We start from the raw sequence: 111,726 nt of genomic DNA on the forward strand, positions 1-111,726 counted from the left end.
TGCAGTCCGTCGGTGTCGAATGGGAGCCGCGTCACGACAGCGTCCACACGGCGGCCGAACAGGGCCGTCCGCACCTCCGCCAACGCGATGTGCAGTGTGCGCACCTCGGCCTCGGGGTGGTAGTGGCGCAGATGTCGTACCGCCGGAGTAATGATCAGCCCGCGCGTATGGCCGACGGTGAGCTGACTCGGCACTGCGGCCGCACGGGCGTCCGCCGCAGCCATCGCGGCGATCGCCAGCAATTGTCTTGCATGGGGCAGGAACGCGGCCCCGGCGGGGGTCAGGCGGGTGCCCTGCCGGTCGCGGTCGAACAGCCGAACTCCGACACGCTGCTCAAGGGTCCGGATCTGACGGCTCAGGGTCGGCTGGGTTATGTGCAGCAGTGCCGCGGCACGGGCGAAATGCTGCTGCTCGGCGACCACCGTGAAGTAACGGACCAGTCGGAGTTCGAAGTCGGCCGACGGCACTGCGTTGGCTGCGTCCACAAGATCGCAAGATAGCCCACTTGCATACGTGATGCCTGGAACGCATCACGGGATGCGAAACAAGCCTTGGACGCGCCCCCTGGGCAGCGGGGAGTGTGGGTACAGGCGAGGAGGACACCATGCGACTTATCTGCGGCGAAGAACACGCTGTCCGCGGGCAACCGCGATAATCGCCGAAATGTTTCGAACCGGGCGACGGGACCGGGATGAACTGATTCCCGCATGCGCGATAAACGCTTTGTCAGAAGTAATGTGGAGCAAAATCATCATTGAGTACCACGAGACCGTCGTTGTCGGTGGAGGTTTCGGCGGAATCTGCGCTTCGCACGGCCTCCTGGAGGAGGGCAGGGGCGACTTCGTCATCCTCGAGCGTGCCGGAGAACTGGGCGGGGTATGGCGGGACGATCGCTACCCTAATGCGGCCTGCGACGTCCCGGCACATTTCTACAGCCTCTCGTTCGCGCCGAATCCGACGTGGACGCGCAGCTACGCGCCGTGGGACGAAATCCTCGCCTACATCAACAAGGTGGCCGACGATCTGGGAGTCCGGGACCGCATCCGGTTCAACACCACTCTGGTGTCGGCGAGTTGGGATGAGCCCGCCGGTGTGTGGCACCTGCGCACCGCCGAGGGAGCGTCGCTGTCGTGCCGGTTCCTGGTCATGGCAAGCGGTTCGCTCAGCACCCCTCGCGTTCCTGATCTTCCGGGGCGCGAGACGTTCCGCGGCGAGGTGATCCACACGGCGGAATGGGACGAACGAGTTTCCCTGGAAGGCCGGCGCGTGGTGGTCGTCGGTGCGAGCGCCAGTGCCGCGCAGGTCCTCCCTTATGCCGTCGACGTGGCCGAGAGCGTGCTGGCGGTAATCCGCACCCCGCCCTATGTGATGCCGAAGGACGAGCAGGTCTACGACGACGAGGCGCAGGCACGGTTCCGGGACGAACCGGAGCGGATGGAAGCTATCCGCCTCGACGCCGAACACAGCTTCAACGTCGAGGCGGAAACACAGGCAGTCATGGACGAGGCCAAGCTCGCCAAGATCGAAGGACAGTGGCGCGACTATATGGAGTCGGAGATCGCCGATGCCGGCCTGCGTGACCTCCTGACACCGTCCTACCGGTTCGGCTGTCGCCGGCCGGTCCTCTCCAGCACGTTCTACCCCGCCCTTGCCGACCCCAGGACCACCGTCTGGTCGGCCGGGATCTCGTCGATGACCGCGACCGGCGTCGTGACCGAGGACGGGCGCGAATGGGACGCCGACGTTGTGGTTCTCGCGACCGGCTTCACCGCGACCGACATGTACGCCGGGATAGAGTTCCACGGTGAATCCGCGCGGTCGCTGAAGGCGGATGCGTGGCGCGAAGCGCCGCATGCGTACAAGGGCACCGTCGTCGCGGGGTTCCCCAACCTCTTCCTCGTGACCGGTCCGCACACCCAGGCGAGCGGGTCCATCATCGCGGTCATCGAGGCGCAGATGAAGATGATCATGGAATACATCCGGCTCGTCGACGAGAGCGGCGCCGTCTCCGTCCAGCCGTCGCAGAGGGCTCAGCAGAGCTTCAACAACTGGGTCGACAGCGCGATGGCGGACTCCGTCTGGGAGGCCGGTGCGTGCCACAGCTGGTATCGCCTTGGCATGGCGGGCAAGGTCGTGACCAAATGGCCCGGAAGCCTCGCGAGCTTCCAGAAAACGACCAGCACGGTCGATCTGGGAGATCTCGTGCTGAAGTTCGGCAGGCCTGGGGCCCCGACCCCGGTGGCCACGTCTGCCGCGGACGCGCCGGTCGCTGAGGGCAGCGGGCCACTCGTCGACCTGCCGTGACCTTGTCGGAAGGTTTGAACCCTGTCCTGTCGAGAAAGAGCCGCCGGGTGGCCTCGCCCGCGTTGGGCAACATCCGTGGCAGCACAACGGATCCAAGGTTTGCCGACGCCCAATACCGGCGAAAACCATTGGCGCTCGGCTTGCTCCGCTGATGGACTGACGTCCTGCTGCGTGACGGAGGTAGCGGTTGTGACGGATTATGACGTGCTCGCCGAGGTGTACGAATGGCTCATCTCGGATGCGAAGTTGCCGCCGGCCGAGTTCGCTGCGTCGTTCGATGACGTCCTCGGTTTCCTGCCGTCGAACGCTGACGTCCTCGACTGTTCGTGCGGAACCGGACAGTTGGCGGTTGGCCTCGCCGGTCGTGGCATGCAGGTTGTCGCAACTGACGCCAGCGAAGCGATGGTTCGACGGACTGCGGAGTTGGCTGAGAAGTTCGGGGCATCCGTCCGGGCCGTGCGGGCGAGCTGGGAAGAGTTGCCCGACCATTTCGAGGACGGCACGTTCGACATGCTGTTCTGCGTGGGCAACTCGCTGCACCATGCCGAGGGCGCGCGAGGCAGGGGTGCTGCTCTGGAATCGATGTCACGGCTATTGCGCCCTGGCGGGCGCTTGGTGCTCACCTCCCGCACGTGGGAACGCGTGCGGGCCAGAGGTTCCCGGCTGGACATCAGTGACCGACTCGTCCGCCGGAACGGTCGCGATGCCGTTGTGGTCTACCGCTGGGAGATCGCGCCGCGGTGGGAGGAGGAGCACCGCATCGAGATTGCGATCGCCCAGGTTGATGCGACTGGGTTGGTTGTTGTCCGCTCGGAACTGCTGTCCTGCTGGCCTTACCGGTACGAGGAACTCGAAGCCGAGCTCCACCGGGTCGGACTTCTGACGGAAATGAGCACGTTCGATCTTGAGGCCGAGAACTACATGGTGGTGGCGAGCAAGGTATAGATACCAGGCTCTTAGTCCCTGGCCGGACACGGCGGCACGTTCGACGACATCATCGCGTCCCTGGTACTGCACTACCTAACCATGATAGGACCAGAGCAATGACCGACTCTCGGACGCGCGGATCGTCGGCGGGTATCGGAGGGGTGCTGCTGGCGTCGGCTTCGGGTCATCCGGGCAACGCGGCCTTCTGGTGGCACGACCGCGCTACGTAGAGAGCGCCCGCATATCCTGCTGTACCGGCGATTGGCAGAATTTCGGCTCGGCCAGGCCACGCAAACTGGCGGCGCGACAGCCGGATGCGGCGGCAGGCCGATCGGTCGAGGGCGATCAGTTTCGCGGTCGCGGCGGGCCGGGCCTTCGACTTCGCCGAGCCAGCCGATGAGCCGTGCCTCGGCGATCGGTCCTAGGGCACGGCAAGCGGACCTCAGCGCTGCCGCCGTGCCAGGGCGGTGCGGGCGTTTTCGGCACCGGACACAACCGCATACGAACCGGCCACCATCCCGATGGCAACCATCAGCGCCCCCACGCCCCACATGCCAGAGCGGTCCGCGGAGATCGCTGCCCCAGACCACGCCACCGTGAACACCACGGACATGACCACCACCACAACCCACCGATGCAATCTGATCATCGTCCCGGCCACGGCGAGCACAACCAGACACAGCACGCAGCCAGCGACTTGCCACGGTTCGTACGGTCCGGTGCGGTTCCCCGTGACCGGATCGACCTGATAGGTGGTGTCCGATCCCAACCACGACCACCACGTGGCGAAGGTCAGGCCTGCCAGCACGACCGCCCCCAGCACCGAGCGCACCCGGTGCGCCGTTGACCCTGTCGCGTCCTGTCGGTGATCCATCCCCACAGTCTTCCTGCTGAGACACCCAACCAACCACCCCCGTCATCGACGTCACACAACGCTGAAGATCCGCGCCATCAAGCTCGGGCGAGTTGGTGCTTGAGCTTGATGGCGACCCGGTCGGACGGTCGTGGTCGAGCGGGTTGTGTAAGTGCCTGGCCTCGGGATCGGCGGGCGGCGGGTTCTCGCGGACTGTCGTGCAAAATCGCCGTCGGCCTTGGGCGTGTCGTCGCGGGGGGAGCCCACGGACTTGACGGATGGCTCCTGCGAAGGCCCGCTGCCAGCGTGGAACCGGGGAAGAGGAAATTGTTCAGTGGGATCGGGCCCTGCGATCCGGCTGATGAGAGACACGGCGCCGAGCGGCAATGGGGCTAGCTGTCAGGCGAGCTCCAGGAAGACGCCATCCTCGGATTCGTCACCACCGGGGCCGTGCGCCCGGATGATCCCGACGATTTCGTCGAACAGTGTGGGGCCCTCGCGACGCTCTGCCGCGGCGATCCGGGCTGCGATGGTCGAACGGTTCGATGGATGGCAGGTGAGTAGGAGCTGGTTCAGCCGCTCGATCGCCGCGTCGTAACCGAGTGCGACACGAGACGCATTCGAGTTGAGCCATCGCAGGATCCAGCCGCCCTCGGGCGTGCCGAAGCCGCCTCGGAGTACGTCGTTGAAGGCGTCGAGATTCCCGTGCCAGGTGTAGTTGTCGAGGAGGCGAGAGAACTCGCGGGTGAATCCGGCGAAGTCGGAGAAGTTGGCTCCGTCGATGACCAACACGGGAAGGTCGTCGCCACGGCTGGTCATGGTGCCAGCATGTCACGATCCGACCGGACTTACTGGCCGTCGTCGACCCTGGCGGCGGCGAACGCCGCAGCCTCGCCCGCCTTGAGGGAGTAGCTGAGGTGGGCGAGGATGTTCGTCCCGTCCGGGCGGCAGATCGGGTCCCCGGCCGCGCAGAATTCCTTGGTCCGGTCCTGGTATTCGCCGGTGATGTGCTTGCCGAGCTTGGCGATCGGCGGTCCGAAGGTCAGCAGCGCGGCCACCCGGGGCGCGACCTCCGGCGGGAGGGTCGCGACGATGGGGCCGCCGACGAGGGCCCCGTCGCTGCTGATGCCCACGGAGTTCGCCACGACGTTCGCGCCCTGCGAATAGCCGACGAGCACGAACCGCTGGTTCCCGCATGCGGCGGCCTGGCTGGTGACGTGGTCGACGAGGTCCTGGTTTCCCCGCGAAGCGGAATCGGGCTGCAGACTGGCCGGATACGCGACGGCGTAGGAGCTCACGGACTTCCCGGGAAGGCTGGCTCGCAGCGCGGCGAAAACCGGGCCGCCGACGATCACCCCGAGGGTGCCGGGTTCGCCGGTGCCCCGCGCGACGACGACGTCGACGTCGGTGCAGGCGGCGGCTCCGGCCGGGGGACTGGCGAGGACCGGGATGCCGGTGCTCGCGAGGAGGGCTGCGAACAGGCCGGCGGGACGGGCAAAGCGCATCCGGATCACCTTTTCTCAAGATCGCGACGGTGCGAACGCACGGAGTCTGGCGGCGGCGCCGCCCGGCCCGCATCGGCGATTCTGCGCAGGCGCGCAAAAATACGTAGTTTCGACGACGCACCCGGACGATCCCGGCGGCGACGATCCGGACATGCTCACCGAGGAGCCGGCCGCGCAGGCAGTGCTGGACGAGGTCCGCTGGCGGCTGCCGGAGTCCGCGCGGCTGCTCGACCGCGGTGCGACGCGGTTCCTCGCGTTCGTCCTGAGCTGCACGCCGACCGGCGTTGCCCCGTTGGGTGCCGGGGCATTCCGTGCGCTCGGTGCCGCGGAGATGCGGGCAACGGGCGATCTCGACCGGCTGCATCGCGCGCTCACCGCGGGTGCCCGCCGTGCGCTGCCGGTGCTTGTCCGTTCGGCGGACTTCGCCGGAGCCGTCGAACGCTTGCTGGCCGGCGTCGACGCCGTCGCGCGCCTGGCATCCGAAGGCGCGCGTGCCGCCGCCGCGGGTGATCGCGGGCGTGCCCGGGCCCGGCTGCTCGCCGAACTCGGCAAAGCTCGGCCGGCGGCGCTCGACGAGCTTGCCCGGCAGGCGGGCTGGCGGCTCCCGGACACCGTCGTCGCGGTGGCCCTCGACGTCGGCGAGCTGCGAACCGTGGACGGCGTGCTGTGCGACTCGCGTGGGCCGGAACCGTGGGCGGTCTTGCCCGCCGCGGTTCCGGTGCCGGACTTCGGGGTCCGCGCCGCGATCGGACCCGAGGTCGCCCCGGAGGACACCGCCAGGTCATTGCGCTGGGCTCGCCGCACCCTGCGCCTGCTTCGCCGCGGCGTGCTCCCGGACACGCGCGCCGTGCGCTGGGACGACCACCTCACCACACACTGGCTGCTCGCCGACGATGTCCTGCGCTCCGCGCTGGAAACGAGCAGCCTCGCGCCGCTCGAAGTCCTCACGCGCACGGCACGGGAGCGGGCGGCGGAGACCTTGCTCGCCTTTCTCACCACGAGCGGCAGCGCCCCGGAGATCGCCGGGATCCTGGGCGTGCACCCGCAGACGGTCAGAAACCGCCTGCGGACCCTGACCGCGCTCTTCGGCGACCGGCTCCACGATCCGGAGGAGCGGTTCGGACTCGAGATTTCGCTGCGGGCGCGCAAGCTCCGGCCGGCCGGGTGACCAGCCGCGCGGAAAGAAGACAAGGCCCGGGAGACCGCGGGCGCCGCTCCGTCGCCGAGTCAGTGCACATCCGAAGGTCCGCGGCGGTGCGACCACGGCTGACGTGCTAATCGCACCCCGGGCGAATGGGCTGCCGGACCCGGTCCTCCCGCGTGGACAACGGCCGCGGGTTTCGATCAAATGGGCGGGACCTGGACAGCTGCGGGAGTGGGAGCGATGGCGGACAGCGCGGCCGGGACGGCGGAGCTGACGAGTTACGTCGGGCGCGCCGACGCCGGCGAAGAGGTGCGGCGGCTGCTCGGCGAGTACCGGCTGGTCACCCTGACCGGGCCGGGCGGGGTGGGGAAGACCCGGCTGGCCGGGAGAGCCGCCAGTGCGTTCACCCGGGCGATGACGCGCCGCCACGGCGGTTTTCGGGGCGGCTCCGGGTGTTCCGGGACCGGTCCCGGAACACCCGGCCTAGCGTTCCCGCATGCGATACCTGATGGCCAGGACGGTCCTCACGACACTCACGGTCGCCGGGGCCGTCTCCGCGTGCGGCGGTTCGCCGACCGCATCGACGACTACGCCGCCGTCGTCTCCTGCCCCGGCAAGTACCACCGCGACCGCGGCATCAAGCAGCGCCGCGCCCACGACCAGCAAAGCGCCGTTCCCCACGGCGGCGGACGGGACCAACCTGCGCGCCTGCGCCGACGGAGACTGCGAGATCCTGGTGACCGGGCCGGTGACCATCCGCTTCAACAGAAGTCTCGGGATGAGTTCGCTGGACATCACCGCGGTCTCGTCCGCAGGGGTCGACTTTCAGTCCGTTTCGCCGTCCGGGATGGTGATGTCGGCGATGGGGCAGACCCCGAACCAGGGTGGGGCGTCCAGCATCAACAAGCTGTCGTTCGAGGTGGTCGCGCTCGAGGGATCGAAGGCCGTCGTGCGGTTCACGCCTACCTGAACAGGTGCGGAGAGAACGCGGGCGTTGTGGCCGGTCCAGCGTGTGCACGCTGCTCTGCGGTGCCAACCGATCCGTCGGTACCTGGATCGGGACCTGAGCTTCAGGCGCGGCGGCGCGGATCCAGCCGATCAGCGTTGCGAGCGGCGAACTCGACCAGCGCCGCGGCCCGGTCGTTCAAGCGGACCTCGCGGGGCCACATCATCACCACGTTCGCGGCCGGTTCCGCGGGTTCGAGGTCGCACAGCGCGAGCGGCAGGTCCTCGTACGACCGGTTCACCGTGGGGCGCTGGATCAGCACCGAATAACCGAACCCGCGGGCGACCAGCGAGCGGGTCAGTTCGAAATCGGCGGTCCGGTGCGCGACGCGGGGTTCGATCCCGGCCCGCTCGTACAGTTCGCGGGTGTGCTGGGCCGCGGGCGGGAAGTCCAGCATGATCATGGGGTCGTCGGCCAGTTCGGCCAGCCGTACCGTGTCGCGGCCGGCCAGTCGGTGCGCAGCGGGCAGCAGCGCGTACGGCGGGGCGCTGTACAGCGGGACGGAGTCCAGTCCGTCTGGCAGCGCCATGTCGTAGCCGACTGCGACATCGAGACCGCCGGCCAGCAGCCGCTGCGGCAGTTCGGCTTGGCTGCCGGTGACCACGGACAGATCCACGCGCGGGTGCTGGTCGCGCACCCACTCCATCAGGATGGGGACCACCGTCGGCGCCACCGTGGAGTAGCACCCCAGCGCCAGCGGCCCGGCGAGTTCGCGGCCTCCGCCCGCGGCCGCCCGTTCGAGTTCGTCGGCGTCGCGCAGCAGGCCGGCGATGCGCTCTCGCAGGTACTGGCCGGTCGGCGTCAGCGTGATGCCGTGCGCTTTGCGGCGGACCACCAGCTGGGTGCGCAGCACGCGTTCCAGTTCGGTGAGCGCGGAAGCGACCGCGGTCGGAGTCACGTGCAGTTCCGCGGCGGCCGCCGAGATCGACTTCGCCTCCGCTACCGCCGCGAAGTACTCGAGCTGGCGGAGGGTGTAGCCAGGCATAACCAAACCTCAGCTGTGGTTGTTCTCAGGTTATTTGAACTTTACCTGTCGTGATGGCGTGGCTCACGCTGGGAGCGAGGAGGTCGACGATGACACTCGACACGACAGCGGCGCGCGAAATCCCGACCGCGGACTGGGTGGAAATCCCCGCCCTGTACGCCGACCCGTACCCGATCTACGAACGGCTCCTGGCGCGAGCGCCGATCCATTGGGTTCCGGCGCTGGATCGCTACCTGGTGGTGGGCCACGAAGCCTGCCACACCGTCGAACTCGACCAGGAACGGTTTTCCGCCGACGAAGCGCAGTCGTTGATGAAGCGCTCGATGGGCCACAGCATGCTGCGCAAGGACGACCCCGAGCACGATGCCGAGCGCAAAGCGTACGGCGGGGTGTTGCGACCGAAGGCGGTCAAACAGCAGTGGGAAGCGGTCTTCGAGCGCAATTACCGCACGTACGCGGAAAAGTTGCGTGCCGCGGGCCCGGGCGCCGATCTCGTCGCCGAGTTCGCCGCGCCGTATGCCGCCGACAATTTGCGTGCCGTCCTCGGGTTCCGCAATGCCGGTCACGGGGATCTGCAGCGGTGGTCGCAGACCCTCATCGACGGCACCGGCAACTATGCCGACGACCCGCAGGTGTGGGCCGCCGCGGAGCGCTCGTCCCGCGAAGTCGACGAGGCGATCGACGAAATGTTGCCGCTCCTGCGCGCCGAACCCGACGGCAGCCTGCTGTCCGTGCTCGCCTCCTCCGGAATGCCGGTGGATGCGTTGCGCGCCAACGTGAAAATGACCATCGGCGGCGGGGTCAACGAACCGCGCGACGCGCTTACGACCACGGCGTGGGCGTTGCTGACCTATCCGGCGCAGCGGGCGGCGGTGCTGGCCGGGCAACGGTGGCGGGATGCCTTCGAGGAGTCCCTCCGCTGGGTCGCGCCGATCGGCATGTATCCCCGGCAGGCGACGCGAGACACCGAACTGGCCGGGGTCGCGGTGCCCCGGGGCGCGCGGCTCGGCATCGTGCTCGGCGCGGCCAACCGGGATCCCGCGGTGTTTGTCGATCCGGCGGTCTTCGACATCGACCGGCCGCGCAAACCGCACCTCGCTTTCGGCGGGGGCAACCATTTCTGCGCCGGTGCGTGGGTCGCCCGCGCGTCCGTGGTGAGCGTCGCGCTGCCGCGGCTGTTCGCCGAATTCCCCGGGCTGCGCCCCGATCCGGCCCGGCCCGCGACGGTGGGCGGCTGGGTCTTCCGCGGCGTGCTTTCCCTGCCCGTGCACTGGGACTGAATCCTCGAGGAGAACCGAATGCCCAAGGTCACCTTCCACCGCGACGGAGCGGTCAGCACTGTCGCGGTCGCGGCGGACAGCACCGTCATGCGTGCCGCCGTGGAGAACGGCGTCGACGGGATCGTCGGCGAATGCGGCGGACAGGCGATGTGCGCGACCTGCCATGTCTACGTCCGCGAGCCCTACCTGGCTGCGGTGCCGCCGCTGTCCGAGGACGAGGACGAAATGCTCGAGTGCACCGCGGCGCCCCGCGACGAGCGACGCAGCCGCCTCGGCTGCCAGCTGAAACTGGGCGGTGCGCTGGAAGAAATCGAAGTGGACGTGCCTGACACCCAGCTCTGAATCCGGGGCGCTGGTCAGTTCACAGTGGACATCCCGTGCCCGGCGGCCCGCAGGGCTTCCTCGGCCACCGCGGCGAATCCGGCGATGACGTCGTTGGCGCGCGTCGGCACCCAGACGACCGAACTCGCCCACCGCAGCCGGTTCTCGTCGAGCGGACGCCAGGTCGGGCCGTCGGGCAGCGGGTGTTCCTCGTTGTGGACGTGCCTGACACCCAGCTCTGAATCCGGGGCGCTGGTCAGTCCACAGTGGACATCCCGTGCCCGGCGGCCCGCAGGGCTTCCTCGGCCACCGCGGCGAATCCGGCGATGACGTCGTTGGCGCGCGTCGGCACCCAGACGACCGAACTCGCCCACCGCAGCCGGTTCTCGTCGAGCGGACGCCAGGTCGGGCCGTCGGGCAGCGGGTGTTCCTCGTTGTGGACGTGCCTGACACCCAGCTCTGAATCCGGGGCGCTGGTCAGTTCACAGTGGACATCCCGTGCCCGGCGGCCCGCAGGGCTTCCTCGGCCACCGCGGCGAATCCGGCGATGACGTCGTTGGCGCGCGTCGGCACCCAGACGACCGAACTCGCCCACCGCAGCCGGTTCTCGTCGAGCGGACGCCAGGTCGGGCCGTCGGGCAGCGGGTGTTCCTCGTTGTGGACGTGCCTGACACCCAGCTCTGAATCCGGGGCGCTGGTCAGTCCACAGTGGACATCCCGTGCCCGGCGGCCCGCAGGGCTTCCTCGGCCACCGCGGCGAATCCGGCGATGACGTCGTTGGCGCGCGTCGGCACCCAGACGACCGAACTCGCCCACCGCAGCCGGTTCTCGTCGAGCGGACGCCAGGTCAGGCCGTCGGGCAGCGGGTGTTCCTCGTTGAAGTGCACGCCCATTCCGGCGAGCACGAGCCCGTGCGTGAAGTTCGGGTTGCGCGCGTGCCGGATCGCGCCGGGCAGGAAGCCGTTGTCGCGGCAGATCGCGAGGATGTGGTCGTAGAGCCGCGGTGCCATCTCGCGCTGGAAGATGACCAGCGGGGCGCCGTTGAGGTCGCGCAGCCGCACGACGTCCGCGTCCGCGAGCCGGTGCGCCGCCGGCAGCACGACCCCGAGCGGCCGGGACAGGACCGGCCCTGACTCCAGTCCGACGGTGTCGGAGGGGTGGCGCACGAGTCCGACGTCGAGCTTGCCCTCCCGCAGACGGGCGATCTGTTCGTCCGTGCTCACCTCGTGCAACTCCAGCAGCACCTCCGGCGCCTTCGCGGCGAACGCGTCGGCGATCGTGCGCAGCACCGTGGGCATCGTGTCCGGGGGAATCCCCGCGCGCAGCGTGCCCGACGTGCCGGGCAGGATCCGGCGCATCGCCTCCCGCGCGCTGTCCACGCCCTCGAGTACCGGACGCGTGTGTTCGAGCAGCAGCGCGCCCGCCTCGGTGAGCCGCACGCCGCCCCGGCCCCGATGGAACAGCTCGACGCCCAGCTCGCGCTCGAGGTCCCGGATCCGCTGCGACAGCGGCGGCTGCGCCATGTGCAGCCGTTTCGCGGCCCGCCCGAAGTGCAGCTCCTCGCTCAGGACGACGAAGTACCGCAGATGCCGCAGCTCCATCCGCCGAACCATACCAACCTGATATCGCCGCAGGTCGCAGTTGGTGTTGGCCAGCGGCGGCCTCGCGCTGTTTTTCTTGTCCGCGACGCAGACGACGAGCGAAGGAAACGACCTCCATGAGTGAAACAGTGCTGCTCGACCGCCGGGACGAGATCGCGGTCCTGACGTTGAACCGGCCGGAGAAGCTCAACGCGTGGACCCACGCGATGCGGGAGCGGCTGATCGGGCACCTGCGCGAACTGGACGAGGACCCGACCTGCCGCGGCGTGGTCCTGACCGGGGCCGGGCGGGCGTTCTGCGCCGGGCAGGACCTGGCGGAGACGGCCGCGATCCGCCCGGACGACCACGCCGCCGCGGAGGCCTGGATCGACGATTTCGACCGCCTGTACCGCGCGGTCCGCGAGCTGCGGAAACCGACCGTCGCCGCGGTCAACGGCGTCGTCGCCGGCTCCGGCTTCCAGTACGCGCTGGTGGCCGACCTGCGGATCGGGCACGCCGGGGTGACCATGGGGCAGCCCGAGGTGGCCTCCGGGATCCCCAGCATCACCGGGATCTGGGCGATGTGGGACATCCTCGGCCGCGCCAAGACCGCCGAGTTCGCCCTGACCGCCCAGCTCGTCGACGGCGTCGAAGCGCACCGCCTCGGCCTGCTCACCCGGCTCGTCGCCGAGGACGAGGTGCTCGATGCCGCCGTCGCGCAGGCCCGCGCGATCGCCGCGCTGCCGCCGGGCGCCGTCGCGCTCACCAAGGCCCGGCTCCGCGAGCTGGACGACGACGCGCTGGCGCAGGCGGTGACCGCGGCCAAGAAGATCCACGCCGAGGCTTACGCGACGGGGGAGCCGCAGCGGGAGATGGCGCGGTTCCTGGCCGCCAAGAAGCGCTGAAAGGGCATCGGGTGAACTACGACGAGCTGCGCGCCGGGCACGACTGGGAAGTCCCGCCGCGCTACAACATGGCCGCCGACGTGGCCGACCGCCACGACCGCGCCGCCACCGCGCTGATCTTCGAGGACCACCTCGGCACGCACCGCGAGATCTCGTGGGGCGAGGTACAGGACCGCTCCCGCCAGGTGGCCGCGCACCTGTGGAACCGGGGAGTGCGGCCCGGGGACCGGGTGGCGGTGCTCCTTCCGCAGCGGCCCGACACCCCGGCCGCCTACCTCGGCGTGCTGCGCACCGGCGCGATCCTGGTGACCATGTCCCTGCTGTGGGCCGACGAGCCGATCCGCTACCGGCTGGCCGACTCCGGAGCCACCGTGCTGGTGACCGAACCCGAGGCGCGCGACCGCGTCCGCGGCTTCGCCGGGCACATCGTCGAGATCGACGACCCGGCGATCGAAAAACTGCCGCCGCGATTCGAGACGGCAGACACCGCCGCGGACGATCCGGCGCTGATCTTCTACACCTCGGGCACCACCGGCAAGGCCAAGGGCATCGTGCACGCGCACCGGACGCTGCTGGGGCACAATGAGTTCCGCTACTGCCACGACCTGCGCCCCGGGGACGTGTTCTACGGAGCCGGGGACTGGGCGTGGTCGATGGCGAAGCTGCTGGGGCCGCTGCGCGCCGGCGCGACGCAGCTGGTCTACCGCCCGGCCGGCGGGTTCGACCCCGAGGGCCTGCTCGATTCCCTGTCCCGCAACGGGGTCACCACCGCCTTGGTGAACCCGACGTTCCTGCGCAAGATGGCCGCCGACGTCCCGGACGCGGGCCTGCGCTACCCGCACAAGCTGCGGGTGGTGTGCTCCTCGAACGAACCGCTGACCGCCGACCTGATCGACTGGTTCACCGGGCAGTTCGGCGTGCCGCTGCTGGACTACTACGGCTCCACCGAGTCGTACCCGCTGGTCGGCAATTTTCCCGGGGTGCCGGTGAAACCCGGTTCGATGGGCCGTCCGCTGCCGGGCTGGGACGTCGCGCTGCTGGACGCGCGCGAGCAGCCGGTGCCCCAGGGCGAGCCCGGCGAGATCTGCCTGCGCGCCCGGTCGAACCCGCAGTACCCGCTGGGGTACTGGAACCGGCCGGAGGACTCCGCGGCGGTCTTCGGCGGCAGCTGGTACCACACCAACGACCAGGCTGTCGCCGACGAGGACGGCTATTTCTGGTTCCTCGGCCGCACCGACGACGTGATCAAGACGTCCGGGTACCGGGTCAGTCCGTTCGAGGTGGAACACGCCCTGCGGGCCCATCCGGCGGTGGCCGACGCCGGGGTGGTCGGCGTTCCGGACCCGGTGCGCGGCCAGGCGGTCAAGGCCTGGGTGCAACCCGCGCCCGGCTACGACGGCGGCGACGCGCTCGCCGAAGAACTGCGCGCTTTCGCCAAGGAGACGTATTCGCGTTTCGCCTACCCGCGGCACATCGAGTTCGTGAACGTGCTGCCCCGGTCCGCCACCGGCAAGATCCGCCGGGCCGACCTCCGGGACCGCGATCGCGGCCCCGGCACCGACTGACGAGGAGCCGGCCAATGACCGTCCGGACCGAACAGCCCGCGACCCTTTCCCGCGGCAGGCGGAAGATCGCACTCGCCTCGGGCATCGGCAACTTCACCGAATGGTTCGACTCCGCCGCTTACGCGACGATGTCGTCCACCATCGCCGCCGAGTTCTTCCCCAAGAACGACCCGTCGGCGGCACTGCTGGCCACGTGGGCGATCTTCGCGGGCGGGTTCGTCGCGCGACCGCTGGGCGCGGCGTTCTTCGGGCACTACGGGGACCGGATCGGCCGCAACCGGACGCTCGCGCTGAGCGTGCTGTTGATGAGCGGGGCCACGTTCCTGATGGGCGTGCTGCCCACGTACTCCGCGCTCGGGGTCGCCGCGCCGATCCTGCTCTTCGTCCTGCGCACGTTGCAGGGGTTTTCCACCGGCGGCGAGTACACCGGTGCGTCGGCCTTCATCATGGAGCACGCGCCGGACGGACGGCGCGCCCGTTTCGCCAGCACCGTGCCCGCCACCGTCGGTCTGGCCAGCGTCGCCGGATCGGCGGTCGGGGTGCTGCTGACCTCCACTTTGTCCTCGGGCGCGCTGCACACCTGGGGCTGGCGGGTGCCGTTCCTGCTGGCCGGCCCGCTCGGGCTGATCGGGCTGTACCTGCGCCGCCGGGTCGAGGACAGCCCGGTGTTCCGGCAGCTGCAAAGCGAGAACTCCGTGCAGCGCAAGCCATTGCGCGACGCGCTCCGCTCGCACAAGCGGCAGATCTTCACGCTCTTCGGCTACAGCATCACCAACGCGATCGCGTACTACCTGATGAGCAGCTACATGATCACGTACATGGCCGACGAGCTGCACTACTCGCGCACCCAGTCGTTGATCGCGAGCGTGGTGTCGATGCTGTGCTACAGCGCGGCCTGCCCGTTCATGGCGTCGGCGAGCGACCGGTACGGACGCAAACGGATGCTGCTGGTGTCGTGCCTGGGGTTCGCCGTGTGCACGCTGCCCGCGTTCGCGCTGATGCACGCCGGATTCGCCGGGGCGCTCGTTGGCACCGCGGTGCTCGCCGTGCTGGTCGCGGTCATCGGCACGTCGAACGTGCCGGCGATGGTGGAGATGTTCCCGGGCCCGGTCCGCGCCAGCGGCTCGGCGATCGGCTACACCGCGGCGTATGTCCTCTTCGGAGGGACCGCACCGTTCGTGGCGACCGGGCTCGTCACGCTCACCGGCAACTCGCTGGCGCCGGGGCTTTACCTGATGGCGATCGCGGTGGTGTCGTCCCTGGTGGTCGGGTTCGCGTTCCGGGAGACCAAGAACCTGGACCTGGCGAGGCGGTGACGCTGCGACTGAGCGAGGTCAGCTGACACTCGCGATGCCAGCCAACCGTGCGACTGCTTCCTCCAGGCGGCCAGTCCTGCCAAAGGGAAGCCGGAGCATCTCGGCCTGCCCGCCGACTGACGAAAACGCCGGTCCCGGCGTGAACCGCACACCCGAGAGCCTCGCCGCGTCGGCCAGGCTCTCGGTGTCGACTCCGGGGGCTCTGACCCACAGCCCGCTTCCTCCGTCCGGCCGGGTCCACGACCAATGCGGCAGGTGCAGCGTCAGAGCCTGTTCGAGTTCCGCCAGGCCGTCGAGCAGCGTGGTGGCCCGTGTTTTCATGGCTTCGGCGGTGTGCGGCAGCAGTTCGTGCGCGAGGATCTGGCTCGGCAGCGACGTTCCGAGGTCCATGGCGACCTTCGCTCGCTGGAACCGCTCGATCATCGGACGCGGCCCGCGGATCCAGCCCACCCGCAGGCCTCCCCAGAACAGCTTCGACAACGACCCGATCAGGACCGACTGCGCGGCGTTGACCAATCCGAACAGGTTCGCGGCCGGCGGCGGGCGGAAGGCGAGGTGCGCGCTGGACGCGTCTTCGATCACGACGAAGCCGCGTTCGTTCGCGAGATCGGCGACCGCCTGCCGTTTTTCCGCGGACATGTGCACGCCGGTGGGGTTGTGCGAGGTGGGGAGGAGATAGACGAAACGAGGATGGGTGCGCCGGGTGATGCGCTCCAGTGCCTGCACGTCGGCGCCGTCGCGTTCGACCGCGATGGTGTACATCTGCGCACCGCGGGCCCGGAACGCTTCGAGCGCCCCGCGGTAGGAAGGGTCCTCCACGACGATGGGCTCGTTGTCGTCGATCCACGTGCGGGAAATGATCTCCAAAGCCTGCTGGGACCCCGAAGTCACGAGAATCTGGTCGGGATCGGTGGGAACCCCCGAGCTAGTGCAGAGCGCGGCGATCGACTCGCGGAGCGGGAGGTGGCCGCGCGGCTCGTAGCCGTCAGCGGCCAGCAGGGCGTCGATGCCCCGGTCGGCGGCCCGCCGCCAGGCTTCGCCGACCAGGGGCAGGCCGGGGAGGCTGCCGCTGGAGAGATCGACGAACTGCCCCGGACGGGACTCGTCGCCTGCCCGGTCGGAGAAGCTGCTCAGGCGGCTGTCCGGCTCAAAGCTGGGCAGCGCCGGGCTTTTCCGGCTGCCGTCGGGCCGACGCAGGCGGGAGCCGCTTCCCTGCCGGCTTTCCAGCAAGCCTCCCTCTCGCAGCAGGGAATACGCCTCGGTGACCGTCGTGCGGCTGACTCCCAGGGCGGCAGCCGCGGCGCGTTCGGCGGGGAGGACCGAGCCAAAGGGGATCTCTTGCGCTTGCAACGCGTCGAGAAGCGCCGCGGCCACCTGCTCCGCTTTGCGGCCGGCGTGCTGTTGCCACCCCGCGATGGCCTGCGCGAATTCCGTCGCGGATACCTGCCGCACCGAGTCCTCCAGCCAATTTTCGGCGATTGGCCTAGATGATCCAATTATTCCGTGGGCACACTCTAGCCCGGCCGCACAACGAAGTCGGCGCACGATGATCCGTAGGGGAGTCAATGGCTACCGTGGCGATGCTCGGGACCCTCGATACCAAGGGCGCCGAGTTCCAGTGGATGCGCAGCCAGCTCGAAGGCTTGGGCCACCGGGTGCACCTGATCGACGCCGGTGTCGCCGGTGAGCCCGTCGGCGCGTGCGAGACCACGCGCGACGAGGTCGCCCGGCTCGCGGGAACCAGCATTCGCGAGCTGATCCAGGACGACGACCGGGGAAAGGCGCTGGCCGCGATGAGCGCCGGAGCCGCCCAGGCTGTCGCCGAGCTGGCCCGGAACGGCTCGATCGACGGGTTTCTTTCAGCAGGCGGTTCGGGAGGCTCCTCCATCGCCGCCGCGGCCATGGAGGTGCTGCCGGTCGGCTTCCCGAAGCTGCTGGTGAGCACGATGGCTTCCGGGGACGTCTCGCCGTACGTGGGCGCGTCCGACGTGACGATCATGTACAGCGTCGTCGACATCGCCGGAATCAACCGGCTCTCGAAGGCAGTGCTCGGGAACGCCGTGGCCGCGATAGCCGGAATGGCCGAGCGTTACGCCGGCCGCGAACCCGAGCCGGACGAGCGGCCGCTCGTGGCCGCGTCGATGTTCGGGGTGACCACACCGGCGGTCGAAGCGTGCCGCACCATTATCGAGGACGCGGGCTACGAGGTTCTCGTCTTCCACGCGACCGGTGCCGGCGGGCGCGCGCTGGAAGGGCTGGCAGCAGGCGGTTTCCTGGCCGGCGTCCTCGACCTGACCACTACCGAACTGGCGGACGAACTGGTCGGCGGGGTGCTCACCGCCGGTCCGGACCGGCTCACCGCGGCCGGATCGCACGGCATCCCGCAAGTCGTCAGCCTCGGCGCGCTGGACATGGTCAACTTCGGAGCCCGGGACACGGTTCCCCCGCGCTTCGCCTCGCGCCTGCTGTACGAGCACAACGCGACCGTCACGCTGATGCGCACGACCGCCGAGGAGTCGGCGCAGCTGGGCGAGATCGTCGGGCGCAAGCTCGCTGCGGCTTCCGGCCCCACCGCGCTGGTCGTCCCTGGCCGCGGAGTGTCTGCTTTGGACACTTCCGGCGGCCTGTTCGAAGACCCCGCCGCCGACGAGGCGTTGACCAGCGCCGCGATCGCCGCCGTCGCCGGCAGCGCGGTCGAGGTCGTCCAGGTCGATGCCCACATCAACGACCCCGAATTCGCCCGTGCGGCAGCAGAGACCCTGCTCCGCTACCTGACGGTGTCCGAGGAGAACAAGAATGCAGAGAACTGACCGCCTTTCCGCCTGGCGCGCCAAAATCGGCTCCGGCGCGCCCATCATCGGAGCCGGCGCCGGAACCGGGCTCTCCGCGAAGCTGGCCGAAGCCGGCGGGGCGGATCTGCTGGTCATCTACAACTCCGGGCGCTACCGGATGGCCGGCCGCGGGTCGCTCGCCGGGCTGCTGCCCTACGGGGACGCCAACGCGATCGTGGTCGAAATGGCGAGCGAAGTGCTGCCGGTGGTGTCGGAGATCCCGGTCTTCGCGGGCGTGTGCGGAACCGATCCGTTCCGGGTCATCCCGAAATTCCTCGACGACCTCAAGGACATGGGGTTCGCCGGGGTGCAGAACTTCCCGACCGTCGGGCTCTACGACGGCGTCTTCCGGCAAAACCTCGAAGAAACCGGGATGGGGTACCAGCTCGAAGTGGACCTGGTCGCCGCGGCCCGGGAACGGGACCTGATCACGTCGCCCTACGTCTTCGACCCCGAGCAGGCCAGAGCCATGACCGCGGCGGGAGCGGACATCATCGTGCCCCACCTCGGCTTGACGACCTCCGGTTCCGTCGGGGCGCGCACGGCAGTCACGCTCGAGGTCGCCGTCGAGCGCATCCAGCAGATGCGCGACGCGGCCGTGGCGGAGAACCCCGACGTGATCGTCCTCTGCCACGGCGGTCCCATCGCCGAACCCGAGGACGTCGGCTACGTCCTCGAGCACACCACCGGAGTCGCCGGATTCTTCGGCGCCTCGTCCATGGAACGCCTGCCGACCGAGCGGGCCATCGTCGACCAGGTCAAGGCATTCACCGCGCTGCGCGCGTGAGGAGAACCGAGGAGAACCGCATGCATGTCGAACCGGAAAAGACGCCGACGATGGTCCTCGACTGGGGAACCCTCAAGTGGCTGGTGAACCCGTCCACGATCGAGGGCGCCGAAACCACCGTCGGCGAAGTGATCGTCTATCCCGGACGCGGGCACGCGATCCACAACCACCCCAACGCCCAGGAAGTCATCTACGTCATCGAGGGCGAGGGAGTGCAGACGGTCGGCGACAGCGACCCGTTCCCGATCAAAACCGGCGACGCGGTGTTCGTGCCGCGCGGCGCGGACCATTCGACCTTCAACACCGGATGGCGGGCCCTGCGGCTGATCGTGACCTACAGCCCGGGCGGGGAAGAGCGCAACTTCCGGTCCCTGCCCGACTACGAGGAGGTCCCGGCCGGGATCACCCCGACCTGGGTCCGGGAAGCGCGCCCCGCCGAATGATCCGTTCAGCCGGGCAAGCCTGACCTCCCGGCCGCCGCTCGTGCGTGGGGGACGCACGGCGTGATCCACGCCCAGCCCGCCCCGTTCCGAGGGAGACGATCATGGTCGATCGGCCCAGAACCGCCCCGAACACCGCCCCCGCCGACGCCGACGCGGCCGTCGACGAGGTGCCGAGGTTCGGTCGGTTCGCGCTCTACAGCGTCCAGCACCTGCTGACCTTCTACGCGACGGTTCTCGTGCTGCCGGTCATCATCGCGGCCGGCATTCACCTTCCCCAAGCGGAGACGGTGGTGTTCCTCGCCGCCACGGTCCTCGCCGGCGGCATCGCCACGATCGTGCAGACGGTCGGTGTCTGGCGGATCGGGATCAGGAAACCGCTGGTGCTCGGCGGTTCGGCCGTGGTGATCGGCCCGGCAACGCCAACGGCGGCGGCATCGGCGGACTGCTGGCCGTCTTCGGCGCCTCCATCGTCGCCGGGCTCGTGCTCGCCGCCGCCTCGCCGCTGTACGGGGCGCTGCTCCGGGTGTTTCCGCCGGTGGTCACCGGGTCGGTGATCGCGATGGTCGGGCTCTCGTTGCTGCCGATCACGGTGAAGCTGATCGGCGGCGGCGAGCCGGGCACGAAGTCGTTCGGGAGCGCGGCCAATCTTGCGGTCGCCGCGACGACCGTCGTGACCGTTCTCCTCATCTACCGGTTCGGCAAAGGCCTGCTGAAGAGCATCGCCATTCTCGTCGGCCTGGTCGCCGGGGGAGCCGTGGGCGCCGCCGTCGGGGTCGCCGACTTCAGCGGGGTCGCCGACGCGAGCTGGTTCTCGTTCGTGGTGCCGTTCCACTTCGGACTGCCGACGTTCAATCTGAGCGCCGTCCTGGCGATGACCGTCGCCGTCCTGATCGTGGGCGTGGAATGCACGTCCAGCTACTTCGCGGTCGGCGAGATCCTCGGACGGGGCCCCACCGACAAGGAAGTCCGCCGCGGGATCCTCGCCGAAGGCGTCGCCGCCGTGCTGGGCGGGATCGTGGGTTCGGTCCCGCCGACCACGTTCAACGGCAACATCGGCCTGGTGCGGGCCAGCAACGTGAAAAGCCGCTGGGTCGTGGCCGCCGCCGGTGTTCTGATGGTCGTGCTCAGCTGCCTGCCGAAGGTGGCCGCCGTGGCCGCGGCGTTGCCGGCTCCCGCGGTCGGCGCCGCCCTCATGACGCTGTTCGGCATCATCGCCACGGTCGGCATCCAGACCCTGGGAAAGGCCGATCTGCACAACGACCGCAACCTCATCGTCGTCGCGATAAGCCTCGGAGCCGGTTTCGTCCCGACTTCCTACCCGGAGATCTTCAACGCCTTCCCGCAGGGCCTGCAAATGGTGCTGCAAAGCGGAATCGTCGTGACCGCAGTCGTGGCAGTGGCCCTCAACCTGATCTTCAACGGGCTGCAGCGGCACGCTCCCGCCGAATAGGCGAATCCGCCTGCCCAGCAAGGAGAAATGCATCATGCACATCAAGACCACGGCGACCCGGACCCTGCCGGTCCGGCACCCGGAGGTGTTCCCCGTCCACGCGGGCAAACGCTTCATCGTCACCGGCGCGGCCGGCGGCCTGGGCCGAGCGACCGCGGAACTGCTGCTCGCGGAAGGCGCGCGCGTCGCCCTGCTGGACGTCCGAGGCGACGCCGTCTCCGCCGCGGCCCGCGAACTCGGCGGGCATGCGGCGCCGTTCGTCGTCGACCTGGGCTCGCCGGAGAGCATCGCAGACGCGGCAGCCGAAGCCATCTCGCACTTCTCGGGCATCGACGGCCTCGCCAACGTCGCCGGCATCGTCCGCCATTCCGACCCGCTGCAGATTCCGCAAGCAGACTGGGAAAGCCAGCTCGCAGTCAACGTCGTTGGCCCCTACGAACTCTCCAGGCTCGTGGCACAGCACCTGATCGAGGAAAACCGTCCCGGCGCGATCGTGAACGTCGCCTCCGAGGCGGGCAAGGTCGGCCACGCCCAATCGCTCGCCTACAGCGCGAGCAAAGCCGCGCTGATCAACGAAACCAGGATGATGTCGGCAGCGCTGGCCCACGCGGACATCAACGTCAACTGCGTGTGCCCCGGAGGCCTGCCGACCGCGATGCTCCGCCAGGTGGCCGACGCCTATTCCGACCGCATCCACGAACCGGCGGGCGACATCTTCGACGCCATGATCACCGAACAGGCCGGACGGCACCTCGACCTGACCGAGGTCGCCCGCGTCATCTCGTTCCTCCTGTCGGAGAACGCGTTCGCGATCCGCGGCCAGGCGGTGAACGCGGACGGCGGCGGGACTCCGTACTGATCACGACTGGCCCCGGCTGGTCCGTTAACCGGCAGCGTCCGCCGCGCTGGGACGGACGGTTTTGACATAGCGGTGGACCGGGACGCCGACGGCGCCATGCCGGGTCGGGGCTTGGTGAACCATCGGCCCGGCGTCGCGCCAGCCCGCTCGCTCGTAAAGCCGCCGGGCGGTGTCGTTGGCAGGAACGACAGCCAGCCACGCCTCCCAGTGGGTTTCCGCGATCAGGCGCTCGGCGGCCTCGAGCAGAGCGGACCCGACACCCGTACCCCGCGCGGCCCGGTCCACTCCGAGTTGGATCACCTCGCCGTCGCCGACCCCGACGATGACCAGCCCCAGCAGACCCGGCCCGCCGTCGGTGGCGACCAGTGTCGTGCTCAGGTGGTCGGCCGCGAAGGTGGCGAAGTGCTGGGAATCGCGCACCGCCATGAGCTCGTCCGGGACACGGCCGCGGTGCCCGTCGAGCCACGCGGCCTCCCACATTGCGGCGATCCGCGGCAGGTCGGACGGTTCCGCCGCACGCAGGACCGGTGCGGGCGAGGTACGCGTCATGGGACTTCCTTCCGCCGATGGACGTCACTGCCGTAAGATGTTTACGCCAGTGACGCTACTGAACAGGGAGGCAGGCAAGCAAGTGCGCCTGGACGCTTACGCCGACACCGGGCTGCTGGTCGCGATCGACCTCGTCAACCGCCTAGTCCTGCACCCGGAGGACAGCGCCTTGGCCGAGATCCTCGCCGTCGACCCGCCGTCAGCGGCCCAGGTGACGGCCGACGACGCCCCCGGATTCACCGCACTCGCCAACGCGCTGCGGCCGGTACTCGACAACCTGCGCGCCGGTGACGAGGACGCCGCAGCGACCAGGCTCAACAAGCTGCTCTCCGCGTACCCCGCCCACCCGCACCTGGCACTGGAGGAAGGACGCTGGCGCTTACACCATCACCCAGCTGAAACGTCCCTGGTGCCGATGTGGTCGGCGATCTGCGCGGAAGCCCTCGCCCGGTTCCTCGCCGACGGTCACGCTCGCCGAATCGGTGAGTGTGAGGCACCTGGCTGCGGACGGCTGTTCGTCGACACCACCCGCAACCGCATCCGCCGCTTCTGTTCGACTGCCTGCCAGGACCGCGTCAAAACCGCTGCGGCGCGTCGCCGCCGGACTGCTGAGGGCTGAAATTTCTTGGGCCATGTCCGCTGCAGTCTGCTGTCTTCAGGGGTTGCCTCGTAGACTCTCGTCCGAGCAGGGAGCCGACGTAGCTGAAGTCGCGCTCGCTACTTCGCACCGAAGCGAGGCAATATGGCCCAGGAGTACGCACTGACGTGCGAAGCGATCGACATCGTCCTCTCTGACTCGCCGCTGAAGGCAAAACGCCTCCATCTCGGCGACGTTCTGCGCCGCATGCTGCGCGCGGACATCTTCGCCTCCTATGTCTGCGATTCGTCCGGCCCCTACGCCGATCCGGTCCAGCTCGACCTCGGCGACGACGCGCTTCGCGCCTACGACAAGCATTTTCGGCACGTCGACGACCTGACCCCGAAGCTTTTCGCGCGGGGGAGCGCTTCGCGGATCACTCCGGCTTCCGGGGTCTCCACCGAGTTCGTCCAGGACTTCCTGCATCGCGGCGGGATGTACCACGGCATGAACTACTTCACGGCCGGAGCCGGTCCCGGTTCGGTGGACCTGCGGCTGTGGCGGGGACGCGGCGGCCGCGCGTTCACCGAGGACGAGGCGCGGGTTTTCCGGTCATTCGGGGACCTGGTCGCGCGGACCTGGCCGACGGAGGCCCCGTCCGGGCAGAAGCCGTTGTCCCGGCGCGAAGCTCAGGTCGCGGAGCTGGTCGCCGACGGGTACAGCGACAAGCAGATCGCCGCGGCCCTCGGGATCGCGCCGCCGACTTTGCGGACCCACCTGAGCAACGCGTTCGCCAAGACCGGAGCCGCCAACCGCGCGGCTCTGGCGGCGCATCACCTCCGCCATCGTCAGAAATGACGATGGCGGAGACCGCGCGGCATGCCGAGACTCCCGGATAAGCCTCATTCGCTGCAAAGGAGCCCCGGATGCCGCTTTCTCCGGCGGGCGTCACCGCCCATCCCGCTGTCCTCGAGTCGGTCGGACGACCGGAACCGGGGGAGTGGACACAAACCTGTACTGCCGAGGACATCGCGACGCAGTTGCCGCTGGCGGGCGGGCAGCCGTATCCGCTCGCGGTGAAAGCGAACATCGCGGTGCGCGGACTGCGCCGGTCCGCGGGATGCGAGCTGCTGGACCTCGGACCAGAGGAGGCCGACGCCCCGGTCGTCGCGCTGTTGCGCCGCTCCGGCGCGGTGGTCGTGGGCATGGCGAACATGCACGAACTCGCCTTCGGGATCACGTCGCAGAACGCCTCCTACGGCGCGGTGCGCTTGCCGGATCGTCCGGGCTATCTGGCAGGGGGATCCTCGGGCGGCAGCGCCGCGGTCGTCGCGCGCGGCCACGCCGAGGTCGCATTGGGCACGGACACCGGGGGCTCGATCTCGATTCCCGCCAGCCTGTGCGGGGTCGCCGGATTCCGGCCAAGCACCGGACGCTGGCCGACGGCGGGCATCGTCGGCCTGTCGTGGACACGGGACGCCCCCGGGATCTTCGCGCGCTCGGTGCGCCGCCTCGCCGAGATCGACCGGGCGATGCTCGGCGAAACAACGGACCAAGACCTTCCGCGGCCCCGGATCGGGGTGCCCGCCGAGCTGTTCCGCGAACTGCACCCCAGCACGCGAGCGGCGACCGAAGCGGCTTTGGCCGCGCTCGGGGACGTGGTCGAGCTGGTGCCGGTGCACCTCGAGGAGGTCTGGGAGCTGAGCCACGCGGCGGCGATGCCGATCGTCTGCTGGGAAGCCCGCCGGCTGCTCGGAGACGCCGTCGCGCGCGCCCTGGGCATGAACCCGGAGGAGGCGTTCGCCCGGCTGGTCGCGGGAGTGCGCAGTCCGGACGTCCGGCAGATCCTCGAAGCGGAGGCATCGTCCCCGGTGTCGCCCGACGAGTACGCGATCGCCCAGCGACAAACCGAGCAAGCACGAGCGCGCTACGCGGAACTGCTGCACAAGCACGCACTCAACGCGCTCGCATTTCCCACCACGCCCGCACCGGCTCCGCCCGTCGACTGCGACGGGACCGTGGAACATCTGGGCAGCCGCGTCGACGCTTTCGAGCTCTACACCCGGAACACGACGCCAGGTGCGATGCTCGGGGCGCCCATGGTCACCTTCCCCCTGACCACCCCCGCGGACGGTCTTCCGGTCGGGCTGACCGTCCAAGGAGGACGGTTCGACGACCGCCGGACCCTGCACCTCGCCGAACGAATGGCGGAAACGCTGTCGGACACCGTCAACCAGGCCGGTTGACCACCCGGCTACCGCGACTTCTTGGTTGTTCTGCGGAGTTTGCCGCGCAGCGCGCGGAGGGCGATCGGCCCGAGGTCGTCGACCACCTCGATCAGCACGGCCAGCCGGTCGAGCGCGTCCAGAGCCGCCTCGGTCCCGTCCGGGTCGACGCCCTCGTAGAGCTCCAGTCCGACGAACCCGGCGCTCACCGCTCGTGCGAGGCCCGGCGTGTCGATCACCTCGGCCACCGGGGAGTCGGCCAGCAACCTGGTCAGGGCGCTCTCGATCGGGGCGATCCACAGCTGCAGGGCCGTCGCGGTCGCTTCGGCGAGCTTGGGGTCGGCCTGCGCACCGGCGAGCATCTGGGCGAGCACCGTGACGTTGCCCTGGGCACGTTCGTCGGCGTGCAGCGAGCGGCCGAGTGCAAGAAGCTGCCGCAGATCGGTGACCTCGTCTAGGCGTTCGACAAACGGTGCGACCCTGGCCTGCGTCGCGGCGAGGCAGGCGGCCTGCAGCAGGTCGTGGACGGTGCCGAAGTGGTAGAAGACCAGCGCCTGGTTGACCCCGGCGGTCGCCGCGATGCTCCGCGCCGTGGTGCCGTTGAGGCCGTGCGTGCGGATCGTCTCGATCGTGCCGTCGATCAGGCGTTGTCGGGTGTCGGCCACGGCTTCACCGTAGAGGCCCCGACAGTCGGTGACCGACGGCACCCGGGTGCGGCAGCCGCTCCGGACGCCCGGCGGGCCAGTACTCGAAATGCCACCATTCGTTGTCGTACCTCCGATACAGGTGATGGCGCGCGCCATACCGCTCCAGCCAGCGCGAACCCTCGACCGGCCGCACGTCCAGGGCAGTCCCCGCGACGTGTCGGGACTCGTCCGGGGGCAGCGCCCGCAACCGGGCCGCCGTCGGCGACCCGCTCCGACGGACCTCCTCGGCGAACAAGCGCTCCTGCTCCCCGGCGTCCCGATGTCCCGAGGTGAGCCCGATGAGCTCACCGTCTTGCCATAACGCCTGCGTGCGCGCCGCAATGAACGCGGCACGGGTCGCGGGCGTGAGGCCGGTGAGGTCCTCTGCGGGGAAACGCACCGCCAGCGCCCACTGGCAGGCGGTGCGCCGAGCCCGACCCGGCGTGATCACGAATGCCACCGGCAGCAGCGCTATCGCCAGCATCCGGGTGACCGCCTGGTACCAGCGATCGCGGCGAAGTGCCCGGCCGGGATCGAGACGGACGCTCGTCATTGCTACCCCCACTCCGGTCGTGTGCACGACCGCCAACCCGCTTTTGAGCAGTTGCTCAAATCAGAGGATAGACGAGATTTGAGCAACTGCTCAAGCAGGTCTCCGCCCGAGATCGCTGGCCGCGGAGCAGGGGGGCGAGCCGGTCAGAAGTCGGGCGTGGAATCCACGGCCCCGTCGCGGCGGATGCGGCGGAGGTGCACCGCGCGGGTCAGCCGGATCACCGGGCGGATCAGCAGTTCGATGCTGCCGACGAGGAAGAACCAGGCGGCCAGGGTGGCGAGGGACTCGTAGAAGAACAGGATGCTTCCGGCGACGAACCAGAGGGCGATGAGGATGTCGTTGCCGATGCTCAAGGTTTCGTAGCGGCGGCGGATGATCAGTTCGTCGTGCCCGAAAGTGAGCACGAGGTCCGCTGTGTCCGGTCCGTTCGGGTGCGCCATGCCGCTGCATACCCGGGTGCCAGTACGGCTAATCCGTGAGGAACGCGATCTCCGCGAAATCCGTAAGGGTTGAACTGCACTGAACCATTACCGCACGATGGCGGTCATGGAAGAAAACCGTTGCCCCCGCTGTGGCTGGCCCTTGGCCGAGCTGCCCTCGTCCGCTGTCGTTCCCGCGTCGGCGGGCAGCCGGGCCGACTACGTGCGTTGTGTGTGCGGCAGCTGGATCGCGCGGCTCGGCGGGGTCGTCGTGGGGTCTACCCGCCCGCGCTGACTCACCAGTGGTCGGGCCGGGCCAGCCGCGCCGGCAGCTTGGTCTTGGTGTCGCCGCGGGCTGCGTTGACCTGGGACTGGGTAAGGAAAATGCTGTCGGTGAAGTCAGCGCCGCGGACATCGGCGTCGCGCAGGTCCGCACCGATCAGGTCAGCGCGGCGCAGATCAGCGCCTCGGAGGTCGGCCGCGATCAGGTAGGCACCGCGCAGGTTCGTGCTGCGCAGGTCCGCGCCGGACAGCTTCGCGCCGATCAGATCGGCACCTCGCCGGTCCTTCTTGCGCCCGGCTCCGGCACGGACCAGTTCGCTGGTGCGCACCAGCAGCGGGTTCACCTGCGCCCGCCGGGCGTCGACGTCGATGGCCAGCACCGCGTCCGCGTCCCCGGCAGTGATCTGCTCCAGTTCGGTGATCTCCGCGTCCAGGTCCGCGTGGATTTCGCGGGTCGTCGCCAGCGAGCGCGCCTCGGTGAGGTACCAGAGCAGTTCGTGCAGATGCCGCATCACCGGGAGCGCGGCGAACATCCGCTCGCGCGTTTCCGGGGCCTCCCGCCAGCTCCGGCCGCCGAAGGTCACCTGCGACACCTGCTGTCCGGCCCCGAAGCAGTCGTACCCGGTGCAGCCCGCGAAACCCTTGGGGCGCAACCGGTCGTGGATGCCGCAGCGGAAGTCGGACCGCAGGTTCGGGCACGGGTCGCCGGCCCGCTTGTCGATCGCGAAATCGGCGGATTTGATGAAGGTGAGCGCGACGCAGCAGAGGGCGAAACAGCTCGTGCAGTCGGCGGTCAGGGTGCGGCGGTCGGGCAAGGTCTCTCCAGCGAAGGCGGGCGAACCTGTCCAGCGTAGTCGCCGCTCAACTGCCCGCGACGACCACGACGCGTCGGCGGCGCGATCGCATCGCCAGCGCCGCGAGCACGAACACCTGCAGCTCAGGCTTCATACCGGACAGATCAGCGGTGCCCGCGGTGAGGGTGCCGACGGTGTTCCCGGCCTCGTCGAGCTGCACGTGGTCACGACGCCCGGTCCGCCGGAAACGCAGCTCCGCACCGCCGCTCTCGACGCTCCAGGTGCGCGTGCCCGGCCGGTGAGTGCTCGCGAGCACCGACCCGTCGGCCGCCAGCAACTGGTAGCTGCGCAGCCGGCGGCGGATCCGATAGCTGACGCCGTCCAGCCGGAACTGCCCTCCGGACCGGCCCTCGATCACGGTGAGCAGGCGGCCGTCGCTGGTGATTTCGTACTTGGTCAAGCCGGACTTCGCGATCTGCAACATAGCCAAACTCCAGCATCGCCTCGTCCGGACCGCCCGTGCCGTTTGTCATGGGTGATCATCGGCGAGGCGGCCTTACCATGATCGACATGCGCGAACCCGATCCGGACCGGTTCTCGGCCCGCCAGTGGCCGGACTGGAGTTTCTGGACGGACGCGCACAGCGGAGGGCCCGGTCTGCATCGCGGCCGCGTCCGGTCCGTGGTGGTCAACGGCCTGATGATGGGCTTCCTGGCCACCTGGGTGATCGCGATCGCGGACGGGCAGTACGGACAGGTGCGCACCGGGCTCGTCTTCGGCTTCCTCGGCTGCTACGCCATCGCGTACCTGCTGGTGCTGTGGTTCGGCCCGCTCGCGCTGCGGCGGCAGCGGATCGCGATGGTCGCGGCGATGTTCGCGCTCGGCACCGCGCCCGCGCTGATCCTCGGTTCCCCGGCGTATCTGACCGGCCTCACCTACGCCATCGCCACCGGGCTCATGCTGTTGCCGCTGCGGTTTTCCCTGCTCCTCGGCACCGGAGCGGCCGTCGCCCAGATCGCGTGGATGCTGGTCAGCGACGGGCGGGTCGCCTGGGGCCAGGTCCTCACGCTCGTGGCCGTCACCGCGATCCTCGGCATCGTCTACGCGCTGACGTTCACCATCGGCCACCTCCGGCTCGCCCGCGAGCAGATCCGGCGGATGGCGGTGGACCAGGAACGGCAGCGCGTCGCCCGCGACCTGCACGACGTCCTCGGCCACAGCCTCTCCACGATGACCCTGAAACTCGGCCTGACGCGGCGGATCCTGGAGACTTCGGACAACACCGACGCGGCGCTCGCCGAGATCCGGGACCTGGACGACCTCTGCCGGGAAGCCCTCTCCGACGTCCGCGCGACCGTGTCCGACTACCGCACGGTGTCGTTCGCGACCGAAGTCGCCGGCGCCCGGATGGCGTTGCGCGCCGCCGGCGTCCAGGCTGAACTGCCTGCCGCGGCCGACGCTGTGGCTCCTGAACTGCAGGGCGTTTTCGGTTACGTAGTAAGGGAAGCCGTGACCAACGTACTCCGCCATTCCGACGCACAGCGCTGCGTCGTCCGCGTCGGACGGGACTGGCTGGAGGTCGCCGACGACGGCACTGTCCCGGCGGAGGTCGTCCCCGGACACGGACTGACCGGTCTCGCCGAGCGGATGGCCGCGGTGTCCGGCTCCCTCGAACATGGCCGCGGCCCGCACGGCGGCTTCCGGGTGCTGGCCCGCGGCCCGGCGGCCGGAGGCGCGGCGTGATCCGGGTCCTGCTGGCCGACGACCAGGCGCTCGTGCGCGGCGCACTGGCTTCCCTGCTGCGGATGGAATCCGACATCGAGGTGGTCGCCGAGGTCGGCTCCGGCCCCGAGGTCCTGCCCGCCGCGCAGCGGACCGCCCCGGACATCGCGCTCGTCGACGTCCAGATGCCCGGCCGCGACGGCCTCGCCGTGACCGCCGAACTGCGGCACGCGCTGCCGGAGTGCCGCGTGCTGATCTGCACCACCTTCAGCCGCCCCGGTTACCTGTCGCGCGCGATGTCCGCGGGCGCGGCCGGGTTCGTGGTGAAGGATTCGCGCCCGGAACAACTGATCAACGCGATCCGCCGGGTCCACGCCGGACTGCGGTTCGTGGACCCGGCGCTCGCCGCCGAATCGCTGGCCAGCGGCGCGAGCCCGCTCACCGACCGCGAGGCGGACGTCCTGCGCGCCGCGGCGGAAGGCGGAACAGTCGCGGACATGGCGCAGGCGCTGGGCCTGTCGGCGGGGACGGTGCGCAATCACCTGTCGTCGGCCATCGGCAAGACGCAGGCCCGCACGCGCGCGGAGGCGGTCCGGGTCGCTGAGACGAGCGGGTGGCTGTAGCGCTCCGGACGTAGCCAATCCAGGGCCCCCTTTCTTGATCGCACGTTCCAGAAAGGCGTAGAGTGCGGATCATGGTCCGCACCCGAGAGTTCGACACCGAGGCCGCGGTGAGCCGCGCGATGGAACTGTTCTGGTCGCGTGGCTACGAGGCGACCTCGGTCCGCGATCTGACCCAGCACCTGGGCATCGGGCAGGGCTCGCTGTACGCCGCGTTCGGCGACAAGGACGGCCTGTACCGGGCCGCGCTGGAGCACTACCGGGCCACGCTCGCGGCAACCGCCTTGGACAGCCTCAAAAACGGCGCCGACGCCCGCTCGGCGATCCGGGCGCTCCTGGTCGAGCGGATCCGGATCGCCGCGTCCGACGACGGCCGCGGTTGCCTGGCTGTCAATGCTGTCTGCGAGCGCCTGCCGGGGGACACCGCGACCCGGCGCACGGTGCGGGACATGCAGGACGCGAGTCAGGACGCGATCGCCGAAGTGCTGCGCGTCGCGGCGGAGCGCGGCGAGATCACGACCCCGCACGATCCGGCCACGCTGGCCGCCTTTCTGGTCACCTTCCTCAACGGACTGCTGGTCACCGCGAAGATCACCCCGGACGCCCGCGCCCTCGAACCCCTCGTGGAGGTAGCCCTCGTCGCCCTCGGCTGATGTTTTACGTCCTCAATCTGGAACGATCGATCAAGAAAGAGAACGATGCTCGACCACGACAGCACTCCCGTCCGCACCGGCCGCGCCGCGGTCAACGGAACGAGCCTCCACTACCGAACCGCCGGGTCCGGACCCGCGGTCGTGCTGCTGCACGGCGTGCCGAAGACCGGTTACCACTGGCGGCACCTCGTCCCGAAGCTCACGCCGCAGTACACCGTCGTCGTCCCGGATCTGCGCGGCCTCGGCGATTCCGCCCGTCCCGCAGGCGGATACGACTCCGCGACGATGAGCGACGACGTCGCCGAGCTGATGGCCGCCCTCGGCCACGAGACCTACGCCGTGGTCGGCGAGGATTGGGGAGCGGTCATCGGCTACCAGCTCGCCGCCCGGCACCGCGACCGCGTGCCGTCGCTGGTATTCGCCGAGGCGTTGTTCCCCGGGTTCGGCTTCGAGGACCACACCGCGCTCACCGCCGAGAACGTCGCCCGCGGCATGCACCTGTGGCATCTGGGCTTCTACTTCCAGCCGGACGTCCCCGAGATGCTCATCGCCGGCCACGAACGCGAACTGATCACCTACATGATCAAGTTCGAGCGCAGCCGCCCCGACAGCGCCACCCCGGACGCGATCGAGGAGTACGTGCGCTGCTACTCCATGCCCGGCGGCATCCGCGCGATGCTCGCGATCTACCGGGCGATGCTCGTCGACGCCGAGCAGAATCGGCAAGCGGCGCAACGGAAACTGGACATCCCCGTCCTCGCGCTCGGCGGGTCGGCGTTCATCGGCGAACGCGCCGAGTCCCAGATGCGGATCATGGCGGACGACGTCACCGGCCTCGTTTTCGACGCCGGGCACGACCTCGCCGAGGAAGTGCCCGACGAGATGGCCGACGCGCTCCTTCCGTTCCTCGCCGAACACCGGTAGCCGGCGAGGTCAGGGGAGCGGCTGGTCGATCTGCTCGCGCAGGATGTCGCCGTGTCCCGCGTGCCGGGCGAACTCCTGGATCATCGCGAGCAGCGTCCAGCGCATGCTGACGGTGCCCTCGCCGGGAAACTCCTTGGTGTCGTCGAGTTCGAAGCGCGCAGCGATCTCCCTTGACCGCTGGCTGGCGCGTTCGTATTCGGCGATCACGTCGGCCACGGTCTCGTCGTCGGTCACGGTGAAGGTGCCGACGTCGCGCTTCGAGTACCCGTCGCATTCGGACTCGGCGAGCCCGGCCCAGAACCGCTGAAACCAGATCCGTTCCGCCGCGGCGGCGTGCTTGACCACGGAAATCGGCGTCGACAGCGACGCGACGAGCCGTCGCCGCGCGTCGGTTTCGGACAGGCCGCGGAGGGTCTCGACCAGCGCTTCGCGGTTGCGGTCGAGCGTGTTCTCGAGCAGTGCTCGTTCGGTGCCGTTGGTGATGCGTTCGGTGGGCATGGTTCTGCTCCGTTTCTCGGGCATGACTGGGGACGACCTGACGAGGCCGGGGATTGCTGAAGTGCTCGCGGGAGCGCGCCTGCACGGGCCAGGAAAGGCACCGCGGGCGATGATTGTCAGCCGGTCAACCCCGGCGACGGGAGGTATTCAACCACAACCCGGTCAGGCGCCGCCGTCCTCCGACTGCTCGGTCTCTTCCGCCTGTTCCGCCTTCTCGGCCTCGCGGAGCCGCTGCAATTCGTCGATTTCCGCCTGTTGCGCACTCACGCGAGCACGCAGTTCCCCCAGTTCAGCGTGCAGCGGTGCCAGCGTTTCGGCGTAGATCTTGGTCGCCTGGCTCAACTGCGCAGCCGACTCCGCGACCCGCTGATCAGCCGCCAACTGCACGCCGCGCACCCGCTCGTCCGCCTCCGCCGCCTGCTCGCGCAACCGCTGCTCTTGCTCCCGCGTCCGGCTCTCGTGCTCGGCGGTCAGCGATGCCCGCAGTTCCTGCTGCGCCTCCGCGGCCGTGCGGCGCGCCTGTTCGAGATCCTCGACCGCCGTCGCACGCAACGCGGAGATCTCGCGCTGCAACACCGTGACCCGGTCATGCGCGGCCGCCGCCTGCTCGAGCGCTCGCTGCCGGTTGTTCTCGGCTTCGTCGCGGACCGCCAGCGCCGCTTCCTGCGCTTTCCTTGCCGTGGCGGCGTTGGCGAGCGCAGCGTCGCGCTCCTCCCGGTCCACTTCGGACTGTTTCCTGGCCGCCGCCTCGGCCGCTCGCGCTTCCTCCGCCGCCGCTACCGCGTGTGCGCGCTCGGCGCTAGCCACCCGGGCCTGCTCCAACGCCTCGTCGCGGGCGGCTTCGGCCTCTTCCCGCGCTTTGAGAGCGGCCGCGGTCTGGTCGGTGACGTGCGTGCGCAGCGCCGACAGTTCCGCGTGCAGCGGGTCCAATGCCGACAGCGCCGACCCGAGCTGCTCATCGAGCGCCCGGGTGTCGAGCTGGGTCATCGGCTGGTCGGGGCCGTAGACGGTCACCCAGATCTCGCGCTGCTCGTCGAGCATCGCGCACGTGACGACCTTCGCGCCCCACCGGCCGTACCGCTCCGGATCGGCCGGGCAGTAGGGCGTCGGCCGCCCGCCTTGCCGGGGGATGGGCGGCAGCGGCTGACCGCAGTACGCACAGCCCGCCTCGTCCCCGGCGGCCAGCGCCCGCACGGTCGCCTCCCGGCGTTCCTCCCGGCTTCCGCGCCGGATCGGCGGCCCCACCGTCTCCATCAGTGCCCCTTTCCGCAGGTGGGAACCACTCTACAGTTAGAGTTTTAATACTTAAACACTAGGTATCAGTTAGTGAAGCAGAACCTATCGACGAAGGCGGGCGCGTTGAACTATATGGATAACTGAGATTATTGATATAGTTGAAGCGCAGAGCGGGTGCCCCGCTTGTTCGAGCTTGGCGGGGCACCCGAAAAAGTGGTCAGTGGCACTGGGTGGCGACGCCGCCGGTCACTCCGCCCTTGAGGTAGTAGGCGGCCACGTAGCCCTGTTTGTAGGTGTTGCCGAGCTGGCGGACCCAGATGTCGTTGCCTTCGATGTTCTCGCCGTGGATCCAGCAGTAGGCGTCGTAGCCGTTGTTAGCGGTGACGTAGTCGACCTGCTGGCTGTGGGTCGTCGGCAGCTGGCGGACTCGCGCGTCGTGCCACGGCGTGACGCGGTAGGGGGCCAGCGCGGGTGCGGCGAGCGCTGGGCTGATCGTCGCGCCGGCGGCCGCGAGGGTCAGTGCGGCCACGGTCAGCGTCTTCGAGATCCTCATCTTGTTCCTCCCTGGTGATGGCGTTCCCCGGTCGCCACGGTGGTGGCCGATCGAGAACAGCACCGGTGCCGGGAGCGCGGCCAGAAGACCGGGTGTCCTGCCGTGTCCTGTTCTGCACCGGACACGCGGACCTGCGGTTTTCCGGTCAGCTGTGCCGGTAGGACCGGACGGAGGTCGAGCGTTCGGTGCCGCCCAGGTGGTTGAGCACGGTGTGCGAGCCGGTGCAGTCCGGGGCGGGAAAGCCGAGCTGGCGTTCTTTGCTGCTGTTCATCTCCGAGCGGGCCTCGAACGGCAGGGCGGCGCAGTGGTTTTCGCTGGCCCAGACCGGATCGAGCGTGATCTTCTGCCCGCCGAACTCCGGTTCGCTCCAAAAGCAGACGAACCCGGGCGCGCACTCGCCGACGGTCGCGGACGGACGGTTGAGCACCCAGAATGTCACTGTCACGGCCGGCAACAGCACCGCGGCGGCCAGCGGCGCCCCGGCCCGGCCGGTTCCTTCGCCGCCGGACCGGACGCGCACAGCCGCTTGCGAACCGCGTCGAGTTCGTCGAACAGGTCCTCGCGGCCGCATCCGTGCAGGTAACAGCGCAGCTGACCGGCGGTCGGCACTTGGCCGTTCTCGAGGTAGGACACGCGCTGCCTGGTCAGCGCCTCCGAGCCGATCGCGGAACGCCGGGAGAGCGCGTGCTGGGTCATCGGGCCGCGCAGTTCGCGCAGGCGTTCGCCGAAGGTTTTCGCGTCCGGACTGCGCTCCGCCATGCTTCGCCCCTCGCCAAGCCGTCCGGACCGCGGATCAGCGTAGCGAGCGAAACGCCCAGGTCCCGGCGGCGAACGCGGTGATCCACCGTTCCGGGGACTCCGGACCGGTGGACGCGCAGCCACCGTGCCAGGATCAGCCGCCACCACGTCGGAGGTATGGGGGACGCTGATGACCGAGAGCGAGCTGCCGGGGTTTTCCTTCTCTCTGCGACCCGCTACGCGTGCGCCCGGCAGCGTCGCGCCAATGCTGAACGGCGATCTCGACTACGATGCACTGGTCATCGAGGCGTGCCAGGTGCTCGCGACGACGGATTGCGCGTTCACCGTCCGCGGCTTCGGCGGAAGCTGGCCGGTGGACGTCGCCTACGACCTGTCGACGCTGGTCGAACAGCTTCCCGGCCTGCTGCGAGACCTGCGCGCCCGCCATGACGGCGAGATCGACTTCTACGGCCAGGGCATCGAGCGGACCCTGCACTTCCGGCCGCTCGCCGGGCAAGTGCAGGTCACCTGCATGTCCAGGACTTCCTGGACTCCGGATCCCGCTGTCGAAGTCATCGACGGCACCCGTCTGGAAGAGATGATCCTCCGGCTGATGTCCGCGTTCAGCACTTCGCTGGAGACCGCGCGCTCCCCGCTGGCCGACGCGCCGCCGTTCCCTTCCTGGCGGTGAACCCTCACAACTCCCGGCTCACCACGCTGCCCGTCCGCACGGTCGCGAATCCCAGCCGGTGGTTCACCGCGATCATGTGCGTATTCGCCGCACCCGTACCCGTCCAGATTTGCGCCACGCCGGGGCGATCCGTCGTGAACCACCGCAGCATCTCCGACTTCATCGCCAACCCCAGTCCGTGCCCGCGGTGCGCGGCGAGCACCGCAGTGTCGCCCTGATGCAACCGCTCCGGCAGCAGCGGCCGCGCCTCCAACTCCGTCAAGCCGACCACCTCGCCCCCGGAAGAAACCGCCACCACCGTCCGATGCTCGATGCCCCGTTCGCGATACGAGCCTTCGATCCGCCGCACCCGGTCCACCGACCAATCCGGCGCGCCGAACTCGGACTCGCCCAACGGTGCATCGCCGATCGCCGCGCGAGCCTTCGCATACGCGGAGACCAGTGACTCCGGCGGAGCGCCGACCCACCGCATCAGCCGGTATCCGGCAGGCACCGCGATGTCCCACCGCCTGCGGTCGACTTCGCTCAGTTCCATGATCTGCAGGACAGCCGTGTGCACGATCCGGAATCCGAGCCCCTGGGCCCAGCTTTCGCCAGGACCGCTGGGGGTCAGGTTCCAGCCCTCCGCCCGCGTCCGGCCGCGCGCCCGCAGCATCGGCTCCAAGGCGTGGAAGAACTCTGTCCCGATGCCCTGGCGCCGCACGTCCGGGTGGACGTGGAGCCGCACGAGAGCGAGCTGTTCGTTCCCGTCGGCGGGCAGCGTCACGATCGCCCTGGCGACGAGCCGGTCGTCCCGGTGGGCGGTCCACACCAGCTGCTCGCCCGCCTGGATCTGCGGCGCGCGCACTCCGGAGATCGTCTCCCGCCGCGTCATCGGCGGACGTTCCGGGGAATCCAGCCGGCAGGCGGAAAACTGCAGCTCGTGCAGTGCGTCCCAGTCCGCGTCGCTTGCCCGGTCCGCGTCGAAAAGCCGTACGTCCAGCACTGTCGCCCCCCCCTGATCGAAATCAGCCCCTCCTGGCAACCTACCTATGTCCCTGCGCCGGCACGGAAGCGCGCAGCAGCAGGTCCCGCAGCGCGAGCGCGACCTCCGACGGCTTCTCGGGCAGGAGGACGACCTGGTCGGCCGTGGTCGACGGGCCGGTCAGCGGGATGATCCGCAGGCCCGGCGGCTGGTGGTCCAGCGCCGATTCGACGGTGATCCCGATGCCCGTCCCGGCCGCGACGTGGGCGGCGATCGCCTGCACGCTGTCGGCGGTCCGGATGATCCGCAGATCCGCCCCGCTGATGCGGAACGCGGACAGCAGCCGGTCGCAGAGCCCGCTGTTGATCTGGTGCGGCCAGGTCAGCAACGCGGTCGAGGACAGTTCGGCCGCGCTCAGTTCCTTGTGCCCGGAAAGGGAATGCGCGGCGGGCACCAGTGCGACGAACCGTTCGGCGGACAGCACCCGCGCCCGCACGCCGTTGATCCCGCCGGTCGCCCAGCCGATGCCGAGTCCGACGGTTTCCGCGCGCAACGCGGCGAGTTGCGCGGTGGTCGGCATCGGCTCGGGCACGATCGTGACGTCCGGGAACTGCTCGCGCAGCCGCGGCAGGCAGCGCAGCAGCACCTGGTGGGCGGTGTATTCGGCGTGGGCGACGACGAGCGTGGTGCGTTTCCGGTCGCCGCCGGCGAGGGAGCGGCCGCGTTGCTGGAAGCGGCGCAGCTGGGCGAGGGTGGCGTGCGCGTCGGGCAGGAGGGCTTCGCCGAGGTCGGTCAGCGAGACGCGGCGGCTGGTGCGGTGGAACAGCTTGCCGCCCAAGGTTTTCTCGAGGCGGCGGACGGCGTCGCTGACCGTCGGCTGCCCGCGGTGCAGGCGCTCGGCGGCGCGGCCGAAATGCAGTTCCTCCGCGACCGTGACGAACGCTTCCAGCTCGATCCTGTCCACCGGACCAGGCTAGCCCGATCGATCGGTGTCACCGATCGCTGGGTGCTGGAGAACGGCGTTGATGACGTCCGCGGATCGGGATGAGATGGGGAGCAAGCAGGGGATTTCCCCACGACCGGAAGAAGTTTTCGCATGACAGCCACTGCCGTTGACGGCATCCCCGAGGCCACGGTGACCGTGGTCTGCCATTCGGTGCACGGGCACACCCGCCTGCTGGCCGAGCATCTCGCCGAAGGGGCGCGGCAGGTGCCGGGCGTGCGGGTGCACGTCGTCGATCTGCGCGCCGAGGACGTCTCCGCGGGCCGCTGGCACGACAGCGAGGTGATGGCGCTGCTGGACCGTTCCGACGCGATCGTGATGGGCTGCCCGACGCTGATGGGCAGCGTGTCCGCGGTGTTCAAGGCGTTCATGGAGGCCGCGTTCACGCCGTTCACGACGCAGGCGTGGAAGGACAAACTCGCCGGCGGGTTCACCATGTCCGCGTCGCAGAGCGGGGACAAGCTGACCGTGCTGCAGCAGCTGTCGGTGTTCGCCGCGCAGCTGGGCATGCAGTGGATCGGCGTGGGCGACATGCCGGGCAACAACTGGAGCGGCGGGTCCCGCGACGACGTCAACCGGCTCGGCTCGTGGCTGGGGCTGATGAGCCAGAGCCACGCCGACCTCGGCCCGGAGGACGCCGGATCGCACGGCGACCGCGTTACCGCGCAGCGCTACGGCGAGCGGATCGCCCGGCTGACGCAACGGTGGGTCAACGGCGTGCCGTACGAAACCGGCCGGATGACCGAGCACGAGGCCCGCGCGCTGTCCGCTTCGCTGCGGGAGGCGGTCGTCTGACCGCGGCGGGGGTGCGGTCCGTGACCTGACCGCACCCCCGGAGTCCTACGTCCCGGCGACGAATTCGGCGAGCAGGCCGTGCGGTGCGTCGGGGCCGAACATCTGCCGTTGCAGGTGCGCGCCCTCGGCTGCGGTTTCCGCGCCGCGCGGGAACATCGCCTGCTCGTACTCGGCGAGCGCGGTCTCCACGTCGTCCGGATGCGCGGCGAGGGCGAGCCCGAGTTCGGCGCCGTCGAGCATGGCCAGGTTCGCGCCTTCCCCGTTGGGCGGGGCGAGGTGTGCGGCGTCGCCGATCAGGGTCACGCCCGGCACCCGCTTCCATTCGTGCCCGATCGGCAGCCCGTAGTGCGGCCGGAGGACCGGCGGGGTGTCGCTTTCGGTGATGAGCGTGGTCAGCGCCGTCGACCAGCCCTCGTACTCCGCCGCGATCCGGGCGGCTGCGGCGGCCGGGTCGGCGAAATCGATGCTGTCGAACCATTCCAGCGGCCGGGTCAGCCCGATGTAGGCGTGCAGGATTCCGTCGCGCTCGCGGTGTGCCGTGATGCCCTGGTCCGGCGAGAGCGCCAGCAGCATCCCGCCGCCGACCGCCTCGGCCGTGGCGGGGAACCGCCGATCGGAGTCGTAGACGAAGGTCTCGACCGCCGACGCGCCGGTGTACTCCGGCTTCGCCGAAGACAGCAGCGGCCGGACCTTCGACCAGGCACCGTCCGCGCCGACCAACAGGTCCGTGGTAATCGTGCTTCCGTCGGCGAAGGCGACCTCGTAGCCCTGAGCCAAGGCGCGGACGCCGCTGACCTTGTGTCCCCAGTGGACAGTGCCCTCCGGCAGCGAGTCGATCAGCAGCTGCCGCAACTCGCCGCGGTGGACCTCGGGGCGGCCGCCGGTGCCGTCGTCTGGTTGTTTGAACAGCACTGTCCCGTCCCGGGACAACAGCCGCAGCTCTTGTCTCCCTTCCAAAATCAGGTGGCGGAATTCCGAAGTCAGCCCGGCGGCTTCGACGGCGAGCTGACCGTTGTAGTCGTGGATGTCGAGCAAGCCGCCCTGGGCACGCGACGTCGGGGAGGGCTCGGCCTCGTAGACGGCGGCCGGGATTCCGTGGACGTGCAGGACGCGGGCGAGCGTGAGGCCGCCGAGCCCGGCGCCGACGATCGTGACGGATGTGTTCATGACAGGGCCCTACCTTTCTGTTTGGGTCTGAATCGGCATTCGTAGGCTCGGTGGACCCAGGGGCTGCGGGCATGGCTGCATGACGGGAGCCGTCGGATGGCTCAAGGAGCTTGGCCACCCGCAGCCCCCGCGACGACTCGACCGCTCATTGAGAACCGCGAACGATCGCTGTGTAGGGCAACGTCGGCGAGGTCGTCTGTGGGACCAGTGACGATCGAGCGTGCGGAGGTGGCGATGCCCGAACTGTGGGCCGGAGTGGACGTGGGCAAGGAACATCACCACTGCGTGGTGATCAACGCCCGTGGTGAGCGGTTGCTGTCGCGTCGGGTGCTCAACGACGAGACCGCGCTGCTGGAGCTGATCGCCGACGTGCTCGCGATCTCGACGGACGCGCTGTGGGCGGTCGACCTCAACCACGGCGGTGCCGCGCTGCTGATCGGGCTGTTGATCAACCACGACCAGCCGATGACCTATCTGACCGGACTGGCCGTGCACCGCGCCTCCGGTTCCTACCGCGGAGAGGGCAAGACCGACGCGAAGGACGCGTTCGTCATCGCCGACCAGGCCCGCATGCGCACCGACCTCGGACAGCTGCGCCCCGGCGACGAGATCGCCGTCGATGTGCGCACGCTGACCACACGACGAGCCGACGTGGTGGCCGACCGGACCCGGCAGATCAACCGGCTGCACGCCCAGCTGCTGGAGATCTTCCCCGCTCTGGAACGCGCGCTCGAGCTGACCAACCAGGGCCCGGTCGTGCTGCTCACCGGATTCCAGACTCCGGACGCGATCCGCCGGGCGGGCGCGAAACGGATCGAAGCGTGGCTGGTCAAACGCAAGGTCCGCAACGCGGCCGCCCTGGCCCAGGCAGCGGTCGACGCGGCCGGTGCCCAGCACACCAGCCTGCCCGGCGAGAAACTGGCAGCCACGATGGTCGCGCGCCTGGCGAAGGGGGTGATGGCCCTCGACGAGGAGATCCGCGAGCTCGACACCCTTATCGAGGCCCGGTTTCGCCAGCACCGCCACGCCGAGGTGATCCTCAGCCTGCCCGGCCTGGGGATCCAGCTCGGCGCGGACATCATCGCCGCCACCGGCGGTGACCTGACCGCGTTCGGCAGCGCCGACCGCCTCGCCGGGTTCGCCGGCCTCGCACCGGCACCACGCGACTCCGGCCGAGTCAGCGGCAACCTCCGCCGACCACGACGGTTCAACCGCACCCTGCTGCGCGCGTTCTACTTGTCCGCGCTGGCCAGCCTGCGAGGTTGCCCTGCCTCTCACGCCTACTACTGGCGAAAACGGCACGAGGGGAAAAACCACAAACAGGCGCTGCTCTCCCTCGCCCGTCGCCGGGTCAACGTCCTGTGGGCCATGATCCGGGACGGAGCCCGCTACCAAGCCACACCCGTCACCGCGGCGGCTTGACAACATCATTGAGAAGCTCCTTCTGCCGAGGGTTCTGGTACGCCATTCCATATTGGAACGACGTACCAGATGTGTCAAGATGGGCGCATGGCTACGGGGACGCGCCGGGCACAGCGGCGCACGGAGGCACTCTCTCGGGAGCGCATCGTCGAGGCGGCGGTGGAACTGCTGGACGCGGCGGGCGAGAGCGGCCTGACGTTCCGGGTGCTCACCGAGCGGCTCGCGACCGGGCCCGGGGCGATCTACTGGCACGTGGCGAACAAGGGCGAGCTGCTCGTCGCCGCGACCGACGCGGTGGTGGCCGACGCGCTGGCGGCGGAGCCGGCCGGATCGCCGCGGGAGGAAGTGCACGCCGTCGCGCTCGGCCTGTTCTCCGCGATCGACGCGCATCCGTGGCTGGCCGCGCAGCTGCTGCTGCAGCTGTCCCGCAGCCCGGGCGGGCCGGTGACGCCGCGGATCCTCGAAAGCCTCGGCCGCCGGGTCCGCGCGCTGGGCGTGCCCGAGGAGCACTGGTTCACCGCGACGTCGGTGCTGATGCACTACGTCCTGGGCGCGGCCGGGCAGAACGCGGCGAACAGCCAGGTCGCCGAGCCGGACGCGGACCGGGCCGAATTCCTTGCCGCCACGGCGGAAGCGTGGGAGCAGCTCGACCCGCGGGAGTACGAGACGACCCGGCTGATGGCGAGCCAGATGCGCGAGCACGACGACCGCGAGCAGTTCCTCGCCGGGATCGATCTCGTGCTCGCCGGGGTCGCCGCGCGGTATCCGGGCGGGCGCGCATGACCCTCGCGCTCACTGATGCCGGGGGAGCGGGCAAGGACGCGCGGGAGCGGTTCGGGGAGTTCCTGCGCGTGTACGCGTCGCTCAACACCCGCGTCGCGTACGCGACCGATCTCGGCATCCCGCTCGACTGGGTGCCCGGCTATCAGCCGCCCGATCCGGGACGCCGCCGCGGCCGAGCGCGGCGGGCCGATCCGGACGCGCTCGCGTGGCTGCCTTGGTGCCTGCGCAACGGGTTCACGTCGTTTGCCGACGTCCGGGTGGAGCACGTCGAGCAGTGGCTGGACGAGCTGGCGCGGGCCGGGTACCGCGACGCGACGCGCGGCCGGATGCTGTCGGCGGTGTCCGCGTTCTACCGCAAGTACCTGCTGCGCGAAGGCTTGGCCGGGCACAATCCCGCCGCGCTCGTGGACCGGCGGGCGCAGCATCTCAACCGGCCCTCCGGCGTCCCGTCGCAGACCGCGCGCTGGTCGTTCGACGCGTGCCGGGCGTTGCTGCTCGCGGCGTGGCTGCTGGCCGGCCACAGCCGGAACGGCCTGCGCGACCGGGCGATGGTGGAGATCCTGGTCGGCACCGGCGTGCGCGCGGAGGAACTCGTCGGCGTCGATCTGGGCGACTACCGGCGGCCGACCGCGGGCGGCTTCGGCGTGCTTCGCGTGCACGGCAAGGGATCCAAGGACCGCGAGGTCGCGCTGGCCGCGCCGGTGGCCGACGCGCTCGACGCCTATCTGGCCGACCGGGCCGCGCCGCAGGTCCCGGCGCTGCGCGGGCAGGTCGGCGCGAAGCGGGCGGAGCCGTTGTTCGTCACCAGCACCGGCGCGCGCGTGCACGTGTCGCACGTGACGGCGTTGCTGCGCCGGTTGTGTGCGACGTTCTGCCAGCCACCCAAGACCGCGCGGCTGCAGGAGGTGCTCAACACCGCCGAGGCCCGGTTCGTCGCGACGCACCTGCAGCCGTTGTGCGACACCATCCATCCGCATTCGGCGCGCCATTCCTACGCGACGCACGCGATCGAGCGAGGGGTCCCGCCGCGGCAGGTGCAGCGCGACCTCGGACACGCCGCGTTGTCGACCACCGAGGGCTATCTTCACGACGAGAACGCCATCCGGGATTCGGCCGCGCACGAACTGGCTCCGGCGCTGCATCGCGGCTGGTTCGGCTGATCAGCCGAACCTGGCGGCCTGTCCCCGGTGGAGGTCGCTGACCCATTCCCAGCCGGGTTTGGCCGACGGGCCGATCCTGGGATCGTCGGGCTCGCGGCCGTCGCGCAGGGCCTGCACGTACGCGCGATCCAGCTCGATGCGCGCGCGGACCTGACCGGCTGCGACGGATCCGTGACCGGGGACGACGATTTCGACTTCGTCCGCCACGGCTTCCAGCAGTTGCAGCCCGGTCAGGTAGTCCTCGATCGGGTCGGCGGTGCGATCGAACATCGGGACGAGCACGTCGGAAAGCATGTCTCCCGCGACGAGAACCCCGCGTTCCTCGATCAGCAGCGCCGCGTGGCCGGGGGCGTGCGCGGGATGTTCGATGATCCGGGCGCGCGGACCGTCCCAGGGGAGGTACGCGGTTCCGGCGGGCAGGCCGGTGACGCGGCCGAACAGGTCCATCGGCACGTCGTCGGCGATCTCCGGCGGCAATCCTTCGGCGACAAGGGTTTTCCAGTCCGGCTTTGCCAGCAGGTCCCGCAGGGAGGCGGCGCACCGGGCGGTGCCGTAGCGGGGGACGTCGCCGAACTCGGCGTGCCAGAGCACGTGGTCCCAGTCCGGATGCGTCGCGAAGCCCGCTGCGACCGGCTGGCCGAGTTCGCGGAGATCCTGGGCGAGGCAGGCCAGTTCCTCGTGGGTGAGCCCGGGGTCGACGAGCAGCACGCCATCGCGGCCCTGCACGACGACCGCGTTGTTCTCGAGCACCTCGCTCTGATGTACCAGCACGCCTTCCGCTGCCTGGCTCAGCATGGCGCCCCCTTCGCTCGTGGAGCGCGACAGTAGCCCGAAGTGATAGCAAAGTGCAAGCACTAGCCTGGTGCCGCGGCAGCGGTCAGGCCTCGATGAACGGCTCGGTGCACAAGGTGCAGGTGATCGGCCCCAGTTCCAGGATCGACCGGGCCGCGCGGATCCGGCGCGGGGGTTCGCACCGGCAGATCGCCGCGACGTAGTTCGGTCCGCCGCGGTGCGCGCCGCGGCCGTCGACCGGGGCGATCACCACCGGCGGCGCGAGCGGTTCGGCGATCTCGTCCGGCGTTTCCGGGTCGTCCGGCGGGGCCGCGACGGCGCGGCGGGCGACCTCCTGTTCGGTGTGCCGCCACACGGTCAGCGCGGCTTCGAGCCGGGACAGTTCTCCTTGGTACGCCTCGAGAGTCGCGGGCAGCGCGGTGGTGGAGGACCAGCCGATCCGGTCCGCCTGTTCGGCGCGCAGGCCGAGTTCGGCGGCGAGCGCGGCGAAGCGTTTGTTGTGGTAACGGCCGTCGCTGACGTCGACGATGTCGCGGGTGGCGGCGAGTCCGTGCGCGGCTTCGTGGAGCGTGGTGGAGAGGATTTCCGCCGCGCTGCGCCGGAGGCCTTCGGCGCCGAGGAAGAACTCGGCGCGCGGTTCGACGCCGTCGCCGACGTGCCAGCGGGACCGCGCGAAGTGGCCGTGGATTTCGGTGGTGGTGCCCATCGTTCCCGACGCCAGCACCAGGATCGCTTCGGGAACGTCCGCGTGCCGCCGCCGGATCTCGGCCCAGAGCTGTTCCATCGCATGCATGACACGGGTCGTGGGCCCCAGTGCGGCGGTGTCCATGCGCCTATCTTGCCGCTTAAGCGGTAACTAGCTGAGGGCGAGTCCGGCAAGCACGCGCTCGAGGCCGGCCGCGAAGACGGCGTCGCCGTCCGGGTGCACGGCGTCGCGGGCGGTGCGGAACAGGGTGGGGTAGCGGCCGGTGTCGAACATCCGCTTCAGATACGGCGCGGCGGCGCGGTGCCAGCCTTCCTCGTCGAGGCCGGTGTCGCTGATGAGCCGCCGTTCGCGGATCTCGCTGCGGACCGCACCGGTGACGTAGGAGTGCACGGTGAAGACCGTGATCACGGCGTCCTCGATCGGGCCCGGACCGGCCGCGGCGGCGAGCGATGCCTCCAGGTACGCGAGCGCGTTCGGGCCAAGGCCGGGGCGTCCGCCGATCAGGTCCGCGAACCATTCGTGCCGCTGGACGGCGGCGCGGCAGCCGTGGGCGAGCGCGCGCAGCGCGGCCACGCCTTCGGTGTCCGGGTCGGGCAGCGGGATCTCGCCGTAGACGGCGTCGGTCATCAGGTCGAGCAGTTCTTCTTTGGTGTCGAGGTAGCCGTAGAGCCGCATCGGCCCGGCGCCGAGCGCGGCGGCGACTTTGCGCAGCGACACCGCTTCCAGCCCGCCTTCGTCGGCGAGCGCGCAGGCGGTCTCGACGATGCGGGCGCGGCTCAACGGCGCCGGCGCCGCGCGCGCCGGCGGTTCGGGCCGTTCCCACACCAGTTCGTCCATGCTCGCTCCTTTTCGGGTGACAGTACCGGGGCGGTTCCGATACGGTGTATTTGGTCAATACAGTGTATCGAGGGGATGTCATCATGCGAATCGTGATCGCCGGGGGCGGGCTCGGCGGGCTGACGTGTGCGCGGGTGCTGCACGCGCACGGGATCGACGCCGTGGTCTGCGAACGCGATGCCAGCAGGGAAGCGCGAGTCCAAGGCGGCACGCTCGACCTGACCGTCGCCGAGGGTCAGTGGGCGCTGCGCGAGGCCGGACTGGAGGCCGGTTACCGCGCGATCGCCCGTCCGGAGGGCCAGGACATGGTCCTGTACGACTCCGCGGGAACCTTGCTGCGGCGGGAAGTCACCCCGGACGAGGGGGAAGAACGCTGGGGCCGTCCCGAGGCGGACCGCCCCGCGCTGCGGAAACTGCTGCTCGACGCGCTTCCGGAAGAGACTGTCCACTGGGGACACGCGGTGACGCACGCGGAGCCGCTCGGCGACGGACGCCACCGCGTCCACCTGTCCGGCGGCGAAACCCTGGACTGCGATTTCCTGATCGGCGCGGACGGCGCCCGGTCGAGGATCCGGCCGCTGCTGACCGACGCGGAACCGGCGTACTGCGGCGCGCACGGGATGGAGCTGGTCATCCACGACGCGGACCGGGCGCACCCGGCTGCTTCGGCGCTCGTCGGGCGCGGCGGGTTTTCCGCGATCGGGGATCAGCAGACGCTTTCCGCGCAGCGCAACGGAGACGGCACCATCCGGGTCCATCTGACGCTGCGGTGCAGCGAGGACTGGATGGAGTCGTCGGGGATCCCGTTCGACGACCCGGATCGCGCTCGCACCGCGCTGAAGGAGCTCTACGCCGGGTGGCCGGCGGAATTCCTGGCGCTGGTGGATGCCACGTCGGGGCCGCTGCTGGCGTATCCGTTGACCGCGCTGCCAGTCGGGGTGCGCTGGGAGAGCACGCCTGGCGTGACGCTGATCGGGGACGCGGCGCACCTGATGTCGCCGTTCGCCGGGCAGGGCGCGAACCTCGCGATGCGCGACGGCGCCGAGCTTGCGCTGGTTCTCGCTGAAGGCGGCGATGTGCGGAAGTTCGAGCAGGTCATGCTCGAACGCGCCGAGCCGGCGGCGCGGATGTCGGCGGACAACCTGGAGCTGTTCCTGTCCGACGGCGCGGCGGAGAAGGTGCGGCACCTGTTCGCGAAGATGTTCGGGGAGGAGGACTGACGCTTCAGGCAGGTTCGCGCAGACGGTAGTGCTGCGGGCTGCGCCCGTACTCCCGTTTGAACGCGGCGCTCAGCGTGAAGGGGCTGCGGTAGCCGACCTGCCGGGCGATGGCGGTGAGCGTCGCGTCCGGGTGCTGGCGCAGGAGGTCGGCGGCGAGGGCGAGTCGCCAGGTGGCGAGGTAGGTCATCGGCGGTTCGCCGACCGCGTCGGTGAACCGCCTGGCGAGCGCGGCGCGGGAAACGCCGGTCGCGCTCGCGAGACCGGCGACGGTCCACGGGTGTTCGGGCTGGTCCTGCAGCAATCGCAGGGCCTGCCCGGCCACCGGGTCGCCGTGCGCGCGGTACCAGGCGGGCGCGGCCGGGCGGTCGAGCCATTCCCGCAGGACGCGGACGAGCAGGAGGTCCAGCACCCGGTCCAGGACGGCTTCCTGCCCGGGGACGTCGCGTTCGATCTCGTCGGCGAGCATCGCGACGAGCGGATCCGGGCTGGTTCCGGCCCGGGCGGTGACGACGCTCGGCACGGCGGCGAGCAGGCGGCGCGAAACCTCGCCGACCGTCGGGTAGGTGCCGGTGAGCAGCACGGTCGGACCGTCGGGGTCGCCGCCCCAGGTGCGGACGCCGAACTCGGTCAGGTCGGTGAGATGCCCGCCGTCGGGCGTGACGCACTCCTGCCCCGGCCGGATCACGGCCTGCGGCGGCGTCCCCGGTTCGTCGGCGACGAGGTAGGGATCGGGCCCCCGGACGACGGCCACGTCGCCGGTGCCCAGCCGGACGGCTTCGGCGTTGTCGGGCACGAGCCAGGCATCGCCGCGGACGACGGCGAGCACGGTCAGCGGCGCTTCGTCCTCGATCCGCAACGACCACGGCGGGCGCAGCACGGACCGGAGCAGGAACGCGCCGTGCGCACGGGGTCCTTCGAGCAACGCGGTGAGCGGGTCCACCTGGCCGAGACTAGCGCCGCGGAAAGGGAAAACTTCGTGTTTTCGCGGGTTCCCTTGCCGCGGCGCGCTTTCTTCTGCCCGGCCGCGCTGATCGCAGTCCCGAGCACTGGGCCAGCGTCGAGGAAGTCCGCTGTTCCCGCTCACCGGCCGCGGCGTTGCGGGCGGTGGGACAGGGGCGAGGAAGCCCGCTGTTCCGGCTCACCGGCCGCGGTGTTGTGGGCGATGGGGCAGGGGCGAGGAAGCCCGCTATTTTCCGGTTCCTCGACCGCGCCGACAGACGTTGCGGGCGTCGGGTCGGTTGCCTCCCCGACTGCACAGACCGCCGTAGTGAGCGAGCGCAGCCCAGTGTCGAGGAAGTCCGCTATTCCCCCTCCGATCGCGCAGGCGGCCGTCGCAGTCGGGCTGTTTCCGCCTCCCGACGGCGCAGACAGCCGTACCAAGTGCTGCCCGAGTGTCGACGAGGTCCGTTGTTTCCTCATCCCTGGCCGCGCCGACCTGCCGCTCCGAGCGCTGGCCCGGTGCCGAGGAAGTCCGCTATCTGCGCGCTGCCAAAGAGTTCCCGCGAGGCTCAGCGTTCGCAGTGCCGGACAACTGTCGAGCTGGCCCGGTCGTGGCTGGGAATCAGTCCGGCGCTCGGCGTCAGGCGGCGAGCATCGCTGCGGCGACCTCTTCGGCGGCAACGTCCGGAATCGCGCTCGCGGCGTCTTCCAGGACGACCAGCCGTGCGCCGGGGATCTCGCGGGCGAGCGCTTCGCCGTTGCCCACCGGGAAGAACACGTCCCGGCGGCCGTGCAGCACCACCGTCGGGAGCGCGATTTCCGGCAGGCGTTCGCGCCAGCGCGGCGTGCAGTCCAGTTTGGAAAACACCATGCCGAGGTGGTTGGCCATCTGCACGGCGGGCTCCGCGCTGGCCGCACGGTCGAAGATGCGGGCCGCCACGGTTCGGGCCGCGTCGGGGTCGTTGCCGAGGACTTTGGCGCTGGCGGCGGCCCGGTCGGTGACGGCGGCGCGGTCCGACCAGTCCGGCATCGGCAGCGAGAACAGTTCGCGCATGGCTTTCTTGTCGTGATCGGGCAGGTCCGCGTCGACCGGACCGGGGGCGACGGGGCGCGTTCCGCAGAGCGTGAGTGCGGAGAAAGCCTCCGGGTGGTCGAGGGCGGCGACTTGGGCGACCATCCCGCCGACGCCGATGCCGGCCAGGTGAGCTGGCCGGTCGTCGAGTTCTCGGGCGAGCGCGGCGGCGTCGGCGGCGAGGTCGCGCAGGGTGTAGGCCGGGGCGTTCGGGTCGATCGTGGTCGAGGTGCCTGCGTCACGGAGGTCGTAGCGAACGACGTGCCGTCCGCCGCGGGCAAGGGCTTCGCACACGGCGTCGGGCCAGGACAGCATCGTGGTGCCGCCAGCGAGCAGGACCAGCGGCGCGGCCGGGTCGCCGAAGTGCTCGGCGCCGAGCGTGACGCCGTTGGGGAGCGAGTGCTGCATGGGGTCTCCTAGCGAGACGATGACGCATGGCTCCGAGCGGATAACCGATGGATCGTCTCGCGGTCTGCGGGTTGACTGGGGTGCGTTGGGGGACAAGACGAAAGGCAAGACGATGGTGATCGTTTCCAAGGCGGCGCTCGTGGCGGCGGTGGTCGCGGCAGGCTTGATCGCGGGGTTGTTCTACGCGTACACGGTGTCGGTGATGCCGGGCCTCGCCCATGCCGACGACCACACGTTCGTGACCGCGATGCGCCGGATCAACGAGGCGATCCTCAACGGCTGGTTCATGCTGTCGTTCCTGGGCGCGCCGCTGCTCGCCGTCGCGGCCGTGGTGCTGCACTTCACCAGCGGCGCGCGAGGCGGGTTGCCCTGGCTCATCGCAGGTGCCGTGCTGTTGGTGGCGATGGTGGTGGTGACCGGCGCCATCAACGTGCCGATGAACAACGCCCTCGCCGCGGACACGGTCGACTTCGCCGCGCTGCGGGCCCAGTTCGAGGAGCCGTGGGTGCGGTGGAACCTGGTCCGCACGGTGCTGTCCGCGGCCGGATTCGGGTGCCTGGTCGGTGCGGTGGTGTCCCGGGGCGCGTGACCCCGGGACGCCGGGGAGGTCAGTCGGCGAGCCGGAAGCAGAGGTCGGTGTCCCAGTTGTTCGCGTCCGGCTCGATCTGCGGGTTGGTGCGGTAGATCTCGAGACGCGCGACCCAGTGCTCGCCGTCGGCCTCGACGGTGCGGTCCCAGCGCACGTCCTCCTTTTCGCCCCAAGCGAGGAGGTCGGCGGTGGCGGCGAAGAGGCCGCTGGGCGCTCCGTGGTGGGTGGCCTGTGCGTATTTCCCGGCGGGCAGGACGTCGTTGAAGTATTCGTCGCCGAGGTCGAGCGGTTCGGTGACCGGGACGCCGACCTCGACGGTGACGGTCTCCATGTCCGAGCCGAGCACCAGGTACCGGAAGAACGGCGCGCAGGCGGGTTCGAGGCCGCGTTCGGCGAGGGCGCCGATGATCGCGGCGATCCGGTGCGCGACCTCGGCCATGCCGTCGGGGCCGACCGTCGCGCGGTAGCCGACGTAGCGCTGTTCGTTTCTGTCCACAATGGAGGGCAAGGGGGTTCCTTTCCGGGAGCGGGTGCGGGCGTCAGCCGAGCAGCGGGCGTACTTCGATGGTGCCGTAGGTGGCGGCCGGGTGCCGGGACGCGTGGTCGACGGCCTCGTCGAGATCGGCGCATTCGAGCACGGCGTAGCCGCCGATTTGGTCTTTGGTCTCGGCGAACGGCCCGTCGGTGAGCAGGACCTCGCCGTCGCGCACGCGGACCGTGGTGGCTGTCGCGGGCGGGTGCAGTCCGCCGCCGCCGACGAGGATGCCGCGCTGGAGCAGGTCCTCGGACCAGCCGCCGCAGCCGATCGCGAGCTGTTCGGGGGTCGGCTCTTCGGAGCCGGCGATCATCAGCAGGTAGCGCATCAGTTCTCCTCGTTGAGGGTTTCGGCGAGGCGGGCGGCGAACGCCTCGGGTTCGGCGGCGAAACCGCCGTGGTCGCCCGGGAACCGGACCGGCTCGCTGCCCAGCGCCCGGGCCAGGCCGACACCCGCCTCGTACGCCGGGGTCCCGACCGCCTCGCCGACCGCGACGACGATCCTGGTGTCCCCAGCGGCGAGCGCTTCGAGATCGGGTTCCCACGCGCCGATAGCGCCCATCAGCTTGCCGAAGAACACCTCGAAGTTGCCGCGCATCTGCTTGCCCTGCTCGATTTCCTCGGCGGTGGGGTGCTCGGGCGGCGGCGGGATCTCGAAGCCGCTGGCGGCCATGAACGCTCCAATCGCCGCGTCGACGCCCTGCTCCCGGTAGATCGCCGGGATGTCCGGGAAATCGGCCAGCAGGTCGCCGAGGTAGCGGCTGACCGGCGGTTCGTGCGCGACGAGCGTCCGCACCGCGCCCGGGTAGCGCGCGGCGTGTTCGAGCATGGTGATCGCGCCGCCGCTGTTGGCCAGTACCGAAACCGGCCCGGCGTCGAGTTCGGCGAGCAGCCGCTGGACGTCCTCGGCGTGCTGGCCGACCAGGTCGTCGTCGAGATCGGTGGTGCGGCTGCGGGAGATCCCGCGCGGGTCGAAGGTGACGACGGTGTAGCGGTCGGCGAGGCACGGGCGCAGTGCGGCGAACCCGGTGGCGTCCGCGGGCCCGCCGGGCACCAGGAGCAGCAGCGGCCCGGAACCGGCGACGTCGTAGTGGATCTGCGCGCCGGGTGCGCTGAGGGTCTTGGTGATCATGACTGTCCTTCCGGAGTCGGTTCTGCCCTCCCGACGAACGGACGAGGCGGAGACAGACACCTCCGGCGAAGAAATTTCCGAAAGTCTTCTCCGGAGGTAGCTGCGTTCGGCTCCGGTGGGGGCCAAGGCGAGCGCTTCGGTGTACGCGACCTGGGCTTCTTCGGTGCGGCCGAGCCTGCGGAGGAAGTCCGCGCGGGTGGCGGGCAGCAGGTGGTAGCCCGTCAGGTCTTCGGCCAGCCTGTCGGCGAGGGCGAGCCCGGCTTCGGGCCCGACGGCCATGCCGACCGCGACGGCGCGGTTGAGTTCGACCACCGGACCCGGCCGGTAACGCCGCAGCTGGAGATAGAGCCCGGCGATCTGCGCCCAGTCGGTGTCTTCGGCGCGCGCGGCACTGGCGTGGCACGCGGCGATCGCGGCCTGCACTTGGTACGGCCCGGGGCTGCGCCGTCGCAACGCACTTTCCAGCAGCGCGGTGCCTTCGGCGATCGCCGCGGCGTCCCACTGGCTGCGGTCTTGTTCCTCGAGCGGGATCAATTCGCCGTCGGGGCTGTTCCGCGTGCTGCGGCGGGCGTGTTGGAGCAGGAGCAGCGCGAGCAGGCCGGTGGCTTCGGATTCGTCCGGCATCAGGGAATGCAGCAGCCGGGCCAGCCGGATCGCTTCGACCGCCAGATCGGGACGCTGGAGGTCGTCGCCTTCGCTGGCCGAGTACCCCTCGTTGAACAGCAGGTACAGCACGCCGAGCACCGCGGCGGTGCGCTCGGGCAGCAGGTGCGCGGGCGGCACCCGGTACGGGATCCCGGCGGCGCGGATCTTGCGTTTCACCCGGACGAGGCGCTGCGACATCGTCGACTCGGACACGAGGAACGCGCGGGCGATCTCGGCGGTGCTGAGCCCGACGAGCGTGCGCAGCGCGAGCGCCACCTGCGCTTCGAACGCGAGCGCGGGATGGCAGCAGGTGAAGATGAGCCGGAGCCGGTCGTCTTCCACCATGTTCTGTCCACTGTGGACGGCTGCCGGTTCGTCCGGGACGGCCAGCAGCGCGGCCTCCCGGAGTTTGTCCGCTCCCGCCGACGCGCGGCGGAGCCGGTCGACGGCACGGTTGCGGGCGGCGGTGGTGAGCCACGCGCCGGGGCGGTCCGGAACGCCGTCGCGCGGCCAGGTGCGCACGGCGAGCGCGAACGCGTCCTGGGCGCATTCCTCGGCCAGGTCCCAGTCGCCGGTGACGCGGATGAGCGTGGCCACGACGGAGCTCCACTCGTCGCGGAACGCCTGCGCGACCGCGGCTTCGGCCGCGTCGTGCTGCCCGGTCACTGCGTGCCCCTCCCTATGCGGGCCGGCGAACGGATTCCGCCGGCACTGTCCGAACGGTAAACCGGGGCGCCGACAATTTCGCGCGGTCAGGCTCCGGCGAGCTGGCCGATCCCGTCGAGGATGCGCTCGAGCCCGAACCGGAAATGGTGCTCGGGATCCGAAGATCCGCCGTAGGTCTGCCCGGCGGTGGTGCCGACCCGGCTCGCGCGCGGGAAGTGCACCGGATCAGCCGCCGGGATTTCCGCCAGCACCGGCGCGGAACGGTTCCACCAGTCGACGTCGCTCAACCCGCTGCGCCGGGCGGCGCGGGTCGCGTCCACCGAACCGCGCGCCGCGCCGGCGACCAGTCCGTTGAGCAGGCTGACGATCGCGTCGAGCTGGACGTCGTCGAGGTCGAGTTCGTCCATCGCGGCGAGTTCGCGCTCGTATTTGGCGAAGGTGTGCGGGCCCAGCGTCGGGCGGCCTACGCGGATCTCCAGCAGCCACGGATGCCGGTGGTAGAGCCGCCACAGGTCCTCGGCGACCGCGGCGAGCCCGGCCCGCCAGCCCTCCGGCAGCTCCCCGGGGAGCTCGCCGTGCGCGTGGTCAAGCATCAGCTCCAGCAGCTCGTCGCGGCCGGGCACGTAGGTGTAGAGCGACATCGTGGCGACGCCGAGGTCGTCGGCGATCCGGCGCATGGTGACCGCGTCCAGTCCTTCCGCGTCCGCGACCCGGATCCCGGCGGACACCACGTGCTCGACCGACAGCTTCGGCTTCGGGCCGCGGCGCGGGGGACCCGGCACGCCCCACAGCAGTTCGATGGCCCGCCGCGGATCGCCCGGTTCCTCGGTGTCCATATCGCTCCTTGTACGCAGTACAGAGTTTTCCGGTAGACTATCCCGGAGAGGCCAGCCAGGGGAGGGCGGAGCGCTGAATTCAGTAGTGGTGGAGCCGGGCCGGGTCGTGTTCTGGAGACCGGACGGCGCGGAGCCGGACGGTCCCGGGGCGCCCGGGACCGTCGAGGTCGTGCTGCCGGACGGGGTGCGCACGGTGCCCGCGCTGCGGTTGCCGACCGCGGACGCGGTGCCCGTGCTGCGGCCGCTGGCCGGTCCGTCGGCGAGGTTCTGGGCGCTGGCCGCCGAGGCCGCGGAACGGCTCGCGTCGGCCGGGTGGACCGGGGCGCTCGACCCCGACGAGGAAGCTTGGCTGCGCCGGCTCGCCGATGCGATGCCGCCGCACGCGCACGCGACGCCGATCCCAGGCGACCCGGCGCGGTTGCCGGAGCCGTATCCGCTGCTGATGCGGTTCCTCGGCGACGTCGCCGGAGTGGAGCCCGCGCTGCGGGTGTCGCTGCGGATCGAGTCCGACGACCTGGCGGGCGGCCGGTTCCGCGCGGTCGTCCAGGTGCACGGCGGGACCGAACCGCTGGTGGACGCGGAAGAACTGTGGCGCACCGGCAGCCAGGAGGCGCGGCACGAGGTCCTGCTGGCCTTGCGGCACGGAGCCGAGGTGTGGCCCGCGCTGGCTCCGCTGCTGTCGGCGGCGGTTCCGTCGTCGGTCGCGCTGGGAGACCGCGAGATCGCCGAACTGCTCGCGGGCGCGCTCGACGCCGCGGAGCTGGCGGTGCACTGGCCCGCGGAGCTCACCGGGCTGGCCGCGCGAGCGGTCGTCCGGCCGGGCGACGCGCCGTCGGACGCGCGGTCGTTCTTCGGCGGCGACCGGGTGCTGCAGTTCGACTGGCAGCTCGCGCTCGGCGAAAGCGAGCTGAGCGTCGCGGAACTCGACGCGCTCGCCGAGGCCCAGCGTCCGGTCGTGCGGCTGCGGGACCGATGGGTGCTGCTGGACCGCACGACCGCAGACCGCGCCCGGGACCGCACGCTCAAGCCGCTCACCGCGATCGAGGCGCTGGGCGTCGCGCTCACCGGACGCACCGAGGTCGACGGCGAGCAGGTGGAGGTCCGCACCGACGGCTGGCTGGAGGAGCTGCGCGAGCGGCTGTCGGCCGATCCGGCGCCGGTGCCGCAGCCGGCCGGGCTGGCCGCGACCCTGCGCGACTACCAGCTGCGCGGCCTGCAGTGGCTCGACACCGTCACCGGCCTCGGCCTCGGCTGCTGTCTCGCCGACGACATGGGGCTCGGCAAGACCGTCACGCTCATCGCCCTGCACCTGCACCGCGGCGCCGGTCCGACGCTGGTCGTGTGCCCGGCTTCGCTGCTGGGCACGTGGGAAACCGAGATCCGCCGGTTCGCGCCCGGCACGCCGGTGCGCCGGTTCCACGGCACGGCGCGGTCGCTGGAGGATCTCGGCGGCGGGTTCGTCCTCACCACCTACGGCACGCTGCGCACCGATCCCGCGCCGCTGGCCGCGGTGAGCTGGGATCTGCTGGTCGCCGACGAGGCCCAGCACGTGAAGAACCACCGTTCCGACACGGCGAAAGCGTTGCGGCTGCTGCCTTCCGCGGCGAAGGTCGCGCTCACCGGCACGCCGGTGGAGAACACGCTCACCGAACTGTGGGCGATCCTCGACTGGACCACGCCCGGCCTGCTCGGCCCGCTCGCCGAGTTCCGCAGGCACTGGGGGAAGCCGGTCGAATCCGGGGCCGATCCGGCGGTCGCCGAGCAGCTGTCCCGGCTGCTGCGGCCGTTCCTGTTGCGCCGCCGCAAATCCGACCCGGGCATCGCGCCCGAGTTGCCCGCCAAGACCGAGACCGATCGGCCGGTGTCGCTCACCGCCGAGCAGGCCGCGCTGTACGAGGCGACCGTGCGCGAGCTGATGGCGGACATCTCCGCGAGCGACGGCATGGCCCGCCGCGGCCGCGTGGTCAAGCTGCTCACCGCGCTCAAGCAGATCTGCAACCATCCCGCGCAGTTCCTCGGCGAACCCGAGGACAGCCCGCTCGCCGGGCGGTCCGGCAAGCTCGAGCTGCTCGACGAACTGCTCGACACGATCCTCGCCGAGGACGGCGCGGTGCTGGTGTTCACTCAGTACGTGGTGATGGCGCGGCTGCTCGAACGGCACCTCGCCGCACGCGGCGTCCCCTCGCAGCTGCTGCACGGCGGCACCCCGGTCGCCCGGCGCGAGGAGTTGGTCCGCGGTTTCCAGAACGGCGACGTGCCGGTGTTCCTGTTGTCGCTCAAGGCCGCGGGCACCGGGCTCACCCTCACGCGGGCCGACCACGTCGTGCACTACGACCGGTGGTGGAACCCGGCGGTCGAGGACCAGGCGACCGACCGCGCGTACCGGATCGGGCAGACGCGGCCGGTGCAGGTCCACCGTTTGGTCGCGGAAGGCACCGTCGAGGACCGGATCGCGGTGATGCTGCGGGAGAAACGCGCGCTCGCCGACGCGGTGCTCGCCTCGGGCGAGGCCGCGCTCACCGAACTCACCGACGCCGAACTGGCCGAGCTCGTCACCCTCCGGAGGCAGCGATGACCGACCGGGTCCGCGGATTTCCCGCGTTCCCCGCCCGCCCCGGCCGCGGCCCGTTCGCCCGCACCTGGTGGGGCCGCGCGTGGCTGCAGGCGATGGAGGACACCGCGCTCGACCTGCGGCAGCTGAAGAAAGGCAGGAGCTACGCCGCGGCAGGCCTGGTCGGCCCGATCACGGTCAGCCCCGGCCTCATCACCGCGACCACCGAGGACGCCGACGACGGCCCGTACCGCACCGGCGTGCACCTGGCCGAACTGTCCACAACGGACTGGGAACTGCTGCTCGACCGCGCCGCCGACCACTCCGGCCACCTAGCCGCACTGCTCGACCGGCACCTGCCGCCGGAGCTGGCCGAGGTCGTCCCGCTGCTGCCCGGCATCGGCGACCTCGACCCGGACTGCGACTGCCCCGGCTGGGAGCTCCCGTGCCGGCACGCCGCCGCCCTGTCGTTCCAGGTCGCGTGGCTGCTCGACGCGGACCCGTTCCTGCTCCTGCTCGCCCGCGGCCGGACCGAACAGGAAATCCTCGACGAACTCGGCCGCCGCACCGCCACCCGCGTCACCACCGGGGTGCTGGCCGCGGACGTGTATGCCCGGGAGGTGCCGCCGCTGCCGGATCTCGCGGAGTTCACGCCGCGCGTGCGGTGATCCGCGCTCGCGCGCCCCGGGGTGTCGCCGCCGGGCCTTGCGGAGTTCACGTTGCGCGTGCGGTGATCGGCACTCGTGCGCGGCAGGGCACCTCCGCTGCTGGACCTTGTGGAGTTCACGTCGCGCGTGCGGTGACCCGCGCTCGTGCACGCCGGGGTGTCGCCGCTGCCGGACGTTGCGGAGCTCGTCCCGGTCGTGCGGTGACCGGCGCTCGTGCGCGGCCGGGTGTGTGCAGCGCTCGGCGGGATCGGGCGGATTGGCTTTCGCCGCCGGGTCCCGCCGAGTTCACGCCGCCGTTCTGCCGAGCGTGTGCAGCCGGGTTGGTCGCATCGCTCGGCAAGACCGGTGGCTTTCGCTGCCGGAGTTCTCGCCGTCTTTCCGCCGACCTGCGCTCGCGCACAGCCGAGGGCACCCGCGGCACCCGTTAAGACCGGCGGCTTGGCCTTGCGCTGCCCGATTTCGCGGAATTCTCGCCGCGCGTCCGCTGACGAACGCTCGCGCACGGCCACGTGCGTGCAGCACTCGAACGCTCGGTGGTTTGGCTTTCATCGCCGAGCCTTGCAGAGTTCCCGCCAGACCCGCGCTCGCACGGAGCCTGCTTCCCTGCTGCGCTCGGCAAGACCGGACAGTTCGGCTCCGGCAGCGGTCGACGCCCGCTGCTTTCCTTGCCAGGCACCGAGTTCTCGCTCTGTCCCCGTGATGTTCTCGCGGGTGCTCACACCTGCGCGTAACCCCCGTCGGCAAAGAACTCGGCGCCATTGACATAGCTGGACGCATCCGAGGCAAGGAACGTCGTCACGGCGGCGATCTCCGCGGGTTCGGCGAGGCGACCCAGCGGTATCGCGCCTTCGGACTGCTTGAGCGCCTCGGACGGGACCAGTTCGAGAAGACCGGGCGTGCGCGTGCCGCCGGGGGACACGACGTTGACCCGGAACCCGTGCGTGCGCGAGCTGAGCGCCCAGCCCCGGGCGAGGTTGCGGATCGCGGCCTTCGATGCCGCGTAGACCTCGAGTCCCTGGCTGGGCCGGGTGGTGGCGGTCGAACCGGTGAGGATCACCGAGGCGTTCGGGCTCAGCAGCGGCAGCGCTTGCTGCAGGGTGAAGATCGTTCCCTTGACGTTGGTGGCGAACACCGAGTCGATCAGCTCCTCCGTCACCTCGCCGAGGGGAGCCGAGATCCCGATGCCTGCGTTGGCGACCAGCACGTCGATGCGACCGGCCTGCTCGCGCACGGTTCGGTACAACGCGTCGAGGTCCTCGAGCACCGAAGCGTCACAGACCACGCCCGTCACGGCAGGCCCGAGTTCGGCGACCGCGGCGTCGAGCGCGTCCTTGCGACGGCCGGTGATGAAGACCTTGGCGCCCTCGTCGCGGAACGCGCGCGCGGTCGCGAATCCGATGCCGGTGCTGCCTCCGGTGACCACGGCGATTTTGTCTGCCAAGACGGCCATGCCGCCCTCCTTCAAGGTTATTGACCGTAAGGTCCATAACTGTCGCAGATCTGGACCGAGCGGTCAATAACGAAGGCGGGAAGAGCATGCATGGACCTGGATGTGCCAGGCAGGCATCCGCGGCGAGAGCGGCGGTGCGGCTTACTGCGCCGGGACGGGCAGCAGCCGCTCGATAGTGGACTGGGCCGCCTTGGTGAGCGCGTCGACGTCCATGCCGGTACGCCCGAGCGCGGTCAGGCCGAGCTGGGCGACGAGCACCGCGCGGGCTGTCTCGGCAGGATCGGCGTCAGGGGAGAGGTCGCCTTCGCGCTGGGCGCGTTCCAGTGCCTCGGCAAGGATGTCCGTGATCGCGTCGTAGCTGCGACGCGCCTCAGCGGCCACGTCCGGAGTGCTGGCGGCCAGTTCGGCGTTGCTGTTGGCCAGCAAGCAACCTCGACGCGCGACCGCTCCGGTCGGGTCGACGGTCGGGCTGAGCAGAAACGCGCGCACCATGTCGATCCCGCGCGCCGCGGACGCCAGATTTTCGCGCAGCTTCAGCAGGTTCGCGTCGTCGTAGTCGCGCAGCACCCGCAGGAACAGGCTTCGCTTGTCGCCGAACGCCCCGTACAGGCTGCCTTTGCCGAGCCCGCTCGCGCGCAGCAGGTCATCCAGCGACGTCGCCGCGTAGCCCTTGTCCCAGAACTCGTCGCGGACAGCGAGCAACACGCGTTGCTCGTCGAACTCGCGGGGCCGGGCCATGCGCCGACCCTACTGGTTCTGGACCGTACGGGCCACAACGCTGACTCAGGCAGACGTGAGGAGCCCGTGGAGGAGCGCGTCGACGATGCGTGCGGGCAAGTCCGGTTCGAGCGGCTCACGGGTGAGCACGATCCTGAAGTGCAGCGGCGCGACAAGCATCTCCAGCACGAACCGCGGGTTGGTGCCCTCGGGCAGTTCTCCGCGTTCGACCGCCCGCGCGGCGATCTGGCCGGACTGGGCGTAGCGGGCGTCCCAGTACTGGTCGCGCAGCTGCTGGGTGGCCGGGTCGTCGCCGGCCGAGGCCAGGGTCCGGTCGAGGGCGTTGCCAGCGGGCGAGGTCAGGTATTTCGCGAGCGATGTGGCGTAGGCGATCAGGTCGTCGCGCACATTCCCGTTGTCGGGCACGGGAAGCTGTTTGGCGGCGTCGGCGAGCAGGGCGTCGATGACGAGGTTCTCGCGGGTGCCCCATCGCCGGAAGATCGAGGTCTCGTTGACCTGCGCGCGCCGCGCCACCTCGGACACCTTCAGTCCGGTCAGGCCGTGGTCCTGCAGGAGCTCGTTGGTCGCGTCGATGACGGCGGCGCGCACCCGTGCCGCGCGTCCGCCGGGGCGTCGCCGGACGTCCGAATCGTTCACGGGCAGCACTCTAATACAAGTCCGCTTGCTTTAGCGGGCGCCAGTCGCCATACTCCTTGACGCAAGCTGACTTGCTTTAACGGTCACCTCCTGGAGTACTGAGATGCGCATCGAACGGGACATCGAGGTCCCCGCCCGCACCGGCCCGCCGATCCTGGCCGACCTGTTCCTGCCCGACGACGAGGGCGCGTTTCCCGTGCTGGCGTCGATCAGCCCGTACGGCAAGGACGTCCACTGGCCGGACCGCTACCCGCTCTACGACCGCGTGCCGCAGAGCGAGCACATGGTCTGGGAGACCCCGGACCCCGAGTGGTGGACCGCCCGCGGTTACGCGGTGCTGCGCGCCGACACCCGTGGCACCGGCAAGTCGCCCGGGCGGATGGATCTGATGAGCCCGGGCGATTCCGAGGACTTCTACGACGTCGTCGAAAGGGCGGCCGGACAGCCGTGGTCCACCGGCAAGGTGGCGTCCAGCGGCATCTCGTGGCTCGCGATGATGGGCTGGCGGGTCGCGGAACTCCAGCCGCCGCACCTCGCCGCGGTCGTGGCCTGGGAAGGCGCGACCGACTTCTACCGCGACTTCATCTACCAGGGCGGCCTGTACGCCAACGGGTTCGTCGAGTTCTGGTGGGACCGCCAGATCACTCCCCAGCGCAACGGCGAGGACGGCGACGACTGGCGCGAGGTGCTCCCGCAGCGTCCCGTGCTCGACGACTACCACCAAGCGCGCATCGTCGACCTCGACCGGGTCACGGTGCCGGTGCTGTCGGCGGGCAACTGGGGCGCCCTGCATGTCCACCTGCGCGGCAACATCGAAGGCTGGGCCCGCGCGGCGTCGCGGGACAAGTGGCTCGTCGTGCACACCGGCACCCACATCGATCCCTACTACGCCGACTGGGCGCTGGATCTGCAGCTGCGCTTCCTCGACCGGTTCCTCAGAGACCAGCCCGACCGGATGGACGGCGTGCCCCCGGTACGGCTCGCGATCCGGCACGGGCGCGAGGTCGAATGGCGAGACGCCACGGACTTCCCGCTCCCGCAGACTCAGTGGCGCGAGCTCCACCTCGGCGAGGGAACCCTCGACTGGGACCCGCCCGCGGACGCCGCGACGGTGGCCTACCCCGCCAGCTTCGACACCGCCCCGGTGACCGATCCGCTGGAGCTGACCGGCCCGGTCGCGCTGCGCCTGTGGTTCAGCTCCGAGCAGGACGACCTCGACGTCTTCGCCCGGGTGCAGCACATCGGCGCGGACGGCGAGCCGATCCCGGGCGTCGGCCCCCAGGGCGGTCCGGTCCCGATGACGATGGGCTGGCTCAAGGCTTCCCACCGCGAGACCGATCCCGAACGGTCGCTGCCGCACCGGCCGTGGCACACCCATTCCCGCGAGATTCCCCTCGTGCCCGGCGAGCCGACCCTGCTCGAGGTCGAGATCTGGCCCACCAGCATCTCTCTCGCGCCGGGCGAGCGGCTGCGCCTCGAACTGGTCGTCGGCGACAGCGACCTCGGCTTCATGACGCACGACCGTCCCGATCTCGCCCGCCCGGCGACCGGCGCCGTCATCCACCTCGGCGGCGACCACGCCTCCCATCTGCTCGTCCCCGTCATCCCGCGCTGAGCGGCCGGAAGGAGTCGCCATGCGACAGCTCGTGGACATTTCGGTTCCGCTGCGGAGCGGGATCGCGTCCGACCCGCCCGGGCACCGGCCCTCGATCACCTACGTCGACCACCAGCAGTCGGTCCCGGACCTGCTCCGCTTCTTCCCGGGCGCGACGGCCGCCGATCTGCCCGACGGCGAAGGCTGGGCGATCGAGCGGATCGAGGCCACCACGCACACCGGCACCCACCTCGACGCCCCGTACCACTACGCGTCCACAATGGACGGAGGCCGCCGGGCCATGACGATCGACGAGGTGCCGCTGCACTGGTGCTTCCAGCAGGGAGTGAAGCTGGACTTCCGGAGCCTGCCCGACGGCCACGTCGTCACGCCCGCCGACATCGACGCCGAACTCGACCGCATCGGCCACCGGCTGCGCCCGCTCGACATCGTGGTGGTCAACACCCGGGCCGGGGAGCGCTACGGCCAGGACGACTACGTCGATTCCGGCTGCGGAGTCGGCCGCGCCGCCACCCTGCACCTGCTCGAACAGGGGGTGCGGGTGACCGGAACCGACGCCTGGAGCTGGGACGCCCCGTTCCGGTTCACCGCCGAGCGCTACGCCCGCGACCGCGACGCCTCGGTCATCTGGGAGGGCCACCGGGCCGGCCGCGAGATCGGCTACTGCCACCTCGAGAAGCTGCACAACCTGGAAAGCCTCCCGGCCACCGGGTTCCAGATCGCCTGCTTCCCGGTCAAGATCCACGCGGCGTCGGCAGGCTGGACCCGCGCGGTGGCGATCTTCGACGAGGAGACGGAATGAGAATCGGTTCCTTGTTCGTCGACGGCGTCCAGCGCTACGGCGTCGTCGACGGCGACCGCATCGATCTGCTGCCCGAGACCGCGGACGTCTTCGAGGTGCTCGCCGCCGGGGAGACCGGATCGGCAGGCGAGCGGTCGGCCTGGGACGAAACCGCGTCGATCGCCGTCCCGGTGCCGGTCGCCAGCATCCGCGACTTCATCACCTTCGAACAGCACACGGCCGGCTCGCTCCGCGCGATCACCGGAACCAGCGAGGTCCCGGACGCCTGGTACGAAGCGCCCGCCTTCTACTTCACCAACCCGCACGCCGCGATCGGCTCCGGCGCCCCGGTCCCGATGCCGCCTGGGTGCGAAGTGCTGGACTTCGAACTCGAAGTCGCGGCCGTGATCGGCACCGCGGGTTTCAACCTGTCCGTCGCCGAGGCCGCGGACCACATCGCCGGGTTCACCATCCTCAACGACTGGTCGGCGCGCGACCTGCAGAGCCGCGAAATGCGCGTCGGACTCGGACCGGCCAAGGGCAAGGACACCGCCACGACCCTCGGCCCGGTACTGGTCACCCCGGACGAACTGGCCGACCGCGACGGCCGGTACGACCTCGCCATGGAAGTCTTCGTCAACGACACCCGCATCGGCGGCGACACGCTCGCCAACATGGCCTGGACGTTCGCCGAGCTGATCTCCTACGCCAGCCGGGGCACCTGGGTCCGGCCCGGCGACGTGCTCGGCTCCGGAACCTGCGGCAGCGGCTGCCTCGCCGAACTGTGGAGATGGCGCGGTGACCGGCAACCGCCGCCGCTGCGGATCGGCGACACCGTCCGCATGACCGTGGAGGGGATCGGCACCGTCCACAACACCGTGGTCGCCGGTCCGCCCCTGCACGACGTGCCCGCCGCCCGGCGCAGAAACCCGGCCTGAGGCGGGTCACTCGATCCGGTGGACTCGGATCCGGCGCCGGTGCCGCCTGACCAGCGGCATCGGCGAACGCCCCGGCTCGCGGGCGATCATGATGTCAGCAGGATTTCATTGCTCCTCCGTAGCTTTCCGAACACGTTCAGCAACGTGCTGACCATTCGACGCGGAGGGGACCCGATGGGGAAGAAAACCAGGAGGATCGCGCTGATCGGCGCGGTCGTCGCCACGCTCGGCGCGGGATTCGCCAGCGCCACACCGGCGTACGCCGACGACGCGCACTACTACATCCTGATCGGCGGCACCTGCGACGGGAAGGCGTCGGTCTACCGTCCGGAGTGGCTGCAGGGCGGCATCGCGCGGGTCGTGGACTATCCCGCCGGGGCCGCGGGCGCGCCCAACTGCGACCAGACCCCGATGGACCAGAGCGTCGCGATCGGGCACGACCGCGGCCGCCAGGTCGTCCAGGACGCCTACCACGAGAACCCGAACGCCGAGTTCACCGTCGTCGGCTACTCCCAGGGCGCGATCGTGGCGAACCTGGTCCTCAACGACATCGCCGACGACCAGCTCGGCGTCGACAAGGCGAAGTTCAGCGCCAAGCTCTTCGCCGACCCGATGCAGCCGCCCGGCCCGGCCGGAACCGGGATCAGCGCGACGCTCCCGCCGGGCACCGGCCTGCCCTCGCCGTTCGGCGGATACGTGTCGTTCGGCGCGGGCCGCCCGGACTTCAACGGCGTCCGCTCCATCCGCTACTGCATCCAGACCGACGGCATCTGCGATTTCGACCCGATCCAGGCGGCGGGCGGCTACTTCGCCCAGCACTGGTGCTACCAGTGGCCGCGCCCGTCCGACCAGCGGTCGATCATGCAGGACAGCATCGCCGACGGCGTCTACACCAACACGTCGGTGCGGCTGGGCAAACAGGACTGCTGGGGCGGTCCGGTCCATCCGTGACCGCGGCGGGTTTCCCGGCACCCCCAGGGAAGCCGGGAAACCCGCCCCGCTACGTCCTCATCGCTTCGCGCCGAACCATTGCAACAGGTGCTTCTCCAACTCGCCCTGATCCTCGCCGGTCCAGACCACGTGCCCGTCCGGACGCAGCAGCGCGGCGGGCACGTCGAGGTCCTCGCTCACGTCCACGACGCGGTCGACCCGGTCCGCCCAGCCTTCCGCCGACAGCTGCCCGTTCTGGTCCAGCAACAGCCCGCGGCCCTGGTGCATCAGCTCGTACAGCCGCCCTCGCTTGAGCGCCAGGTCCGGCATCCGCCGCCCGAGCAGCGGATGCCCTTCGCCGAAGTCGTAGCGGATGTCGAGCGCGAGCACCTTCTCCAGCAGCAGCCGGTTGACCTCCTCGAAGGCCATCAGCTCGGTCAGCAACCGCCGCATCGCGCGCCCGTCCGGATCGGGCGACATCACCACGGCCTGCGCCCGGACGTTGTCCAGCACCGCGTCCGCGACCGGGTGCCGTTCGGCCTCGTAGGTGTCGAGCAGTCCCTCCGGAGCCCAGCCGTTGACCTCGGCGGCGAGCTTCCAGCCGAGGTTGAACGCGTCCTGGAGGCCGAGGTTGAGCCCCTGCCCGCCCAGCGGCGGGTGCACGTGCGCCGCGTCCCCGGCGAGCAGCACCCGGCCGACGCGGTAGTGCTCGGCCTGCCGGGTCGCGTCCCCGAACCGCGAGAGCCAGCGAGGGGAGTGGACGCCGAAATCCGTTCCGGCGTACTCGCGCAGCTGCTGTTTGACCTCGTCCAGCGTCGGCGTCCGCTCCTCCCGGTCCTCGACCACCCCGGCTGCGGGCACGACCACGCGGAACATCCCGTCGCGCAGCGGCCCGACCCCGAACCACAGCTGCGTCTTGCGGATTTCCATCACCCGCGCGGTGATTTCGGCGGGATCCGCGGTCGCCTCCATCTCGCCCAACAGCACTTGGCGCCGCGCGGGCTCGCCCGGGAACGCGACGCCGAGCGCCTTGCGCACCGTGCTCCGCCCGCCGTCGCAGCCGACCAGATACCGCGCCCGAAGTTCGCTGCCGTCGGCGAGCGAAACGCTCACCCCGTCGTCGTCCTGGCTCAGCCCGACGACCTCGCACCCGCGGCGGATCTCCGCGCCCGCATCGACCGCGTGCTCGGCCAGCAACCGGTCGGTGATCGGCTGCGGAAGCCCCAGCACGTACGGATGCGACGTGTCCAGCCGTTCCGGCGCGGGCCGCGCGATCCCCGCGAAGAAACCCCCGGCCGGATGCGTCGACCCCTCGGCGAGGAACGGCTCCAGCATTCCCCGCTGGTCCAGGACCTCCATGCTGCGCGAGTGCATCCCCAGCGCGCGCACGTACTTCGGCGGATCCGCGTCCTTTTCCAGCACGACCACGCGCACCCCGTGCAGCCGCAGCTCCGCGGCCAGCATGACGCCCGCCGGCCCGGCCCCCACCACGATCACGTCCACCATGAACTTTGCGTCCCCTGTACCGGAGCCGCTTCCCGCCCGCGGTATTTCCGCAGGCAGTGGCTCCGGCGGACGATTGTGGAGCACCACCCGGGCCTTGCCGCAAGCCCCGGGGTGCGCTATATGTTGAAGGGGACAGGGAGAAAGTCCCTGTCCCCTTCTGTCCCCAGTGGACCTTCCTCAGCCCTCCTTGCGGGCCATCAAGTACGCCTGATCGGTCGCCTCGTAGCTCGGGCCCGGCTTGCGCACCAGCCGCGCGTCCACCACGAAACCGGCGTCAGTGAGCAGCTGCGCGACGAAATCCGGATCCAGCCGGTACGCGTCCGCGGCGATGTCGTGGCCGTAAGCGTTTTCGATGCGGCGACGCTGGTTGTCGCCCACCTGGAACGCGGTCAGCAGCCAGCCGCCGGGCCGGAGCACCCGCGCGAGTTCTTTGGCCAGCACCGGAAGCTCCTCGGGCGGCGTGTGGATCAGCGAATACCACGCGAGCGCCCCGGCGAGCGAGCCGTCGGCGAGATCCAAAGCGGCGAGCGAGCCGACCTCGAAGCGCAGGCTCGGATGCGTCCGGCGGGCGACCTCGACCATCGTGGGGGACAGGTCGACGCCGAAGACGTCCAAGCCCAGCGACGCGAGGTACCCGGTGAGACGGCCGGGCCCGCAGCCCAGATCGCCCACCGGCCCCTCGCCGGTCAGCTCCGCGAACGCGCCCAGCATCGTCCGGTCCCACGTGCTCGACTGGAGGAAATCCTTCAGCAGTTCGGCGTACGACTCGGCGACGGTGTCGTACGCGGTCCGCGTCTCGGTTACGTAAACAGGTTCGGTCACGGGCAGCGACAGTAGCCCCCGCCGCCGCGCCCCGTCCGGCGAAACACGCGGACTAGACGCGAGCGCGGGCGATGATCGCGGAAGTGTCGGTTCCAGCGGGCAAAGTACCGAAAGCCAGCCCCCAGTCGCCGCCGAACCGCGTGCCGCAGAACGCGTCCGCCACCGCGCGCGGCGCGTGCCGCACGAGCAGCGAACCCTGCAGCACCAACGCCATCGACTCGACCACCCGCCGCGCCCTGAACTCCAGATCGTCCACATCGGACAGATCCTTCTTGAGCCGGTCGACCGCGTCGTCGAGCCGCGCGTCCCCGCCCGCGGCCTGCTCGACCTCGGCGAAGAACGCGGCCACCGACTCCGGCTGCCGTCCCATCGCGCGCAACGCGTCCAGTGCCGCGACGTTGCCCGACCCCTCCCAGATCGACATCAGCGGGGCCTCCCGGTACAGCCGCGGCATGCCCGACTCCTCGACATACCCGTTGCCGCCAAAGCATTCCAGCGCCTCGGCCGCGTGCATCGGAGCCCGCTTGCACACCCAGTACTTGGTCACCGCGAGCCCGAGCCGCCGGAACGCCTGCTCCTGCTCGTCGTCGCGCCGGTCGCCCGCGGCCGCGAGCCGCATCGACGCCGCCACCGCCGCTTCCGCCTCGATCACCAGGTCCGCCAGCACGTTCGCCATCAACGGCTGGTCCACGAGCGCCTTGCCGAACGCGTACCGGTGCGTCGCGTGGTGCACCGCGCGGACCGCGCCCAGCCGCATCCCCGACGAACTGCCGAGCGCGCAGTCGAGCCGCGTGTTGTTGACCATCTCGATGATCGTGCGGACCCCGCGCCCCTCCTCGCCGACGAGCCAGCCCACCGCGTCGTCGTACTCGATCTCCGACGACGCGTTCGACCGGTTGCCGAGCTTGTCCTTCAAGCGCTGCAACCGGATCGGGTTCCGGCTGCCGTCCGGGAGCACCCGGGGGAGCAGGAAGCAGGACAGCCCGCCGGGCGCCTGCGCGAGCGTGAGGAACATGTCCGACATCGGCGCGCTGGTGAACCACTTGTGCCCGACCAGCCGATAGCTGCCGTCGCCCGCGGGCCGCGCCGCGGTGGTGTTGGCACGGACGTCCGAACCGCCCTGCTTCTCGGTCATCGACATGCCCGCGATCAGCCCGCGCTTCGTGCCCGGCTCGCGCAACCCGAAGTCGTACTCGGTCGACGCCAGCAACGGCTCGTACTTCTCGGTCAGCTCAGGATTGGCGCGCAACGCCGGAACCGCCGCGTACGTCATCGAAATCGGGCAGGTGTGCCCGGCCTCGGACTGGCTCCAGACATAGAACTTCGCCGCCCGCGCCGCGTGCGCCCCCGGCCGCTCGTCCCGCCACGGCGCGGCCTGCAGCCCGTGCGACACCGCGACGCTCATCAGGTCGTGCCAATGCGGATGGAACTCGACCTCGTCGATCCGGTGCCCGAACCGGTCGTGCGTGCGCAGCACCGGCTCGTTCTCGTTGACCAGCCGGCTCCACTCCTGCACCTGCTCACTGCCGGCGAGCCGCCCGAGCTCGTGCAGCTCGTCGACGACCCACGCCGCCTCGGTGCGCCCGACCGCCTCCGCCAGCGCCGGATCCGCGGCGGTGTCGTGCTCCAGCGGCGGAACCTGATTGACGACCTCATGCGTTGCGGGCATCCGAACCTCCCAGTGACCGCACGACAAACGTGCTCAACTCGCTGACCTCCGCCGACCCGCCGCTGGTCAGCGGGCCGATCAACACCTCCGCCGCGGCGCCGACCAACGCCGCCGCACTGACCGCCGCGTCCTGCGCGGGCAACACCCCGGCGCGGACCCCTTCGGCGACATGCTCGGCGACGACGTCCCGGAAAACCCGCCGGAACTCGAGCCGCTCCGCGTCGATCACCGCGTCCACCGGCTCGGCCAGCAAGGCATACGCCAGCCGCGGCGCCTTCAACGCCCGCAACGCGAACGTCTCGAACACCGCCACGACCCGAGCCACCGGATCGACCGGGCCCGTCGCCGCGGACCGCACGGCCTCGACCTCGCGCGAGACGACCTGCCGGAAGACCCGCACGACCAGATCGGCCTTGGTGGGGAAGTGCCGGTACACCGTCCCGACCGCGACCCCGGCCCGCTCAGCGACGGCGGCTACCGAACAACCGGAGTACCCGTGCTCGGCGAGCTGCTGCACTGTCGCGTCCAGGATGGTCTCCCGGAGCGCGTCGAGGCGCTCCTGGACTTTGGGCGTTCTGCGGTAGGCCACGGGAAGAAGTGAACCACTGATTCACAACTTGCGTCAACGGTCTGAGATCCGGGCGTCGCGACAGACCCGGTCGACGGTGCCGGAGAGGGGAGAGGTCTGCGGGATCACGACCTCGCCAGGGAGACCGAGCCGATCGTCAGGCTCGAACCACGAGGCCATGTCGGCAGTCGTGAACTGCGCGGCCTCAGGCCGGGTGGCGTGGCGAGCGAACGTCTCGGCCAGCTCCACTTGCAGGAAATAGACCAGCGTCCGGCCGCGGTGTGCGGCGATCAGCTCCCGCAGCGCGGGGCCGTAGGAGGCGGCGCTGAGGATGCCCTCGACGATAACCGGGGATCCCGCGTTGAGCAGAAACCCCGCCGAGTGCGCGATGAAGCTCGGAGCCAGACCGCCGGGGAGGTCTTTTTTCTCCCACAGCAGTTCTCGCCGCATGACGTCCTGCCCGAGCACAGCCATCCCGCGCCCGTGCCTTCTGCGCACCGCGTACGCGACGGATGACTTCCCCGCGCCGCTCGGACCCCTGAGGATCACCAAGAGACTGTCCGGCGATCCGACCCGCTCGTAACCCAGCACAGCGACGATCCTGCCACCCCAACACCCGCCGAACCGGGCTTAATTCGCTTGCCGCACCGCCACTTCCGCCGGGACCATGCCCGGTATGCGGTTCTCGATCAACATCCCGAACTTCGGCGACTTCGCCGATGCCCGGACCGTGGCGAGAGTGGCGGCAGCGGCCGAACAAGAAGGCTGGGACGCGCTGTTCCTCTGGGACCACGTGGTCCACGACAAGGAAATCCGCCGCGGCCAGCCGTTCGGCGATCCCTGGATGCTGCTGACCGCGGCCGCGCTCGCGACCTCCACGCTCAAGATCGGCACGCTCGTCACCGCAGTGCCCCGCCGCCGTCCCGAGCACCTCGCCCGCCAGGTCGCCACCCTCGACGCCCTCAGCGGCGGACGCGTCATCTTCGGCGCAGGCCTCGGCGGACCGATCCAGGACGAGTTCGGCAGCTTCGGCGAACCCACCGACCCGGTCGTCCTCGCCGAACATCTCGACGAAAGCCTCGGCCTCCTCGACCGCTACTGGTCCGGAAACCCCGTCGACCACGACGGCAAGCACTACCAAGTCCGCGATGTCACCCTCCGGCCCGCCACTATCCAGCAACCGCGCCCGCCGGTCTGGCTGGCCGCCGTCTGGCCCAACCGCAAGCCCGTCCGCCGCGCCGCGCGCTGGGACGGCGTCGCCCCGCTGTTCAAAAACGCCACCCACGGCGTCGCCCCGGCAGGGGAAGACGTCCGCGATGTCGTGGCCTACGCCCGAAAACATGGCGCGGGGGAGAAGTTCGAGTTCGTGGTCGGCGGTGCCTCCCCGGGCGACCCGGCCCGAGCCCGCGACCTGATCGCCCCGCTGGCCGAAGCCGGCGCGACCTGGTGGGACGAACGGCAGCTGATCACCACCAGCGACCTCGACCGTCTCGAACCCACCCTGCGCCGCATCAGCCACGGCCCGCCAAGGGGAGTGGACTAGACCTCAACCACCAGCACCCGGCTCAACCGCTCCGCCAGCGGCCGCACCGACTCCGCCGACACCTCGCCGCCCAGCCCATCCGCCGGAAGGAAACGCACGGTCGTCCCGGTCGTCCCGTCCGACGGCACCGCAACCAGCTCGTCCGCCGGAACGCCGTGGCGATACCGCTGCGTCCACGCGCCCTCAGCCCGCCGATTCGTGTGCACCAACCACTCGCTCAACGCCGCGACCACCGACATCCCGTACCGCGGATGCCCGTCCGGGAGGGGAGTGGCGGGCGGAGAATCGAAGTACCGGAAGTCTTTCGTCGCCATCACCGGCTTCCGCACCGGCCGTCCGTCGTCGCCCACCGCCATCTGCGTCCCGCGCCCGTCGTCCGAGACGGAGACCGAACCGTCCGGGTGAAATTCGACGACCGCCCGGCCCGCGCCGCGATCCTCGGCCTCGTCCGCGGCGTAAGCGAGCACCTCCAGAATCAGATGACACATTCCGGTCGGCGCGTACCGCATGGGGTTCTCCCGGATCAACCGCAAGTGGTCAGGATCGTGATCACGGGACCAGTCGTGCGTCGTCGGCTCAGGCAGCGGCATCCTCCCATCCTGCCACCGGACGCTTGACCTGGTCCGCGCTCCAGCACATACGTTCGCCGCCATGACCACAACACTCATCACCGGTGCCACCAAAGGACTCGGCTACGAAACCGCCCGCCGCTTGGTCGCTGCCGGACACACCGTCTACGTCGGCGCCCGCGACGCCGCCCGCGGCGAACGAGCCGCGGAAGAACTCGGCGCACGAACCGTCCAGCTCGACGTCACCGACGAAGCATCGGTCCTCGCCGCAGCGAAAACCATCGAGGCCGACGGGGGACTGGACGTTCTCGTCAACAACGCAGGCATCGCCGTCGAACTGAAGAGCGATGGGGAATCGGTCGGAGCAGCGGAAACGACGGCCGACCTGATGCGGGAAACGTTCGAGACCAACGTCTTCGGCGTCGTGCGGGTGTTGCACGCGTTTCTGCCGCTCCTGCAACGATCGTCCGCGCCAGTGGTGGTGAACGTCAGCAGCGCGCTCGGATCGCTGGGCAGGATGACGGACGAGGCAACGCACCAGTACGCGTACCCCGGCGTCGCATACCCGGCATCGAAGGCCGCGGTGAACATGGTGACCGTCCAGTACGCCAAGGCGTTTCCCGGGATCCGCATCAACGCCGTCGAGCCTGGCTACACGCAGACGGACATCAACGGACGCCGCGGAGGACAGCCGGTCGAGCAGGGTGCGGAGATCATCGTCCGGATGGCGCAGATCGGCACCAGCGGACCGACCGGCACCTACACGGACATCAACGGCCCGCTGGTGTGGTGAGCGCGTACGGGCGGGCGAGTGGCGTCGGACGCCGTCTCACCGCTTACTTGACATAATGTACATTATCGGCGTTTTGCTGACCTGCAGACCGGCAGGTTGAGGAGAGGTTTCCTGAGGGCGCTGATGTGGTCGTATGACTTGTCTCTGCACGCATCGACGCGGCGTTCGGGTGCTCGTTGGCTCAGCTGCCTCCTCAGTGCACGTCGTTGACGGAGCTCTCTGGCCAGACCCGAGGCGACTCCGCCGGAGGGCAACCCGAGATCCCCGACGGGAACTGCCGTCCCAGTCGTGCTTAATTCGTCACCGTGACGAATTAAGCACGACTGGCAGGACATTGAGGTTGGAGCACAACAACTTTTCCGAACCCGCCGACGCTGGCTCAGGCAGTCGGAAGATCCACTCGACCAGACGAACACGTCGCCGGTCAGGTCCGACGTCAGGCTCAGCCAAGCCGCTGAAGTCGGCCTCAACAGCGAGATCCTGGAACGCACAGGGCGCTCCGAGACTCGAACGGGCCGATCGGAAAGCGCTGTCCCCCAAGGGGATTCAGCCCCTTCTCAAGCCCGGCAGAACCCCTCCCACAGCCATGTTTCATGCATAATCCCTATTATGCATCATATATCAGACAACGGGTAGCGTCGAAATTGTCGGTGCTGTGCGGTACAAGATCACTATGCTCGTTTCCGAGGCACAGCAAGCGTTCTTCGCGGCACGGCGGCCGCGCAAGGACTCGCCGCACACCACTGCCGCCTATCGGCGGGACCTCGCCGGGATCACCGCTCTCCTGCTGGCGGAGCTGGGGCGCGACGAGGTGGACGTCGAAGAGCTGACAGCGCCGGTGCTGCGGGCTGCCTTCGGCGCGTTTGCCGACAACCACGCGAAAAGCTCGGTGCTGCGGGCCTGGTCGACGTGGAACCAGTTCCTCACCTTCTGCGTCTCGGACGGACTGCTGCCCGGCAACCCCATGGGAGCGGTCGCGCGGCCCAAGACTCCCCCGCTCACGCCGAAACCGTTGCGGGGCGAGGAAACTCCCGAACAACTGCTCACCGCGGCGGCCGACGGTGCCCGGCGTGCGCGGGATCCCTGGCCGGAGAGGGACGTGCTGGTCCTGGCGTTGGGGCTGGTCGCGGGCCTGCGAGCAGCGGAGATGCGCGCGCTCACGCCGCGGTCGGTGGTCGGGCGAGATGGCGAGCTGCGGTTGCACGTCCACGGCAAGGGCAGCCGGGACCGGTCGATCCCCGTGCAACCGGCGATGGCGAAACTGATCGAGGACTATCAGGCTTCGTGTCGCCGGCGGTTCCCCCGGCGGCGATTCCCGGCGAGCGAGCCGCTGCTGCGGGACCGGGCGGGCGAACCGATCGGCCGCGGTGCGCTGGAGTACCTGGTGAAGTCGTGCTACCGATGGGCGGGCCTGCACGACAGGGTGCCGACGGGCGCGAATCTGCACGCTCTGCGGCACACCTTCGCCACGCGGCTGGCCGAAGACGGTGCCACCGCGTCGGAGATCATGTCGCTGCTGGGGCACGCGAGCCTGGCGACGAGCCAGAACTACATCGAAGCGACCGGACGCGAACAGCGAGCGGCCGCCGCGAGCAACCGGACCTATCGGGCGCTCAACGGATTGGCTCGGGACGATGCTCCGCAAGAAGGCACTGCGCGGGAGGCCGATGTGATTGCATGAGCGCGTGACTGACGAACCCTCGCGCGTCGTGCGCGCCAGCCGTGAGATCGAGGCCCCCGCCGAGCGGATTTTCGAGCTGATCGCCGACCCGTCGCAGCAGCCGAGCTGGGACGGCAACGACAACCTGGCCGAGTCGAAGCCGGGGCAACGCGTCCACGCGGTCGGCGACGTGTTCGCCACGACGCTCACGAACGGCTGGGTCCGGGAGAACCACATCGTGGAGTTCGAGGAGGCGCGCCGGGTGGCGTGGCGTCCGTCGGAACCGGGCAAGCAGCCTCCGGGGCATCTGTGGCGCTGGGAGCTGAACCCGCTCGACGAGACGCGTACGGAGGTGACGCACACCTACGACTGGTCGAACCTCGACCCGGACGACGCGATGCGGAACGCCCGTGCCCGCACCATTACGGCGGAGAAGCTGTCGGCGTCGCTGGAGAACCTGGCGAAAGCTGCGGAACTTCCGCAGTCGTAGCTCGGGTCTCGGGCAGGTGCGGGGTCCCCTCGGAGGTAGCGGCGCGAAGGATGCGGTGATGCGCCGAGGTGGATCCGCGCGCTGGCTTGCGCCCGGGGTGCGGGGGAATTGGCTGCCACTCCCCTGTGCCTGGCACGCCTGAACCACGGCTCCGCTCACGCGGCTCGACCGTCGGGCCGGGAGTCGAGGAACGGCAAGTCCGTCCGGTGCGCCGGAAACCAGCGCACCGGACGGAGCAGAGGGCAGGCACGCTCGGAAGCGGGTTTATGTCCGCAGGATGGCCTCGACACGCTTCGGAGATGGCTGTGTTCCGGGCTGATCGAGCGCGTCCGGCCGCGGACCGTCCGCCGGAGCTTGCCCGAGACGCTCAGGCCGCGGTCGCACCCCGAGGAAAGTCCTTGCGCTTGATCTTCGCCCTCCGCCCGTCCGGGTGGTGGAACACGATCCCCTCCGCGAGGTGGCCTGGCGAGAATTTGCTGTCCAAAGTGGTCAGGAACTCGCGCAGTCCCTGGTAGCTGCGCGGGACGTCGAGCACCGTGGGCGCTTGGAAGTCGAACGGCACGCACAGGTGGTCCGGCAGCGCCAGCGGGTTCCCCTGGATGCGTGGTCCGAGCGCTTCGCACGGGTGCTCGCCGTCCGGCCATTGCGAGACGTCGGTGTTTCCCGCGGCGGCGAGGATCCACTTGTCGTCGGCGGACGTTTCGTCGGTGTCGACGTACCAGCCGTCGACGATGCCTTGCTGTTTCTGGGTTTTGTTCGGGTTTCGGCGCTTTTCGACGCGGACGAGCAGGCCGGAGCGGACGGTCAGGCGGACGTTGGTGCCGTCGAGTTTCTCGGTCCCCACTCCGGCTCCGTCGAAGACCCACGCGCATTCGGCGCGGGGCCGGTCGACCACCTGGAAACGCTCGTCGCGTTCGAAGAGCGTGGGGATTTTCTCCATGACTTGGTTGCCTCTCCTGATGTGCCCCAGTAGTTCCTCGTGGCTGATGACGCCCTCGGCCAGTCCGCTCGCCAGCGACCGGACGAGGTCTGCCACTGACACGTCCGCTTCGACCGCGACGTGTTTCAGTGCCTTCTTCTCCTCCGGCGAGATCCAGGCGACGAGCCGCGACCAGCCTTCCGGGGGCGTCCAGCGGGCCGGAGCCGCGGGGTTTTTGCGGGGCCTGCCTCGCCCTCGGGGTTCGTCCATGGCGGGAACGCTAGAGCACCAGCGTAACTTGTGTCAATTGGCATAAGAGAAAATAGACAGCAGGTCAGGAGGCACTTTTCAGCGCAAGAACAAGATCAGCGGAGCTGTTCGAGATCCTTCGCCGCCGCGGCGATGTCCTCCGCGAGCTGCCGCAGCTCGCCCGCCGACGCGCCGTCCTGAGCAGCCGTCACGATGTCCTCCGCGGCGCAGCGCAGCTGGAAGAGGCGGTCCTGCAGGGCGGCGATCTCGGTGTCCGACAGCACGACCGCGTCCTCGGGCAGGCCGCTGCGCTGCAGGGCGGTCCGGCGTTCGTAGGCGCGCTGTCGGCAGGACTGCCCGCAGTAGCGCCTGCGGCGTCCGACGTTGCCTGCTTCGGGCAGGCGGCGTCCGCACCAGCCGCAGTGTTTCGGGGCGTTCGTGCGGCGCGGCACGACGCGTTCGTCGCCGGTCAGGGCGTGTTCGGCCAGTTCCCTCACCCGCCGGACTCTAGCTGTCCATCACGTTCTCACGACGGGGCCACACCGATGGCGCAGACTGGAAGCATGCGCCCACCGTTTCCGTACCTCGCCGACTCGCTCCCCCGCGCCTTCGCCCACCGCGGCTGGCACATCGGCGATCTGGAGGGGCTGGAGAACTCGCTGCCGGCGTTCCAGCGCGCGGCAGCCGAGGGGTACCGCTATCTCGAGACCGACGTGCACGCCACGTCGGACGGGGTGGTGGTCGTCCATCACGACGCGACGCTCGACCGCACGACCGACGGGCGCGGGGCGATCGCGACCCAGACGTGGGCGCAGCTCAAGGACGTCAAGATCGACGGCCGGGCGCCGTTGTCGCGGCTGGAGGATCTCCTCGAAGAGCTGCCGGAGGCGTTTTTCAACATCGACGTGAAGGCCGACAGCGCGGTGGTCCCGTTCGTGCGGACGCTGCAGCGGACCGGCGCGGTCGGGCGGGTCGCCGCGGCGTCCTTTTCGGACTCCCGGCTGGCTCGGCTGCGCCGGCTGGCCGGGCCGGAGCTGCTGACCGCGATGGGGCCGCGGTCGGCGTTCCTGCTGTGGGCGAACGGCTGGGCTCCGCTGCTGCAGATCAGCCGGTTCTCAGCGGGCTGGCTCGCGCAGGTCCCGGTGCGGCAGGGGCCGTTGAAGGTGGTCGACGAGGCGTTCGTGAAGTCGGCGGTGCGGCGCGGGTTCGAGGTGCACACGTGGACGATCGACGACGCGGACGAGATGCGGACGCTGCTGGACCTCGGCGTGCACGGGATCGTCACGGATCGGCCGGACCTGCTGCGCGAGGTGCTGCGCGAGCGGGGTGCGTGGAAGTAGCGGACAGGAGCTGACCGCTATTTCAGGCAGGATCGACGACGTGCCGAAGACCTCCGCGCGGCTGTTGTCGCTGCTTTCGTTGCTTCAGGCTCGGCGGGACTGGCCGGGTGCTCTGCTGGCCGAGCGGCTGGAGGTCAGCCCGCGCACGGTGCGCCGGGACGTGGATCGGTTGCGGGAGCTCGGTTATCCGATCGTCACGACGAAGGGGCCGGACGGCGGCTACCGGCTGGATGCCGGTGCGCGGCTTCCGCCGTTGCTGTTCGACGACGACCAGGCGGTCGCGCTGGCGATCGCGTTGCAGGCGGCGACCGGCGCCGGGATCGAGGAGGCGGCCAAGCGGGCGTTGCAGACCGTGCGGCAGGTGATGCCCGCGCGGCTTCGGCACCGGGCGGACGCCTTGAGCTTCACCGCCGTCGAACGTCCGGCGCCGAGCGCGGATCCGCACACCCTCGTCGCGTTGAGCGCCGCTGTGCGTGCCCGGGAGGTGCTGCGGTTCGATTACGCGCCAACGGATACGCTGCCCCGGCGCGTCGAGCCGCATCATCTCGTCACGTGGGGCCAGCGCTGGTATCTGGTCGCGTGGGATCTCGATCGCGAGGATTGGCGGATCTTCCGGGCGGACCGGATCACGCCGCGCACGCCCACGGGACCGAAGTTCGCCGAGCGCGGGCTGTCCGATGTCGCCGCGTTCGTGGCCGCGCGGTTCCGCGGGACGGATCTGTCCGGCGAATGGCCGTGCCGCGGCGAGGTGATCCTGCGGCTCCCGGCGACGGAAGCGGCGAGTTACCTGGCCGACGGCGTCATCGAGGCGCTCGGGCCGGACCGGTGCCGGGTGAGCCTCGGCGCCTGGTCGTGGCGCGGGCTGGCCGCCTCGTTCGGCCGGGTCGACGCCGACGTCGAGGTCGTCGGCCCGGCCGAACTGAAAGAAGCGTTCCGGCAGCTCGCCGCGCGCTACGCGGAAGCGGGGCGGGTCAGCGCGGAGCCTTGCCTTCCCACGCTGCCTTCCACGTCTTCGGACCCAGCCGGCCCGAGTCGTTGATGCCGTTGGCGCGCTGCAGGTCCAGCACCGCGGTGCGGGTCTTGTCGTAGTAGCAGCCGGTGCCGGTGAAGCCGTAGCCGAAGGCGTTCATCCGCAGCTGGAACGTGCGCAGCGCGGGCGCGCAGTCGCCGTAGGCGTAGACGAGGCCGGGCCACGCGGGCGTCGCGCCGGGCGGTCCCGGCAGCGGGGCGGGCTGCGGCTTGGGCGCGGGCGGGGCCGGCAGTCCGCCGCCGCCGATGTACGCGGCTTCTTCCCAGGAGGGGACGCGCTTGCTGCGGGCGTCGCCGTCGTTGGACAGGCCGAGCATGCCGCCGCATTCCCAGGGCTGCCAGCCGCGCATCCGGTACAGGTAGAGCGCGCGGTAGTCCTGCTCACGGGGGCTGGCCTGGTCGGGGCGGCCCTGGCCGCCGACGCTGCGCCAGGTGGGGAGGTCGAACTGGTAGGCGCCGTAGTAGCCGTTGCCGGTGTTGATCGAGTAGCGGCCGCTCGACTCGCACATGCGGAGCTTGGCCCAGGTGCCCGAGGCGGGGTCCGCGGAGGCGGCGCCGGTGACGACGAGTTCCATGCCGAGGACGGCGACGACGAGCAGCAAGGCTCTGGCGGCGGCCCGTCTGGCAGTGCGAACGCGGTTGGTCATGCCACGCACACTAAGCACGTGACCCATCGACCACAAGAGTCACACCACGCTCAGCAGTCTCACATGACACGCCCGGAAATCGCGGCAGCGACACGCCCGGCCCGGCGTGTCGCGCGTTCCGCCGCGCGGCGTGGCGCAAACCGGAAGCGACGAACCGGACACGGTTTGCCCCCTTCGGCGGTACCGGTCGCCCCCGCGGCAGTAATGTCCGGCGCGACCTGGAGATTCGCACCGATTCGAGGAGTCGTGGATGACGCTGGCCGAGACCCGGGACAGCAAGCGGGAACGGTGGGGCTGGTACTTCTACGACTGGGCCAACTCGCCGTTCTATTCGTCGGTCACGACGGTGTTCGGGGCGCTGTACATGAGCACCGTCGCGGCCGCGGACGCGAAGCAGAACATCACCCTTAACGGGGACAGGGCTTGTCTCAACGCGTCCGGGGCGGACGACAAGCTCAACCACTGCGACGTGTCGCTGTTCGGCCTCCACTTCCCCGCCGGTTCGCTGTGGGGCTACCTGCTGTCGGTGGCGACGATCGTGCAGGTCCTGGTGCTGCCGATCGCGGGCGCGGTGGCCGACCGCAGCCGCAACAAGCGCAAAATCCTCGGCGGGTTCGCGGTGCTGGGCGCGGTGGCGTCGGCGCTGATGTTCTTCATGGCCGGTTCGGACTGGCAGCTGGGCGCGGCGCTGTTCATCGTCGCCAACATCGGGTACGGCGGTTCGCTGGTCGTCTACTACTCGTTCCTGGTGGACATCGCGACGCCGGACGAGCGAGACGACGTTTCGGCGAAGGGCTGGGCGTTCGGCTATCTCGGCGGCGGGCTCGCGCTCGCGCTGCAGCTCGCCTTCTACCTCAGCCGCGAGTCCCTCGGCATCGACACCGGCCTCGCGGTGCGGATCTGCTTCCTGACCTCGGGGATCTGGTGGGCCCTGTTCACCATCCCGACCCTGCGCCGGCTCCCCCGCGTCCACGTCCCGACCGCGACCGCGCGCGGCGTCTCGGTGCTGCGCGCCGGTTTCCGCGAACTGCGCCAGACGCTCGGCGAGGCGAAGGCGTATCCGCTCACGCTCGCCTTCCTCGGCAGCTACCTGCTCTTCGCGGACGGGATCAACACCGTCGTCACGGTCTCGGCGCAGTACGGGAAGGACGAGCTGCGGTTCTCCGACGAGGTGTTGATCGTCACGGTCCTGGTGATCCAGTTCCTCGCCTACGCGGGCGGCGTCCTGCACGGCCTGCTCGCGCGCCGCCTCGGCGCGAAGCGGACGATCCTGGTCAGTCTCGTGCTGTGGGTCGTGGTGCTGGGCGGGGCGTACTTCGTGCAGCCGAGGCAGCCGTTGCAGTTCTTCGCCGTCGCGATCGGCATCGGGCTCGTGCTCGGCGGGACGAACGCGCTGGCCAGGTCGCTGTTCAGCCAGATGATCCCGGCCGGGAAGGACGCGCAGTACTACTCCCTCTACGTCGTCGGCGAGAAGGGCACGTCGTGGCTCGGGCCGCTGGTGTTCGCCGGCGTCGGGCAGGCGACCGGGTCTTTCCGGCTGGCGATCATCGCGCTCGTGGTGTTCTTCGTGCTCGGCTTCGTGTTCGTCGCGCTGGTGCCGGTGCGGCGCGCGATCGCGGCCGCCGGCAACCGTCCGCCGGAGGTGCTGTGAGGCCCAGATAGGGTCGGTCGTCGTGACCGCTGCAGACGACGTTGTGCTCGACGACCCCACCGACGCGCTTTCCGCGGCCCCGCCCGCCGGGGCCCGGCGCAACGGTCCGGCCCGGGGACGGCTGAAGTTCTGCTACGGCCCGATGGACTGCGGGAAGTCGACGCTCGCGCTGCAGATCGACCACAACCACGCGCGCCAGGGCAGGCGCGGTCTCGTCCTGGTCCGCCACGACCGGTCCGGCGCGCCGCAGATCACCAGCCGGATCGGCATCGCGCGGCGCGCGACCGAGGTCGCGACCGGCACCGACCTGCGGGATCTGGTGCGCGAGCAGTGGGCGAGCGGGCAGCACGTGGACTACGTGATCGTGGACGAGGCGCAGTTCCTCTCCCCCGCGCAGGTCGACCAGCTCGCCGAACTCGCCGACGAGGCGGGCATCGACGTCTACTGCTTCGGCATCGCGACCGATTTCCGCAGCAGGCTGTTCCCCGGGGCCGGCCGGCTGTTCGAGATCGCGGACGAGCTCCAGCCGGTCCAGGTCGAGGTGCTCTGCTGGTGCGGGCTGCCCGGCCGGTTCAACGCGCGGGTCCGCGACGACGTGATTCTCCGTGACGGAGACACCGTTGTGGTGGCAGATACCGAACACTCCGTAGTTGAACCTTCAGCTTCAGCACGGTCTGATGCCGAAACGGTCACGGTCCGTTATCAGGTACTGTGCCGTCGCCACTTCCGCTCGGGGGATCTGGGACCCGCCGCCGCCCAGCACGGTCAGTTACGGTTGTCCTAGAGCTAACCTAACTAGCCCGACTGGGGGATATCCGCACTAAGAAGGCGGTATCCGCGTCACGTCAGAGGGCGAAAAGACTCCCTCTGGAGGAAGCTGAAGACCACGGGTGACGCAGCTCATCGTGAGCAGCGACATGGCGTGCCGGGAATCCCCCGGACGCCTCGTTCGTTGCATAGGGTGAGCATCACCCTGGCTCCACCCGGAGCTGACTGAAAGGAATCCCACTATGGCCGACCGTGTTCTCCGTGGAAGCCGGCTGGGAGCGGTCAGCTACGAGACCGACCGCAATCACGACCTCGCTCCGCGCCGTACCGTGCGCTACTCCTGCCCCAAGAACCACGAGTTCGAGGTGCCGTTCTCCGACGACGCCGAGATCCCGACGGTGTGGGAGTGCCGCCTGCACGGCAGCGAATCCGAGATCGTCGACGGCGGGCAGCCCGAGCAAAAAAAGGTCAAGCCCCCCAGGACCCACTGGGACATGCTGCTGGAGCGCCGCTCCATCCCCGAGCTCGAGGACCTGCTGAACGAACGTCTCGCCGAGCTCAAGGGACGCCGGACCAGCCGGTCCGCTTGAGCCTCGGCCAGTAGCTGGCTCCCACCACCGAACAGGAACGGCCCCCGCGACCTCCCCCCGCGGGGGCCATTCCGCGTCTGCGGCACCTCTCCGGCGGTGCACGCGTCTCGCCGACGGTCCGCGCCGCGCGGATCAGGCCGCCACGTCGGCGCGGGCTTGCCGCCACCGGGGGCTGTCGACGTAGTGGTTGTCGTACTGCTCGGCGGAAGCGGCGATCTCCTTCGGGGCCGCCTCGCCGCGGGCGACGCGGTCGAGCAGCCGGTAGTAGCCGAAGCGGTCCATCCCAGGGGTGAAGACCACCAGGACGTCGGCGGCGGAGCCCGCGGCCGGGCCGAAGGCGTGCGGGACAGTCGGCGGCACCGCGAGGAAATCGCCGGTTTCCAGGGTGTGCAGTTCGTCGCCGGCCAGGACCTGCAGGGCGCCGCCGAGGACGTAGAAGAACTCGGTCGCGCGGGTATGGAAGTGCGCGGGAGTGCCGAAGACGCCCTCGTCCAGGGTGGCGCGGTTGGCGGTGAACCGGTTGCCGGTGGCGCCGGAGTCGGCCAGCAGGGCGATCAGGCTGCCGGGAGCATCCGACAGGACTTCGGCCTCGGCGGCGCGGATCAGGGTGGGGTGCGACATCGGTTCCTCCGGGGTGGAGCGGGCTGGACGAGGTCTACTTTTCCGCCGCTGAGCTGGGCGAACAACGGAGAAGTCCGGATCGGTTGATAAGCTCTGGGTTATCGATCGGAGGCGCGGGTGGAACACCGGGACATCGAGGTTTTCCTCGCGCTCGCCGAGGAACTGCACTTCGGCCGGACCGCGGAACGGCTGCGGGTGTCGCAGGCGCGGGTCAGCCAGTCGGTCAAGACGATGGAGCGCCGGATCGGAGCCCGGTTGTTCGACCGCACCAGCAGACGGGTCTCCCTGACCCCGATCGGCCGCACGCTGGAGGCCGACATCCGGCCCGCCTACCGGCAGCTGCTGGCCGGGATCGAGCGCGCGGTCGCGGCGGGACGCGGTGTCGAAGGCGTCCTGCGACTCGCCTTCGAGGCCCCGGCGGTGGCGAATCTGATCTCCGGTGTCACGGCCGCCTTCCGGGCCCGGTATCCGGGCTGCGAGGTCGATATCAGCGAGGCTCCGTTCGAGGATCCGCTCGCCACGCTTCGTTCCGGCGAAGCCGACTTGGCCGTGGTGCTGCTGCCGGTCGCCGAGCCGTCGATCACGACGGGACCGGTCGTGCACACCGAGCCGATGGTGCTCGCCGTCGCGTCCGGGCATCCGTTCGCGCGCCGGGAGTTCGTCACGCTCGAGGACCTCGGCCGCGACACGGTCCTGCGCGCCGCGCACCCGCCGCCCGCCTACTGGAGGGAGCCGCCCGAGCCGTGGACGACGCCCGCGGGCGTTCCGATCGCCCGCGGGCGCGCCTACCGCACGTTTCAGGAACTTCTGCTGGTCATCGGCGCGGGCGAAGGGATCTGCCCGCTCGCCGCGCACGCCGCGGAGTACTTCGCCCGGCCGGGCATCGCCTTCGTGCCTTTCCGCGACGCCCCGCCTGCCCGGTGGGGGCTGATGTGGCGCAGCGCCGGGGAAACCGCGCTGGTCAAGGCGTTCGCGTCGACAGCCGCCGAGCACCGGCCCTGAACCAGGCCCACATCGCGAACGCGCACCCGGCGAACGCCGCGCCCAGCACGGCGGAGCCGGTCCAGCCCGCCGCGGCGAACGCGGTGGTCGTCGCGGTCGCGCCCAGTGCGGAGCCGAGCGAGTAGAAGATCATGTACCCGCCGATGACACTGCTGGTGCGGTCCGGATGCGCCGCGGTGAGCAGGTGCTGATTGCTGACATGCACTGCCTGCACAGCGAAATCGAGCACCAGCACCCCCAGCCCCAGCAACCACAGCGACGGCTGCCCGACCGCGAGCCAGGACACCGCCAGCAGGACCAGCGCTCCGCCGGTGACCAGGCTCGCGCGTCCCCGGTCGGCCCAGCGTCCGGCGCGGGCGGCCCCGAGCGCGCCCGCGAGGCCGACCAGCCCGAACAGGCCGATCTGCGCGGTGCTCAGGTTCCACGGGTCAGTGGCGAGCGGCAGGGACAGACCGCTCCACAGCGCGCCGAACGACGCGAACAGGAAGAACGCGATCAAGCCTCGCGAGAGGAACAGCGGTTCCCGGAACAGCCCGCCGAGCGAGCCCAGCACCTGCCGATACGTCGTGCCGGCGCGGCGCGGATCCGGCGGCATCGTCTTCAGCACGAGACCGGCGAGCGTCACCAGCAGCACCGCGAGCGCGACGTAGACGCTGCGCCACCCCCACAGTTCGGCCAGCGCTCCGGCGGCGACGCGGGCGCCGAGAATGCCGATGACGACCCCGGACGTCACGACGCCGAGAGTGCGGCCGCGTTCGTCCGGAGTGGACAGTGCGGCGGCGTAGGCGACCGTCGTCTGCACGACCACCGCGAACAGTCCCGCGAGCACCAAGCCGGCCAGCAGCAGCCAGGTTTGGCTTGCTGCGGCGGCCACTCCGGCTCCGACGGCGGTCAGCAGCAGGTGCGCGGCGATGAGTGTGCGCCGGTCGACGAGGTCGCCCAGCGGGACGAGCGCGGCGAGACCGGCGAGGTAGCCGAGCTGTCCGGCGGCGACGATCCAGCCCAGGCCGGCGTCCGGCACGCCCAGGTCCGCGCCGATCTCGGCCAGCACCGGCTGAGCGGCGTAAATGCTCGCGACGGCGACCGCGCACACCGCGGCGAACACCGTCCGGCGGCCCGTGGTCAGGCCCATGAGTCCCCCAATCAGTAGCGAATTGCAACTAATCGCACCGTACGGCAGAATGGTTTCAAAGAGCAACTCATCAAGGAGGCGCGCGAGCGTGGACGGCACCCCGGCCTGGACCGACCCGTCGTGTCCGGTGGCCCGCACCCTGGACCTCGTCGGCGACCGGTGGAGCCTGCTGATCGTCCGCGACGCGATGGACGGCGCGCGGGCGTTCACCGACTTCCAGCAGCGCACCGGCATCGCCCGCAACATCCTCACCGACCGGCTGCGCCGCCTGGTCGAACGCGGCGTCCTCGACCGGCAGGCCGCGGAATCCGGCAAACGGCAGGTCTACTCGCTCACGCCGGCCGGACGCGACCTGTTCACCGTCGTCGTCGCGCTCCGGCAGTGGGGCGAGCGGCACGCCTTCTTCCCCGGCGAAGACCACTCCGTGCTGGTCGACGACACCGGGCAGCCGATCCCGCTGCTCGCGCCGGTCGCCGCGAACGGCGCGACGGTCGACGTCGAGACGACCTCGGTGCGCAAGAGCTGAATCCCGCCGGACCCTTGCCCTGGCGACGCGACGGGCTTATTGTCAACGTACTGCTTGATAAAGAGATCGGTTGATAAAGATGTCCGTTGACAACGTCGAGGACCGGCTGGACCGGGCCTTCACCGCGCTGGGCGACCCCATCCGGCGCGCGTTGATCGCCCGGCTGTCTCGCGGCGAAGCGACGGTGAACGAGCTGGCCGAGCCGTTCCCGGTGACGAAGCAAGCCGTGTCGCGGCACGTCCAGGTGCTGGAGGCGGCCGGGCTCATCACGCGCAGCCGCGACGGCCAGCGCCGCCCGTGCCACCTCAACGCCGCCGCTCTCGAAGAGCTGACCAGCTGGATCGACACCTACCGGCTCACCCGCGAACGCGAGTTCCGCCGCCTCGACAGCCTTCTCGAAGAGACCAAGGAGCAGGACCGATGAACCCGACCACCATCACCGCCCAGCCCGGCAGCCCGTTCGTCGAGGTCGTCCGCGAGTTCGACGCGACGCCCGCGCAGCTCTTCCGCGCCTACACCGACCCCGACCTGATCACCCGCTGGCTCGGTCCGCGCGACGTCGAGATGCGGCTCCTCGAGTTCGACCCGCATTCCGGCGGGGCGTACCGCTACGCGCATGTCGATACCGACGGCAGCGAGCACCTCTTCCGCGGCGTCTTCCATTCCGTGGAGAGAGCCGAGCGGATAGTGCAGACTTTCGAGTACGAGGGCGCGCCCGGCCAGGTCAGCCTGGAGACCCTGATCTTCGAGGAACTCGACGGCCGGACGCGGCTGCGAGCCCGGTCGGTGTTCCCGAGCGTCGAGGCCCGCGACGCCATGGTCGCGAGCGGGATGGAACGCGGGATCCGCGATTCGATGGACCGGCTCGGCGAACTCGCGCGCGACGCGGAGCAGCCAGGCACGAGCCGGGTGGTCGTGGACATCTCGATGTCGCTGGACGGCTACGTCACCGGGCCGGGAGCCGATCCCGAACACGGTCTCGGCGTCGGCGGCGAACCGCTGCACGCCTGGGTGTCCGAGCCGACGCCGCGCGATTCGGAGATCCTGCACCGGTCGTTCACCGAAACCGGAGCCGTGGTGATGGGCCGCAGCACCTTCGACGTCGTCGACGGGCCGCAGGGCTGGAACGACGAGATCGGCTACGGCTACGACGAAGACCAGACCGTCGCCCCGCCGGTCTTCGTCGTCACCCACGCACGGCCCCGCGAGGTGCGCCTCGGCGAGCGGTTCCGGTTCGTCACCGACGGCGTCGAGCAGGCGGTCGAGCAGGCGCGCGCGGCCTCGGGCGACAAGGACGTCGTCGTGATGGGCGGCGGGTCGATCGCGTCGCAGGTCCTGTACGCCGGGCTGGCGGACGTGCTGCGGATCCACCTCGCGCCGATCGTCCTCGGCGGCGGAACCCCGTTGTTCCCCCAGGGAAATCCCGGGCCGGTGCGGCTGGAGCCGCTCGGTGCGGTGTCGACGCCGGGCGCCGAACACCTCACCTACCGCGTCCTGAAGTAGCCGCCGCTCAGCCCCGGCCCAGCAGCTTCTTCAGCTGGGCCAGGCGGCGCTGCACGCCCCACTCCGCGACCCGGAAGAACGCCTCGGACATGATGCCGCCGCTCATCTTCGACACGCCGATCTCCCGGTCGGTGAAGGTGATCGGCACCTCGACGATGTCGAACCCGGCGTCCGCGGTGCGGCGCGTGAGGTCGATCTGGAAGCAGTAGCCGTGCGAGGCGACCTCGTTCAGCGCCAGCTTCTCCAGCACCGGGCGCCGGTACGCGCGGAACCCGGCGGTCATGTCCGCGACCTTGATCCCCAGCGCGATCCGCGAGTACAGATTCGCCCCGCGCGAGAGCAGCGTCCGGCGCAGCGGCCAGTTCACCGTGCTGCCGCCGGGCACGTACCGCGACCCGATCGACAGGTCCGCGTCGCCGACCGCGTCCAGCAGCCGCGGCAGGTCCTCCGGCGCGTGCGAACCGTCGGCGTCCATCTCCACGAACGTCGCGTAGCCGCGCTCCATCCCCCAATGGAACCCGGCGATGTAGGCCTTGCCGAGGCCTTCCTTCGCGGTGCGGTGCAGCACGTGCACCCGCTTGTCCGCGGCCGCGCGCTCGTCGGCCAGCTCGCCGGTGCCGTCCGGGCTGCCGTCGTCGACGACGAGCACGTCGACGTCCGGGAGTGCCTTGTGGAGCCGGTCCAGCACCGGGCCGAGGTTGTCCCGCTCGTTGTAGGTCGGGATCACCACCAGCACCGGTTCGATCGTTTCGGCCCCCCGCGGCGCCTGCGCCATCCGTCTCCTCCGCATCCGGCGAGTCAGCCCGCCGCTTCCCCTGCTGTGGTCCCCGTCTTCGCGGCCGTCGCTGCTTCGCCGCGCCGGGTGCGAAAACGGAGCACGAACCCGCCGGCGACACCCGCGATCGCCAACGCCAGCAGTCCGTACTCCGTCCACGCACCGATTCGATCCGACAGCGTAGTCTGCGTGCGCAGCGGCACGCGCCCGACCAGGGCATCCGCCGTGAAAAGCCCGGTCGAGCTGGTGATCGTCCCGTCCGGGGCGACCAGCGCGCTCACCCCGGACACCGCCGACACCACCACCGCGCGCCCGTGCTCGACCGCGCGCAGCCGCGCCATCGCCAGCTGCTGGTAGCTCATCTCCCCCGGCCCGTACCACGCGTTGTTGGTCGGCACGACGAGCAGTTCGCCGCCCGCGTTGGTCGCGTCGCGAGCGGGACCGTCGAAGGCCGATTCGTAGCAGATGAACACGCCGATCTTGGTGCCCGCGACCGACAGGGCGGCGTTGGAGCCGTCGCCGGGACGCATGTCGCGGGTGTCGTCGATGAACGGCGTCACCAGCCGTGCGACGGCGCGCGCGGGCACGTACTCGCCGAAGGGCACCAGATCCTGTTTGACGTACCGCTGCCCCGGCCCGGTGTTCGGGTCCCAGACGACCGCGGAGTTCTCCGCCGCCCCGTCCGGGGTGCGCACGAGCGCGCCGATGATCGCCGGGGCCCCGAACGCCGACACCACCTGGTCGACGCCCGGGTCGTCGCCGTCGAGCGGGGTCGAGGTTTCCGGCCACAGCAGCAGATCCGGCTTCGGCGCCTGTCCTGATTGGACTTTCTGCAGCAGCCGCGCGCTCTCGGCGAGAGCGTTGGCGCGCAGCACCCCGCGCTGGCCCTGCAGAGCCAGGCCGATGTCCGGCGCGTTGCCCTGCACGGAGCCGACGGTGAGCGAGCCGTCCTGGGCCTCGGTGCCGATCGTCGGCCACACCGCGAGCCCGGCCGCGGCGGGAAGGACGGTGAACACGGCGGGCCAGACCAGTGCGCGGTCCCAGGCTTTGCGCGTGCGCCAGAGCCTGCCGAGCACCGCGGCGAGACCGAAACCGGTGAGCACGACGGCGAAACCGACCAGCGGCGCGCCGCCGACCGACGCGAGCGACAGGAACGCGCCCTCGGGCTGGCTGAACGCGACCCGGCCCCACGGGAACCCGCCGAACGGGAACCACGTGCGCGGCGTCTCCAGCGCGACGAACACCAGCGCGCCCCACAGCGGCGCCAGCGGCAGCCGCGCCACGACCCGGATCAGCCATCCGGCGAGTCCGAAGTAGAGCGACAGCGCGAACGACAGCGCCAGCCACGGCAGCGGCCCGAAGTCGCGGCCGAGGAAGTCCTGCAGCCACACCAGCAGCGGCACGAAGAACGCCATGCCGAACACGAAGCCGTACCCGAACGCGCCGCGGAACGACCGTCCGCGAAGGAGCAGCGCGAACGCGGCGAACGCGATCGGGGCCAGCCACCACAGCGGGCGCGGCGCGAAGCTGAGGTAGTAGCCGTAGCCGGTCGCCGCCGTCGCCGCGACGCGCGCCAGCCAGGGCTTCCACGCCCGCTTTCGCTTGGTCTTGTGCGGAACGCCCGAATCGGCGTCCGCCACGCTCACTGCCACACCCGGAACTCTAAGCGGCCGGTGTGAACTCGTCGTAGATGACCGTGCCGCCGCGGACCGTGCGCAGGCAGCGCGGCAGCGGAGTGCCCGGCTCCAGCCTCGGCAGCGGCGGCACGCCCGAACGCGGATCGGTGGACCAGCGCTGCACTCGGCTGTCGGCGGTGGCGACGACGAGGTCGGCCGCGTCCCAGATCGCGTAGTGCGCGGGCGCGCCCGGGACGAGGCTGCCGGTCACGCCGTCGTTGACGCCCGCCGCGCGGTGTCCGGCGCGCGTGTGGGCGGTGAACGCGGCGCGGGCGGACAGGCGCGCTTCGGGCGTGTGATGGTGCACGGCCGCGCGTACGGAAGCCCACGGGTCGACCGCGCACACCGGGGCGTCGCTGCCGAAGGCGAGCATGACTCCCTCAGCGGCGAGCTGGGCGAAGGGGTTCAGCGCTGCCGCCCGGTCGCCGAGCCGTTCGGAGTACATGCCGGAGGTGCCGCCCCACGCTTCGTCGAAGAGCGGCTGCACGGACGCGACGACGCCCCATCCGGCGAGTGCGCGCGCCTGCTCCGCGGTGACCATCTCCAGATGCTCGACCCGGTGGTGCCGCGCCGCGAGGGGACGCTGGCCGACCTGCTTCTCGGCGAGCCGGAACCCCTCGACCACCTCCCCGACGGCGGCGTCGCCGATGACGTGGAAGCCCGCCTGCAGCCCGGCTTCGGTGCAGGCCACGAGATGGTCGGCGATGACCCCGGCATCGGCGTAGAGGGAGCCGGAGGTGCCGGGCTCGTCGGAGTACGGCGCGGTGAGGGCCGCGGTGCGGGAGCCGAGCGCGCCGTCCACGAAGAGGTCTCCGGCTACGCCGTGCGCGCCGAGGCGGCGGGCGGTGTCGAGGCCGTTCAGCTGGCCCCAGTACCCGACGACCTCGGGCAGTGTCGGGCCGACCAGCGCGAGGAGGTCGGCGAAGTCCTCCTCGCCGGAGATGTCCGGGCCCGCGCATTCGTGCACCGAGACGATCCCGCGCGCGGCGGCCGTCGTCAGGAACGCGCGCTGGGCTGCCTGGCGCTGCGCTCGGGTGATCGCGTCTCGGGCGGCTCCGCGGACGAGGTGGTGGGCGTCGCGGGTGAGCGGGCCGTCGGCGGACCATCCCGCCTTGGACTCGACGCCCGGCGCGAGTTTCGCGAGCGCGGTCGAGACCAGCGCGGAGTGAACGTCGACCCGGCTCAGGTAGACGGGCGTGTCCCCGGCGGCGTCGTCCAGCTCGGCGCGGCTCGGCAGCCGCTGCTCGGTCCAGGACGACTCGTCCCAGCCGTGCGCGAGCAGGACCTGCCCGGGAACGACGGCGTCGCGCACCGCGGCGAGGAGTTCGGCGGAGCTGCGGACGGCGGTCAGATCGAGACCGGTGAGGTGCAGCCCGGTGGAGGTGGCGTGCACGTGCGCGTCCACGAACGCCGGCGCGACGAACGCCCCGCCCAGGTCGACGACCTCGGCGTCCGGGTGCAGCGCGCGGGCGGGCGCGTCCTGGCCGACCCACACCACGGTGCCGCCGGAAACCGCCATCGCGGTCGCGTCGGGCGAGGACGGGGTGTAGACGCGGCCGCCGAGCAGGAGCGTGGTGCTGTCGTTCACTCCCCGAGTCTCCCGCCTGGTCCCCCGAGCAGGGCAGACCGGGTCAGCGTGCAGAAAGATTTACGGTCAACTAACGTTATGGCAGGATATTTTCACGCGTTCCCGACGACTAGGAGTACAGATGACTGCGATCCAGGAACCTGTGCCGACTGCCGCCGCCTTCGACCAGCCGTACGAGTACGTCCGCGCCGAGTTGGCCGAACCCGACTGGCGCCGCTTCCCCGGCTGGCACGACGTGACCGAAGCAGAGTGGCGGGACGCCCAGTGGCAGCGCGTGCACTGCGTGCGCAACGTCAAGCAGCTGCGGGCCCTCATGGGCGATCTGCTGGAGGACCGGTTCTACGAGGACCTGGTCGCCGACCAGCGCGAGATGGCCACGATGTCGATGCTGCTGCCGCCGCAGATGATCAACACGATGGCCCCGCACGCGGGCACCGACCCGGCGAAGGTCACCGAGGCGTTCTACGCCGACCCGATCCGCCGCTACATGCTTCCCGTGCGCAGCGACCGGCACCCGGCGTGGCCCAGCCACCCGCACGCCGAACGCGACTCCCTGCACGAGGCCGAGATGTGGGTGGTCGAGGGGCTCACCCACCGCTACCCGACGAAGGTGCTGGCCGAGATGATCTCGACCTGCCCGCAGTACTGCGGCCACTGCACCCGGATGGACCTCGTCGGCAACTCGACCGAGCAGGTGGAGAAGCACAAGCTCGCGCTCAAGCCGGTGGACCGCCAGGACGCCATGATCGACTACCTGAAGCGCACCCCCGGCGTCCGAGACGTGGTGGTCTCGGGCGGCGACGTGGCGAACGTGCCGTGGCCGCAGTTGGAGTCGTTCCTGATGCGCCTGATGGACATCGAGACGGTGCGTGACATCCGCCTGGCGACGAAGGCCCTCGCGGCGCTTCCGCAGCACTGGCTGCAGCCCAAGGTGGCGGAGGGCCTGCAGCGGGTCGCCCTGACGGCGCAGGCACGCGGGGTGAACCTGGCTATCCACACGCACGTGAACCACGCGCAGTCGGTGACGCCGCTGGTGGCGGAGGCCGCGCGGACGGCGCTGCAGGTCGGGGTGCGGGATGTGCGGAACCAGGGCGTGCTGATGCGCGGGGTCAACGCCACTCCGGCTGCGCTTCTGGATCTTTGCTTTGCGTTGCAGGGTGAGGCTAATATTCTGCCTTACTATTTTTATATGTGCGACATGATTCCGAATGCTGAGCACTGGCGGGTTGCCGTTTGGGAAGCGCAGGAATTGCAGCATTCGATCATGGGGTATCTGCCGGGGTATGCCACGCCGCGGATTGTGTGCGATGTGCCCTATGTTGGGAAGCGGTGGGTGCACCAGCTGGCGGAGTACGACCGGGATCTCGGGATTTCGTACTGGACGAAGAACTACCGGACCGGGATCGAGCACGAGGACCCGGAGGCGTTGCAGCGGAAGTACCCGTATTACGACCCGATCCAGACGTTGCCGGAAGCTGGGCAGAAGTGGTGGGCCGACGAGAAGGGTCGCTGATCCTGGGCGCATGATCCCGCGGCGGGTTGTCGCGGGATCATGCGCGGTGGGGGTGCGTCGGCTGGCGCTGCCGCTACGGGGAATCCGCCTCGAGTACCAATACCGCCATGTCCAGAAGCCTTTGGCAGTACGCGCGACTGTCGGCGGCCGATTCGGGGATGGCTCGAATGAGGTCCTGTTCGCATTCGGCGAGAATGTTCCATCTCCGGTCGTCCAGGTGACCTTGTTGCACTACCCATGTGGAGACACAACCGGCTAGGTCCGCGTCAAGCATCGCCAGGTCGAAGCCTGCCGGGAATGGCACCTTTATGTGGGCCTCGAAAAGCTTCGTGACTACTGCCAGCCGCTCCGTGAGGTCCAACGGCTTCCTTCCCCTAGCCCGGCGACGCATGCCTTCCAGTCGAGAACCTACGCGCTCGTGGTGGTTGCGCGCCAGGCAGTAAAGCAGCTCCCGGACGCTGCCGATCGCGATGGCGGCGACAGCGACATTTCCCCGAAGCCTCTGGATGTCGTTCGAACATTTCCTGAGAATTTTGTGGAGAACGGGCCCGCCAGACAGTCGAAAACCGACCTACGCCGACAATTCTGGCATCGTTTCCGCTGCGGGGAACCGTGTCCGCGGAAGGGAAACGGGGTTGGCTACTATGGGCGCGAACCCGCGTGAAACAACGGCGAACGGAGTGCGCATCGTGCTGCCTGGTCCGGTCCAGCGAATCATCTACGGGATTTACACGCACCGGCTGCGGAAACAGCTCGTGGGCGCCGAATTGCCGGGGCACATCGGGATCATCATGGACGGCAACCGGCGCTGGGCTCGGCAGATGGGCATGGCCGACCTCAGCATGGGGCACAAGCGCGGGGCCGAACACGTCGAGACCGTGCTGTCCTGGTGCGAGCGCGCGGGCGTCAAGCACGTGACGATCTACCTCTGCTCGACCGAGAACCTCGCGCGCCGCGACGACGCCGAGGTGTCGTACCTGATGCACCTGATCGAGCAGGTCATCACCGACAAGCTCGCCCAGCCCGACGCGGGGTGGCAGGTGCACGTCGCCGGTCTTCTCGACGCCCTGCCGGACACCACCGCGCATGCGCTGAAGAACGCTGTCGAGGTCACCCGCGACTGCGACACCGGCCACCACATCACGCTGGCCATCGGCTACGGCGGCCGCCAGGAGGTCGTCGACGCGCTGCGTGCCCTGCTGACCGAACACGCCGCTGCCGGGACGCTGAACGAGCTCGCCGACACCATCACCATGGAAGACGTGTCCCGGCATCTCTACACCGCCGGGCAACCCGACCCCGACCTGGTCATCCGCACCAGCGGGGAACAACGGCTGTCCAACTTCCTGGTCTGGCAGAGCGCCTACTCCGAGCTGTACTTCTGCGACACCTTCTGGCCCGCCTTCCGCGAGGTCGACTTCCTCCGGGCCCTCCGCAGTTACGCGCGGCGGAACCGTCGTTACGGCCGCTGACCGTCGAGTGCGGAGGTTCCGCACTCGACGGTCAGCCGGAGGGGCAAGGTGACCGCCGGGGCGACCTCGGCGGTCACCTTCACTGGACGGCGAGCGCCTCGACCACCGAGGTCTTCGCGGCCTGCCGCAGCGGCAGGAGGGCGGCCACGACCCCCGCGACCGCCGCACCGGCCAAGATCAGCGCGATCCGGCCGTAGGGCAGGCTCAGCACGACGTCGTCGTTGATGACCCTGGCCGCGGCCAACCCGAAGCCGCACCCGAGCAGCACGCCGACGATCCCGCCGACGATTCCGAAGATGACCGCCTCGGTCGTCAGCATCAACCGCAGGTGCCGCTTGGTGAGACCGAACGCCCGCAGCATGGCCGACTCGCGGGAGCGTTCCAGCACCGACAGGGTCATGGTGTTCGCGATGCCGATCAGCGAGATCAGCACAGCCAGCGCCAGCAGGGCCGTGATCAGCGCGGTCACCTGGTTCAGCGAAGCTTCGAGCCGGTCTTTCGCATCGGCGGTCGCCACGATCTTCGCGGTCGGCACCGCGGTCGTCGCCTCGTCGACGACCGCCCTGGACACGTCCGGCGCGGTACCCGGAGCGAACCTGACAAGCAGGCTGGTATCGCCCCGCCCGGGGAACAACCGGTCGAACCAGCCCGGCGCGACCAGGGTCCGCGGCACGACATTGCCGGTCACGATCGCGACCACCTTCGCCTCCACCGGATGACCCGCCACGGTCATCGACACCGTTCCGCCGACCCCGACGCCGAGCTCGCTGGCCCGTTCGGGACGCAACGCCAGCTGCCCGGGGCCGAAGCCGTCCAGCGAACCCCGCACCACGCCCGGGGCGATGGCGCCCTCCATCGTGCTCAGCATCGACGTCGCGCCCTTGACGACTACCGGGGCTTCGCGGACCCGGGTGAATTCGGTGACCCCGTTGTGCCCGCGGAGGTCGTCGCCGACCGACCGCGGCAACGTCACCGAGGAGTCGGCGCCCGGCGGCGTGATGATGTAGTCGGCAGGCAGGGCTTCGCCGACGCCCACTCCGACTGACGACTCGAGCGAGCTGGTGATCACCGATACCCCGGTGGTCAAGGTGATCCCGATGATGAGCGCGAGCACTGTCGTGGCCGCACGTTTCGGGTTCCGCATCGCGTTCGCGACGGCGAGCCTGCCCGGCACGCCCAGCGTGCGGCGGATCGGAAAGCCGACCGCACCCCCGAAAACGCGGACGATCACCGGGCCGAGCAAAATCACGCCCGCGAAGAACAACAGCCCGCCGAACGCGACGAGCACGAGCGGGTACGTCTTGCCGTTGCTCGCCAGCCCGCCCGCGGTGCTGGCGACGCCGGCGGCGCAGAAGAGCGCGGCCACTACCGCGCGGGCCCGGTTGAGCCGCTCGGTACGCGGCTCCGCCTGGATCCGCAACGCGGCGACCGGTGCGACGCGCGTCGCCGCGGCCGCCGGAAGCAGCGCCGCCGCTACGGTCGCGAGCAGCCCGGCCAGCACGCTGAGCACCACCGTCGTCGGCGTCACGGTGAACGATCCAGGCGAAATCGGCGTCCCGAACGCACTCATCACGGGCAACGCCAGATAGCCCGTGCCGATCCCGGCCAGCAGCCCGGCCACCGCCGCGCCGAGCCCGACGACAGCGGATTCCGCCAGCACCCCGCCGAACACCTGACCGCGCGAAGCGCCGACACACCGTGCCAGCGCCAGCTCCCGGGTGCGCTGGGCGACCAGGATGCTGAAGGTGTTGTAGATGACGAACATCGCCACGAACAAAGCGATCAAAGCGAACATCACCAGCCCGCTGCGCAGAACCACCGGGTCGATGCCGCTGCCCGCGGCCTGCCGCTCGGCGAACTCCGCTCCGGAGAACACCTCGTACGGGCCGCTGCCGACGGCTGCGGCCACCTTCGCCTTCAGGCCCTGCGGGTCGCCGCCCTTGACGTACAGCTCGGAGAATCCGGTCTGGCCGGTCAGCTGCCGCGCGACGGGCTCGGTGAAACCGATCCCGCCGCGCAGGGCGAGAATTCCCTGCCCGGCAACGCTGCTGAACCCGCTGACCCGCAACGGACGGGGCTCGCCGGTGGCATGGTCGACCAGGGTGATCGTGTCCCCGACGCGGTACCCGAGGGCCTTCGCGGTCTGCTCGGCCAGCACGGCCTCGCCGTCCCCTGCGGGCAGCCGGCCCTGCACCGCCGTGGTCCGCATGGTGACCGAGAAGCCCATCGGCTGATCCCGGACCGGGCGGCCGGCGCGGTCGAGCACGGAGATGTCGCCGATGACCAGCCCCTGCACCTGCCGGACGCCCGCGATCGCGGCGACCCGGTCGACGGCGGCCTGGTCCAGCTTCCGCAGCTGGTTGTCCGCCACTACGGCCACGTCGGCCTTGTCCGCGTTGCCGGCGACAGTGCGGTCGGTATTGGTGCGCAGGGTGTCGCTGAGCACCAGCGTGCCCGCGACGAAGGCGGTCCCGAGCAGCGTCGCGAGCGCGGCCAGCAGCAGCCTTCGCCGGTGCGCGCGCAGTCCGGCGAGGGTGAGCTTCAGCATCCGGCTCAGCCCTCCAGCTTCTTCATCGTGTCGAGGACGGTGTCCGCGGTCGGCCGGCCCAGCTCGTGGACGAACTGCCCGTCCCGCACGAACACGACCCGGTCCGAGTACGAGGCCGCGTGCGGGTCGTGGGTGACCATGATGATCGTCTGGCCGAATTCGTCGACCGAGACCCGCAGGAACTCCAGCAGGTCGGTTCCGGAGTTCGAATCGAGGTTGCCGGTCGGTTCGTCGGCGAAGATCACCTCGGGCCGGCTCACCAGTGCGCGGGCCACGGCGACGCGCTGCTGCTGCCCTCCGGACAGTTCGCTCGGCCGGTGCCCCAGCCGGTCGGCGAGCCGCACGCGCTCCACGACCCGTTCGACGAGTTGCGGGTCGGGGCGACGGCCCGCGATCTCCAGCGGCAGGAGGATGTTCTCGCGCGCGGTCAGCGTCGGCAGCAGATTGAAGCTCTGGAAGATGAACCCGATGCGCTCGCGCCGGAGCTTGGTCAGCTCCCGGTCGGTCAGCGCGGTGATCTCGGTGTCCCCCAGCCAGACCGACCCCGAAGTCACCGTGTCCAGACCGGCAAGGCAGTGCAGCAACGTGGATTTGCCGGAACCCGACGGCCCCATGATCGCGGTGAATTCGCCGGCGCCGAATCCGACGTCGACCCCCCTCAGCGCATGTACCTCTGCTCCTCCCTGGCCGTAGACCTTGGTCACTCCGGCGGTGCGCACCGTTTCCCGGTGCAGCGCCCGATTCCGCGAGAAAGACTCCTCCATGCGCGGAAACGTACCGAGCCGTACCTGAGAATTCCCTCAGCGTGATCATCATCGTCGCGTCCGGCCAATTAACCTGCAGATATACGGTCCCTATACGAACCGCCAACGCCGGCCACACCGGCCGGACACGGCTTCGTTGTTAGTTTCGATCCGTGCGACGGAACCTACCCGCCGCACGGAATCGGAAAAATCCATTCCACATGGAGGGAGTCGGCATGCCGACGCAGAGCATCAACGACTGGAAGTCCGCCGCCCACGAAAGCGGTTCGCACCCGGCCGGCCTCGGCTTCGGCGAACTGGGCCAGGAGGACCTGGCCGAGGCGCGCACCGCGGCGCTGCCCAGCAGCGGCTACATCTGCACCTTTACCTTTGAGTGCAACTGCTGACGTAGCCGCAGGGCGACCCGTGAGGGTGTTCGACGCGTGCGGGCGGGCCGGACGACGGCCCGCCCGCACGCCACGGCCGAAAGGACCCGGAGGCAATGGGCACGACCCGCTACCGCGCGGACCACGCGGCATTTCTGCGAGAACGGCACGTCGCCGGGACGGGCGCACCGACCGCCGCGGATCTGGCAGCCGTCGACGAATGGCGTGAATCCGCGTACCTCGACGAGTCGACGATGGCCCGCCGGCTCGCCGTCGCCGGGATTTCCCGTGAAACCTTCGCCGCGCTTGTCGCCGGCAAACCGTTTTCGGCCGCGGGCGCGGCCACCGCGTGGGTCCCGGAACTCGACACCATTCTGTCGGGTGAACGGAAACCCGCGGACAGTCGCGAGCCTGTCACGGCACTTTACGGCGAGACCTACGAAAAACTCCTTTTCTCCGGGCTTCTCGACGCTTTCATCTGTCATTACGCCGATCGACTACGACAATGGGAGAGTCAGGCCGCGCTCGATCAGATAGCGCTCACCGAACACGCCCACGAAACCCTTGTCGACGGCCTGGCGACCGGACTTCTCGAGATCGCCCACCGGACATTGATCCTCGAACTCAACGTCGCCCGGGACGGCGGCCTGCTGACGGGGGAAACGCCCGAGGAGCGCTACGCGTACTACAACGAGGTCGTGCTTCGGCGGGACGGCTACCGCACGCAGCTCTTCACCGAATACCCGGTTCTCGCGCGTGCGATGGTCCAGCACGGCACCGACTGGCTGGCGAACACCGTCGAGACGCTGACCCGGCTGGCCGCCGACCTTCCCGAGCTCCGGCGCCAGGGGCTGCTGCTGTCGGACCACGTCGTGGTGACCGGTGTCCGCAGCGGTCTCGGAGACCCGCACAACCACGGGCGCTCCGTGTCCTGCTTCGGATTCGAGGACGGCTCGGCGCTGGTCCACAAGCCCCGGCCGGTCGACCCGGAGCGGACCTACGCCGAGGCGCTCGACCTGCTCAACGAACTGACCGGCCTGAACGTCAAGAGCATGCGGGTCCTCGCCCGGCCCGGCTACGGCTGGTGCGAGTTCCTCGAGCACGAGCCGTGCGACCGCGAAGCGGACCTGCCCCGCTTCTACGTCCACATCGGCGCGATGCTGGCCGTCCTGCACGTCCTGGGCGCGGTCGACATCCACATGACCAACGTCATCGCCGTCGGCGACTCCCCCGTGCCCGTCGACCTCGAGACGATCCTGCAGCACACCTCCGTCCGGCACCTCTCGTCCGCGAAAGCGAACGAGAGGGCCCTCGACTTTCTCGCCCAGAGCGTGCTCGCGACCCTTGTCGTGCCGCTGCGCACCTTCGGAGACGGCGTCACGCCAGGCATCGACGTCAGCGCGATAGGCGGCGGCACTCCCCAGCTGACCCCGCGGCCCATGCCGGCCATCGCGGCGCCCTTCACCGACCAGATGCACATCGTCGGCGTGCGCAAGGAGACCAAGCCCGCCCGGAACCGGCCGGTGGTCGACGGACGGGCCGCGGATCCGGCCCGGTACACCGGCGAGGTCGTCCGCGGCTTCCTCGACGGCTACGACGCCATCGCTTCGTCCCGCGAGCGGTTCGCCGCGCTCTTGCGATCGGCCGACGACATCGAGGTCCGCTTCCTGGCCAGGGCGACCCGGCGCTACGACCTGTTCCGCATGGAGCGGTTCCACCCCGACTACCTGCGCGACGGCCTGGCCACCGAGCAGTTGCTGGAGAAACTGTGGACCGCCGCGACCACGCGCGACGACCTGGTCCCGGTGATCGAGGCCGAGCGCCGTCAGCTGCTGCGGGCCGACATCCCCGCGTTCCACACCAAGCCCGGGTCGACCGCGCTGTTCCAGGGCGGCGAGGTCGTGGCCGAAGACTTCTTCACCGAGCCGAGCGGCCAGACGCTGCAGCGGAAACTGGCGATGCTGGGCCCGGACCACCGGGCCACGCAGCTGGCGATCCTGCGGGACGCGCTCGACACTCTGGGCGGTGCCGTCCGGACGACGACGCCCTCGTCCGGAGCGCCGAACCGCGTCCCCGAACCCAGCCTGGACGAGCTGACCCGGCGCACCCTGAACCGGCTCGCGGACGAGGCGATCCTCGGCGACGACGACTGCGCCTGGGTCGGGATCGGCACGGACGGGATCCGCGACGGCTCGTTGAGCTTCCAGCCGCTCAACACCAGCTTCTACGACGGCCTGGCGGGGCTCGCGCTGACCTTCGGGTACGCGGCCGAGCTCTACCAGGACGAGCGGTTCGCGGATCTGAGCCGCCGGAGCATGCGTCCGGTGGTCGACGAACTCCGCCGCCGCGCGGCGGGGAGCGACGTCTTCCGAGTCGGCGCCTACGCCGGCCTGTCCGGGACGATCTACGCGGTGTCCCACCAGCACCACTTGACCGGCGACCCGGAATACCTCGAACTGCTCGAGTCGTCGTTGCCCCACCTGCGGGATTGCGCCCGGCAGGAGGACTCGGCCGATCTCGTCGCGGGCCTCGCCGGCTGCGCCGTCGTCGCCGCCGGTCTGCACGACCGCTACCGCATGCCGATTCTCGCCGACATCGTCGCGATCTGCGCGGAACGGCTGGCCGCGACCGCGGTGGACACCGGAACCGGACGCGGTTGGAGCCGGGACGACGGGCCGCCGCTCGGCGGGATGTCCCACGGCTCGGCCGGAATCGGCTGGGCCCTGCTCGAAGCGGCCCGAGTGCTGGACGACGACCGCGTGCGCCGGCTCGGCGTCGAGGCTCTCGAACACGACATGAGCCTGCGCATCCCCGGCAAGAACGCATGGCAGGACCTGCGGGGTTTCACCGACCTCACGGGCATCGTGCAGGAGCACCCGACGCTGTGGTGCCACGGCTCGACGGGGATCGGCATTGCGCGCCTGCTGGCCCATCGACGGGTGCCGGACCCGCGCTACCTGGCCGAGGCGGAGGCCGCGCTCGCCGCGACCGCCGAGGCGGGCCTGCTCGGCAACCACTGCCTATGCCATGGCGACTCGGGCAGCCTCGAGCTGTTCACCCTCGCTGAGCCGGTGCTGTCCGGGCTCGGTCCCGCCGCCGAGAACTGGCGGCCGCAGCGGAAGCAGCGAGCCGAGGCGCTGGTGAAGGCGCTCGCCTCGGGCGGCCCTCGGTTCGGGCGCATCACCGGCGGCAACATTCCCGGGCTGCTGCTGGGCCGGGCCGGCGTCTGCCTCACCCTGATGCGGCTGCTCGATACCGCGAACGCCCCGTCGGTGCTGGTGCTCGAGCCCGCCGGCGCACCGGAGCGTGCGGCATGACCGGCTACCCCGGCGTGGACGGCAAGCGGGTGCTGCTGGCCGGCACAGGCGCACCCGCCGTCACCGCGCTGCCCGAAGCAGTGCTGCGCTTGCGGCACCACTGCCCGAACGCCCGGACTCGGGTCCTGCTGACCCGGCAAGCGCTGCGGTTCGTCACCCAGACCGCGGTCAACCTGGTCACCGGGGCGGAATCCGGGATCGACGAGTGGTCCGACGAGCCGTACACCGCCGCTCCGCACGTCGAGCTGGGCCGGTGGGCCGAAGCGGTGATCGTCTACCCGGCGACCCTGCACTTCACCGGGCGGCTGGCGCTCGGGCTGTCCGACTCCCCGCTGCTGCTCTCGCTGCAGTGCACGACGGCGCCGATCGTGCTCGTCCCCTCGCTGCCGCCCGGCGGAGCCGACGGGCACGCCTACCGGAAACACGTCGAGGCGCTTCACGACCGGCCGAACGTCGCCGTCCTCCCGCCCGTGGCGGGCTACAGCATGACGACCGGCGAGCGGAACGTCGGCGCGCCCGCGCCGTTCGCGGACGCGCTCGGCCGGCTCGACGAGCTGCTGCGGGAGCCCGCCGCCGCGCCGGCCGGCGACTCCCGCCCGGTGCAGGAGGTGCGATGAACCGGCCCGTCGCGTTCGTGGTGGGCACCGGCCGGACCGGATCCACGGTGCTGTCCCGCATCCTCAACCAGCACCCCGACGTCCTCAGCCTCAACGAGCTGTTCGTCTCCCTCGGCGGGCTCGCTGCCCTGCCCGCCCGAGAGATGTCCGGTGCGGAGTACTGGCGGTTGCTCGCGGATCCCCATCCCGTGTTCGACGAGATGATCCGGCGAGACGCGCCGCTGCCGGAGTTCCTCTACCCCCGCCGTCCCGGCCGGTTCTCCGCGCAGGACGGCGGCATCCCCGCGATCGCGCTGATGGCCCTGCCGCACCTGGCCGAGGACACCGACGGCCTGTTCGACGAACTCTCGGAGATCGTCCCCGGCTGGCCCGCACGGACGGCCGCCGGCCACCACACGGCGCTGTTCGATCTGCTCGCCACGCGCCTCGGGCGACGGGTCGTCGTCGAGCGATCGGGGCACTCGCTCGAGTGGACGAGCGCCCTGCGCGCGGCGTTTCCGGAAGCGAAATTCATCCACATGTACCGATACGGGCCGGATTGCGCGCTTTCGATGAGCAGACACGGCGGATATCGCACCGCGGCGTTCGCCACGGAAATCCTCGATCTCGCCGGCGTCTCGCATTTTCGCGAACTCACCCCGGAACACGTCAAACGACTGCCCCCGGATCTGGCGCTATTGTGCACCGGCGGCTTCGAAAACGCTTTCGGGCTCGACCGGGACATTCCGGTCGAGGTGTTCGGGCGGATGTGGTCGGCCATGGTGTCGGCGGGGCTGCCCGCGCTGGCCGATCTCCCGCCGGACCGGCTCGCGACCCTGCGCTACGAGGACTTGATCGGCCGGCCGCGCGACGAACTCGCGCGGCTGAGCGGTTTCCTCGGGATCGAGGCGGATCCTGGCTGGCTCGGCGTCGCCGGCGACGTTCTCGACGGGGCTCGCACGGGCGCCGCCGGCCGCCTTCCCCCGGATCGGCGAGTCGCACTGGCCTCCGCCTGCGCACCAGGGATGCGGCTGCTCGGCGAGCCCGTTCCCGAGTAAATGGCGCCCGGGTGTTGCGACCACGGCGGTTCTCCCGAGTCGCGGTGCTCTGTGCCAGTCTGTCGTGCGGACAGGCGACGGCCTCCGGCGGCGCGTCGGGCAGCCGCGTCGCCTCCGGAAGCCCTCTCGTCCCGACCCGCTAGGCCTGCAGGACGCTGTTGCGCACCCCGGCCTCGTCCCGATTCAGGATCGACGCGTGCAGCTCGCGGAAACTGTCCGACGGATCCAAGCCGAACTCCTCCGCGAGCGCCTCGGTGGCGTGCCGCCAGGTCGTCAGCGCTCCCGCGAGGTCGCCGGCGAGGTAACACGCCCGCATCAACAGGGCCCACGACGTTTCCCGGTTGGGCGCCGTGCCGACCAGGCTGCGAAGTTCGGGAATCACCTCGGCGGACGCACCCTGCAGCAGCTTCACGTGCACCAGCCGCTCGCGGACGGTCAACTGGAACTGTTCGAGGGCGCGGAACCGGGCTTGCAGCACTCGGGAGGCGGCACAGCCCTGCCCGGCGGGTCCCCGCCAGAGCTCGAGCGCGCGGGCGAACCCCGCTCCCGCTTCGGCGACGTCACCGGCCCTGAGCCGAACGCTCGCCTCTTCGGCCAGTTCGGTGAACCGCAGCACGTCGACCTGGCCTGGACAGACCGCCAGCGCGTAGCCGCCGCGGGTCCCGGCGATGGTGGTCAACTTGCGCGCCACGGCGGGGTCGACGGACGCCAGCATCCGGCGGAGCCGCCACACGCATCCCCGCAGATTGTCGAGCGCCGAGCGGGGCGGGTCGTCCCACAACGACTCGACCAGCCGCTGCTTCGTCACGTACTGGCCCCGCTCCAGCAGGAGCGCGGCGAACAGCCCTCGCACCATCGCCGAGTCGACCGGCGTGGTCCGGCCGCCCCGGGACAGCGCCACTCTTCCCGAAATCCGGAATAGCGTCTCGCCTTCCGAATGGTCACACACGGACACCTGACTGGACACGATCTGTCTCACGCGAAATTCCCCCAAGACGCGTTTTCCTGACGGTTTCCGATCCGGATCCTCACGCCCGCAATCGACTAAACGCGCAGATAATCCACCTTCTTTGTTTCTAGCACGAATCGACCGTCCCGTCCTCAAAACCGGTCCACGGCGCGATCGCCTTCGAGCCGGCGGGCCACGGCGTCCCAGGTGCGGGCGCAGTGCCGGGCCAGCCGCGCCACCGTCGTCCGCGAATAGGGCGGAAGCCGGACGATCAGCCGCTCCCAGTGTGCCGCGGTCTGCGTGTGCAGGCTCAGCAGCCGGAGGACCGCCCGGCCGTCGGCGGTCGCGCGCAGCGCCGGGTCTCGCGCCAGGTCGCGCAGGTCCGGGAGAACCTGGCCGGGGCCTGCCTGCGCAGGCACGGAAACCGGTGCGGCCTCGTGGCCGGCGGGTCTGCTCGGCTTCGAGGCCCGCCGTTGTTTCGGCGGGATCGGCCCTTCGCCCGCCTTCAGCCGCCGGCGAACATCCCGTGCCGTGCTCAGCGCGATCCCCGCCTCGGCCGCCACCTCGCTCAACGGCGCGTCCGGACGGCGGTCCAGCAGTTCCCCGGCCCGGAGGCGGCCGGCCCGCGCGCTGACCGGCCGCCTCCGGCCGTCCCGGCCGATCCGCTGGACGGGCACGGCCACGGGCAGCCGGCGGCGAATCGTTCCGACCGTTTTGCCGGACAGCCCCGCGATCTTCGCGATCCTCCGGTCGGACCACTGCGGGTGCGACCGGAGGATGCGCCCGGCGGCAGCCGTGCGGTCGGCGTTCGACAACGGCAGGCCGTGCGCCGAGTTCCGGTGGACCGCCACGACGAATGCTTCTTCCTCGGAACCGTCGAAGAACTGGGCCGCGATCCGGTCATCGCCTCGCGCGATCGCGGCCCGGACCCGGTGCACCCCGTCGATGACCCGCATCGTGGCCCGGTGCACGATGATCGGCGGCAGCTCAGTCGCCGATTCCGCCAGGTTCTGGACGTGCGCTGCGTCGACGCCGCCGGTCCGCGGCGAATCGGCGTCGAGGAGGTCGGCCACCGCGATCATGACCACGTCCGGTTGCGCGGACAGCGCCCGCTCGGACGGAAACCCGGACGTCCCGCTCACCGGCACGTAATCCTGTCCTGTCATGCCATCCCCCCCATCGCAGTGCGGCCGTCGTCCCGGGAACCAGTGCCGCCCGCACTCGTGCTCACGGTCCCGACGCGGGGGAGCCATGCACAGCAGGAAGCGGCACCACTCCCGATTCCGCGGATTTCGCAGCACAAAAGAGCCGTTTCCGCTTTCGGGCGCTGTCCTATCCCCGATTCGACAACCATTCCCCCACAAGCCACCCAGTTCGGCCGAACGCCCGCAAGGCGGACGACGCGTCCGTACGACCATTACACTTGCCATGCCCCGGCTACATAACCCCTGACCGGGTAAAGATAGTCCTCCGGAAGGCAGGCTTCGTTAAGGAACAGCACTCCCGACCCGCTCGGTATTCCCCGCTCGCCGGAAATCAGCCATCTTCGGATATCGCAACGCCGTGGCAGCCCCGATGTGGCACCGTCCCGACGGCGCGGGGCCGATGACGACGAGCCCGCAACTGGGCGCATATCTGACCGAATTGCGCGGTCGCCCGGACGGTTGGCCCGTGAAGCGAACCGGGAAACCGTCGGCACAAAAGCACCGCACGATGGATGAAAAGGATGTTTTCCTGGAGGATCATCGCCGGTTTCGACGCCAAAGATCTTTTCCGGCCTGCTGGAAAACTCGTCGAAATCGGACCTATCTGGCCCGGCGATCCGGCAACTGGCCGAACCCCAGCGGTGCGACCGTCTCCGGCTCTCGCCGTCCGTCGCCGACCTTGAGGACACCGCCAACGCCCGACGCCGAGGCAGTGGACTCGGGCCGGGCCCGCCTGCCCGGTCGACCGCTTCGACGAGGCGGCGAACGCGCCAGTTCCGGGCCGGCTAGCCTGGCTTTCCCGACGTCACCGGCAGCCACGCCAGTATCGCGTCGGCGGCTTCTCCTGCTGAAATCTCGCTCGTGTCGACGTGGACGTCGGGATTCCGCGGTCGTTCGTACGGCGAATCGATGCCGGTGAAGTTCTTCAGCTCGCCGCGCCGGGCTTTCCGGTACAAGCCCTTGGGATCGCGTGCCTCCGCGACCGGCAGCGGGGCGTCGACGAACACCTCGCAGAACTCGCCGTCGCCAACCAGTCCACGGGCCAGTTCCCGGTCCGCGGCGAACGGAGAAATGAGCGAAACGACGACGACGAGACCCGCGTCCACCATCAACGCTGCGGCGTGCGCGACGCGCCGGACGTTTTCCCGCCGGTCGGCGGCCCCGAACCCGAGATCGCCGTTCAACCCCGTGCGCACATTGTCCCCGTCCAGCAGGTAGGTGTGCATTCCCCCTCCGTGCAGCCGCTCCTCGAGAAGGTTGGCAATCGTTGACTTGCCCGCACCCGAAAGTCCGGTCAGCCAGATCACCAGCGGCTCGTGCCCGTTCAACCTCGTTCTCGCCGCCTTTCCGACGACGGTGGCCTGCCGATGGATGTTCTCGGTCATTTCCGTTGCCCCCTCGAATAGTTCGCTCGGTGCCGCCGGCTGCAGCCCCGGTTCACCGAATTCCCAGGAACCAGGATATCGGCGTCGCCGGACCGACGATCAAGTACTTTCGCATTGCCGAAACCCCGTTCTTGCCCGCGCAAATAAACAGAGGCCAAGCCCGCAGAGGATCCCCTGTCCAAGGAAAGTGTTCCCGAAAACTGAATCGCAAACCGCGGGAAGCTGACTGCTTTCTCGTTAGCGCCCGATCGTCGGACAATTTGCGAACGGGGCAATCCGCACGATTCTCGGCAGAACTTCTGCCGGAGTCAGTCCATGGCGTGCCAGAAGAAGACAACTCCGCGCAGACGTCGGGCACTGTCGGCTATCGGCGGGCGCGGCGGCGCAGCGCGGGACGCGGCGCGTCGATGGGCCTCAGCCGGGTGGCCAGTCCAGCCGGGGTCGGCCGGTCGAAGAGGTCGCCCAGCGACACTTCCGCGCCGAGCCGGTCCCGGATCCTTGTGATGAGCATCGTGCCGGTGAGGGAATGGCCGCCGAGGGCGAAGAAGTCGTCGTCCGCCGACACCTCGTCCAGCCCCAGCACGTCGACGAAGAGTTCGGACAGCACGGTTTCCTCGTGGCCCCGGGGAGCGCGGCCCGCCGGGCGCGGCTCGGCCGCTGCCGCCAGCGCGCGATGGTCCAGCTTGCCGTTGGCGGTCAACGGCAAGCTGTGAAGCGGGACGATCTCCGCGGGCGCCATGTAGGCCGGCAGCGCGGCGGCGAGCCGGGACCGCAGTTCCCTGACGAGCGCCCGTACGGTGCGCGGTGCGCTCGGCGGCTCGGGCGGGGCGCCGGCAGGCCGGACCCGCGCCGGGTGGACCGCGTGCACCAGCCGCAGCCCGGAGCCGGCGAGCGCGCGCTCCTCGGTGACTTCCACCGCGAAGCCGTGGCGCCGAAGCAACGCCGCGGCCTGCCCGGCCTCCGCCGCTCCCGACACTTCCGCGACCACCTGGTCGATGCGTGCCCAGTCCGCGTTCTCGACCCCGGCGAGGACTTGCAACTCGCTCTTTTCGACGTCGATCTTCAGCAGATCGACCCGTTCGATCCGGTTCGCGCGCAGCATCTGCGAGATCGTCTCGACCGGCGCGGTCACGGTGACCGACTCGAGGCGGTCCGCGCGCACCTCCGCCTCGACATCGTCGACGCCGGTCTGCCGCAGGACGTTCGCGACGTAGGTCCGCATCAGCGCGCGCTCGGCTTCGGCGTCGGCGTGGCGTCCGGAAAGGATCGACGCGTGCGGATAGTACGTGAACTCCGCTTCGTCCTCCGGTTTTTCGCCGAGCGCCACCCGGAACAGGCGCGCATCGAGGCCGTGCAGCCGGACGTTGGCCTCGAGCGCGGCGAACGCCTCGGGCATCGGTTCGAACGCGTACACCGTGAGTCGACGGCACCGCGCGGCCGCGTCGATGGCGAACATCCCGATATTCGCTCCTGCGTCGAGCACCACGGCGTCGTCGGGCAGCCGGACGCCGTGCCGCAGGTACCCGCCGCCGTCCAACGTTTCGCGATACAGGAACTCCGCTTCCGCGGCACTGGGACCGACCAGCGCGACGTCTTCACCGGGTTCCCACAGGCCGAGCCCGGCAGGCAACTGCCCGGCGCGCAGCGCGACTGCTCGCGCCAGCAACGGCGCCCGTACGGGGTCGATCGTGACGTGCGCGACCAGCCGCTCTCGCGGACCTCCCGCACCGGCCATCGTGACGACCGCACGCCCCACCGCGGGGTGAGCGGCCAGCACCGTCTCGATCTCACCGGGTTCGATGCGGAATCCGCGCAGCTTCACCTGCCGGTCGACCCGGCCGAGGAAGTCGAGCTCGCCGTCCGGCAGGAACCGCGCCAGGTCGCCGGTCCGGTACATCCGCGCGCCTGACGGCCCGAACGGGCAGCCGACAAACCGCTCGGCAGTCAGCCCGGGCCGGGCGTGATACCCCTGCGCCAGGCAGTCGCCCGCGAGGTACAGCTCTCCTGGCACGTTCGCCGGCACCGGCTGCAGGTGCCGGTCGAGCACGAACGTGCGGACGTTGTCGATGGCCCGGCCGATGGGGACGGACCGGATGTCCGACCCCGGCTGGTGCTCGTGGAAAGTGACGTCGACAGCCGCTTCGGTCGGCCCGTACAGGTTGTGCAGGGCGGCACCGGGCAGCGACCGCCGGGCGCGCGCGGCGAGCGTCGCGTCCAAGGCTTCGCCACTGCAGATCACCAGTCGGAGGGACGTGCACCCGGCCGGCTCGGGACCCGCCACGAAGGCGTCCAACATGGACGGTACGAAGTGGGCGACGGTGATCCGGCGGCGGGTGATCACTTCGGCCAGCGCGACCGGGTCGCGGTGTCCTTCCGGGGCGGCCAGTACCAGGGTCGCACCGGCGACCAACGGCCAGAAGAACTCCCACACAGACACGTCGAAGGTGGCCGGGGTCTTCTGCAGGACCCGGTCTTCGCCGGTGAGCCGGTACTGCCGCTGTGTCCACAAGAGACGGTTCACCACCGCGCGGTGGGACACGGCGGCGCCCTTGGGGAGGCCGGTCGAACCGGACGTGTAGAGGACGTAGGCGGGTTGTCCGGGCGGAACCGCGATCGCGGGCGGTCCGGTGGGCCCGGTACCGGTCGTCTCGTCGGACACCGTGAGCTCGGCCGGGCAGCCGGCCACGGCACCGGCCGTCTCCTCGGCCACCAGCGCAACGCGCGCGCCGGTCTCCGCCACCATGTGGCGCAGCCGGTCCCCTGGCAGCTCCGGGTCAAGCGGCAGGTACGCGGCGCCGATCCGCATGACCGCTAGCAGCGCGACCACCAGTCGCGCCGAGCGGGGGACGGCGACCGCGACGACCTCGCCCGCTCGCACCCCTTCGGCGAGCAGACGCCGAGCCAGCCGCCCGGACTCCGCGACCAGTTGGGCATAGGAGACTTCCCTGCCGTCCTCGTCGGCGAGCGCGAGTGCGTCCGGAGTGCGCGCGGCCTGTGCGTCGATCAGGCCGGTGACGGTGGTTTCGGGGATCCGGTGCTCCGGGCCGACGCCCGTTGCCAGCAGTGCCGAGCGCTCTTCTCCGGTCAGCACCGCAAGCTCGGCCAGTTGAGCCGACGGCCGCGACGCGACCGTTGCCAGGATTCGCTGCAGTCCGGCGGCGAGCCGCCGGGCTGTGTCCTCGTCGAACAACGCGACGTCGTACCCGATCCGGCATTCGACGCCGGCCGGGGCGCCGCCGGGACCGCGCCGGTCGGCGAACGAGAACAGGAGGTCGAACTTCGCGACGCCGTGGTCGACCGGATCGTCCGCGACGGTCGCGCCGGGGAGCGCCCAGTCGCCGCCCGCCCGGCCTGTTTCCGTGTCGAAGGTCAGCATCGCCTGGAACAGCGGATGGCGGGCCGCCGAGCGCGGCGGGTTGACCCGTTGGACGACCAGCTCGAACGGGACGTCCTGGTGGTCGAACGCGGAGAGGTCGGCGGACGCCACGGAACGCAGAAGGTCCGCGAACGTGCCGGTGCGCGGGAGTTTCGTCCGCAGCGCCAGCGTGTTGACAAAGAAGCCGATGGAGTCCGAGAGCTGGTCGTCGGGCCGGTTCGCGACCGGCACGCCGATGACGACGTCCTCGCCGGCGCCGAACCGGTGGAGGAGCCAGGCGACCGCGCTGTGCAGCACGATGAACAGTCCCGCGCGATTTTCGGAGCCCGCGCGCACTAGTGCGGCGTGCACGTCGGCGGGCAATGAAAACGTCGTGCTTGCACCGCGGAACGACGGAATCCGTGGCCGCGGCCGGTCGAACGGCAACGGCAGTTCCGCGGGCGCGTCCCGGAGGAAGTCCGCCCAGAACGCCAGCTGCGTACCGGCGAGCGACTCCGGATCAGCGGGGTCGCCGAGCAGCTCCCGCTGCCACCGGGCGTAGTCCGGATAATGCACCGGCAGCGGTGTCCAGGTCGGTTCGTCCCCGTCCCGCCTGGCCGCGTACGCGCGCGAAAAATCGCGGGCGAACGGCGTCATCGACCAGCCGTCCGCGGCGATGTGGTGAAACACGACGACGAAGACATGAGCGACGGCAGAAAGCTGAAATAAACGAGCTCGAACCGGCATTTCGGAACCAAGATCAAATGGTCGGGAGATGAACTCCCGCACCGCCTCCTCGAGCGAGTCTCCCGGTTTTATGCCGCACACCTCGAAAGTCGCGAATGTTCGGTTTCGGGCCGCGCCGACAGTGAGCAGGACCGGCTCCGGGCCGTCACCGGTATGGCGGTACAAAGTTCGCAGAATCTGGTGTCGCACAACGACATCGTGCAGGGCTGCCGGGAACGCGCCGACTTCGACGGGGCCGGCGATCCGGATCGCCAGCGGGATGTTGTAGCTGGCGGAACGCCTGTCGATCAGGTAGCGCACCCACAATTGCTGCTGCTCGAAAGACAACAGAGCCACCGAGATTCCCCCTAGCCAGTGCGACCTTGGCTCTCCCCTGAACGCGGCGCCGGCGACCTGACCTTAGACACAGCCGGGAACAGCCGTCAAGGAACGCCGGCGATCGCAATTGCGCGATGTATGCGAAGCGTATATCGGGATTGTCACCCACGGATGCCGTTGCTATGGTGGCGGAGCATTGGATCAGCGACCACGACGATTTTGCGGTCGTATTGCGCGTCGGTGCCCAGGTCTCCGCCTTCTCCGGCGGGCCGGGCTCAGGGGGAGTTCTGCGAACAAAGCGACGCACAGAACCGCTTGGGGGAGGTTCAACAAATGCGCACGCGCGGGCCGGACCACACCGACGCCATGCCGTTGCTGGCCGGCCAGATGGGCGTGTTCCGCGCGCAACAGCTGGAGCCCGGCGACCCGTTCTACAACTGCGCCGAGTACGCCGACATCCGCGGCGAACTCGACCACGACACGTTCGTGCGGGCGCTGCGCACCATGGTCGGCGAAGCCGAGTGCCTGCGCCTGGCGTTCGCGCCCGACAGCGCCCGCCAGGCCATCACCGAACTGGCGGACTGGTTGCCGGAGACCGCCGACCTGTCCGGGGCCCCCGACCCGGAAGCCGCTGCGCGCGAGTGGATGCGGCGCGACCTGCACCGCCCCGTCGACTGGACGCCGGGCCGGCTGTTCACCGAGGCTCTGCTGAAACTGGGGCCGCACCGGCACTTCTGGTACCAGCGCATCAACCACGCGCTCGCCGACGGCCTGAGTTTCGCGCTGCTCGCGCAGCGCACCGCTCGGATTTACCGCGGCCTGCGCGCGGGTGTGGACGCGGGCACTCCCCTGCCCCCGCTCGAAGGCCTTCTCGCGGCCCAGCGCGCCTACGACGGTTCGCCTGCCGCCGAACGGGATCGCCGCTACTGGCTCGACCGCTACGCCGACCTGCCTGCCCCGGTCGACCTGGGGCGGCGGCCGTCCGCGGTGCGAGCGGACTTCCACCGCACCGAACGCAGCGTGTCCGCGGCCGGTTTCGCCGAACTCCGCGCGTTCGCCGCCGAACACGGCTCCCGGTGGCCGGTCGTGCTCACCGCGGCCGTGGCTACGTGGTTCGCCACGCGCGGCGGGACCGGGGAGGCCGTGCTCGGGCTTCCCGTCTCCGGGCGCCCGGCGCGGGCGCTGCGCGAAATCCCCGGGATGATGTCGAACATCCTGCCGTTCCGGGTTGCCGTCGATCCGCGACAGCCGGCCGCCGCCGTGCTGGCGAGCACCTCGGCGGAGCTCAACGGCGCTCTGCGCCACCAGCGTTTCCGCGGCGAGAACCTCCACGCGGAACTCGGCTGGCCCGCCGACCGCCGCCGGTTCTTCGGGCCGCTGCTCAACATCATCCCGTTCCCGTGGAACGTCGACTTCGGCAACGGGCCCGCCGAGATGCGGAACCTGGCCACCGGCGCGGTGGACGACCTGTCGATCACGGTCTTCCACCGCGGCGACGACACCGGGCTGGAGTTCTACTTCGACGCTCACCCCGAGGTGCTCGACCCCGCCGCGCTGGACGAGCACGCCGACCGCATCGTCCGCTTCCTCGGCGAGTTCGCCCGCCCGGGAGCCGGAGGGCCGGTCGCGCGCCTGCCAGTGGTCGGCGATGCGGAAGCCCGCACGTTGCTCGGCCTGGGGACCGGACCGCGACGCCCGGCGGGCAGGTCGCTCCTGCCTGCCATGGCGGCGGCAGCCACGGCGCGTAACCCGGAAGGCGCGGCGGTGCGCTGCGCCTTCCGGGTCCTGTCCCATGCGGTGCTCGACCAGGACGCGAACCGGCTCGCGCGGCTCCTGGCTGCCCACGGCGCAGGACCGGAGTCCTTCGTGGGCATCCGCCTCGACCGCGACGAGTCCCTGGTGACCGCGGCACTGGCCGCGCTGAAGTGCGGTGCGGCCTACCTGTCGCTCGATCCGGCCTACCCCGCGGCACGGACCGCGTTCATCATCGAGGACGCCCGGCCCGCGATCGTCGTCACGACCGCCGAGCTGGCCCCGACGGTCCCGGACGGGACACCCGTCCTGGCGCTCGACGACCCGGACACCCGGGCCCGGCTGGCGGACGCGGCCGGCGACGACCTGACCGACGCCGACCGGGTCACCGCGCTACGGCCCGACCATCCCGCCTACGTCATCTACACGTCAGGCTCGACCGGCCGCCCGAAGTGCGTCGTCGTCCCGCACGGGGCGGCCGCCGATCTCGTCGAGTCGGCGATCGAGGAGTTCGGTGCCGCCGCATGGCAGCGGTCCCTGGCGGCCACGTCGCTCAACTTCGACCTGTCGTTCTTCGAGGTGTTCCCGGCGCTCGTCGCAGGCGGTTCGGTCGAGATCGTGCCGAACATGCTCGCGATGACCGAGCGCGAACACGCCGGCTGGGCCGGTTCGATCCTGGCCGGGGTTCCCTCTTCGCTCGCGGGCGTGCTCGCTGCCCCGTCCGGGCCCCGCCCGGGCATCATCGTGTTCGGTGGCGAGGCCCTGCCTGCGCGGGCGGTGGCGGACGCCCGCGAACGCCTGCCGGGCGTCCGGATCGGGAACATCTACGGCCCGACCGAGGTCACCGTCTACTCCACGCTCTGGCGGGACGACGGCGCGGAAGGCGATCCGCCGATCGGAAGGCCGATCGCGAACCGCCGGGCCTACGTGCTCGACTCCTGCCTGCGGCTCGCCCCGCGCGGTGCGGCAGGCGAGCTGTACCTTGGCG

At 70.3% G+C, this 111,726-nt stretch carries 108 protein-coding genes and 1 pseudogene (2 of these 109 running past the window's edge); 55 read left to right on the top strand and 54 right to left on the bottom strand.

Going from position 1 to position 111,726, the window contains the following annotated elements; all coding sequences use genetic code 11:
• Positions 1–485: the 5' portion of a LysR family transcriptional regulator gene (locus tag EIZ45_RS02710; protein ID WP_240690510.1), read on the bottom strand. Its footprint begins 418 nt before the window's first position; only the first 485 of its 903 coding nucleotides appear in the window; the start codon lies at positions 483–485; the stop codon falls past the left edge of the window.
• Between the two features lie 178 nt (positions 486–663).
• Here EIZ45_RS02710 and EIZ45_RS02715 point away from each other — a divergent pair, with 178 nt between their 5' ends.
• On the top strand, positions 664–2,304 hold the full coding sequence (locus EIZ45_RS02715; protein WP_167756319.1) for an NAD(P)/FAD-dependent oxidoreductase: 1,641 nt from the start codon (positions 664–666) through the stop codon (positions 2,302–2,304).
• 189 nt (positions 2,305–2,493) lie between these two features.
• Positions 2,494–3,249, top strand: a complete 756-nt coding sequence (locus EIZ45_RS02720; protein WP_134661386.1) for a class I SAM-dependent methyltransferase — start codon at positions 2,494–2,496, stop codon at positions 3,247–3,249.
• 424 nt (positions 3,250–3,673) lie between these two features.
• Here the strand turns inward: EIZ45_RS02720 and EIZ45_RS02725 are convergent, their stop codons facing one another.
• From EIZ45_RS02725 to EIZ45_RS02735, 3 genes are all read right to left on the bottom strand, one after another.
• Positions 3,674–4,105 (bottom strand): hypothetical protein, encoded by a 432-nt coding sequence (locus EIZ45_RS02725; RefSeq protein ID WP_134661385.1) that lies wholly within the window; start codon positions 4,103–4,105, stop codon positions 3,674–3,676.
• Between the two features lie 378 nt (positions 4,106–4,483).
• Positions 4,484–4,903, bottom strand: a complete 420-nt coding sequence (locus tag EIZ45_RS02730) for a barstar family protein (protein ID WP_134661384.1) — start codon at positions 4,901–4,903, stop codon at positions 4,484–4,486.
• A gap of 29 nt (positions 4,904–4,932) precedes the next feature.
• Entirely contained in the window at positions 4,933–5,589 is a 657-nt protein-coding gene (locus tag EIZ45_RS02735) for a cutinase family protein (protein WP_134661383.1), read from the bottom strand.
• A 151-nt stretch (positions 5,590–5,740) separates the two neighbouring features.
• Here EIZ45_RS02735 and EIZ45_RS02740 point away from each other — a divergent pair, with 151 nt between their 5' ends.
• Positions 5,741–6,757: a helix-turn-helix domain-containing protein gene (locus EIZ45_RS02740; RefSeq protein ID WP_134661382.1), complete on the top strand. Its 1,017-nt coding sequence runs from the start codon at positions 5,741–5,743 to the stop codon at positions 6,755–6,757.
• A 472-nt stretch (positions 6,758–7,229) separates the two neighbouring features.
• Positions 7,230–7,703, top strand: coding sequence for a hypothetical protein (locus EIZ45_RS02745; RefSeq protein WP_134661381.1), 474 nt, complete (start codon positions 7,230–7,232; stop codon positions 7,701–7,703).
• 100 nt (positions 7,704–7,803) lie between these two features.
• On the opposite strand, the gene EIZ45_RS02750 is transcribed toward EIZ45_RS02745, so the two are convergent.
• The gene (locus EIZ45_RS02750; RefSeq protein WP_037806092.1) at positions 7,804–8,724 is read right to left on the bottom strand and encodes a LysR family transcriptional regulator; all 921 of its coding nucleotides are present in this window, start codon (positions 8,722–8,724) and stop codon (positions 7,804–7,806) included.
• An 89-nt stretch (positions 8,725–8,813) separates the two neighbouring features.
• Between EIZ45_RS02750 and EIZ45_RS02755 the strand changes: the two genes are divergently transcribed.
• The gene (locus EIZ45_RS02755) at positions 8,814–10,004 is read left to right on the top strand and encodes a cytochrome P450 (RefSeq protein ID WP_134661380.1); all 1,191 of its coding nucleotides are present in this window, start codon (positions 8,814–8,816) and stop codon (positions 10,002–10,004) included.
• 18 nt (positions 10,005–10,022) lie between these two features.
• Positions 10,023–10,346, top strand: a complete 324-nt coding sequence (locus tag EIZ45_RS02760; protein ID WP_134661379.1) for a 2Fe-2S iron-sulfur cluster-binding protein — start codon at positions 10,023–10,025, stop codon at positions 10,344–10,346.
• Between the two features lie 677 nt (positions 10,347–11,023).
• On the opposite strand, the gene EIZ45_RS02765 is transcribed toward EIZ45_RS02760, so the two are convergent.
• Complete coding sequence (locus EIZ45_RS02765; RefSeq protein ID WP_134736017.1) at positions 11,024–11,926, bottom strand: LysR family transcriptional regulator; 903 nt, start codon at positions 11,924–11,926, stop codon at positions 11,024–11,026.
• Between the two features lie 116 nt (positions 11,927–12,042).
• Here EIZ45_RS02765 and EIZ45_RS02770 point away from each other — a divergent pair, with 116 nt between their 5' ends.
• The 3 genes from EIZ45_RS02770 to EIZ45_RS02780 are packed head-to-tail and all read left to right on the top strand — an operon-like array spanning position 12,043 to position 15,691.
• Positions 12,043–12,810 carry an enoyl-CoA hydratase/isomerase family protein gene (locus EIZ45_RS02770; RefSeq protein WP_037806097.1) on the top strand — a complete coding sequence of 256 codons (768 nt, stop codon included), beginning with the start codon at positions 12,043–12,045 and terminating at the stop codon, positions 12,808–12,810.
• A gap of 11 nt (positions 12,811–12,821) precedes the next feature.
• Positions 12,822–14,375 carry an acyl-CoA synthetase gene (locus EIZ45_RS02775; RefSeq protein WP_240690509.1) on the top strand — a complete coding sequence of 518 codons (1,554 nt, stop codon included), beginning with the start codon at positions 12,822–12,824 and terminating at the stop codon, positions 14,373–14,375.
• Between the two features lie 14 nt (positions 14,376–14,389).
• Positions 14,390–15,691: an MFS transporter gene (locus EIZ45_RS02780; RefSeq protein WP_134661377.1), complete on the top strand. Its 1,302-nt coding sequence runs from the start codon at positions 14,390–14,392 to the stop codon at positions 15,689–15,691.
• 18 nt (positions 15,692–15,709) lie between these two features.
• Here EIZ45_RS02780 and EIZ45_RS02785 read toward each other — a convergent pair whose 3' ends face one another.
• Positions 15,710–17,236, bottom strand: coding sequence for a PLP-dependent aminotransferase family protein (locus tag EIZ45_RS02785; protein WP_167756320.1), 1,527 nt, complete (start codon positions 17,234–17,236; stop codon positions 15,710–15,712).
• 20 nt (positions 17,237–17,256) lie between these two features.
• On the opposite strand from EIZ45_RS02785, the gene EIZ45_RS02790 reads away from it, so the two are divergent.
• The 6 genes from EIZ45_RS02790 to EIZ45_RS02815 all read left to right on the top strand — a co-directional run bounded on the left by EIZ45_RS02790 (position 17,257) and on the right by EIZ45_RS02815 (position 22,061).
• The gene (locus EIZ45_RS02790; RefSeq protein WP_134661375.1) at positions 17,257–18,501 is read left to right on the top strand and encodes a Tm-1-like ATP-binding domain-containing protein; all 1,245 of its coding nucleotides are present in this window, start codon (positions 17,257–17,259) and stop codon (positions 18,499–18,501) included.
• Positions 18,488–19,309 carry a phosphoenolpyruvate hydrolase family protein gene (locus tag EIZ45_RS02795; protein ID WP_134661374.1) on the top strand — a complete coding sequence of 274 codons (822 nt, stop codon included), beginning with the start codon at positions 18,488–18,490 and terminating at the stop codon, positions 19,307–19,309. The genes EIZ45_RS02790 and EIZ45_RS02795 overlap by 14 nt, the downstream gene beginning before the upstream one ends.
• Before the next feature lie 20 nt (positions 19,310–19,329).
• A complete protein-coding gene (locus EIZ45_RS02800; RefSeq protein WP_043838738.1) occupies positions 19,330–19,752 on the top strand; it encodes a cupin domain-containing protein in 423 nt (140 codons plus the stop codon).
• A 101-nt stretch (positions 19,753–19,853) separates the two neighbouring features.
• Positions 19,854–20,306, top strand: a complete 453-nt coding sequence (locus EIZ45_RS47320) for a solute carrier family 23 protein (RefSeq protein WP_134661373.1) — start codon at positions 19,854–19,856, stop codon at positions 20,304–20,306.
• Entirely contained in the window at positions 20,234–21,202 is a 969-nt protein-coding gene (locus EIZ45_RS02810) for a solute carrier family 23 protein (RefSeq protein WP_167756321.1), read from the top strand. Before EIZ45_RS47320 ends, EIZ45_RS02810 begins: the two co-directional genes overlap by 73 nt.
• A 34-nt stretch (positions 21,203–21,236) precedes the next feature.
• On the top strand, positions 21,237–22,061 hold the full coding sequence (locus tag EIZ45_RS02815; protein WP_134736018.1) for an SDR family NAD(P)-dependent oxidoreductase: 825 nt from the start codon (positions 21,237–21,239) through the stop codon (positions 22,059–22,061).
• A gap of 24 nt (positions 22,062–22,085) precedes the next feature.
• Here the strand turns inward: EIZ45_RS02815 and EIZ45_RS02820 are convergent, their stop codons facing one another.
• A complete protein-coding gene (locus EIZ45_RS02820; RefSeq protein ID WP_134661370.1) occupies positions 22,086–22,610 on the bottom strand; it encodes a GNAT family N-acetyltransferase in 525 nt (174 codons plus the stop codon).
• A 49-nt stretch (positions 22,611–22,659) separates the two neighbouring features.
• Between EIZ45_RS02820 and EIZ45_RS46695 the strand changes: the two genes are divergently transcribed.
• The 3 genes from EIZ45_RS46695 to EIZ45_RS02835 all read left to right on the top strand — a co-directional run bounded on the left by EIZ45_RS46695 (position 22,660) and on the right by EIZ45_RS02835 (position 25,433).
• Positions 22,660–23,229 (top strand): CGNR zinc finger domain-containing protein, encoded by a 570-nt coding sequence (locus EIZ45_RS46695; RefSeq protein WP_240690508.1) that lies wholly within the window; start codon positions 22,660–22,662, stop codon positions 23,227–23,229.
• Positions 23,230–23,352: 123 nt separating this feature from the next.
• The gene (locus EIZ45_RS02830; protein ID WP_134661369.1) at positions 23,353–24,045 is read left to right on the top strand and encodes a helix-turn-helix transcriptional regulator; all 693 of its coding nucleotides are present in this window, start codon (positions 23,353–23,355) and stop codon (positions 24,043–24,045) included.
• A gap of 68 nt (positions 24,046–24,113) precedes the next feature.
• Positions 24,114–25,433, top strand: coding sequence for an amidase family protein (locus tag EIZ45_RS02835; protein ID WP_134661368.1), 1,320 nt, complete (start codon positions 24,114–24,116; stop codon positions 25,431–25,433).
• Between the two features lie 8 nt (positions 25,434–25,441).
• Here EIZ45_RS02835 and EIZ45_RS02840 read toward each other — a convergent pair whose 3' ends face one another.
• The 5 genes from EIZ45_RS02840 to EIZ45_RS02860 form a co-directional block, all read right to left on the bottom strand.
• A complete protein-coding gene (locus EIZ45_RS02840; protein WP_134736019.1) occupies positions 25,442–26,077 on the bottom strand; it encodes a TetR/AcrR family transcriptional regulator in 636 nt (211 codons plus the stop codon).
• Between the two features lie 4 nt (positions 26,078–26,081).
• On the bottom strand, positions 26,082–26,651 hold the full coding sequence (locus tag EIZ45_RS02845) for a D-alanyl-D-alanine carboxypeptidase family protein (protein WP_134661366.1): 570 nt from the start codon (positions 26,649–26,651) through the stop codon (positions 26,082–26,084).
• Positions 26,652–26,794: 143 nt separating this feature from the next.
• On the bottom strand, positions 26,795–27,091 hold the full coding sequence (locus EIZ45_RS02850; protein WP_134661365.1) for a YrhK family protein: 297 nt from the start codon (positions 27,089–27,091) through the stop codon (positions 26,795–26,797).
• A gap of 275 nt (positions 27,092–27,366) precedes the next feature.
• Positions 27,367–28,167, bottom strand: coding sequence for a pentapeptide repeat-containing protein (locus EIZ45_RS02855; RefSeq protein ID WP_134661364.1), 801 nt, complete (start codon positions 28,165–28,167; stop codon positions 27,367–27,369).
• Positions 28,168–28,213: 46 nt separating this feature from the next.
• Positions 28,214–28,630: a hypothetical protein gene (locus EIZ45_RS02860; protein ID WP_037806112.1), complete on the bottom strand. Its 417-nt coding sequence runs from the start codon at positions 28,628–28,630 to the stop codon at positions 28,214–28,216.
• Between the two features lie 86 nt (positions 28,631–28,716).
• Between EIZ45_RS02860 and EIZ45_RS02865 the strand changes: the two genes are divergently transcribed.
• The 4 genes from EIZ45_RS02865 (at position 28,717) to EIZ45_RS02880 (ending at position 32,065) form a co-directional block, all read left to right on the top strand.
• Positions 28,717–29,889 (top strand): sensor histidine kinase, encoded by a 1,173-nt coding sequence (locus EIZ45_RS02865; protein ID WP_205669757.1) that lies wholly within the window; start codon positions 28,717–28,719, stop codon positions 29,887–29,889.
• Positions 29,886–30,491, top strand: a complete 606-nt coding sequence (locus EIZ45_RS02870) for a response regulator transcription factor (protein ID WP_037806115.1) — start codon at positions 29,886–29,888, stop codon at positions 30,489–30,491. The genes EIZ45_RS02865 and EIZ45_RS02870 overlap by 4 nt, the downstream gene beginning before the upstream one ends.
• A 71-nt stretch (positions 30,492–30,562) precedes the next feature.
• A complete protein-coding gene (locus EIZ45_RS02875) occupies positions 30,563–31,141 on the top strand; it encodes a TetR/AcrR family transcriptional regulator (RefSeq protein WP_037806643.1) in 579 nt (192 codons plus the stop codon).
• A gap of 45 nt (positions 31,142–31,186) precedes the next feature.
• A complete protein-coding gene (locus EIZ45_RS02880) occupies positions 31,187–32,065 on the top strand; it encodes an alpha/beta fold hydrolase (protein WP_134661362.1) in 879 nt (292 codons plus the stop codon).
• A 9-nt stretch (positions 32,066–32,074) separates the two neighbouring features.
• Here the strand turns inward: EIZ45_RS02880 and EIZ45_RS02885 are convergent, their stop codons facing one another.
• From EIZ45_RS02885 to EIZ45_RS45950, 5 genes are all read right to left on the bottom strand, one after another.
• Positions 32,075–32,563 (bottom strand): DinB family protein, encoded by a 489-nt coding sequence (locus EIZ45_RS02885; RefSeq protein WP_134661361.1) that lies wholly within the window; start codon positions 32,561–32,563, stop codon positions 32,075–32,077.
• A gap of 162 nt (positions 32,564–32,725) precedes the next feature.
• Positions 32,726–33,817, bottom strand: a complete 1,092-nt coding sequence (locus EIZ45_RS02890; protein ID WP_240690507.1) for a hypothetical protein — start codon at positions 33,815–33,817, stop codon at positions 32,726–32,728.
• A gap of 199 nt (positions 33,818–34,016) precedes the next feature.
• Entirely contained in the window at positions 34,017–34,352 is a 336-nt protein-coding gene (locus EIZ45_RS02895) for a hypothetical protein (RefSeq protein WP_037806120.1), read from the bottom strand.
• Positions 34,353–34,497: 145 nt separating this feature from the next.
• Entirely contained in the window at positions 34,498–34,797 is a 300-nt protein-coding gene (locus tag EIZ45_RS02900) for a peptidase inhibitor family I36 protein (protein ID WP_167756322.1), read from the bottom strand.
• Positions 34,794–35,111: a hypothetical protein gene (locus EIZ45_RS45950; RefSeq protein ID WP_167756323.1), complete on the bottom strand. Its 318-nt coding sequence runs from the start codon at positions 35,109–35,111 to the stop codon at positions 34,794–34,796. The genes EIZ45_RS02900 and EIZ45_RS45950 overlap by 4 nt, the downstream gene beginning before the upstream one ends.
• Positions 35,112–35,280: 169 nt before the next feature.
• On the opposite strand from EIZ45_RS45950, the gene EIZ45_RS02905 reads away from it, so the two are divergent.
• Positions 35,281–35,781 (top strand): hypothetical protein, encoded by a 501-nt coding sequence (locus tag EIZ45_RS02905; protein ID WP_134661359.1) that lies wholly within the window; start codon positions 35,281–35,283, stop codon positions 35,779–35,781.
• Between the two features lie 4 nt (positions 35,782–35,785).
• Here EIZ45_RS02905 and EIZ45_RS02910 read toward each other — a convergent pair whose 3' ends face one another.
• On the bottom strand, positions 35,786–36,766 hold the full coding sequence (locus EIZ45_RS02910; protein ID WP_134661358.1) for a GNAT family N-acetyltransferase: 981 nt from the start codon (positions 36,764–36,766) through the stop codon (positions 35,786–35,788).
• 40 nt (positions 36,767–36,806) lie between these two features.
• Positions 36,807–37,709, bottom strand: a complete 903-nt coding sequence (locus EIZ45_RS46700; RefSeq protein ID WP_134661357.1) for a LysR family transcriptional regulator — start codon at positions 37,707–37,709, stop codon at positions 36,807–36,809.
• Between the two features lie 132 nt (positions 37,710–37,841).
• Here EIZ45_RS46700 and EIZ45_RS02920 point away from each other — a divergent pair, with 132 nt between their 5' ends.
• Entirely contained in the window at positions 37,842–38,543 is a 702-nt protein-coding gene (locus EIZ45_RS02920; protein ID WP_134661356.1) for a flavodoxin family protein, read from the top strand.
• 45 nt (positions 38,544–38,588) lie between these two features.
• Here EIZ45_RS02920 and EIZ45_RS02925 read toward each other — a convergent pair whose 3' ends face one another.
• The gene (locus tag EIZ45_RS02925; protein ID WP_134661355.1) at positions 38,589–39,710 is read right to left on the bottom strand and encodes an NAD(P)/FAD-dependent oxidoreductase; all 1,122 of its coding nucleotides are present in this window, start codon (positions 39,708–39,710) and stop codon (positions 38,589–38,591) included.
• Positions 39,711–39,944: 234 nt separating this feature from the next.
• On the opposite strand from EIZ45_RS02925, the gene EIZ45_RS02930 reads away from it, so the two are divergent.
• From EIZ45_RS02930 to EIZ45_RS02940, 3 genes are all read left to right on the top strand, one after another.
• Complete coding sequence (locus tag EIZ45_RS02930; protein ID WP_134736020.1) at positions 39,945–41,132, top strand: IS110 family transposase; 1,188 nt, start codon at positions 39,945–39,947, stop codon at positions 41,130–41,132.
• A gap of 87 nt (positions 41,133–41,219) precedes the next feature.
• A complete protein-coding gene (locus EIZ45_RS02935; RefSeq protein ID WP_043838717.1) occupies positions 41,220–41,915 on the top strand; it encodes a TetR/AcrR family transcriptional regulator in 696 nt (231 codons plus the stop codon).
• The gene (locus tag EIZ45_RS02940) at positions 41,912–43,075 is read left to right on the top strand and encodes a tyrosine-type recombinase/integrase (RefSeq protein ID WP_134662707.1); all 1,164 of its coding nucleotides are present in this window, start codon (positions 41,912–41,914) and stop codon (positions 43,073–43,075) included. Before EIZ45_RS02935 ends, EIZ45_RS02940 begins: the two co-directional genes overlap by 4 nt.
• Here the strand turns inward: EIZ45_RS02940 and EIZ45_RS02945 are convergent, their stop codons facing one another.
• From EIZ45_RS02945 to EIZ45_RS02955, 3 genes are all read right to left on the bottom strand, one after another.
• Entirely contained in the window at positions 43,076–43,870 is a 795-nt protein-coding gene (locus tag EIZ45_RS02945) for an MBL fold metallo-hydrolase (protein ID WP_134662708.1), read from the bottom strand.
• An 82-nt stretch (positions 43,871–43,952) separates the two neighbouring features.
• On the bottom strand, positions 43,953–44,696 hold the full coding sequence (locus EIZ45_RS02950; RefSeq protein WP_043838714.1) for a hypothetical protein: 744 nt from the start codon (positions 44,694–44,696) through the stop codon (positions 43,953–43,955).
• A gap of 27 nt (positions 44,697–44,723) precedes the next feature.
• Positions 44,724–45,410, bottom strand: a complete 687-nt coding sequence (locus tag EIZ45_RS02955; RefSeq protein WP_037806136.1) for a TetR/AcrR family transcriptional regulator — start codon at positions 45,408–45,410, stop codon at positions 44,724–44,726.
• 83 nt (positions 45,411–45,493) lie between these two features.
• Here EIZ45_RS02955 and EIZ45_RS02960 point away from each other — a divergent pair, with 83 nt between their 5' ends.
• Entirely contained in the window at positions 45,494–46,630 is a 1,137-nt protein-coding gene (locus tag EIZ45_RS02960; RefSeq protein ID WP_134662709.1) for an NAD(P)/FAD-dependent oxidoreductase, read from the top strand.
• A 4-nt stretch (positions 46,631–46,634) separates the two neighbouring features.
• On the opposite strand, the gene EIZ45_RS02965 is transcribed toward EIZ45_RS02960, so the two are convergent.
• Both EIZ45_RS02965 and EIZ45_RS02970 read right to left on the bottom strand, forming a co-directional pair.
• Complete coding sequence (locus tag EIZ45_RS02965) at positions 46,635–47,570, bottom strand: AraC family transcriptional regulator (protein WP_037806139.1); 936 nt, start codon at positions 47,568–47,570, stop codon at positions 46,635–46,637.
• A 639-nt stretch (positions 47,571–48,209) separates the two neighbouring features.
• Positions 48,210–49,049 (bottom strand): alpha/beta fold hydrolase, encoded by an 840-nt coding sequence (locus tag EIZ45_RS02970; protein WP_037806141.1) that lies wholly within the window; start codon positions 49,047–49,049, stop codon positions 48,210–48,212.
• A gap of 112 nt (positions 49,050–49,161) precedes the next feature.
• Between EIZ45_RS02970 and EIZ45_RS02975 the strand changes: the two genes are divergently transcribed.
• Entirely contained in the window at positions 49,162–49,638 is a 477-nt protein-coding gene (locus tag EIZ45_RS02975) for a DUF1772 domain-containing protein (RefSeq protein WP_167756324.1), read from the top strand.
• A 19-nt stretch (positions 49,639–49,657) separates the two neighbouring features.
• Here the strand turns inward: EIZ45_RS02975 and EIZ45_RS02980 are convergent, their stop codons facing one another.
• From EIZ45_RS02980 to EIZ45_RS03000, 5 genes and pseudogenes are all read right to left on the bottom strand, one after another.
• On the bottom strand, positions 49,658–50,146 hold the full coding sequence (locus EIZ45_RS02980; protein WP_167756325.1) for a GyrI-like domain-containing protein: 489 nt from the start codon (positions 50,144–50,146) through the stop codon (positions 49,658–49,660).
• 31 nt (positions 50,147–50,177) lie between these two features.
• On the bottom strand, positions 50,178–50,501 hold the full coding sequence (locus EIZ45_RS02985; protein WP_037806147.1) for a YciI family protein: 324 nt from the start codon (positions 50,499–50,501) through the stop codon (positions 50,178–50,180).
• Entirely contained in the window at positions 50,501–51,304 is an 804-nt protein-coding gene (locus tag EIZ45_RS02990) for an alpha/beta fold hydrolase (RefSeq protein WP_134662962.1), read from the bottom strand. The genes EIZ45_RS02985 and EIZ45_RS02990 overlap by 1 nt, the downstream gene beginning before the upstream one ends.
• A 69-nt stretch (positions 51,305–51,373) precedes the next feature.
• Positions 51,374–52,615, bottom strand: a pseudogene (locus EIZ45_RS02995) (RNA polymerase sigma factor); the annotation flags it as partial.
• 86 nt (positions 52,616–52,701) lie between these two features.
• Complete coding sequence (locus EIZ45_RS03000) at positions 52,702–53,451, bottom strand: TetR/AcrR family transcriptional regulator (protein ID WP_037806149.1); 750 nt, start codon at positions 53,449–53,451, stop codon at positions 52,702–52,704.
• 106 nt (positions 53,452–53,557) lie between these two features.
• On the opposite strand from EIZ45_RS03000, the gene EIZ45_RS03005 reads away from it, so the two are divergent.
• Together EIZ45_RS03005 and EIZ45_RS03010 are read left to right on the top strand one after the other, a co-directional pair.
• Positions 53,558–56,026, top strand: coding sequence for a DEAD/DEAH box helicase (locus tag EIZ45_RS03005; protein WP_240690613.1), 2,469 nt, complete (start codon positions 53,558–53,560; stop codon positions 56,024–56,026).
• Positions 56,023–56,670 carry an SWIM zinc finger family protein gene (locus EIZ45_RS03010; RefSeq protein WP_134662710.1) on the top strand — a complete coding sequence of 216 codons (648 nt, stop codon included), beginning with the start codon at positions 56,023–56,025 and terminating at the stop codon, positions 56,668–56,670. The genes EIZ45_RS03005 and EIZ45_RS03010 overlap by 4 nt, the downstream gene beginning before the upstream one ends.
• 715 nt (positions 56,671–57,385) lie before the next feature.
• Here the strand turns inward: EIZ45_RS03010 and EIZ45_RS03015 are convergent.
• The 3 genes from EIZ45_RS03015 to EIZ45_RS03025 form a co-directional block, all read right to left on the bottom strand.
• Positions 57,386–58,120 carry an SDR family NAD(P)-dependent oxidoreductase gene (locus EIZ45_RS03015; RefSeq protein WP_134662711.1) on the bottom strand — a complete coding sequence of 245 codons (735 nt, stop codon included), beginning with the start codon at positions 58,118–58,120 and terminating at the stop codon, positions 57,386–57,388.
• Between the two features lie 141 nt (positions 58,121–58,261).
• Positions 58,262–58,858, bottom strand: a complete 597-nt coding sequence (locus tag EIZ45_RS03020) for a TetR/AcrR family transcriptional regulator (RefSeq protein ID WP_134662712.1) — start codon at positions 58,856–58,858, stop codon at positions 58,262–58,264.
• A 45-nt stretch (positions 58,859–58,903) separates the two neighbouring features.
• The gene (locus EIZ45_RS03025; protein WP_134662713.1) at positions 58,904–59,494 is read right to left on the bottom strand and encodes a TetR/AcrR family transcriptional regulator; all 591 of its coding nucleotides are present in this window, start codon (positions 59,492–59,494) and stop codon (positions 58,904–58,906) included.
• 103 nt (positions 59,495–59,597) lie between these two features.
• Here EIZ45_RS03025 and EIZ45_RS03030 point away from each other — a divergent pair, with 103 nt between their 5' ends.
• From EIZ45_RS03030 to EIZ45_RS03045, 4 genes are all read left to right on the top strand, one after another.
• Positions 59,598–61,109: a CocE/NonD family hydrolase gene (locus tag EIZ45_RS03030; RefSeq protein WP_134662714.1), complete on the top strand. Its 1,512-nt coding sequence runs from the start codon at positions 59,598–59,600 to the stop codon at positions 61,107–61,109.
• Positions 61,110–61,128: 19 nt separating this feature from the next.
• The gene (locus EIZ45_RS03035; protein ID WP_134662715.1) at positions 61,129–61,911 is read left to right on the top strand and encodes a cyclase family protein; all 783 of its coding nucleotides are present in this window, start codon (positions 61,129–61,131) and stop codon (positions 61,909–61,911) included.
• Complete coding sequence (locus EIZ45_RS03040; protein ID WP_134662716.1) at positions 61,908–62,828, top strand: fumarylacetoacetate hydrolase family protein; 921 nt, start codon at positions 61,908–61,910, stop codon at positions 62,826–62,828. Before EIZ45_RS03035 ends, EIZ45_RS03040 begins: the two co-directional genes overlap by 4 nt.
• 174 nt (positions 62,829–63,002) lie before the next feature.
• A complete protein-coding gene (locus tag EIZ45_RS03045; protein WP_205669888.1) occupies positions 63,003–63,779 on the top strand; it encodes a PE-PPE domain-containing protein in 777 nt (258 codons plus the stop codon).
• Between the two features lie 57 nt (positions 63,780–63,836).
• On the opposite strand, the gene rox is transcribed toward EIZ45_RS03045, so the two are convergent.
• The 5 genes from rox to EIZ45_RS03070 all read right to left on the bottom strand — a co-directional run bounded on the left by rox (position 63,837) and on the right by EIZ45_RS03070 (position 68,872).
• Positions 63,837–65,264, bottom strand: coding sequence for a rifampin monooxygenase (rox, locus tag EIZ45_RS03050; protein ID WP_134662718.1), 1,428 nt, complete (start codon positions 65,262–65,264; stop codon positions 63,837–63,839).
• 177 nt (positions 65,265–65,441) lie between these two features.
• Positions 65,442–66,086, bottom strand: coding sequence for a class I SAM-dependent methyltransferase (locus EIZ45_RS03055; RefSeq protein WP_134662719.1), 645 nt, complete (start codon positions 66,084–66,086; stop codon positions 65,442–65,444).
• Between the two features lie 52 nt (positions 66,087–66,138).
• A complete protein-coding gene (locus EIZ45_RS03060; RefSeq protein ID WP_134662720.1) occupies positions 66,139–67,755 on the bottom strand; it encodes an acyl-CoA dehydrogenase family protein in 1,617 nt (538 codons plus the stop codon).
• The gene (locus tag EIZ45_RS03065) at positions 67,739–68,344 is read right to left on the bottom strand and encodes a TetR/AcrR family transcriptional regulator (RefSeq protein ID WP_134662721.1); all 606 of its coding nucleotides are present in this window, start codon (positions 68,342–68,344) and stop codon (positions 67,739–67,741) included. Before EIZ45_RS03065 ends, EIZ45_RS03060 begins: the two co-directional genes overlap by 17 nt.
• 33 nt (positions 68,345–68,377) lie before the next feature.
• Complete coding sequence (locus EIZ45_RS03070; protein ID WP_240690614.1) at positions 68,378–68,872, bottom strand: AAA family ATPase; 495 nt, start codon at positions 68,870–68,872, stop codon at positions 68,378–68,380.
• 127 nt (positions 68,873–68,999) lie between these two features.
• On the opposite strand from EIZ45_RS03070, the gene EIZ45_RS03075 reads away from it, so the two are divergent.
• The gene (locus tag EIZ45_RS03075; RefSeq protein ID WP_134662722.1) at positions 69,000–69,866 is read left to right on the top strand and encodes an LLM class flavin-dependent oxidoreductase; all 867 of its coding nucleotides are present in this window, start codon (positions 69,000–69,002) and stop codon (positions 69,864–69,866) included.
• Here the strand turns inward: EIZ45_RS03075 and EIZ45_RS03080 are convergent.
• Positions 69,863–70,456 carry a hypothetical protein gene (locus EIZ45_RS03080; RefSeq protein WP_205669889.1) on the bottom strand — a complete coding sequence of 198 codons (594 nt, stop codon included), beginning with the start codon at positions 70,454–70,456 and terminating at the stop codon, positions 69,863–69,865. The two genes, EIZ45_RS03075 and EIZ45_RS03080, sit on opposite strands and share 4 nt — an antisense overlap.
• Before the next feature lie 61 nt (positions 70,457–70,517).
• Here EIZ45_RS03080 and EIZ45_RS03085 point away from each other — a divergent pair, with 61 nt between their 5' ends.
• The 3 genes from EIZ45_RS03085 to EIZ45_RS03095 all read left to right on the top strand — a co-directional run bounded on the left by EIZ45_RS03085 (position 70,518) and on the right by EIZ45_RS03095 (position 73,378).
• Entirely contained in the window at positions 70,518–71,228 is a 711-nt protein-coding gene (locus EIZ45_RS03085) for an SDR family NAD(P)-dependent oxidoreductase (RefSeq protein WP_134662723.1), read from the top strand.
• A gap of 655 nt (positions 71,229–71,883) precedes the next feature.
• Positions 71,884–72,909 (top strand): tyrosine-type recombinase/integrase, encoded by a 1,026-nt coding sequence (locus EIZ45_RS03090; RefSeq protein WP_134662724.1) that lies wholly within the window; start codon positions 71,884–71,886, stop codon positions 72,907–72,909.
• A 4-nt stretch (positions 72,910–72,913) separates the two neighbouring features.
• On the top strand, positions 72,914–73,378 hold the full coding sequence (locus EIZ45_RS03095; protein WP_134662725.1) for an SRPBCC family protein: 465 nt from the start codon (positions 72,914–72,916) through the stop codon (positions 73,376–73,378).
• Positions 73,379–73,745: 367 nt separating this feature from the next.
• Here the strand turns inward: EIZ45_RS03095 and EIZ45_RS03100 are convergent, their stop codons facing one another.
• Positions 73,746–74,567, bottom strand: a complete 822-nt coding sequence (locus tag EIZ45_RS03100; protein WP_134662726.1) for an RNA ligase family protein — start codon at positions 74,565–74,567, stop codon at positions 73,746–73,748.
• Positions 74,568–74,662: 95 nt separating this feature from the next.
• Positions 74,663–75,043 (bottom strand): hypothetical protein, encoded by a 381-nt coding sequence (locus EIZ45_RS03105; RefSeq protein ID WP_051173084.1) that lies wholly within the window; start codon positions 75,041–75,043, stop codon positions 74,663–74,665.
• Between the two features lie 66 nt (positions 75,044–75,109).
• Between EIZ45_RS03105 and EIZ45_RS03110 the strand changes: the two genes are divergently transcribed.
• Together EIZ45_RS03110 and EIZ45_RS03115 are read left to right on the top strand one after the other, a co-directional pair.
• Positions 75,110–75,886, top strand: coding sequence for a glycerophosphodiester phosphodiesterase family protein (locus EIZ45_RS03110; protein ID WP_134662727.1), 777 nt, complete (start codon positions 75,110–75,112; stop codon positions 75,884–75,886).
• A gap of 40 nt (positions 75,887–75,926) precedes the next feature.
• Entirely contained in the window at positions 75,927–76,925 is a 999-nt protein-coding gene (locus EIZ45_RS03115) for a YafY family protein (protein ID WP_134662728.1), read from the top strand.
• Here the strand turns inward: EIZ45_RS03115 and EIZ45_RS03120 are convergent.
• A complete protein-coding gene (locus EIZ45_RS03120; protein ID WP_134662729.1) occupies positions 76,858–77,562 on the bottom strand; it encodes a transglycosylase family protein in 705 nt (234 codons plus the stop codon). The two genes, EIZ45_RS03115 and EIZ45_RS03120, sit on opposite strands and share 68 nt — an antisense overlap.
• Positions 77,563–77,812: 250 nt before the next feature.
• Between EIZ45_RS03120 and EIZ45_RS03125 the strand changes: the two genes are divergently transcribed.
• From EIZ45_RS03125 to EIZ45_RS03135, 3 genes are all read left to right on the top strand, one after another.
• On the top strand, positions 77,813–79,213 hold the full coding sequence (locus tag EIZ45_RS03125; RefSeq protein WP_134662730.1) for an MFS transporter: 1,401 nt from the start codon (positions 77,813–77,815) through the stop codon (positions 79,211–79,213).
• A 22-nt stretch (positions 79,214–79,235) separates the two neighbouring features.
• A complete protein-coding gene (locus tag EIZ45_RS03130) occupies positions 79,236–79,997 on the top strand; it encodes a thymidine kinase (RefSeq protein ID WP_037806185.1) in 762 nt (253 codons plus the stop codon).
• A 226-nt stretch (positions 79,998–80,223) separates the two neighbouring features.
• Positions 80,224–80,571: an RNA polymerase-binding protein RbpA gene (locus tag EIZ45_RS03135; protein ID WP_009078445.1), complete on the top strand. Its 348-nt coding sequence runs from the start codon at positions 80,224–80,226 to the stop codon at positions 80,569–80,571.
• Between the two features lie 132 nt (positions 80,572–80,703).
• Here the strand turns inward: EIZ45_RS03135 and EIZ45_RS03140 are convergent, their stop codons facing one another.
• A complete protein-coding gene (locus EIZ45_RS03140) occupies positions 80,704–81,192 on the bottom strand; it encodes a cupin domain-containing protein (RefSeq protein WP_134662731.1) in 489 nt (162 codons plus the stop codon).
• Between the two features lie 117 nt (positions 81,193–81,309).
• Between EIZ45_RS03140 and EIZ45_RS03145 the strand changes: the two genes are divergently transcribed.
• The gene (locus EIZ45_RS03145) at positions 81,310–82,194 is read left to right on the top strand and encodes a LysR family transcriptional regulator (protein ID WP_167756326.1); all 885 of its coding nucleotides are present in this window, start codon (positions 81,310–81,312) and stop codon (positions 82,192–82,194) included.
• Here the strand turns inward: EIZ45_RS03145 and EIZ45_RS03150 are convergent.
• Entirely contained in the window at positions 82,154–83,326 is a 1,173-nt protein-coding gene (locus EIZ45_RS03150) for an MFS transporter (RefSeq protein WP_134662733.1), read from the bottom strand. The genes EIZ45_RS03145 and EIZ45_RS03150 overlap by 41 nt on opposite strands.
• Before the next feature lie 49 nt (positions 83,327–83,375).
• Here EIZ45_RS03150 and EIZ45_RS03155 point away from each other — a divergent pair, with 49 nt between their 5' ends.
• From EIZ45_RS03155 to EIZ45_RS03165, 3 genes are all read left to right on the top strand, one after another.
• Positions 83,376–83,852, top strand: coding sequence for a helix-turn-helix domain-containing protein (locus tag EIZ45_RS03155; protein ID WP_134662734.1), 477 nt, complete (start codon positions 83,376–83,378; stop codon positions 83,850–83,852).
• Between the two features lie 79 nt (positions 83,853–83,931).
• Positions 83,932–84,276, top strand: a complete 345-nt coding sequence (locus EIZ45_RS03160; protein ID WP_037806190.1) for a helix-turn-helix transcriptional regulator — start codon at positions 83,932–83,934, stop codon at positions 84,274–84,276.
• A complete protein-coding gene (locus EIZ45_RS03165; RefSeq protein WP_134662735.1) occupies positions 84,273–85,355 on the top strand; it encodes an SRPBCC domain-containing protein in 1,083 nt (360 codons plus the stop codon). The genes EIZ45_RS03160 and EIZ45_RS03165 overlap by 4 nt, the downstream gene beginning before the upstream one ends.
• A 7-nt stretch (positions 85,356–85,362) precedes the next feature.
• On the opposite strand, the gene EIZ45_RS03170 is transcribed toward EIZ45_RS03165, so the two are convergent.
• Genes EIZ45_RS03170 through EIZ45_RS03180 form a run of 3 tightly spaced genes read right to left on the bottom strand, consistent with a single transcriptional unit; the run spans position 85,363 to position 89,394 of the window.
• Entirely contained in the window at positions 85,363–86,130 is a 768-nt protein-coding gene (locus EIZ45_RS03170) for a polyprenol monophosphomannose synthase (RefSeq protein WP_037806192.1), read from the bottom strand.
• A 23-nt stretch (positions 86,131–86,153) separates the two neighbouring features.
• Entirely contained in the window at positions 86,154–87,782 is a 1,629-nt protein-coding gene (lnt, locus tag EIZ45_RS03175; protein WP_134662736.1) for an apolipoprotein N-acyltransferase, read from the bottom strand.
• 10 nt (positions 87,783–87,792) lie between these two features.
• Complete coding sequence (locus tag EIZ45_RS03180; protein ID WP_134662737.1) at positions 87,793–89,394, bottom strand: amidohydrolase; 1,602 nt, start codon at positions 89,392–89,394, stop codon at positions 87,793–87,795.
• Positions 89,395–89,515: 121 nt separating this feature from the next.
• Between EIZ45_RS03180 and EIZ45_RS03185 the strand changes: the two genes are divergently transcribed.
• Together EIZ45_RS03185 and uppS are read left to right on the top strand one after the other, a co-directional pair.
• The gene (locus EIZ45_RS03185) at positions 89,516–90,907 is read left to right on the top strand and encodes a KamA family radical SAM protein (protein WP_205669890.1); all 1,392 of its coding nucleotides are present in this window, start codon (positions 89,516–89,518) and stop codon (positions 90,905–90,907) included.
• 689 nt (positions 90,908–91,596) lie between these two features.
• Positions 91,597–92,379 (top strand): polyprenyl diphosphate synthase, encoded by a 783-nt coding sequence (gene uppS / locus EIZ45_RS03190; RefSeq protein ID WP_037806677.1) that lies wholly within the window; start codon positions 91,597–91,599, stop codon positions 92,377–92,379.
• Positions 92,380–92,458: 79 nt separating this feature from the next.
• Here the strand turns inward: uppS and EIZ45_RS03195 are convergent, their stop codons facing one another.
• Positions 92,459–94,927 (bottom strand): ABC transporter permease, encoded by a 2,469-nt coding sequence (locus EIZ45_RS03195; protein ID WP_134662738.1) that lies wholly within the window; start codon positions 94,925–94,927, stop codon positions 92,459–92,461.
• A gap of 5 nt (positions 94,928–94,932) precedes the next feature.
• Positions 94,933–95,691, bottom strand: a complete 759-nt coding sequence (locus EIZ45_RS03200) for an ABC transporter ATP-binding protein (RefSeq protein ID WP_051728520.1) — start codon at positions 95,689–95,691, stop codon at positions 94,933–94,935.
• Between the two features lie 215 nt (positions 95,692–95,906).
• Between EIZ45_RS03200 and EIZ45_RS45960 the strand changes: the two genes are divergently transcribed.
• From EIZ45_RS45960 to EIZ45_RS03215, 4 genes are all read left to right on the top strand, one after another.
• Positions 95,907–96,077, top strand: a complete 171-nt coding sequence (locus tag EIZ45_RS45960; protein WP_167754068.1) for a hypothetical protein — start codon at positions 95,907–95,909, stop codon at positions 96,075–96,077.
• A 95-nt stretch (positions 96,078–96,172) separates the two neighbouring features.
• Positions 96,173–99,373: a type 2 lanthipeptide synthetase LanM family protein gene (locus EIZ45_RS03205; RefSeq protein WP_134662739.1), complete on the top strand. Its 3,201-nt coding sequence runs from the start codon at positions 96,173–96,175 to the stop codon at positions 99,371–99,373.
• A complete protein-coding gene (locus EIZ45_RS03210) occupies positions 99,370–99,990 on the top strand; it encodes a flavoprotein (RefSeq protein WP_134662740.1) in 621 nt (206 codons plus the stop codon). Before EIZ45_RS03205 ends, EIZ45_RS03210 begins: the two co-directional genes overlap by 4 nt.
• Positions 99,987–101,027 (top strand): sulfotransferase, encoded by a 1,041-nt coding sequence (locus EIZ45_RS03215; RefSeq protein ID WP_134662741.1) that lies wholly within the window; start codon positions 99,987–99,989, stop codon positions 101,025–101,027. Before EIZ45_RS03210 ends, EIZ45_RS03215 begins: the two co-directional genes overlap by 4 nt.
• Positions 101,028–101,166: 139 nt before the next feature.
• Here the strand turns inward: EIZ45_RS03215 and EIZ45_RS03220 are convergent, their stop codons facing one another.
• From EIZ45_RS03220 to EIZ45_RS03235, 4 genes are all read right to left on the bottom strand, one after another.
• Positions 101,167–101,928, bottom strand: coding sequence for an AfsR/SARP family transcriptional regulator (locus tag EIZ45_RS03220; RefSeq protein ID WP_037806205.1), 762 nt, complete (start codon positions 101,926–101,928; stop codon positions 101,167–101,169).
• 200 nt (positions 101,929–102,128) lie between these two features.
• A complete protein-coding gene (locus EIZ45_RS03225) occupies positions 102,129–103,142 on the bottom strand; it encodes a ParB N-terminal domain-containing protein (RefSeq protein WP_134662742.1) in 1,014 nt (337 codons plus the stop codon).
• 824 nt (positions 103,143–103,966) lie between these two features.
• Positions 103,967–104,566 (bottom strand): adenylyl-sulfate kinase, encoded by a 600-nt coding sequence (gene cysC, locus EIZ45_RS03230; RefSeq protein WP_134662743.1) that lies wholly within the window; start codon positions 104,564–104,566, stop codon positions 103,967–103,969.
• A 364-nt stretch (positions 104,567–104,930) separates the two neighbouring features.
• The gene (locus EIZ45_RS03235; RefSeq protein WP_134736021.1) at positions 104,931–109,004 is read right to left on the bottom strand and encodes a non-ribosomal peptide synthetase; all 4,074 of its coding nucleotides are present in this window, start codon (positions 109,002–109,004) and stop codon (positions 104,931–104,933) included.
• A gap of 315 nt (positions 109,005–109,319) precedes the next feature.
• Between EIZ45_RS03235 and EIZ45_RS03240 the strand changes: the two genes are divergently transcribed.
• On the top strand, positions 109,320–111,726 hold the 5' portion of the coding sequence (locus EIZ45_RS03240) for a non-ribosomal peptide synthetase (RefSeq protein WP_167756327.1). 2,156 nt of this gene lie beyond the right edge of the window; only the first 2,407 of its 4,563 coding nucleotides appear in the window; it begins with the start codon at positions 109,320–109,322; its stop codon lies off the right edge, out of view.

It is taken from the genome of Amycolatopsis sp. CFH S0740 (assembly GCF_004522315.1).
Classification (GTDB): domain Bacteria; phylum Actinomycetota; class Actinomycetes; order Mycobacteriales; family Pseudonocardiaceae; genus Amycolatopsis; species Amycolatopsis nivea.

Coding starts and splice junctions, on each gene's coding strand:
- EIZ45_RS02860 (WP_037806112.1), bottom strand. CDS start 28,630: ATGTTGCAGATCGCGAAGTCCGGCTTGACCAAGTACGAAATCACCAGC.
- EIZ45_RS02850 (WP_134661365.1), bottom strand. CDS start 27,091: ATGGCGCACCCGAACGGACCGGACACAGCGGACCTCGTGCTCACTTTC.
- EIZ45_RS02940 (WP_134662707.1), top strand. CDS start 41,912: ATGACCCTCGCGCTCACTGATGCCGGGGGAGCGGGCAAGGACGCGCGG.
- EIZ45_RS02800 (WP_043838738.1), top strand. CDS start 19,330: ATGCATGTCGAACCGGAAAAGACGCCGACGATGGTCCTCGACTGGGGA.
- EIZ45_RS02880 (WP_134661362.1), top strand. CDS start 31,187: ATGCTCGACCACGACAGCACTCCCGTCCGCACCGGCCGCGCCGCGGTC.
- EIZ45_RS03185 (WP_205669890.1), top strand. CDS start 89,516: ATGACTGCGATCCAGGAACCTGTGCCGACTGCCGCCGCCTTCGACCAG.
- EIZ45_RS02790 (WP_134661375.1), top strand. CDS start 17,257: ATGGCTACCGTGGCGATGCTCGGGACCCTCGATACCAAGGGCGCCGAG.
- EIZ45_RS02765 (WP_134736017.1), bottom strand. CDS start 11,926: ATGGAGCTGCGGCATCTGCGGTACTTCGTCGTCCTGAGCGAGGAGCTG.
- rox (WP_134662718.1), bottom strand. CDS start 65,264: ATGGTGGACGTGATCGTGGTGGGGGCCGGGCCGGCGGGCGTCATGCTG.
- EIZ45_RS02950 (WP_043838714.1), bottom strand. CDS start 44,696: ATGGACACCGCCGCACTGGGGCCCACGACCCGTGTCATGCATGCGATG.
- EIZ45_RS03135 (WP_009078445.1), top strand. CDS start 80,224: ATGGCCGACCGTGTTCTCCGTGGAAGCCGGCTGGGAGCGGTCAGCTAC.
- EIZ45_RS02935 (WP_043838717.1), top strand. CDS start 41,220: ATGGCTACGGGGACGCGCCGGGCACAGCGGCGCACGGAGGCACTCTCT.
- EIZ45_RS02760 (WP_134661379.1), top strand. CDS start 10,023: ATGCCCAAGGTCACCTTCCACCGCGACGGAGCGGTCAGCACTGTCGCG.
- EIZ45_RS02970 (WP_037806141.1), bottom strand. CDS start 49,049: ATGCAGCACTCGCTCCCCAACGGCGTCACGCTCGGCGCCGAGCACTTC.
- EIZ45_RS03030 (WP_134662714.1), top strand. CDS start 59,598: ATGCGCATCGAACGGGACATCGAGGTCCCCGCCCGCACCGGCCCGCCG.
- EIZ45_RS03075 (WP_134662722.1), top strand. CDS start 69,000: ATGCGGTTCTCGATCAACATCCCGAACTTCGGCGACTTCGCCGATGCC.
- EIZ45_RS03215 (WP_134662741.1), top strand. CDS start 99,987: ATGAACCGGCCCGTCGCGTTCGTGGTGGGCACCGGCCGGACCGGATCC.
- EIZ45_RS03000 (WP_037806149.1), bottom strand. CDS start 53,451: ATGGACACCGAGGAACCGGGCGATCCGCGGCGGGCCATCGAACTGCTG.
- EIZ45_RS02955 (WP_037806136.1), bottom strand. CDS start 45,410: ATGGACGAACTGGTGTGGGAACGGCCCGAACCGCCGGCGCGCGCGGCG.
- EIZ45_RS03155 (WP_134662734.1), top strand. CDS start 83,376: ATGGTTTCAAAGAGCAACTCATCAAGGAGGCGCGCGAGCGTGGACGGC.
- EIZ45_RS03035 (WP_134662715.1), top strand. CDS start 61,129: ATGCGACAGCTCGTGGACATTTCGGTTCCGCTGCGGAGCGGGATCGCG.
- EIZ45_RS02945 (WP_134662708.1), bottom strand. CDS start 43,870: ATGCTGAGCCAGGCAGCGGAAGGCGTGCTGGTACATCAGAGCGAGGTG.
- EIZ45_RS03015 (WP_134662711.1), bottom strand. CDS start 58,120: ATGGCCGTCTTGGCAGACAAAATCGCCGTGGTCACCGGAGGCAGCACC.
- EIZ45_RS02885 (WP_134661361.1), bottom strand. CDS start 32,563: ATGCCCACCGAACGCATCACCAACGGCACCGAACGAGCACTGCTCGAG.
- EIZ45_RS02750 (WP_037806092.1), bottom strand. CDS start 8,724: ATGCCTGGCTACACCCTCCGCCAGCTCGAGTACTTCGCGGCGGTAGCG.
- EIZ45_RS02735 (WP_134661383.1), bottom strand. CDS start 5,589: ATGCGCTTTGCCCGTCCCGCCGGCCTGTTCGCAGCCCTCCTCGCGAGC.
- EIZ45_RS03085 (WP_134662723.1), top strand. CDS start 70,518: ATGACCACAACACTCATCACCGGTGCCACCAAAGGACTCGGCTACGAA.
- EIZ45_RS03195 (WP_134662738.1), bottom strand. CDS start 94,927: ATGCTGAAGCTCACCCTCGCCGGACTGCGCGCGCACCGGCGAAGGCTG.
- EIZ45_RS03120 (WP_134662729.1), bottom strand. CDS start 77,562: ATGACCAACCGCGTTCGCACTGCCAGACGGGCCGCCGCCAGAGCCTTG.
- EIZ45_RS02820 (WP_134661370.1), bottom strand. CDS start 22,610: ATGACGCGTACCTCGCCCGCACCGGTCCTGCGTGCGGCGGAACCGTCC.
- EIZ45_RS03040 (WP_134662716.1), top strand. CDS start 61,908: ATGAGAATCGGTTCCTTGTTCGTCGACGGCGTCCAGCGCTACGGCGTC.
- EIZ45_RS02845 (WP_134661366.1), bottom strand. CDS start 26,651: ATGACGAGCGTCCGTCTCGATCCCGGCCGGGCACTTCGCCGCGATCGC.
- EIZ45_RS02745 (WP_134661381.1), top strand. CDS start 7,230: ATGCGATACCTGATGGCCAGGACGGTCCTCACGACACTCACGGTCGCC.
- EIZ45_RS02740 (WP_134661382.1), top strand. CDS start 5,741: ATGCTCACCGAGGAGCCGGCCGCGCAGGCAGTGCTGGACGAGGTCCGC.
- EIZ45_RS02905 (WP_134661359.1), top strand. CDS start 35,281: ATGACCGAGAGCGAGCTGCCGGGGTTTTCCTTCTCTCTGCGACCCGCT.
- EIZ45_RS02770 (WP_037806097.1), top strand. CDS start 12,043: ATGAGTGAAACAGTGCTGCTCGACCGCCGGGACGAGATCGCGGTCCTG.
- EIZ45_RS45960 (WP_167754068.1), top strand. CDS start 95,907: ATGCCGACGCAGAGCATCAACGACTGGAAGTCCGCCGCCCACGAAAGC.
- EIZ45_RS47320 (WP_134661373.1), top strand. CDS start 19,854: ATGGTCGATCGGCCCAGAACCGCCCCGAACACCGCCCCCGCCGACGCC.
- EIZ45_RS02895 (WP_037806120.1), bottom strand. CDS start 34,352: ATGAGGATCTCGAAGACGCTGACCGTGGCCGCACTGACCCTCGCGGCC.
- EIZ45_RS02730 (WP_134661384.1), bottom strand. CDS start 4,903: ATGACCAGCCGTGGCGACGACCTTCCCGTGTTGGTCATCGACGGAGCC.
- EIZ45_RS02920 (WP_134661356.1), top strand. CDS start 37,842: ATGACAGCCACTGCCGTTGACGGCATCCCCGAGGCCACGGTGACCGTG.
- EIZ45_RS03150 (WP_134662733.1), bottom strand. CDS start 83,326: ATGGGCCTGACCACGGGCCGCCGGACGGTGTTCGCCGCGGTGTGCGCG.
- EIZ45_RS03110 (WP_134662727.1), top strand. CDS start 75,110: ATGCGCCCACCGTTTCCGTACCTCGCCGACTCGCTCCCCCGCGCCTTC.
- EIZ45_RS02815 (WP_134736018.1), top strand. CDS start 21,237: ATGCACATCAAGACCACGGCGACCCGGACCCTGCCGGTCCGGCACCCG.
- EIZ45_RS03210 (WP_134662740.1), top strand. CDS start 99,370: ATGACCGGCTACCCCGGCGTGGACGGCAAGCGGGTGCTGCTGGCCGGC.
- EIZ45_RS02925 (WP_134661355.1), bottom strand. CDS start 39,710: ATGAACACATCCGTCACGATCGTCGGCGCCGGGCTCGGCGGCCTCACG.
- EIZ45_RS03170 (WP_037806192.1), bottom strand. CDS start 86,130: ATGGCGCAGGCGCCGCGGGGGGCCGAAACGATCGAACCGGTGCTGGTG.
- EIZ45_RS03080 (WP_205669889.1), bottom strand. CDS start 70,456: ATGCCGCTGCCTGAGCCGACGACGCACGACTGGTCCCGTGATCACGAT.
- EIZ45_RS03125 (WP_134662730.1), top strand. CDS start 77,813: ATGACGCTGGCCGAGACCCGGGACAGCAAGCGGGAACGGTGGGGCTGG.
- EIZ45_RS02875 (WP_037806643.1), top strand. CDS start 30,563: ATGGTCCGCACCCGAGAGTTCGACACCGAGGCCGCGGTGAGCCGCGCG.
- EIZ45_RS02755 (WP_134661380.1), top strand. CDS start 8,814: ATGACACTCGACACGACAGCGGCGCGCGAAATCCCGACCGCGGACTGG.
- EIZ45_RS02930 (WP_134736020.1), top strand. CDS start 39,945: ATGCCCGAACTGTGGGCCGGAGTGGACGTGGGCAAGGAACATCACCAC.
- cysC (WP_134662743.1), bottom strand. CDS start 104,566: ATGACCGAGAACATCCATCGGCAGGCCACCGTCGTCGGAAAGGCGGCG.
- EIZ45_RS03205 (WP_134662739.1), top strand. CDS start 96,173: ATGGGCACGACCCGCTACCGCGCGGACCACGCGGCATTTCTGCGAGAA.
- EIZ45_RS02890 (WP_240690507.1), bottom strand. CDS start 33,817: ATGGAGACGGTGGGGCCGCCGATCCGGCGCGGAAGCCGGGAGGAACGC.
- EIZ45_RS02960 (WP_134662709.1), top strand. CDS start 45,494: ATGCGAATCGTGATCGCCGGGGGCGGGCTCGGCGGGCTGACGTGTGCG.
- EIZ45_RS03160 (WP_037806190.1), top strand. CDS start 83,932: ATGTCCGTTGACAACGTCGAGGACCGGCTGGACCGGGCCTTCACCGCG.
- EIZ45_RS02985 (WP_037806147.1), bottom strand. CDS start 50,501: ATGCGCTACCTGCTGATGATCGCCGGCTCCGAAGAGCCGACCCCCGAA.
- EIZ45_RS03100 (WP_134662726.1), bottom strand. CDS start 74,567: ATGGACGAACCCCGAGGGCGAGGCAGGCCCCGCAAAAACCCCGCGGCT.
- EIZ45_RS02725 (WP_134661385.1), bottom strand. CDS start 4,105: ATGGATCACCGACAGGACGCGACAGGGTCAACGGCGCACCGGGTGCGC.
- EIZ45_RS03020 (WP_134662712.1), bottom strand. CDS start 58,858: ATGGCCCGGCCCCGCGAGTTCGACGAGCAACGCGTGTTGCTCGCTGTC.
- EIZ45_RS45950 (WP_167756323.1), bottom strand. CDS start 35,111: ATGGCGGAGCGCAGTCCGGACGCGAAAACCTTCGGCGAACGCCTGCGC.
- EIZ45_RS03060 (WP_134662720.1), bottom strand. CDS start 67,755: ATGCCCGCAACGCATGAGGTCGTCAATCAGGTTCCGCCGCTGGAGCAC.
- EIZ45_RS02975 (WP_167756324.1), top strand. CDS start 49,162: ATGGTGATCGTTTCCAAGGCGGCGCTCGTGGCGGCGGTGGTCGCGGCA.
- EIZ45_RS03200 (WP_051728520.1), bottom strand. CDS start 95,691: ATGGAGGAGTCTTTCTCGCGGAATCGGGCGCTGCACCGGGAAACGGTG.
- EIZ45_RS02990 (WP_134662962.1), bottom strand. CDS start 51,304: ATGATCACCAAGACCCTCAGCGCACCCGGCGCGCAGATCCACTACGAC.
- EIZ45_RS03010 (WP_134662710.1), top strand. CDS start 56,023: ATGACCGACCGGGTCCGCGGATTTCCCGCGTTCCCCGCCCGCCCCGGC.
- EIZ45_RS02830 (WP_134661369.1), top strand. CDS start 23,353: ATGGCCCAGGAGTACGCACTGACGTGCGAAGCGATCGACATCGTCCTC.
- EIZ45_RS03165 (WP_134662735.1), top strand. CDS start 84,273: ATGAACCCGACCACCATCACCGCCCAGCCCGGCAGCCCGTTCGTCGAG.
- EIZ45_RS02865 (WP_205669757.1), top strand. CDS start 28,717: ATGCGCGAACCCGATCCGGACCGGTTCTCGGCCCGCCAGTGGCCGGAC.
- EIZ45_RS03140 (WP_134662731.1), bottom strand. CDS start 81,192: ATGTCGCACCCCACCCTGATCCGCGCCGCCGAGGCCGAAGTCCTGTCG.
- EIZ45_RS03225 (WP_134662742.1), bottom strand. CDS start 103,142: ATGACAGGACAGGATTACGTGCCGGTGAGCGGGACGTCCGGGTTTCCG.
- EIZ45_RS02715 (WP_167756319.1), top strand. CDS start 664: ATGTTTCGAACCGGGCGACGGGACCGGGATGAACTGATTCCCGCATGC.
- EIZ45_RS02780 (WP_134661377.1), top strand. CDS start 14,390: ATGACCGTCCGGACCGAACAGCCCGCGACCCTTTCCCGCGGCAGGCGG.
- EIZ45_RS03045 (WP_205669888.1), top strand. CDS start 63,003: ATGGGGAAGAAAACCAGGAGGATCGCGCTGATCGGCGCGGTCGTCGCC.
- EIZ45_RS02835 (WP_134661368.1), top strand. CDS start 24,114: ATGCCGCTTTCTCCGGCGGGCGTCACCGCCCATCCCGCTGTCCTCGAG.
- EIZ45_RS02795 (WP_134661374.1), top strand. CDS start 18,488: ATGCAGAGAACTGACCGCCTTTCCGCCTGGCGCGCCAAAATCGGCTCC.